We start from the raw sequence: 115,343 nt of genomic DNA on the forward strand, positions 1-115,343 counted from the left end.
ACACGGGGGCGTGACTGTGGCTCTGGCGATGTCCTTACGCCCTTACGCCATTCGAGGCCAGAGGGCTTTGATCAATATCAGCCACAAAATGTATTATTTGCGGGGCGTGAAAAAACTTTTGAGGATGGCTGTGACTTTTCTGCCGGTGAACCGTCCGGCGGGACCGGCGACCAGCCCCAGAAGGGCGGTAACGGCCAGACTCTGCTTGAATTCGATGAAAAGACGGTCACGACGGATCCGGGCTTCAATCTCGACGGGATCCGCGATGGATCGTGCGGCCAGCAGTCCGAAGACAATGACGAAGAAAAAGTCGATTCCCACAACGCAGAGTGCGGATTTCACATAGCTGAGGTGGGTGACGTCGATGAAGAAAGCCCACAGAAACCCGTGAAAGGACAGGGCCGTAAAGAGAAGGAAAACCGCAGCGACGACGCCGTAGGCAACCCTACGACCAATACGCGTTGCAGAGCGCGCGAGGACAGTACCCTGCGCAGAAAGGACTTCCTGTCCTAGATCAATGGGCTTCATTAAGGTTCACTCGCCTTTTTGTCAGGACGGGTGCGGGGCAGGTCCATGTCCCTCACCCGCCTGTAAGGCCCGGGACCGTTACTTGGAGAAACGACCAGCAAGAAAGCCGACAACAGCCGAAATCAGAACGGCTGCGATAGGCTGGGCCCGCACACGCGTCGATACGTTTTCGATTTCATGATCCTTGATTTTACGGGCGTTTGCAACGGCATGATCCGTACGCTCTGCCGCATCAAGCAGTCTCGGATTCACATAGTTTTCCAGCAGCTGCTGCACCTGGGTACGCAGGGTATCCAGCTGTTCCTGGGTGCTTTCGGTCATAGCTTCCACGTTATTCTTGACGGTATGACGGCTCATGTTCAAACCCTTTGACCATTCAATAAAAGGAAGCCCCTGAACTGGGACTCCCCGTTTCTTCTTATAACGGATATTCATCCCGGAGGTTGCATGGTTGCCCTGCAAGACGTTTCCCGCCTCAGACAGGGACGTGGAAGTTCGGGACAGAGCATACCCGTTCTCAGGATCGAGCGCCTTCAGACCCAGAGCCGTCAATCTCCTTTCGGCCTTTTACTGCCTGCGGGACAGCGGCTGACCCTTTTCGGGGACAATTCTGCCGCACTGTCCCATATCCTTGACGTCATTGCAGGTTTTGCTCCCCGGCTGGATGGACGGATTTCCGTTAATGGAAAGAACGTTTCAACGCTTCCTCCCGGACAGCGCGGCATTGCAGTCGTCAGTCCGCGCGATCCTCTTTTTTCGCATCTGGATGTGCGACAGAACATTGCCTTTCCCCTGCGCGCCAGCGGACGAAGCGCTACGGAAGCCACGGCAACGGCAGGCCGGATGCTTTCGCTACTGGGGCTGGACGGAGCCGCCGGTAAATCGCCCCGGGATCTGACGGCAGAGGAAACGCTCAGGGCTCAGCTTGCACGCGCGCTGGTCGGAGGGCCAACCGTTCTTCTGCTGGACGATCCGCTCTCCGGGCTTGATGCGCCCGCGGCCAGGCGCACGACCTCCCTGCTTACAACCCTGACCCGAGCGCTTGAACTCAGTATCGTCCATGCCGTCTCCCGTCGCGACGATGCCCTGCAGTCCGGTGGCCAGATCGCCGTCTTTCAGGACCAGGTTCTTTTACAGTGTGCCGACGCCGCCCGGCTTTATGATCGACCTGCCTCTATTGAGGTCGCGACCCTGTTTGGAGAAGCGAATGCCCTGACCGGACAGGTTCTGGACATCGCGGACGATGTGGCCCGGGTTCACCTTGCCTGCGGCGGAATCGTGGAAGCCATGGCAGAAGGCGTGCAGGACGGCGAAGCCTGTCTGGTCTGTGTCAGGCCTGACCGGATCTCACCTTTTTTTGGCGCCCAGGGTTTATCCGTGGATGACGGAGACGTGCCCGTGCGAGGCACCCTGGCGAACAGCGCCCACCTGGGAGATCATGTCCGCCTGAAGGTGCGCTGTCCGAACGGAACGGAGATCGAGTTGTGGCGCCCGCCACTGCAGGCTCAGAAAATTCCCAGAAACGGGACACCGGTAGAGCTGGCATGGCCTCCTTCTCATGCAACGGCATTTCCGCTTCGGGCTGACCTGTATTAAAGTGCGCCCCGTCCCAGCCAGGCCACAGCCTGACCGAACTTTCCCTTCGAGGTTTCCATTCTGACCCGGCCCGATCATTCACAGCGACAGACCCCGTCCATGTCTTTTCGGGTGAGGCGCGTTTTCTGGTCCGCCGCTTTCTGTGCAGCGATGGCCTTCCTGCCGGTTTCTTCCCTGACAGGCGCGGCTTGGGGCGCTGTGAATACGCCTCATCATCAGGGCGGCGTAAGTGGGTTTTTCCACCATGTCGGGTCCAGTATCGGGTCCATTTTCTCCCCGTCCCGGGCGACGGCCCATCCCCATCATCGAAGCCGGACCTCTCACCGGGCCGTCCATCGGCATGCCGCACCACCACCCGTGCCCCCCCCGGTGCCCGGATGGACCGTACCGGAAGGCAGCGTTGCGGCTCATGCCGTCATCAACATGCACGGGGATACACGTCTGACGGAATGGGACGGGCAGATCGCGACCCTTGAGAAAGGCGTTCACGCCAGCACGCCCATCTGGACTGCCATCATGCTGGATGGTGAGCAACTGGACGTGGCTTGTACGGCGGGATGGCTGCACCCCATTGAAGGCAGTGGGAACTGCGGAATCCCGGCGGGTGTTCTGGACATCGCTCTGGCCTGGGATCGCTCGCGTCTCACGACAGCGCCAGACTGGCGCGATTTCTGGGACGTGGCGCGCCATCCCGGACGCCGCGGGCTCCGCTTTGGAGCGCGGACTACACTGGAGATCGCCCTCTTGGGTGACGGTGTCGCGCCACAGGACATCTACTCCACGCTTTCCACCCAGGCAGGCGTGGAGCGCGCTTTCCGGAGACTGGAACAGCTGCGGCCTTATATTGTATGGTGGCGTACGCCCGATGATGCCGGGCACATCATGGAGCAGAGCGGTGCTCTCATGACCAGCGCCCCCATCCCCGAAATTTCCAGCGTCAGTTCCCGCGTGCAGGCCGGTGCGGCGTCTTCCATTTTCGTCGCGGGCACGCAGCAGATCCTGCGCATGCCCGTGTTCTGGGCCATTCCGGGCAATCTTTCGGCCGACAGTGCACGCCAGACCCAGGAACGCCTCAAGATGCTGTCTCCCCGTCTGGACGATATGCCCGACATGGTTGCTGACGCCCATATCACCACGCTCTCCGTCAGCGATCAATTCTGGATCACGCATGGCAGCGAGCTCGAACGGCAGTTCCAGGACTGGTTTGGTGGCCAAGCGCCATGATGGCGTATTCTCTTCAGACCCACCTGCCATTCATTCTGACTGGACTGCTGACAGGTTGTGCGATCAGCGCTGTCCTGATGCAGATCCTGCCCGGACGGATACTGCGCTATCTGGGACTGCTGTTCTTTCTGCCCGGACCTGGACTAGCGTTTGTCCTCCCTCTGCTGCATGAGCCTCACATCACGTTCTGGCAGGGACTGCTGATTTCGCCGACCGTTCTTTTCCCGATTGGTGCTACTCTCCTCGGTCTACCGGCGGGGACGGCCCGGGCGGCGATCGGCCTGGGCGCCGATTTGAAAACAAGATTTCAGCTGATCTGGCTTCCCGTTCTGTTACCCTCTGTTCTGCTTTCGCTAGGACTGGCCATCCTGCTGTGCCTTGGCTGCGTGATACTGGACTGCCTGTGACTGATCTGCCGTTCTGGAAAACAACCCCGCTTGACCAGATGACGCCCGAGCAATGGGAATCCCTTTGTGACGGATGCGGGCGCTGCTGCCTGAACAAACTGCGCGATGAGGATACGGACGAAATTGTTCATACCGAAGTTGCCTGCCGGTTGCTGGACACACATAGCTGTCGCTGCACGGATTATATGCAGCGACACCGCAAAGTGCCGGATTGTGTGACTCTGACCCCCAAACTTCTGGAAACCATTGACTGGCTGCCCCCCAGCTGTGCCTATCGTCTGTTACGGGACGGTTATGATCTTCCGGAATGGCATCATCTAAAAAAGGTTGGCTCAGAAGGCGTGCATACATCCGGCGCATCGGTGCAGGATCGTTGCGTCAGTGAACGTCGTGCAGGGATGCTGGAAGATCATCTTGTGGACTGGCCCGGGGAGTGGCCGGAGCACGCACCACCCTGCATTGCTCTGAAACCGACGTTCTGAGCCGACCTATGCTGTCTCCGACAGTACCGCTTGTCTGGAAGCAGTCGAAACGGGCCAGACGCATGACGCTGCGCATTGATCCGGGTACGGGAAATGTCGTTGTCACGGTTCCAGATCGCGTTTCAAAAACGCAGGCCGTCGCTTTCGTGCATGAACACATGGACTGGATCGAAAATGCACTGGCGTCCCTGCCGGAAAAGGCGCCTCTCACAGCAGGGAACATGGTCCTGATCGAAGGGCATCGGCGCCCGATCCTGCATGCTCCCGAAGCGCGAAGGGGCGTCTGGCTTGACGAGGACGGCGTTCATGTTAGCGGAGATGCCGCCCATACCGAGCGGCGCGTCCGGGACTTTCTCCGGGTTTATGCAAAAGAATGCCTGTCAGCGACTGTTGCGATGTATAGCACAAAAACAGGCCTGAAACCGAGCCGCCTGGACCTGCGCGATACGCGCTCACGGTGGGGAAGCTGCACACGACAGGGACGTATCATGCTCAGCTGGCGACTGGTCATGGCGCCTCTGTCCATACGAGATTATGTGATTATTCACGAACTGGCCCACCTCCGGCATTTCAATCACGGGAAAGACTTCTGGTCGCTGGTAGACAGTTTCTGTCCGAATGGGCATACAGGCCGTCTTGCAGCAGAACGCTGGTTAAGCGAAAATGGTGCGGTTCTCTTACGCTCTGCGTAAGAGCGTGCGAGCTTGGCGGAATGGTAGACGCACGAGACTTAAAATCTCGAGTCCGCAAGGACGTGCGGGTTCGAGTCCCGCAGCTCGCACCACATCTAAGTTATTGAAAATAAACGGCTTTTAGGGTTTTCAGCAACCCGGAGCCCCCGTTCTTCTACAAAGGGCTTCTACAAAACGAGCCCTGTTGTGCTGATTCGTCTGCAATCTGGTTTCCATTTCAGACGCGGGATTCCCGTTCGCTTTCGGACCGCATTGGGAAAACGGGAAATCTGGCACTCCCTGGAGACCCTCGACAGAAATCTTGCCAGAACCCGTGCCTGTGCCATGTATGGACTGACCTCTCAGCTTTTCGAGTGCATCAGTCTGGCCATGTCTTCATCGGAAGAAACATCCTCGCTCAACAAAGCGGTTGAGACCTTTCAGGAGGCGCTGGCCACATCTGACCTGCATCTTGTCCAGCAGGACCTGTTTCAGTCCATTGTCCAGACCTACGACAGTGAGATTCAGGCTCTCAAGGCTCGCTATAAAACCATGAATGCCGAGCACCTTCTGGCACGAATGGAAGACCATCAGCGGGTTTCCAGCGTGCTTGAGAAGATTGGTCCCGAAATCAATGCCCTGACCGACATCATTCACAAGCTGGGCAAGGACAAAAGAAGCTCCGGCGAAGAAGCCCTGACAAAGCTGTCAGAGCAGGTTGCCGCATTGACACAGCTTGTTCAGCCGCCAGCTCCCAAACCCTCCCCTCTGTTCTCGGATGCTGCCGAGACCTTCCTGAGTCTCAAGGCCAAGAAAGCAAAACCGTCTGTCATTGCCGAGCACCGCAACACCTACAGAAGATTTGTCGAAATCTGTGGCGACAGACCCATCCGCGACTACACGGGAGAAGACGCGGGCAAGTTCAAGGACATGATGGAGCAGCTTCCTGTCCATTACGGCAAGAACCGCAAGGACACGCGGACAGTTGCCGAACTGACAGCGGAGGCCAATCGGAAAAATCTGGAACGCATTTCCGGAAAGGCCAGCAAAAACCATTTCACACGACTGTCCGCCCTCTGGCGTCATTACGAACCCATCGGCCAGATTGACCGTAACCCGTTTATCGGGGGCTGGAAGTTCGACACCACGGCAAAAACACAGCGTATCCGCTGGTCAAACGATGACCTGATGACGCTCATCGAAAATCCATGGCCGTTCCAAACCATCAGTCAGGCGACCTTCGGTCTGATTGTCGGAATAGCGTCCTATACGGGAATGCGTGAGGAAGAAATCTGCCGTCTGCGTCCACAGGATATCGTCCAGATTCAGGATGTCTGGTGCATTGTGGTGCAGGTCCACCGTGCTCATAAAGACGCTCCTTGGGAAGCATGGGACCCCAAGACTGAAGCCGGGGCTCGCATCGTTCCTCTGTGTCAGCCCCTTCTCGACACCGGCATCGTGGAGATGGCGAAACGCGCTAAAAACCAGCGACGTCGTTATCTGTTCAAGGAACTGGGTTTCACAGGCATGGACATGAAAAGGTCCGGGATTTTCCAGAGGAACTTCTCCTCTTTCAAATCACGGCTGGGCATTGGCCGGGAGAAGGTTTTTCATTCTTTCCGCCACAACGTCTCAACCAAGCTCCGCAATATTCACGAACATGGCGACGGTGGACTTCGAGAGTCATGGATTGATGATTTTCTCGGACATGAAGGATTGAACAAGTCCGTTGGTAACATCGTCTATTTCGATGACGTGGATATCACGAACCTCAAACGTGTTGCAGATTCCATGTCATATCCTGAGTTCTGGGACCTAAAGAGACTGATGGGAAAGCAATAATCCCACTTCGAAACAAAACTGCATAACTGTCTGCTATACTTCCCTCTCAGGACTGGAAAACATCCCGGAGACCAGTCAGGAGAAGGAAGTACGACATGTTTCTACGACAGAACCATTATAGACCATTCTGCCTCTCTCCACGATTACACGGGGGAAGATGCAGGATGATGTGCAGTATGAAGAAATAGAAACCCAGCTAAGAACCACCAGACCGGATATCTGGCGCAGGCTGTTACCCCTGCATGGGATTTATAAGAACGAAATTACCCGCAAGGTCGCAGAAAACTGCGAGTTCCTCGCCTGTTTCGAAGAAACCGAACAAGTTGCCATGAAGGTCGTGGACTGGGTTGAAGCTCTGCCTGATGACCTTGTTTCCGGCTTTGACCTTCTCTCTCTGCCCTACAGTGAACTGAAGCAGACCCAGCGAATCACAGGACAGGTTCTCACACGAAAAACCAACAGGTTACGCCGTAATCTCCGCAGGGTTCTGGAACTCTCCCCTGAGCGCGACAGGGTGCAGCAGGCCTTCGATAACGAGAAGCTGGCTGCCAGCAAGTCGTTCATCGTGGTTCCTGACCGACAGAACCCGGACACCGGCCTGTCAGCGCATACCCTGCGTCAGTGGCAGCTCAGGAAACACTATGCGGTCACGCTGGCGATAGCTGACAGCCTGCATGACTTCGCCACGGGATTTCTCGGCTATCAGGGCCTGTTCCTGACTCTCACGTTACCCGGAGAGTATCACGCCTGTTCCTATGAAGAAGCCAAGGCAGAAATCTCCAGACGCTGGAAAACTGTCAGACGCAAAGCCAGAGAGAAAGACATCCTGCTTCTGGGCATGACAGCGCTCGAACTTCAGGACGACGAAACACCCCACTATCATATCCAGCTCTATATAGACCCGACACAGAGAGCATGGCTTGAGGAGCAAATACTTCAGGCCTTCCCGAACGAGATTGAGCGGCAGGACGAAGCCATCAAGGACATCCGCGATGTGCTGTCCGTCTCCCTTTATCTCACCAAGGACTACGGCAAGCCTGAGACCAGCCTGACCTTCATTGGCCTGACACGCGACATCCGAGCCCGTTACACGAGCGTCTATGCAGGCAAGCGCTACGGAACCCTGTCAGATGCACGGATTGCCACAGCTCACAGACTGATAAAGCGGAAAGCTTTTGGCGGAACAGCGCTGCTTCTGATGCGTGGGTTTTCCGATGAGAGACTAAACCGGATATCAGCTCGTCATCCCGATTTCCATTATGTCCGTCCGGGGATGCCAAGGGTTCTGACAGCTCTGGTGCATACGATGCATTTCAGGGAGGTGAAGGATTTCAATGCATCCCCTGTTAGCCAGACCTCCATGGTCAGACAGAAGGTTTCAACAGGGAAAACAGGGGTTCATTCTGACTTTGTTCCAACTTATTTAAATGTATACCAAGAAGGTGTTCCACATATTGGCCTACCTTACGAACGGCTATGTTCGAGGAGTCAGCCCCCACCTACAGAGGCATAGGACATTGAAATCTGACTGGAAACACGGTGCAAGATGGACAGAAACGGGCAAGGGCGGGGTCGAACGCAAGTCTGTATGGTCGCGGTTCAAAGCCATACCTCCTGTCGCCACGTTTCTCCGTTTCAGGAAACGCCCTGCTCCTGAATTGCAGGATTTGCCAACCTACGCCTTGTGTCTCTGGGCATCGTTATGCACCGGGGAGGCACTCGGAATCAGTTATCTGCTCTATCAGATAGGGAAAATATTCGATGTATATTCTCTACCCCTGTCAAGCGACCTGACACCTCTCCTGCATCAGTCTTTATCCTTTTATCTATCGGCAACAATTACGCTCGTATCGGTCATATTTTTTGCGACGATGGGCGTCATTTTTGCAAAACTCTCCTCGGAAAGTGGGAAAGCCCTGTGGCAACGCGTCAATGGGAAAACGCAAGCCAATTGGCGTGCACGCTCCATCAGACATAAATATTTTCCACGCAAAAAAAGAGCCTAACGGCGCAGAATTACTGTTTTTATGGAGAGAGGCTCACATTCCGTGAGGCCTCTCATTTACCAGAAAACATTATCAATGAAGGCGGGGGCCAAATGAGCACATCAGCTCATAATCTCGCTGACATTCCCATTCCTCGAGTTCCCGTTTTTCATCGAGATGGCTCGTCACGCACTCGAAAGCACGAATGAGTTTTCTAATCTTTCGCTCTCTTTTACCCAAAGCCTGAGCCTTATCTTTTTTACCACACATCTCAAAAAGGAGACGTGCTTCTTTAAAGCGAGAGGCTTCCGCTTCCAGAGCTTTCATTTCGCGGCATAGTTCGGTGATTGTGGTAGCAAGATTACTCATGGCTGACCTCCCAGTCCTTCATAGGACCAGGGCAGAGGTTTTTTCCCCTTCATTTCTGCCAGAAGAGAAAAACCGAGGTCGAAATGGGCATGCAGGGCAATTGATGCCCCTGCATTGAACTCATCCGGAGCAAACCGGATAAACCACTGCACATACTGGGTTTCACAATCCCAGCTATGCCCGTGATATCGTTCCCAGTCCCGGAAAACCAGTAATCCCAACGCAACAAAGAGCGCGTTTCCGAAGCCTTTTCGCTCCGCCCTGATATCTTCGTGCTCCCATCCCAAAGCACTGACTTCACTCGCTGGAATGCGTGAATCCAGAAAGAAGTTCAGCATATGGTCAGGCTTCACATCTCTCAAATATGCAGATTTTCTAAGAGTTTCAGCATACGCATTCGCACGTTTTGCTGTTGTGAACTCTTGTCCCTTCAGGTCTGTCCTGATGATGGAAACAATACGCTCGACCTCTGCCACTGACAGGGGAGCATTGCCTATATGGCTTGATGTTCCAAGGGATTTAACTCTCTCGACTGCGTTCATTTCCGCAAGTTCGAACTGCTTCATTATATTATATAGGTTGGACATATTCCTTGTGCTTTCACCCCGGCTTGTGGGGCAAAAGAACGTATAGCCCATACAGCACTTATTGTCAAGTGTTTTATTTGGTCATTTCGAAAATAAATTATTTTTGACGAATCTGTATATACGAATACTTCTACCCACTCCAAAACCACTACCGAGTACCATAACCCAGACACTCTCCCCTGCATCTCACAAAGCTATAATGATTCACGCGCGCGAGGGGCATTATGAAAACGGAGACATTGCATATCCGGGTGAAACCGGAAGAACGGGAAAGACTGAAAACCACAGCAGGAGCACACAGACTGTCTGTCTGGTGTCGCAAGGTTCTGCTGAACGAGCTGGCAGGAGGCTCCTCGATTGCTGAAGAGCTTCTGGCATTGCGTCGTGAACTGTCTGCCATTGGCAACAACCTGAACCAGATAGCCAGACGACTGAATACAGGCGAGCAGGTCGATATCGCTGCCCTGCCTGCGGACATCGACACCCTGAAAGCCCGTATCAACAGAACCTTGAGGCGGGTGCGATGATACTGAAGAGCAACCCCATCAAAACCTCCTCCGGGTCAGGAGCCATTTTCCACCATCTGGTGGAGAAGACAGACGAGAACGAGCATATCCTGCTCTGGAAAGGCAGACGCCAGGATGTCGATGACTGTGTCGCTGATGCAGCAGCCTTTCATCGTGTGAACGCCGTCCAGCACTTCCAGGTCTCTTCAAAAGAGAAGCTGACCGACGAACAATTTGCGGACTGCATCACCATGCTTGCCAAAGAGTTCGGGTTTCAGGCCTCGGATGTCTGCCTTGCCGTCATTCACTCCAAAACCCGTCACGATGGCAAAGCAGACAATCGCCATTGTCAGTTTTTGGTCCGCACCACGAATGCCGAGACCGGGAAAGTGCTGGATGTCTCGCATCGTTATGAGAGACAGGAGAAAGTCGCCCGTCTGTTCGAGCTGAAACACGGTCTTGAACTGACGAAGGGACGTCACAACGTCTCCGTGTATCACGCTGTTCCCGAGGAATACCGGGACCGTCTGAAAGTTCTCTGCGAAGGACCGCTCCCGAACTCCTGCCTGTCAGACCCGCAATCGAGACAATCGCAGCGTCACGGAGCAAGTCCGTTCGACATCAAATACGAGGTCCGGGAGATGTTTTCCCGTTGTGAGAGCTGGCAAGCATTTAAACAGACCCTCACAGAGCGTGGCTGGTCTCTGGAAGCGGGACAGAAGAAACCGGATGTCCTGATTCTGAAAGACGGAAACGGGGTCTTTGTGGGCTCGCTCTCCCGTCTGCTGGGCCTGAGAAAAGACGAGCTTCAGAACTTCAGAACAGACCCGGAGGCCATGAAGAAAAAGGGAGTAGCCAGCCCTAGCCTCTGCGATACATCGCAGCAGCCAACTGGCAAGGGGGAAACCCCCGTTGACCCCCATAACGACAGAGCCAAGGAGGCCAATGAGACTTCGGAAGAAAAGAAAAAATCTGGCTCCTCTTCCGGGTCTGCACTCCCCTCCCCTTCTCCGCCCCCTCCGTCTCAAAAGCCTCACTGGCTGGGACCGATTGCTCCCCTTCTGCACTCTTCCCGCTCGACGATTACGGAGGGCATGTCACACGCGGAAATCCAGTCGGTCATCGACTTCAATGCCCAGGAAGCGGAAAGAGATGACCAGCTCCGGGAGCTGCTGCACGACCAGAAGCGATTTGCAGCCCTGTTGACCGAAATCCTCACCAGTTTTCAAAGCCAGTGGCAGAACCTGCCGTCCGAGCCATACCCCGACCCGAAAAGCCGGGACGCTTCTATTCTCCGCAAAACGCAGGAACAGAGACTGGACCCCGCCCGTCAGGCGTGGAAACAGGCCAAAGAAAAAGCAAGTGTCTGGAATCTCTGGAACGGAGCTGACATCCAGAAAGCCAGAGACACCTTCGAGGCCCTGCTGCATCGCTATGGCTATGACCGTCACGAGGTCGACAAACTCGACCTGCTGGACGATGACAATTTTGCTTATGCCGTGAACTGGATGGCGGAACGTGTCGCGTCAGGTCGGGAGCGTCAGCACAGGGCATGGCAGAAGACCCCCGAGGTTCGCCGTTACCTGACAGCGAAAGCCGGGATGGAGAAACTTGCGGCTCATCTGGAAGCCACAAAGGACGTGGAACTGCTGCTCCTGGCGAGAACCAACCCGCAGGAAGCCCTGAGACGTCTGGCAGCACTAAAGGAGAACGAGAGGCTCATCCAGCCAGTCAGGGACACTCAACCCCCTGACCAGCCCCGGAAGAAGCGTTCTCCCGTTCAGACCCTCTCGCTTTAAAGAGCTGCCTTGACCGTACTGCCGGAGAGCTTGGCATCGACCGACCCATTCATCTGTTTGAACAGTTCGGCATACATGACCTCTTCAGCCCGCAGGTCTTCGAGTGTCAGACGCAGGCTGGAGACATTGGAGAGGTTTTCACCGACCGGACTGACCGAGACAGAGAGATAGGCCATCTCATGGGGCGTGCTGTAGGTCAGTGGCTCATTCGCTTCCGCACTCGTCCCGGTCTGGGTCGTCACGACCTTTCCATCCGGTCCGGCATAAGCCGTACCGGATGGTGTGCCATAGCGGGTCATGGGCTGAAGGTGCAGACCGTATTTGGACGCGATATCCGCCTGTAGGTCTGCGTAATGCGGGGAGGCTTCCATCGGGAAGGACGCAGAGCGTTCAATCTTCGTAACCACCGCCCCCATGACAGGAATGGACAGGCGCACAGTCAGGCTGTCCTGTCCCTTCTGACAGGTCAGGGTACTGGGGAAATACTGCGTGTTGACCCCGACCCCTTTATAGGTCGTGGACAGATAGGTGTTCGTCACCTGAGGAGCTTTGCCACAGTAGGACGTCAGGGCGCTGGTGGCGTCGGCCTGTGTCATGCCGAGCTTAAGGCCAAGAATGCTGTCCTGCCCGAACACGTTATCGAGGGGCTGATAGGTCACGGTCTGCCTGAGATGCACTCCGCCATTGTCGGGAGGCGTCTGCGGCTGGGAAGGTTGCACGGACAATCCCAGAAGATGGGCACAGGCCGGTGTGATGAGTCCCTGATTATGCGCCAGCAGACACTGGGTGAGACTCTGGGCATGACCGGAGAGCGGAACAGTACTGGCAGCCAGCACGAAAGCGAAAGCCGGAAGGAAAGACCTGCTCATGATTACTGCCTCAGTCCGCTACCGCCACCAACATGGCTGGTGATGAAGCTGTGATGGAGAACGATATCCCGGTGGAGCGTGACCTTGAGAACATGCGTGTTGGAGGTCGTTCTCGTTCCCAGAAAACCGAGGCCAACCGCCTGCTGGGCAACGGAAAGCCCATCTGCCTGGTCGGAACTGTATTCGTAGGTCCAGACCTCATTGCCGTTCTCGTTGGCGATTTCGGACGGCTCACCATAGAGCTGCCGGAGCTGGGACGAGGTTGTGACACCATCACGAATGGAGCGGTCGACATCCGCTGCCGTCACACTCTTCAGGGAGGCATTGCCCGCTGAGGAGCAGGCACTCAGACAGCCCAGTATTACAGCCAGAGTCGCTGTTTTCATCATCTTCAAGATGGTTTTCCTTTTTGATGGAAAGGCAGAGCCGGGAAGCACCAGACGAGCCCCATTCTCACAGGCCCTCAAGAAAGCGGGGATTGCCGTTGATGGTGCCGCTAAGGGTCTTGATGGCTTGTCGCTTGTTCTGAAACAGACGCCACAGAACGCGCAGAAACCCGATGACCACGAACAGAGCGCCAAACAGGATGACAGCGACCATGACCCAGGTCGTCACGAGCCAAAGCGGATTGGTGCCCTGACGGGTGTAATGACCAGCCAGATTCTGGACGATGTCTGCCACCTTCAGAATCAGGGCAAGGACAAGCAGAACCATCAGGGCGCGGACCGTCATTCTGCCAACGGAGGCAAACAGAACCGACCACGGCAGGGTATTGTGGATAAGGGAAGACTGACCGAGAGACAGGTTGCGGATATAGAGGATGCGTCCGATTTTCTTGCCCTGAACATTGCCCCAGACCAGACAGACCTGCTGACCCTCTCTCACCTGACACGGCACATCCACCTGAAACTGGCGACCGTCAGACGCGACAACACAGAACTTCTGGTAGTGACGGGTAGAGAAAGTTTTCTCGGCAGGAATATCCACAAACAGTGTATCTCCGACCTTCATGCTGCTCGCGGGAGGCCGGTACGTGATATCTTCCGACCACTGACGGACGCTGTGAACTGTTCCCCGGATTCCGTGAAGCCAGAAGGGTTTTCCGCAGAGTTCGATATCCATGCCGTGCCCCAAACCTTCCGAAAAACAGGGGAAAAACATGACCTCCCCCGTTATCGAGAGAGCGGCATCCAGCCCCCTGTGCGTGCTGAATTGCTCTGCAACATATCCCGTAAACACCTGATTTTGTTATGATTCAGGGAGGAGACCGGAAGGGCCTGAAAGGGTCCCACAAAGGTGTCCCGGAACAACAGGACAGGGATTATGGGAAAATATGGCTATGCACGCGTAAGTACGTCACGACAGCAGACGGACAATCAGGTCACGGACCTTCTGCGAGAGGGCGTGCCGGAAACGCAGATTGTGACGGAAACAGTGTCAGGGGCGACCGCGTGGAAATCGCGTCCAGCCCTGAAGAAACTGGTCAGACGGCTTCAGGCCGGGGACACGCTGACGGTGGTAAAGCTCGACCGTCTGGGGCGTAACGCCCTCGATGTCCTGACCCTCATCGACATGCTGAAAAAACGAGAGATTTCTGTCCGGATTCTCAATCTGGGGATTGATACCGCAGGGGCTGGCGGCAAGCTGTTCCTGCTGCTTCTGGCAGGATTTGCGGAGTTTGAACGCAACATCATCCGCGAGCGCGTGCTGTCAGGTCTGGAGACAGCCAAGGCGAAGGGCATTCGCCTCGGGAGAAAGCCGACGCTCACAGAAGAGGACATCGCTCAGGCGCGTCGTCTCAAATCTCAGGGTCTGTCTGCCAGAGAAGTCGCGAAACTCCTTCACGTCTCCAAGATGACAGCCTGGCGGGCGATGAACTCCTGAAATCCGTCCCGCAATCCCTGTCCCAGAATTGCAGAACCAGACTCACAGCCATGCAAAATCACCCTATTCCCAAATCAGGTGTTTTTGAGACGAGCGATTTATATTTTTGAACATTAGGCACCATAAAATTCATCATGGTCCTTGGTACTAACCAATATGCCAAACGTAACAGATATTCTCAAAAAAGTTAGAAAAGACCACAAAAAAAGACAAAACCACAAAGAGACCAATCTATATTCTACGGAATGTCCATTGCTAATATCTGGATTTATTACCATCAAGGGCAAAGAAGATATTGCCAAAATGAATCCAAGTATATTTGCACTCCTCAAATATGAGGAAAATCGATTCATTGCTTTCGTATTCTTAATAGCTTCAATAAAACCATCTTTTTTCCCTACGACAAATCCATACACACCAAAGACAAACCCGACCTGTACAGATGACCAACCAAAAATGGAATTGTAGAGTGCGTCTACTTTCCAACCTCCGGTTGAGGAAAAATGGTTTGAGAAATATTTATTCCAATAAATAAGACAAAAAAAGCAAACGAAAGAAAAAATTATTGGGCCAAACTTTTCGACGATTAGCCCAAATAATTTATACATGATTGTCTAAAACCCTCTTTATATGAGACAGACAGTCTTCATAAATGTCTTTCGGATTATTGGAACGGAGAACTATATCTTGCTTATCTGATAGAAGTTGGTCAATTAAATCAATTGGCTCGCTCCCATCATCTCCTTGAGATACGGCCTTTAACGACCGGATATCTGCATCATCATTAGTTCCAATCATTGTAAGAAAGCCTTCAGCCATTTTTTTAGCTCCTTCAGATAAGGCCCCCTTATTATGACCCATACCCATTTCGAAGGTGATGATAGGCGCTTCGTATTCTTTCTTAAGAGTTGAAAAAGATGAAGTAACAGCTTGCATTGAACTATCAACTACCCCCAATTCTGTGGAAGAAGCCAATTGTATTCTGATTTTTTTTAGCGGATTGTCCCTAAATTTTTTTAAAGCCTCTTTATCTAATTTGGGGGTAAGGTGAAAAAGCTCTTTAGATTGAAGGCCTTCGATATAAGCGATAAATCTTCCTGGTGATAATACTCTAGGGTCATACTGAATAGCTAAAGTGTGGTCTTTTTCCCGGAAACGGAAAACAATGCAATTCCCTATGGGGCCGGAGACATTAAGTTCGACTGCCCCTGTATCTGTAATCTCCGCAGGAAAATCCGTATCTTTAATACGTGTCATAGCTCCTGAGATATAACCTGGCTCGGACAAATCTAGGTTCTCAAGACGACAAATATATCCTTGCGCTAACTGATAATGCCTTTTACCCGGATTTCCCTTGCTGAAGACAGATGAAAGCGCTGCCTTGAAGGTCAACCCTGATTGACTCTTTTTTCCGACAGCATAGAAACGCGTTGTAAATGTTTTTGACAAAATAGCCTCGTTATTTTCTAATTTTCTTATTTGGAAAAATTATGTGACACAGTTTTTCCTACTATGACTTATTTATGCTCGATTTCAATCCGAAAAACATAACGAAAAACATTTTCGTAGAAATTTTCTATAAATCGCAAAAATACATAATTATTATCTATAATACCGTCATAGATTGAGAAATATGGCGGTATTATAGAACCGCAGAAAACAGCCAGAAAATAACCGCCATAAATCTCCGCCAAAATTATAAGGAGAATTATATGAAATACGGTTATTGCAGAGTGTCCACAGTAGGACAGGATTTGAAGGAACAGGAAGATGCCTTGGTGGCTCTTGGCGTTCCAAAAGCGAATATCTTCAAGGAAAAGATTTCAGGCGTCATCAGGTCAGATGACAGACCTCAGTTCGGGAAGCTTCTGAAGAAGATTCAGGGCGGGGATGAGCTGGTCGTGATGAAGCTCGACAGACTTGGAAGGTCGACCCTCGATATCCTGACAGTCATCCAGAACCTGAGAGGTCAGGGTATTGCCATTACCATTGAGGGAGTAGGGACCATCAGGGATGACATGATGGGAAGCCTTACCATGAACCTCCTGGCGTCCTTTGCAGAGTTCGAGCGTGCTCTGATTATCGACCGTACCCAGTCAGGCAGGAAGAGAGCCATGGCAAATGGTGTGCGGATGGGTCGGAAGCCTAAGCTCTCTTCTCAAGCTCAAGAATCCATAAAAATACGTTATGGAAAAGAAACCGGAACCTCTTTGGCTAGAGAATATGGAGTAAGCCTAAGAACAATAGAACGAATTAAATCTAAAAATTAAGTTCATTCAGGAACAATTTTTTTAATAGTTTGCTTTACTTTTTTTTCAGTAAATTTTTTAAACCCTGAAAATTGCCCATGAATACCTGAACCCTTGTCGCCAAAAATTTCAGAAGACCTTTTCACATATGAATAAAAGGTCCAACTACGGTAATCGTCTTCAATATATTTTTCTTTATGGACTTTTCCATATTTACCATAGAAATACGCGTAATCGAAACTATTGATTAATTGAGACTGATTCTTTCCAAGATTTTTTTCCACATGCTTTCTAGCTTGCATTTTCGATGCTGAGGAAATTTTTCTAAAGAACCGGGATACTGTAGACTCTCGTATATAAACTTTATTCCCATCATATCTAAATCCAAGGTATTCAATACCTTGCTTTGTATTTTTAATTCCATCAAAATCTATAGGAGTATATAATAATCTTCCTTCTGCTTGAAAAAATTTTACTATACATGTTTTACTTTTTTTATTTCGATTTCATCTCCGTATTTCTTGATATCTTCTATCGCAAGATTGACAGCTTCGTGTAGATTTTCGGTCCCTCCTGGTATAATTAGAAGAATATCATCAGAATATCTGATATATTTTCCACCTTTTCTTTGAGCATACTCATTTAAAGTTTTATCAAATTTCATAAGATAAAAATTTGCTATAATATCTGATATAGGAGCTCCCTGAGGAATTCCATAATGGAATTCATTTTTTTCTATTAAAGATGGACCGAATGATTTGTCCTTCCCGCAAATTTTATTTCTAAAATCAGACGGAGAGCATAACTGTTTGGGTATATCTTTTACATGACCTTCAATAGAAGGTTTTTTAGAGTCAACAATTCCAAAGAAACCTAAGCGTTTATAAACAGCTCTCTGGTCAACATATCTATATTTTGTAATGTTTTTAAAAACTGCATAATGGTCTTTTGGAAGCTGCTTTACATTTAGAAGCTCACACCAGACCTTTTTTATAAGATTATGGTCTAAGCTCTCAAAATAACCTTTTATATCCAAACAAATTACTAAGCAGTCCTTTAATCGGTCTATTTCATCAAAAGCATCCTTTGCAAAATCTATATTGCATTTTCCGCCACCACTTTTCTTCTTAATTTTTCGGTATGCGACAGGGCAATCTTCAATTCCGTATTCAATAAGCTTTTTTTCATACAAATCTGACAAAATCTGTCGATAGTACGAAAATATATACGCATCTCGTCGTGCACCATAACGAATTGGGCGCTGTTTTTTTTCGGGACGTCCGGCAGCCTTTAGACGGAAAGGCTGCCACTCTTTAAAGTACATAAAAAACGGATAGAAACTATTACTTGCGACTCTTTCTGGATTAGTCACAAGATGATGAATTTCTTTTAACGCAATCGGTGCATCAAAATGAGGATATTGCTTTAGGTCAGAGCGTTCAAACCTGAAATCAGACGACATAACCACCGTTGCGAATGGAGGCAGGACATCAGGCCAACGCATAACCCTTAACAGTCCCGCCCCCGCTGTTCAGACGGTTGCGTTTATCTTCGACGTAGTCGTGTATGTTATCATACAGTTGGCAATTATGTATTGCCGGTATGCTGGCAAAGCACGCTGGTGGTTAACAATCGGAGTTCCAGTTATGGAAATCTTTATGAAAGTTCACTCAGGAAACCTTGACAGTGTAAACACGAAACTGAATGCCCTAGCGGCACCATAAAACGAGCATAATCAATTTTTTATTCGATTTCAATTGTTTCCGAAAAATATCTTCAGTTTGCTCGGATGCTTAAACATTCCAGCTTTCTAGGCTTTTTCTAAATCCTAAAAATACTATAATTATCAATAGTTTAATGGCCTGATGGCCATCAGGAACGGCATATAGAAGTCCCACCCTGAGTCTTTATAGGCTCGTTTGCAGAGTTCAGTCGCGCTCTGATTATCGAACGTCCCCAGTCTGACAGAAAGAAAGCCACGGCTAGTGGGGTCATACTGGGAAGAAAGAAGAAGCTTTCCCCCAAAGCGCAAAATGTCATCAAGTGACCTTATGAGAGAGAAACAGGGTCTGCCTTGGCCAAAGAATATGGGGTCGGATTAAGGACAATTCAGAGGATTGCCGCTGCCTAATAAAAGGTAGACTAATTTACAAAGCCCTTCTACAATTCTCTCGAAAATATTGCTCTAAAAATTATATTTTTCAATGACTTAGGTACGTCACTCCGGGACAGTTCTTGTTCGAGTCCCGCAGCTCGCACCAGCAACCCATTGAAAAGATGTAGAAAAACGCTCTCCGACGTAGAAATGGGCGTTTATCCCATAGTCTTTCCCAGAATGGGAAAACTGACGGCATGCTCCGACTCGTGGGCTCGAACTACTATTTCCGACGCGCGGTGCCGTTGGACCTGCGCCCCCTGCTGGGACGAGGCGAGGTCTCGCACTCCCTGAAAACCTCGAATAAGCTGGAAGCACGGCAGAAGGCTGCTCTGTTCTATGCCCGGACCGGGCAGTGTTTTCAGGAGATACGGCGCATGACATCCGGGGTTCCCGCAAAAACGCTCAACGCCATGGACCTCGTCAGCTTCTACGAGCAGTTCGTAAAAGACCTCCAAAACCACCACACCGACCATATTGAAGCACTGACCATGCGCCATAAAGTGGAGACAACCGAAATGCTCTTCAGGGAAGTGGATTCTATCCGATCCACGAAGCGCTTCCTTGATGTGATCGGTCGGTATCTCAAGGAAACAGAAGACTTCCTGCAAGGACTGCATCAGCAGGATGCCCTGAATCAGGCCGTCTCCCGGACACGGGAGACCATGCTGAGGGAAGAAATCACAGGACTGCGGAAGATGGTGGTCGAGATCAAGGGAACTCTGCCACAGGAACGTCTTCCTGCGCCTCAGGCCGATGATGCAGAGATGCGTCTTCCAACGCCGACAGTGTCGCCGCCTAAAAAACAGCGCATCGCCTCGTCGCAGACTATCAGCACCATGGTCCAGCGCTTCATCCTGAACGACACCAGTAAAAGCGCTGACACCCTGAAAGGTACGAGAACGACTGTTGACCTGTTTGTCGAAGCGTTTGGGGATCTCCCGGTCACGCAGATCACCGGAACAACGGCGGGCGACTTCAAGGACCTGCTGCTGGGTTTGCCAGCCACGCAAGGGAAGGCAAAGAAATGTCTTCCGATCCGGGACGCGGTGAAGGTCGCAAAGGAACAGGGCCTCAAAACGCTGAGTGGCAAGACGGCGAAGAACCATTTTTCCCGACTGTCAGCGCTCTGGTCCATTCTCGTTCAACGCGAGATCGTGGCCAAAAATCCATGGATGAAATGGTCGTTCAACACAACGAAGGAAACGGACCGCCGCTGCTGGACTGACGAGGAACTGGCGCTTCTGGCGGGAGCGCACTGGGAGCATCGCGGTATTTCACGGCGCACTTATGCGGGCATGGTCAATATTGCCCTTTATACTGGCCTACGCCTGGGAGAAATCTGTAACCTGCGCTGTCAGGACATCGAGAACGTGCAGGGCGTGGCCTGCTTCCAGGTCCGCCCCCATCCGGAAGAGGGCTGGTCTCCAAAATCAGCGGCCGGAATCCGGCTGGTTCCGATCCACTCCCAACTGATCAGGGCAGGCATCCTGGAGTTTCTGAAGCCCGACCAGCATTTCCTGTTTCCCGATCTAGCCACGTCAACAAGCGGAGTCCGTGGTGCTTCCTTCGGGCAGGCGTTTTCAAAACTGAAAACGAGGCTCGGCCTTCCGGCTGAGATCACGTTTCACAGCTTCCGGCACACGGTCTCGACGAAGCTCCGCAATCAGGACGCCAGTTTCCGGGAACTCTGGATCGACCGGGTTCTGGGACACGAAGCCTCCCACCGCAGCCAGGGCACCATGAACTACACCAGTTCCATCGATGTCCGGAACCTTCAGACCGTCATCGAAGCCCTCGACTTCCCAGCTTTCACTATGGAAATTCCAGACACCTGAAGGCAGATATGGGGGAAAAGCTGAAGGTCTGCTTCTAGATCCTATGACAAACAAGCGGAAATCATTGATTGGTCTCCTTCGCTTCAAACGCAAAATTTATTATTTGAGACTCTCAAAATCATCGAGGAATTCTGATCCCGGTTTTACCCCCGACACCCAAAGCGCATCTCTCGCTCGCGTGCAGGCCACATAAAGAAGGTGGCGCTCAGTAGCGTAAACTTCTTCGAGTTCACCTTCATCTGCAACCTGCTCGATCCGCGATTGAAGCGGGATAACCTCGTCATCACACGCCATAACTACGACAACCCGGAATTCCAGTCCTTTTGCCAGGTGCATCGGCAATATGGAAACGGAACCAGGCGTGAGGACGAGCGTGTCGTCCAATACTGTAGCCGTTATGCTGGCTGCACGAACGGCAGCCTTTGCCCGGTTGATCTCGGATCGGGAGCGAACAAGAAGAGCGATCTCCTCCGGCAGGCAGCCTTCTTTCATGCGCTCGGCAATCCAGCATCCCGCCTCGGCCTCTTCTGTCTTAGCATCATCAAACAATCCAACAATCGGCGTTGGCCCATCGAACAGAGAGACCGTCTCGGCCCGTTCGTCCGCAATACCGTCAGCATCCGAGACGGATCGGGAGAGGAGCCGGTCTGCGTGCGTCCGGATCTGATGCGAGGTGCGATAGTTGATCTTCAAGGTGAACGACCGGCCGCGAACATCAATCCCCATTGCCTTCCATGAAAAGGGCTGCTGGAAAATCCGCTGGCCAAGATCACCTGCAAAGAACAGACCGTTTTCCTTTCCACCAGCAAGGGCAGAAAGGAAACGCGCTTCGGCGATATCCAGGTCCTGCGCCTCGTCCACGATGACAAAACCATAAGGAGGCGCCAGTCGTCCTTCCTGCAATGCGTCGGTCAGAGCCAGAAACACATCTGCCATGGTCATCAGACCGTCCTGGGCAAGTGACTTCCGTAACGCTTCAAAGCACGTCCAGAGAGATGCGCGCTGCTTTTCACCCAAGCGGGCCTTGCGTCCCAGGCGTGATGCTGTGCGATAGGTCTCCCACTCACGGATCTGGCGCGCATCTACGACGTCACTCCATTCTCCGAACAGAAAGGAGAGCGAAAACCGACTGTCCGCTGCATCATTCGCGATCTGTGCCAGCCGCTCCTGAATATCGGCTGAGGATGCTATGAGCGGCTTTTTCCCCGTCAGGTTCGCGTAAAGCCCCAATCCCGTTTGCATCAGACAACCTACGTCAATCCGGGAGGCAAGCGAAATGTCGTCCGAAGCCAGCAGCGACAATCGTGTGGCCAATGCACGTGCCAGCGGAGCAGAGAAAGTTGTGAGTAGAACCCGATCGTTCGAATGAACCTGTGCCAGATGCACAGCCCGATGCAAGGCGACAATCGTTTTTCCCGTTCCGGCGGAACCCATCACCCGCGCGGCGCCAGAGAAAGACCGATCCACCAGCGTCTGCTGTGCGGGATGAAGGAAAATGGCCCATTTGTCCCATGGATAATCCAACGCGCGGCGCAGTTCCTCCACTCCATGCAGCACGCGGAAACGACGCTGAGCATCGGGATGGGCGAAGCCCTGAACCTCTTTTTCGATCCGTGCCGGAACTGGCTTTTCCCCTACTGCCAACGCCATCAATGCCTCTGCCGCCTCGCCAGGTAAGTGAGGGAGCAGATCGAGCAACGCATCTTCGTCGGTGACGGCCAGAACATCTGCCAGCCAATCCGCTGGCACTCCGAAGGAAAGCAGTTCCGTCTCGGTGCGTCCCGCGAACAGTCGCTTTTCTCGCAGAACAGGGACGGGCAATTCTTCAACCCGTTCGCGGATTTCCACCATCTGCATCGCGCCGGTCGCAGGATGAACCTCAATACGCCGCCGCTCGGCCCAGCGATAGGCATCATCGTGATGATCCACCCAGACGAGCATCAAACTGCCTGCCATACGATGAACGATCAGGCGGATATCCCTGTTCACGCGGACAGACCAGAAATGCGGGTCTTTCGCGTGGTCGATGCGATGGAAGCTCAGCCCTTTGCCGGTTGGGTTCAGTTGTAGATCCAGTGCCGTGATCTTCGCGGCCTTCTGCTCTTGCCCCGAAAGCCGCGTGAGGCTCGCGGTGAACGTGTCGGCAATGCGGAACTCGGTCATGAGATGTCGAACACCTTCATCACCTCATCGCCAAACTGATTGATGACTTTCACAGCAATCCGTCCGGTCTCGGGTTTCGGGAACGGACGAGAAACCTCGCTGTTCAGACTAGTCCAGGCTTCTTCGTCAATCTCCGCTTTCAGTGTCGTCTTCAACGCCTTGTAAGGATCGTTTGCGCCGAGGAAGTAAGCATGACGCACGAAGAAGCTTTCCTCGTTATAATCCGTATCAATCATCCAAAGGGCGATATCCTCGGGCCCACCCGACACAACTTCACCCGTCGATGGCTTAAACACGTCCACACCATGGATGCGGACACGAATTTCTCCATTTTCCGTTTGTTCAATGCCAATATCCGGCTCACCAAACACGACGAACAGATTGCCACTTGATTTCAGGTCCGTCTGCATATGCAGGTCCGAGTTCATTCGCGCGCGCAAGACCTTCAGCCGCCCAAGGCTGTTGAACTCAGACGCATTGGCTTCGTACGCAAACGCGCAGGAGATCAGCACATCAAACCCGGCATCTCCGGCCTCACGGGCCGCTGCGGTCAGGTCAGGTTTCGTCACCGTTCCAAATTCCGGACCAATCAAAATACCCGCCCGTCGCTCGGTCTCGCTCTCCATGAAGCGGCCTTCAGCACACAGCATCTTGCCCGGCCAGACATCGAGCGATGTGAAAGTGATCCGCTCGCGCTTGTCGCCCTGCTGCACGCCGGCTTCACCCAGGGTCGTCAGGATCATGGTGACGAAATCACGCACGGATGGATCGCGCGAGGGCGCCGTCGGCTTGCCGGGATCGAAGAACTGATCGTCCGTGCCAACCGCCAGCATCCGGTGAGGCGAGAGGGACTCAACAGTGAACGGTCCGCTTACACGCACCTTCGAGCGGTCTTCGTAGGGCTTGTCGTAAAGATATTCGGTGTCTGCCTTGGCCGCGATGGAGGCGTCGATCTCCTTCTGGCGAGCAATGCGCTGCTCCCACCATGCTTCGTGCGCTTTCCGTGCCTCTTCTGGCCAGTCTGCAGCCGCCTCACGCGGGATTTCCCATTCCTCCCAATGCTGGCCAAGGGTTTTGTTAAGTTCTACCCGCAGAGGCTCCAGACGTGCTTGAAAATCTTCCCAGATCACATCGATTTCAGCATTGTTAGCTATGGATTTCAGCGTGATATGCGGTACGCGCTCATAGACAAAGCCATGTTTGATATTGCCATGTGTCGGGTGTGATTTCGGAACGGACCGTGTGATTTCCGCCTCCTTGCGCTGCCCTTCCGGGCTGTCAGCAAGGAGATAATAGGGATAGCGTGCTCCCATCAGCCGCGAACGGGCCAGCGCGAGCGCTACGCGAGAGGTGTCGATGGTGATCCAGCGTCGTCCCCATTGTTCGGCAACGTAAGCTGTTGTCCCGGAACCGCACGTAGGATCAAGCACGAGGTCGCCGGGATCGGTTGCCATGAAAATGCAACGCTCAATTACTTTTGCATTAGTCTGCACAACATAGATTTTATTGTCAGTAAAGCTCCCTGTAATTGTATCAGTCCATATATTTGTTCTAACCGATATTGGAAAATCTCCGATAAAACTTCGAAACTGAATTGAAGATTTTGTTTTTTGAATTCGTGAAGCCCGTGACACTCTCTCCAAATTAGAGAATTTTATTTTCCAATGACTTGAATTGCCCGCTCGATATTTTTTTTCTCTAAACTGAAATATTTCATCTGTTGACGCAGCGCCAGGAGATATTAGTGAAACCAACCTGAAGCGCTTTGGGTTACGTTCGTTTGAGCTATCAATTGAACAAACTCCTTCTCCGTCATCTGCCAATATAGATCGATAAAGATGAAGGCTCCCAATCTCCTCTTTTTCTTTGAAAATATTCCGATATTTTAGTTTTTGAGCACTCTTCGCGTACCAAAGAATTGTATCATTAACCGATGGAAGATACGAACTAGTCGCATATGGCGTAGTTTGAAAAATTATATCAACAATAAAGTTTTCTTCACCAAACACCTCGTCCATCACTGCCCGAACACGATGGACATTCTCGCTTCCGATTTGGATAAAGATACTTCCGCTCTCATTCAATAAATCCCGAGCGATAGTCAATCGGTCGCGTAAATAAGTCAGATAGGAGTGAATCCCATCCCGCCAAGTGTCTCGGAAGGCCTTTACCTGTTCCGGTTCACGAGTCACTTGATCTATTTTTCCGTCTTTTACTTCTCGGGAGGCCGTACTCCACTGAAAGTTCGAGTTAAACTTGATCCCGTAAGGTGGATCGAAATAGATGCACTGCACCTTACCGCGTAGACCTTCGCGCTCGGCGAGACTGGCCATCACCTGTAGGCTGTCACCAAGGATCATACGGTTCGACCAGTGCTGATCGTGACGGTAGAACTCAGTTTTTGCCTGACTGTCCGGCAGGCCGTTAAAATCGCCAAACAGATCGGGGGCGTCATCTTCAACCCGTGCGCGGCTCTGGCGCTTGAGATCTTCGATCAGTGCCTGTGGATGGACTTTCTCCTGAATATACAGGGGCGGCGCGGACACACTGAGGGCTGCTTGGTCCTGTTCATCCTTCCCCCGCCAGACAAGTTGTGGGTCAAGGTCCGGATTACGGGGATAGAGCAGCGTCTTCGGCTTGCGGTCCTCTGCCTCCATGACGGATTCAAACTCGGCAGTTGGGATGTTCCGCCGTGTAGCTTCATCGTGACGATAGCTGCTTATGGCAGGCGTTTTTGTTTTTGCCCCTTTTGTCGCGGGCTTTGCCTTTGCTTGAGGCGTCGCAGCCGTATTTTGGGACGCGGCTTTCGGTGCTTCGACAACAGAGGCTCCGGCAAGACGCACCGAACCACCTCGTCCACGTCCGCTCGCAATTGTTCCGTCAGCAAGCAGTGCGTCTTTGACGTCTCTATAGTCACTCTCGTCCCAGCCCAGTCTTTCGCGCAGGGTGCCATTACCGGCTGACCCACCTTCAGCACGAAGGGCTTCAAGGAATTCGTTTTTCCGTGTGTCGGTCATCGTCTTGCTCTCTTACGCCGCTTCTGTCGTCTTTGTTGTTTGGGGGGCGGCGCGCAGGCGATCCACCAGTTCATTGAATTTGTCTTCGATCTCGAAAACGTCTTTGAATTCCTCAAAAGCCCAGCGTCCACAGGTTCCAAGGTGGTTCACTCCAGGAATCCATAGCGTGCGCATTGTCTCGGCCTTGGCCTTTGCGTCTTCTTTTCGATATCCCTTGATTTCGACGACGAGACTGACTGGCTCGACCTCTCCGTCATCAATGCGGACGATGAAGTCCGGCCGGTAATGGCGGGAAACATGGCCATCATTGTAAGGCACTTCGAAACCAAGTCCCTGATTCTTTACATAGGCCAGAACGTGCGGGTTCTTCTCCACCACACGGCAGAACTCGGCTTCCCAGTCGCTGTCGCAAACGACCACGTTGATATGACTTTTCTTTGGATCGGTTTTCCATGTCGTCTTTGTCGTAACGAAACTCACATCGGCCGATGAACCGATCGGCGCGAAAGGATCGGGCACGACGATGACCGGCTTTTCTCCAATATTGGCGTAAGTAATAGCGTTCTTGATTTTCTCTGCTGCCCGTTCCGCGATATCTGGTCGAAGCAAAAGTGCAGGATAGGTCCCACCTTTGCAGACGAGGTGGTTGTCTATCCATTCCCGGACAATCCGGCGAATTGGGCCAAAGAGATGCAACGGCGGATCTTCTCCGGCATCGCGATAGGTGCGGGTGATGAGGTATGTCGCGAGCTTGAAGATAATGGTGGAGGCGCGTGCATCTTTCATGTCCGCGAGCGTGAGGTTGTTGCTCTCGCCGATAATGCCCGCATTCTCGGTGTTTGTCGGACCAACAAGGTCCGGTGTCAGCTCCAGCGTGGAGTCCGAAGTGAACCGCGCTATGACCTTCTTGTCAGGCAATTCAGTGCGGTAAGCAGCGACGCGGGGAAAGACGATTTCCAGAGCATCTCGGTCTGGACGCACAGCATGAACATGCGTGGTAGGTTTTGGGGTGGCCGGGACTGAAACGACGGGCTTTGCTGTAAAGTCGAACGGGATGCCAAGGATGTCGGCGTATTCGGGATTCAGCAAGCCCTCTGCATTCAGCTCATAGGACTGGCGGCGCAGGGCGCGACCGACGACCTGTTCGCACAGGAGTTGTGTGCCAAAGGCACGGACGCCAAGAATATGCGTGACGGTGTTCGCATCCCACCCTTCGGTAAGCATAGAGACGGAGACGACACAACGGATCTGCGCGCCCAGTTTGCCGGACTTGCCAACGGTGTTCATGACTTCGCGCAACAGCGTCGCGTCATCAATTTTGGCTGTGGCCTGCGGGTTGCCTTCACGTTCAGCAATGTCGCGGCGGAATCGTTCGATCTCGTCGGATGCAGCGGCGCGGAAGCCGGAATCGAGAGCTTCCCCGGATTCAAGCTGGGCGCTGTCAATCAGGATGGTACGCGGGCGGGAATGACGCTGATGATTTTCGTCGTAATTAGCGAAGAGTGGGAAATGCCCTGTGTTTACGACGGTTTCGGTGCCGTCTTCGCTGGTCTCGCTCCAGCCGGAGATGTATTTATAGACAAGTTCGGAAGTCGTCGTGTTGTTGCAGACGACGATGAAGACCGGCGGCACGTCAATGCCCTGCTGCTCCCAGATTTCAAAAACCTGACGGTAATGTCCATAAAGCGCGTCGAGCGCGTCATAGAGTAGATGCGGCAGTTTTTCTGGGTCAGCCACAGCGCTGCTGCCGCGCCCTTTCTTGGGCATATCCTTGCCGATATTATCCCACAGATTGCGCAGCAACGGCATCCGGCTACCGGGCACGTTGTCGGAAATCGGGACGCGGGGCAGTTTTACGATCCCGCATTCGATGGCGTCCATGAGGGAAAAATCACTCATCGTCCACGGGAAGAGTGTGCCTTCTGCATACCCTGAGCCGCGCAGAAAGAATGGCGTTGCGGAGAGATCGAAGATCGTTGCGATGCCAAGCTTACGCTGCACGATCTCAAGGCCGGAGAGCCAAAGCCGGGCAGCCTTGTTGTTCTCATCGGCTTCTACCTTGTCGTCGCCTTTGAGTGCCCCTTCCTCATCCGTTGTCGGCTTCTCGCGATAGCAGTGATGTGCTTCATCATTGAGCACGACGACACGTTTGAGACCCATCAGTTCGGGCATGACGCGCTGGAGCATCTGGCCTTCCGTTTCCAGCGTCTGGACGGTCTCTTCCCGCCAGCCTTCCAGAACCGTCCGTGTACCTTTCGCAATATCCAGTCGTTCGCGCAACTTGAAGGCGTGATAGTTAGTAATGACTATCCGGGCCTTCATCACGTCCGGCATCATGTCGAGCGGAACGATTTCGCGCGAACGGTAATAGCTGTCTGGATCATTGGGGAGCAGGACACGCAGCCGATCCTTGATTGTGATGCCAGGGGCCACGATCAGGAAGCCTGATGAAAACAGTTTGCTCCCTGGATGACGGACGGCATTCACGGTTTGCCACGCGATCAGTAGAGCCATGACGGTCGTCTTGCCGGCACCAGTAGCAAGCTTGAGCGCAAGCCGAGAGAGCCCAGGATTAGCGCCCTCGTTCGCCTGTTTTAGATGTTCGACAAACTGCGTGCCTCTACGGCCCAGTTTGGGCGCAACTTCAGTCAGCCAGATTGCTGTTTCGACCGCCTCGATCTGGCAAAAGAACGGCTTGATTCCACTAAAATCGTGGTGCCGCCAATATCGAAGCAGGCGTGCGGTTTCTGGCGTAACGCCCCACTGGTCTGGGTTGGGAAGCTGCCGCCAAGCATCTACGGCAGAACGCACTTGGTTGATAAGGCGACTATGATTATATTCCTGTGCTTCGGAAGAAAGCCCATCCGCATCTGTGTAGACCAGATTGGCTTGAGCTGCGGTCGCCTTGGTTTTCTTGGGTTTGGGAACCGGCGTAACGAATTCCGCTGCTCGCCGTGATTCTACAAGGGTTCCTGTAGGCTGCCCATGTTCGTCCAGTGCCCAGTGATGCGCCGGATATCCATAAGGGGAGTTGACGACGGGATGGAGGAAAAAGTCGTGTTGCATCAAACCGGATAATCCAGACAGCAGAAGAATTTGAGATCAACTGTAACAAACAATTTGCAACCCGACGAGATGTAGGTCACAGGCTGAGATAAAAGATTTAAATCCCTTTTTGTGGACGCTCAATTTTGTTGATCTAAATCTCATCATAAGATTTTACTGTTTGTCGCTTCCCTTGAAACGGCCGGCACAACGCATCGGCGGTTCACCCATCTTACACAAGGCATGGATCTGTCTGCTCCGGCATCAGCAATTTTAAAGGCAGTTGGGACTTACCGAGCCGACCAATCAGATGAGACAGTTTTCATGTCCGCTTTTTGGCTTTCCCAAAATTTGTACTGAGGTCCGACATGAGGCGAAAGCAGTCGAATGCTTACTCATTTCCTATGGAGATGGAGAGGACCTACGGGAAGCCACCTCCTGTAACGCCATGGGTTGAAGCGACCGATTGATGTCAGGACGATGATCGGACGGCGGAGAGACAGGAGTGTTCCTGTCGTAAAAGCGATCCAGTTCCCTCAGAGCCCTCTGGAACTGCCCCTGCCGTTTCAGATCTCTGACCGCAAAGCGGATATCTTCGGGAAGCTGGCGTGAAAGCCGCGCCAGTCGCTCAAGCCGAGCAACGGTCTGCTGCGCCTGATCACAGTCCGGGACGCGATCCGCATGCCATTGTGCAATAACATGCGCCCGCCTGTGCGCCGCTTCCCGGCAGAGATCCTTGATCCAGACGCGACGGGTTTTCTCATCCAGCAGTGTCTGGAGCAACTCGCGTTGGTCTTGCAGATAGTCCTGCCATGTCGCTTCCCGTTCCATGGGAACCGGGATCTGGAGTGGGTCAGGCTTCTGACTACTCAGTCCCAGGTGATACAGAATGAACTGCACGAGATAGCGCAGGATCTCGGCCAGCTGCGCCAAGGCCTGACGATACTGCTCCTCCGCCGCAGAAATCCTGCTCTTCCGAAAGAACAGGCTTTTCCGGGCTCCCAGTTCATCCAGTCTCTGTCGCGCCTGAGCAACGGCCTGATTGGCCTGCTTCAGTTTGACCCATCCGTCTCTCATCATCCGAAGGATGCATTCGGTCTGGATATCCAGAGGACTTTCCGGCCCGTAGCGCCGTTCCAGTGGATGTCGGGCATTCAGGACAGTTCGGGCAGCCTGCATCTCCTGTCTCCAGTCTTGCAGATAGATCTGGAACCCTTCACTGAACTGTTTGGGGTGCCGAGGGGAGCCGATGGACGGCAGGCGCTTTCGGAGAGCGTCCACTTCCCTCTGTGCATGGTCGTGGAGCCTTTGCCGGTCCAGTACAGACAGTGGAGCTGGCGGAGCCCAGATCAGGTCTTCGTTTTCCCGTTTCCGCTCCTCCCGCTGCTGGTGCCGGGTTTCGCGTCGTTCCAGGCGTTTGACGACGGGTCGAAGATCCACAGGTGATGGTTTGGAAGCCTCTTCTTCCAGCAGAAGACGAAAATCCTTCATGCGGACTTTCGTCAGCCGTGTGAATGACCCGATCAGCATGCCATCGTCTGTCTCGATGACATGCGCCTCCCGTCGCCGGTCCGTGCGGTCTCCCGGCCGCATGTGCCAGTTCTTCGTGCTCAGCAAGCGGCGGAATGTTTTCAGGTCATTCCCGGACTTCTCCCAGAACGCCAGGATCTCGCGTCTGGCGGCAGCCAGATCGAAGTCATGCCGCTCCGTCATCCTCCGGGCCTGCGAGGTATAGGCCGAGACTGGACGTTCTGAATGTTTTTCAGGAGCCAGGGAAGCAATCCTGTCCGCTGCTTCAGGATTTCCAGCCTCTCTCAGAGCCTTGGCAATAGCCCGGTCATGACGTCCGGGGACGAGGTCATGGCCCCGCCGCAGTTCTTCCAGCCGTGCCACCTTTTCCAGTCGCTGCCATGTAAATCGGCTGCTGAGAACATGATCGTCCTGCCATTCGGGCAGAAGCAGGTGACCATGCGTACTGCCCTCTTTCTGATGGATCACCAGTGTCAGGCGGGCGGGATCAGCCCCCAGTTCCGTGCAGATCTCATGGGCGAAGTGGGCGAGCTGATCATCGCTCATCGGTTCGGACGGATTGAAGGCGATATGACGCAGGCCGTACCGGATGTTTTCCCGCCGTGCTTCCTTCATCCAGTCTTTCAGGAGATAGTCACTCCCGATCATCAGCCGGATGGCTTCATTCTTCGCGCCAGACAGGACATGTCGTGAAACGGCCTGATGCCCACTCCTGGTTTTGATCCGGCTTTCCTGCACAATCATGGCGTCGCACCTGCGAAGACCTGATCACCGGTTCAGTGCATGACAGGAAGGGAAGCAGATCGAAGCCGACGGGGCCGACCGGAACGCAGACTGCGCAGAAGGATGTCGGTCCGGTCCTTCAGGCGGTCAATGTCCTGCAACGTGTCACCACAGGCGACGGCGTCGCCGAGATGAGCTGCATGAGCGAGCTGGTTCAGGTTGTTACCAATCCGTCCCAGCTCTCCCCGCAACTGACGGAGTTCACGATTGACCGTTCCGCCGCAACGATGCGACAGGACCGCGTCCTGCAACAGAGTACGGACCCAGTCAGCAGTCGTCGCATGACCGAGGATTTGGGCGGTTCTGCTCCAGCATTCCAGCTCGTCAGGCGAGGCTCGGACAGACAGACGAGAAGATCGGGCACGGGATAAGGATGGGATCTCAGGCATGGCGGGGCGTCCTGGTCTGGGGGTCAACGGGGGAAGCATTCCCCCTTGCCAGCTGTCGAATGGTTACCCTTGGGTAGCCGTTCGACACTGCTGGCTCAGGACAGAAGGGCTCATAGAACAGGATAGCAATTCAAGAACCGGATTTCAGAATAAGAGAGAAGAAAATTGTAATTATTTTATTTCACTCGAGCCAATGCCTCGTTCTCCTGATTTTTATTAAAAAATGAAGTTCGGAAATCACTCCCTTCAAAAATATTGAAATACCCATAGTGATATTTTCTTTTAATTACGCGATGTTGATTTCTCTCTGCGCCGCAATTCATGAAAATACACGGATGACCCGAGGAAAATTTCATGACTGACCACCTTTCGCTTCAGGCACCAACCCAATCCGAAAAATACCTCACGCGACGCAGCGTTCTAAGCGGTGTCGCAGGAATTTCCCTTCTGGGATTCAGCAGTGTCCGAGCCGCCAGTGTTCCAGGCAGCGTTTCACCTCCAAGCGTCGTCAGTCAGCCCCCACGGGCATGGGGAACACAGGCAGGCCCCAGCTATGTGCCGGACCCGGATGTCATCACTCTCGACCCGTCCTTTAAAGACCTGACCTATTTTGCATCTCCCATCCGTCGCGTATGGGACCAGGGTGGCTGGCTGGAAGGCCCGGCCTGGAGTAACGAAGGGCGCTTTCTGGTTTTAAACGACGTCATCCGTTCCCGTGCCCTGCGCTATACATGGGAAACAGGCGAGATTTCAGACTTTCGTCCTGACAGTTATGCTGCAAACGGTAACTGTTTCGATTTCACGGGACGCCTCATTGTCTGCGAGGACTTTTTCCGACGTGTGGTCCGTTGGGAACATGATGGAAGCGTCAAAGTTCTTGCCGACCGATATAATGGACAAGGCCTGAACTCTCCCAATGATGTCGTACCCCATCCAGATGGAAGTGTCTGGTTCACCGACCCAGGCTACGGCACGAACCTGACCGAAGGCCATCCTGACGCACCGGGAGGACCGACAAATCCGGACGGAAAAATTCGCTGGAATATCGGGCGCGAACTCATTGGCGAAATTGGTGGCACAAAGCGTCAGGCTGACAATGTGTTTCGAATTGCTCCAGACGGAACGCTCACATCTGTCCTTCCAGAAAAAGACCTTCGTGACCCGAACGGCCTGTGTTTTTCAACGGACTATAAAAAGCTCTATCTCGTTTCCACACCCAAGGGTCCCGGTCAGACAGTTGGAGGAGACCAGGCCATTCACGTTTATGATGTTAATGGCAGCGTCCTGAGCAATGGGCGTATTTTCACCAATATGCAGCTCAATGGCGCACAGATGAACCCGGACGGCATCCGCATAGACGTTTTTGGAAATCTGTGGTGTGGAGCCTCCGGCCCTCTCGGCTTGTGCGGCGTGATGGTTTTCAATCCGGCAGGAAAACTGATTGGACGAATCAGACTCCCTCAAGGCTGCTCCAACCTGACCTTTGGTGGTCCAAAACGTGACCATCTCTTTATGTGCGCGGCGGGATCTCTTTTCACACTTCAGGTCGGTGTGCAGGGGTTTGCACCCTCTTGAGATAATATGAGGGACCCTACGCTCTCCCAAAAATACGCTGGGCCGTAAATGCCCAGAGAATTTCTAGCTTATCCGGCAGCCTGTGCAGGCGCAAACGGGTTCCGGATAACGGTCATATCGAACACTGACAGACCATCCTGCATATCTTCTGACAGAACTGTTTCGAGGCCGTTTTCAATGGCACAGGCTAGGATCATGCTGTCATAGGTCTGCAAGCCATAGCGGCGCACAATCGCCCAACCTCGTGCATAAACGCCTATTGTCAGGTCATGCACCGTGGTCAGACTTCTGATGTCAGAAACAAGTTCCCCGATATCATCCAAAGACAGTTCCGTCTTACGGCGCAGCGTATTGGTCATCTCGTTCAGGGACTGAACCGAGATATGACAGTCCGATTGGCTTAGAAGCGCCACGGCAATGCGCGTTTTCTCTAGGTCCTGCTCCATGCAGGCATAGAGCAGGATATTGGTATCGAGAAAAATGGACATGCTCAGTCCTGAGGACGCTCAAAGCGAAAGTCCTTGGGTAATTTACGGCCTATCGTTTTCAGAGACTGCAAAGCCTCTTCATGGCTTTTGAGACGAGAAAAGACCGCCTCAACATTGTCGCCTTCCTGCAAGCCAAGCTGCCTGACGATATGGGCGGGAATACGAACCGCAAGGCTGTTTCCCCATTTTGAGACCTGCATGACGCCCTCCCCTGATGGATAAACATATACCTATTTTAGATATCCGTCGCTCTGCAAGAAAAATCCTCTCTCAAGAGAGGCTTGCCTTACCAGAATGTTTGCCAGAGAATGGGCTTAGATTTGGTCATGGAAAGACTAGCGTCGGGTTTTTCGACATCTTTTCAAGTGGTTGGCTGTGGGGCGCATCCCGCAACACTAGGTTCGAGTCCCGCAGCTCGCACCAGCAACTCATTGAAATCATTGTCTTTGACCGCCGGGCTCAGAACGGAAAATGGGCACTTGTCCAACAAGTTGTCCATTTTCTGTACAACACCGGACACGATGAGTGCTCAAAAAGATAGGCAAAACATATCATTTTCGCAGGGCTGTCCCTCGTGGCCTGCGTGATTCGCTCGGGCAAACAGAGTTCTCGATTTCACTGAAAACACAGAACCGCCGGACTGCGAGGTCCAGGGCTGTGGTGATATACGCGGAGATAGACAGAGTTCTGTGGAGTGGTGATGACGTGAAGAGCAAGGTTGACGCTCTAGCTAGGCTCCGGGAGAGAGACTATTTCTGGAGACGATTTCAAGAAGAACCTTCTTACAGCGTTCGATGCAGCCGATCAGGGCGGCCAGAAGGTGCTTCTCGGTTATCAGGCATGGCCGGACGTCTTGTTCTGTGGAGGTCAACAGGGGAGTCCTCCTTGCCGACTGTCTCGTAGATAACCACGCTACACTTCTGAGCAAGGCAGAAATGTCTCAGAAAACAGAATAGCAATTCAAAAAACCGAATTTTGAAACCGTACAGAAGGGAAATGAAAATTATTTGATTTCATCCTAGTGAAAACATCGGTCTCGGTAAATTCGTTTGAAAAAGAAATCCGGAAACATGCTCTTCCAAAAATATCGGCATGCATATTCTGATATATTCTTGCGATTACGCGATGGTGATTTCTCTCTATGCAGTAATTCATGAAAATACTCGGGTGATCTGAGGAAAATTTCATGACTGACCATCTTTCGTTTCACACACCAGCCCGGCCCGAAAAATGCCTCACCCGACGCAGCGTTCTAACTGGCGTTGCTGGGGCTTCCATCCTGGGGCTCAGCAGTACCCGAGCCGCCAGTGTCCCCGGAAGCGTTTCACCACCGAGTGTCGTCAGTCAGCCCCCACGGGCATGGGGAACACAGGCAGGCCCCAGCTATGTGCCGGACCCGGATGTCATCACTCTCGACCCGTCCTTTAAAGACCTGACCTATTTTGCATCTCCCATCCGTCGCGTATGGGACCAGGGTGGCTGGCTGGAAGGCCCGGCCTGGAGTAACGAAGGGCGCTTTCTGGTTTTAAACGACGACATCCGTTCCCGTGCCCTGCGCTATACATGGGAAACAGGCGAGATTTCAGACTTTCGTCCTGACAGTTATGCTGCAAACGGTAACTGTTTCGATTTCACGGGACGCCTCATTGTCTGCGAGGACTTTTTCCGACGTGTGGTCCGTTGGGAACATGATGGAAGCGTCAAAGTTCTTGCCGACCGATATAATGGACAAGGCCTGAACTCTCCCAATGATGTCGTACCCCATCCAGATGGAAGTGTCTGGTTCACCGACCCAGGCTACGGCACGAACCTGACCGAAGGCCATCCTGACGCACCGGGAGGACCGACAAATCCGGACGGAAAAATTCGCTGGAATATCGGGCGCGAACTCATTGGCGAAATTGGTGGCACAAAGCGTCAGGCTGACAATGTGTTTCGAATTGCTCCAGACGGAACGCTCACATCTGTCCTTCCAGAAAAAGACCTTCGTGACCCGAACGGCCTGTGTTTTTCAACGGACTATAAAAAGCTCTATCTCGTTTCCACACCCAAGGGTCCCGGTCAGACAGTTGGAGGAGACCAGGCCATTCACGTTTATGATGTTAATGGCAGCGTCCTGAGCAATGGGCGTATTTTCACCAATATGCAGCTCAATGGCGCACAGATGAACCCGGACGGCATCCGCATAGACGTTTTTGGAAATCTGTGGTGTGGAGCCTCCGGCCCTCTCGGCTTGTGCGGCGTGATGGTTTTCAATCCGGCAGGAAAACTGATTGGACGAATCAGACTCCCTCAAGGCTGCTCCAACCTGACCTTTGGTGGTCCAAAACGTGACCATCTCTTTATGTGCGCGGCGGGATCTCTTTTCACACTTCAGGTCGGTGTGCAGGGGTTTGCACCCTCTTGAGATAATATGAGGGGCGCTACGCCCCTCAAAAACACGCTGGATTGTACCAGAACGCTAGTCACGAAATGCTCGGAGAATTTTTGGCTTATCTGGCAGCTTGCAACGGCACGAACGGGTTCCGGAGAACGATCATATCGAATACGGACAGACCATCCTGCATGTCTTTCGATATAATCGTTTCTATATAATTCTTAATGACACATTGCCAAAATCATGCTGTCATAAGTCTGCAAGCTACACCGACGGATAATGGCCCATCCACGTGCACAAACATTCGTGGTCAGGTCATGCACCGTTGTCAGACTGCTGATGTCTGCGACCAGTTCTCCTATGTCTTCAAGGGATAGTTTTGTCTTGCGCCGCAGCGTATTAGTCATCTTGTTCAGGGACTGAACCGAGATATGGCAGTCCGCATGGCCAAGATATCTTCCGCAACACGCATTTTTCCAACATTTTGTTCTAGGCAGGCATAGAGCAGGATATTCGTATTCAAAAGAACGGATATGCTCAGTCCTATGGACGTTCAACCAAAAAAATCACCTGAACGGACAGATCCATTTCAATATGGTCGTACTGGACAATCCGGTTGCCTCTCAAAGCGAAAGACTATTGCACACACAGGAAGCACAGATGATGCTCCTGCCTCCACGTGATCCAGGCTTCAACCTGTTCGAAATAAACTCCACTCCTTTGCGGACCAAGACAGAAAGAACTGTCATGGCCTTGGAGGGCGCTTCTGGATACGGGTCAGAACAACGCGAGTTTGCTCTCGATTGGATCATTGGTTCCAATCGTCCTGCCTCTTTATGCTTCCAGCATCTCTCATATGCTGGTCACGAGTTCTGTCTCCGACTAAAAAAGGGCAACCCTAAGGCTACCCTTTTTAAAAATACGTTCCAAATAAAGATCAGAATGACGTCGAAACCGTTCCTGTCATACTGAAACGGGGTTCAACATAAAACTGGGCTCCGCTGCCTGTTTTGGACATGTTGCCATTCATCAGGAGAACGGAACGCATATTTGTTCCCACACCAACAGCACCAGTCCGGACGATGGACCCCGTGAGGTTGGTGAAGTTCAGACGAAACGTAGGCGACTTTGCAAAGAGGAAAGGCTTGAAGTGATACCCGAGAGATAGGGTATCCGTTACATAACCAGGAATACGCTGATCGCCGGCCAGGGTGACAGATTGCGGGCCTGTATAGTGAACCGTTCCGTTTGCGAAAAAACCTTTATATGTGTAGGTCAGACCAAAATTGGCCAGTACATGTGGCGCCATTGGGGCCTGCTTGCCCTTCGTTCGGAAAGCGGACAGATTTCCCTCAATGTCTGAAGCCGCAATGTTGGTGTCCATCCGGGCATTCAGATATTCGAACGAAACATAAGGACTGAAGCCGTGAATCGGCTGTGCGGCAAGCATGACGTCGAAGCCGCGTACTGTCTGGTTGCCAGCATTGACCACACCGGACTGGTTGTCACCGACATATGTCGAGAGCAAGCGGTTCGTGATATTGTAATTGAACAGATCAAGATCAGCAACGATATACTGATCATGATACCGGTATCCCAGTTCTTCCTTGATGGAATACTGATTTTTCGGGAATGTTCCAGTCAGCTTCGTATTGGTCAGAGCAGATGCGCTCGGCTGACGGAAATCTCCTTCGGCGTTGATGTAGATCTGGTTATGGGTGTTGATGTTGTAGCTGACCGAGAAATGTGGCAGCGGCGCCGTCAGGTTTTCGCCCATCTGGGCGCGCCCCGGATAGGTCATGTACCAGAGATTGGACATGATATATTTGAAGCCGGCATTCATGATCAGGCGGTCATTGAAATATTTCGCCGTTTCCTGAAGGAAAAGGGAGTGCGTCTCCGATCCGGTCCGACTTCCGGGATAATCACGTGTACCTTTGGAATAGACCTGATAGGCGCCGTTGTTCGGGCTTGGATTGGCTCCGTTGGCCGTTGTTACACTTAAGGGGAAATGAACGGTTGAATCTGTGTTCTGGTACCAGTACCCGATCTCGAAATAGTTATGTGCATCAATGTCATAGCCAAGTTTGGCGACAGCACCGACATTGAGCGCACCATTGGCCTGATAATAGCTGGTCAGAGGAGCCCCAGCCGCCACTGACTGACCGCTAGCGTAAGTGTACTGACCGGCACTGGCATTCCCACCGGCTTCTCCATCCCAACCCTGACCCCAGTTGTAATATGGCTTCAGGTCAAAGACGAGCTTGCGCGTCAGGACGACATGGATAGGCGCCGTCAGAAAGAACTCATTCCAGTGATCGATATTGTTTTTCCAGTACTGGTTCCCGACAGGATCGTACTCTCCTTTCCAGCCATAACCGGTACCGTTATGCTTATAGGCATAGAATTCGGACTGGTTCGCATAGTTGTTGACGACGAAATCTTCGTTGTTCCAGGATAGGAAAACTTTCGCGAAAGACCCGTTGCTCCAGTCCTTGCGGATGCCGAAATCGATATGACGACGCTGGTTGATACCTGCGCCCATCCAGGAGCGCGCATGTGTATTGGAAAAGGAGAAAAAACTGCGGACGCCGGAATTCGCAATATTGCCGGATTCAAGACGAATGAATTCGCGCGACAGGTTGTTGGTTCCGTACGAAAAATCCATCATGCCACCGAATTTGTGCGACGGGTCATGGGATGTTTCGTTCATGACACCACCAGCTGCAGAGGTTGTGGCGACATCAATGGGAGACGATCCTGGAAGGATACTGACACTGTCGAGATTTTCGGAATCAATATCTTCGGCCAGATAGGTCGCGTTCTGGGCGGGAGCACCATCCAAAAGAAGACCCATATCCGAATCTGTCAGACCCCGGTTCTGGATCTGTCCGCCCTGAAGACCGGATGTGTCGGTTGTGGAAATACTGACACTTGGAAGGTTCTTGATCAGGTCGAGAGCCGTGCTCGTCGGGCTTTTGGCTTCGATATAAGCTTTTGAAACCGTCTGGATAGCGTAGGGCGCCGTCTCCACCCGCATCATGCCGCCACCACGGCTCCGGCTATTGGGCGAATTTGACACGACGACATGCTCGTCGGAATGGGAATCAATAGAGCTTGGCGACTTTTTGCGGGACATAGAAACTGTACCCGCCACATGTGGCGCAGCGGCAGACCCATGGCCTGATGATGCGTGATGATGCGTGACATGCGCCTGGGAGGAATTAGAAGTCCGGGCTGAAGCAATCTTGCTGATACTGGTAGAGCCCAGACCGGCAAGGCAGCTCATCAGAAAAAGCGATTTACGGGATGAAACTGTTCTGGAGAGGTACTGCTTTTTCAATTTATGCCTTCCCTGGCTGCTACTCTATTCAAAAGGCGCGATATTCGCTGTCCGGGACACCCCTCGTATCCATTGCCGCCCCGTATCATACCCCATGCTCTCGCCCAAAGAGATTGACCGAATATTTCAGCGAAACATGTCGCGAAAAATTTTATCCTTGCACGCAGGCCACACAGACTGGCGATGCCGATCAGATCAGGAGGCAGTGTCTTCGGACTGAGACCGGGCATCATCTGCCTCTCCGATCCGACCGGAAAACATCCATACGCCTAGCAGACGGGAGAACAGAATAGCGGCATTGCAGAGCGCTGTCGTAAAGCAGGCCCCAGCGAGACCGAAAAGAAGCGTCAGGACATAGATGCTGGGGAAATAGATGAAAGTAACGACTGATCGACTGGTCATCAGGAAGCGGACATGCCCGACCACAATCAGCAGAGGTTCGAGCGGAATGACCAGAAGGCTGAAAATTGCCGCAACCAGCATGATGGAAATATAGAGAGACGTGTGCGGGACATGGACGTGGAGCATCAGGGCGAAAATCTTCGATCCCAGCAGCGCGGCCACCAGAAGCAGGACCAGGGAAATGCCGCCCAGTATCCCGAAAACGCGCCACGTTACCTGTTTCAGTCCCTTCCAGTTCTGCTGATCGCGCATTTTGACGAGTTCAGGATAGAGGACAGGAGAAATAAGCTGCGCTGGCGTCACGATGCCATCCGCGATCTGGCGACAGACCCGGAAAACGGCTGCTTCCGCCGGCCCTAGGCCGTTGCCCACAAGAAGCGTGGCGACATTGCCGGAAATGGCACCCAGCGTCTGGTTGATGCTGGCGGCTCTCGTGAACTGCCACATCCCGGGAAGCTGCCACGTCCAGTGCCGGAAGGCCTGAAAATACCGCAGCCTGAATTTCCCACGCAGGATCCGGAAGGCCGCCTGCATATAGAGGCTGTAATCCATGAACAGGGTCGCAGCCCAGACCGCGAGAAAATAGCCCAGCTTCAGATGCAGGACATATCCGATCAGAACACCAGCCGTCCGGACAAGGGCGGCGCAGCTATCGATCAGGGGAACGAGATGGAATTTCCCCGCCATGCGCAGAACGCCTATGGCCCATCCCGTATACATCAGAGGGCTGGCGAAGATATAGAGGTCCGCCAGAAAGCGGACATGCCCCGACCAATGGGCCGTACTGCCATAGATCTGGACAGCAATCAGCCCGAAGACAACGGAAAAGGCCGCCGAAAGTCCATCAAGCCGGATGCAGAAATGAATGACCTGCCGAAGCAGGTCGGTGTCATTCCCGTTGAAAGCTTCGCTACCAAAACGGATCAGCGTCTGCCACGACTGCATCCGTGACAACATGGATGCAGTCGTGGCCAGGGAATGAATCAGGATCAGCAACCCGAAACCGGGTAGCCCGAGGGTCCTGACTGCAAACGCAATATAAATGAAGCTGCACAATGCATTGGCCACACGGCCAAGGGTGAGCATGCTCGTATTTCGGAAGATTGATCTGAAAACAGAGGTCTCACCTGACATGCGGGTCTTCTGACCACAAAGCCCGCAGGGTGTCTATAGTCGGCATCCCTCCCGGGCAGACATGCTTCGTCGCAGGCATCTGCCTTGACAGACAGTCAGGTCACGTTATCCCGAGGCATTACAGTATGTGACATTTTCATGACAGAGACTTCAAGATGCGCCTGATTTCAAAAGAAAAGAAGATCGCATTTCAAAACAAGAAAAACCGATCATGAATATCGCCTTTATTTATATTGCAGAACCCTACCAATGCTATCATACAGCGTCTGTAGCCAGTGCTCTTTCACATATCCCCGGCTTTACTGTAACTGAATATTACAGCTTTTCAGAAACCGTCGCCCATCTTTCCCGGATCCGTCAGGCCCTTCACGAGCCTCCCCTCCCCTTGCGCCAGTTCAGCAAATCCCCGAAAGCCCGCCTTCTCTCAAGACTGAAGCGGCTGGATCAGGAGCGTGAACTCGTCCTGCAGGAAAATATTCCTGAACTGAACCGGTACGATGCCATCGTGGCAACCGAATATACCGCAGGACTGCTCAAGAAGATGGGGCTCTCCGGTCCGGAGCTAATCCTTCTGATGCACGGTGCAGGGGACCGATACGTCAATGACGAACATCTTGTCCGCGACTTTGACCTGACGCTCCTACCAGGCCCCAAGGTGGAGCAGTATTTCAGAGAGAATGGCCTTCTCCGGGAGGGACATTACAGTGTGGTCGGTTATCCCAAGTTCGATGTCTTCGATGCTCTGGGTAAAAATCCTACCCCCCTGTTTTCAGACAAGCGCCCCTTTGTCCTTTATAATCCCCATTACCAGCGGAAACTGACCTCGTATCGCGCCTGTACGAAAGAAATCACCCGTGGTTTCAGACAGCAGGATACCTGGAATCTGGTGATCGCTCCGCATATCAAGATGTTTCACAAGGGATTTGGCCTCCGGTCGCATTTCCTGAAACGGCAGGCGAAAAGTGGGATTTTCGTGGATACCGGCTCATCCGCCATGCTGGACATGACATACACCTCGCAGGCCGCCATTTACGTTGGTGACGTCAGCAGTCAGGTCTATGAATTCCTGGCCATCCCCCGGCCCTGCGTGTTCCTCAATCCCCGGAAGCTCCCGTGGCGGGACAATCCCCATTTCCTTCACTGGACACTGGGCGACGTGGTGGAAGATCCTAAAGACATCATGGACGCCATTACCCGCGCGCCCGAGCGTCACGCCCATTACAGGCCCCTTCAGGAAAAGCTTTTCCGCGAAACGTTCGGGGCACCCCTTTTCGGCGCATCGCAGCGGGCTGCCGACGCCATTGGCAATTATCTGCAGCGGGACCGACCAGCCAAGGCCTGAGAACGACATCTGAAACTGCCGCACTCTGGGCAGAAGGCTGAATACGTGTTTTTCTAAGCCAAAGCGGTGTTCGTGCGTTACTGCCGAGACCTCACGGAGATGCAAGGATTTTTGAAGCAATGGCTCACCTTAGCCCACTGGCTGGCAAGACACTCCCCCCCTCCCAACTGACTGACATCCCGGCGCTGATCGCCGCCTATTATGACCGCAGGCCGGATGTCTCGATCCCGACCCAGCGCGTCTCGTTCGGAACGTCCGGTCACCGGGGCTCGGCACTGCATACCAGTTTCAATGAAAACCATATTCTGGCGATTTGCGAAGCCATCTGCCGCTACCGCAAGGCAAAGGGAATTGACGGACCGATCTTCATTGGCCGGGACTCCCATGCCCTGTCCGAACCGGCACAGAAATCCGCCATTGAGGTTTTCGCGGCTCACGGCATCGACGCACGCATTGACGCCCATGACGGCTATACGCCCACGCCCGTCATTTCCCACGCCATCCTGACCTACAACAAGGGGCGCAAGACCGGACTGGCGGATGGCGTTGTCATCACGCCGTCCCATAATCCACCGGCCGATGGCGGATTCAAATACAATCCGACGACTGGCGGCCCAGCGGATACGGCCATCACCAAGACCATTCAGGACATGGCCAACGGCTTTCTGGCAGACGGCCTGAAGGATGTTAAACGCCTGCCTTATGATGAGGCGCGGAAAGCCTCCTGCATCCAGGGATATGATTTCGTCACACCCTATGTGGATGATCTGGATTCCGTCATCGACATGAAGGCCATCCGCGATGCCGGTGTAAAAATCGGCATCGATCCACTGGGCGGCGCGGCCGTTTCGTACTGGAAGCCGATTTTCGAGAAATATGGCCTGAACGGTACCATCGTCAGTGACGTAGTGGACCCGACCTTTTCCTTCATGACCGCTGACTGGGACGGTCAGATCCGCATGGACTGTTCCTCTCCTTCGGCCATGGCGCGACTGATCAGTATGGGCGACCGTTTCGACGTGGCGTTCGCCAATGATACGGATGCAGACCGGCACGGCATCGTCGCCATGCCGGACGGCCTGATGAACCCGAATCATTATCTATCAGTCGCGATTTCCTATCTGTTCCAGAACCGTCCGCAGTGGAACCCGGATCTGGGCGTTGGCAAGACGGTCGTGAGCAGTGGGCTGATTGACCGGGTGGCGAAAGAACTGGGGCGCAAGCTGGTCGAGGTGCCGGTCGGGCTGAAATGGTTCGTGTCGGGCCTGCTGAACGGGACACTGGGTTTTGGCGGCGAAGAAAGCGCGGGGGCGACATTCCTGCGGCGTGACGGGACCGTCTGGACGACGGACAAGGACGGCATCATCCTTGGCCTGCTGGCAGCGGAAATCACGGCCAGAACCGGGAAGAACCCCAGCGCCCATTACCATGAGATCATCGCCCGTCTCGGCACGCCCTATTATGAGCGCATCGATGCCGCGGCCACGCCGGAGCAGAAAGCCAAGCTCAGCAAGCTGACCCCGGAGCAGTTTCCGCTGGAAACGCTGGCCGGGGAAAAGATCATCAGCAAGCTGACCCGTGCGCCCGGCAATGACGCGCCCATCGGCGGCCTCAAGGTTGTGACCGAAAACGGCTGGTTCGCGGCCCGCCCGTCCGGCACGGAAGACGTGTACAAGATCTATGCTGAGAGCTTCAAAAGCGTGGAACACCTCCATGCCATCCAAAAGGAAGCACAGGCGGCCATCTCGAAAGTGTTCGAATCCTGATCGTCTGAACAGCGGGGCGGAAGACGTGGTGCAGGTCTTCCGCCCTGTTCCCTGACAGGCGGGAACTACCTTGCGTGCTGGCTGATCCGGCGGATCTGGTGAATGAAGTACAGCTTGGCGCCTGTCATTCTCACCGAGCGGAACACGAGATAAAGCGGCGCCGTCAGGGCCGTGCGGATGGACAGTGGTAGGTAGGTGATTTGTCCAGCGTGGTGCTGCTGCATGGACTGGGGGACGAGTGAGATTCCCAGGCCACCGGCCACGAGATTCAGCGCAGCCATGAGCTGCGGTCCCTTCTGGCGGATTTTCGGCTGGAAGCCGGCGCCCAAGCAGGCATCCACGATCGTTTTGTACAGGCCGTTGTTGTACTGGCTCTGATAGAGGATGAAGTCTTCCTCCTCCAGATCGATCAGTCGCAGGCCATTCCCAGGCGGATGACGAGCCAGGGGATACGACTTCGGCACGGCGACGACCATCGGCTCTTCGAGAACGAGTTCCACGACTACATCCGACACGTAGGGTATGGATGTGCGGATGAAGGCTGCATCGAGCTGGTCATCCCTAAGGGCGCCCAGAAGCTGGCTGGAATTCCCTTCCGTCAGGGTCAGGGCCACATCGGGCCAAGTCTCCCGGAACTGCCCCAGCGTGGCGGGAAGACTGGGATTGCACATGGCGGAATTGGTGAAGCCGATGGCCAGTTCCCCGCTCTCCCCGCGCACGATCCGCCGCACATCCTCCACGGTTTCATCCATGCGTTCCAGAATGTCATACGCCCCCTTGAGGAAGCTGCGTCCCGCGGAAGTCAGGCGCATGCCTTTTGCATGACGCTCGAACAACTGGACGCCGAGCTCGTTTTCAAGCGCGCGCAGAAGGCGGGTCAGGGGCGGCTGCTGGATGCCGAGCCTTGCAGCGGCGCGAGTCAGCGTGTGTTCCTCCGCGATGGCGATGACGGCGCGAAGATGACGGAGTTCGATCATGCGATACCTTTAAGGTATGATGAAACCTTTGTGCAAATATTGGAGTTCCCCCTTTCACTCCCCTAAAGTCCGCCCGCCCCTTGATTGGACACAAGCAGGATTCCGCCATGAGCAAGACCCTTCCCGCCACACTGATTGCCGGTGACGGTATCGGCCCTGAAATCATGACATCCGTGACGACCGTTCTGGATGCGATCGGCGCACCGTTTGTATGGGACCATCAGAGCGCGGGCATGGAGGCATTCGACCGTGAGGGCACTGCCCTGCCGGAGGCCACGCTGGAGAGCATCGCCCGCACCGGACTGGTCCTCAAGGGGCCGCTGACCACGCCGGTTGGCAAGGGCTTCCGGTCCATCAACGTCACGCTGCGGCAGAAATTCGACCTGTACGCCAACGTGCGTCCGACGAAAACGATCGTTCCCGGCGGCCGTTACGAGAACGTGGATCTCGTCGTGATCCGCGAGAACGTGGAAGGGCTTTATGCCGCCATGGAACACTATATGGCTGTGGATGGAGACCCCGAGGCCGTGGCTTATGGCGCGGGCTTCAATACGCGGGCCGAGTGTCACCGCATCGTGCGTCATGCTTTCGAATATGCCGTGAAGAACGGACGCAAGAAGGTCACGCTCGTTCACAAGGCCAATATCCTCAAGATCCTGAGCGGGATTTTCCTGCATGAAGGCCGGCGCGTTGCGGCGGAATATGAAGGGCGGGTGGCGCTTGAGGAGCGCATCGTCGATGCCTGTGCGATGGAACTCGTCATCAAGCCCGAAAATTATGACCTCATTGTCACGACCAACCTGTTCGGGGATATCCTTTCCGACCTGGCGGCGGGGCTTGTCGGGGGCCTTGGCATGGCGCCGGGCGCCAACATCGGTGAGGACATGGCGGTGTTCGAGGCCGTTCATGGTTCGGCGCCGGATATTGCGGGCCAGGGCATTGCCAATCCGCTCGCGCTCATGATGGCGGCGAGCATGATGCTGGCGCATGTGGGCCGTCAGGATCTTTCCCGCAGGCTCGATACCGCGATGGAACAGGTCATTACGAAAGAGGGTCTCCGCACCCGTGACCTTGGCGGCAACGCGACGACGCATAACGTAACCCAGGCGCTCCTGCGCGCCATCGGCTGAACCAGACAGGCAGGACCAGACAGACCATGAAACAGGTTGGACGCGATCTCCTCCATGCCCGGCGCGATCTCGCCGTGGATGGCAGGACGTACCGTTATTTCTCCCTTCCCGCGGCGGCGGAAAAACTGGGCGATATTTCCCGCCTTCCCGTCAGCCTCAAGGTGCTGCTGGAAAACGTGCTGCGCTTTACGGATGGCTCCAGCTATCAGGTCGCGGATGGGGAAGCGATTGCCGACTGGCTGCGCAATGCGTCCTCCACGAAAGAGGTGCCGTTCAAGCCGTCGCGCATTCTCATGCAGGATTTCACCGGCGTGCCGGCTGTCGTTGATCTGGCGGCCATGCGCGATGGGATCGTTTCGCTAGGAGGGGATCCGCGCAAGGTCAATCCGCTCGTCCCGGTGGATTTGGTGATCGATCATTCCGTGATGGTGGATGTTGCCGGTCGTCCCGATGCGCTCCAGCGCAATGTCACGCTGGAATTCGAACGCAATGGCGAACGCTATGCCTTCCTTCGCTGGGGGCAGGAAGCGTTTGACCAGTTCCGCGTCGTGCCGCCCGGAGCGGGCATCTGCCATCAGGTCAATTTGGAATACCTGTCGCAGGTGGTCTGGACCAGCACGATTGACGGCGTGACCTATGCCTATCCCGATACGCTGTACGGCACGGACTCCCATACCACCATGGTCAACGGTCTGGGTGTTCTTGGCTGGGGCGTGGGTGGCATCGAGGCTGAGGCAGCCATGCTGGGACAGCCCATTTCCATGCTGATCCCCGATGTCATCGGGTTCCGTCTTGAAGGCCGGATGCCGGAAGGCACGACAGCGACAGATCTTGTCCTGACGGTCACGCAGATGCTGCGGGCCAAGGGTGTTGTCGGTAAGTTCGTGGAATTTTACGGCCCGGCGCTGGACCATCTTCCCGTTGCCGACCGGGCAACCATCGCGAACATGGCCCCGGAATATGGCGCGACATGCGGTTTCTTCCCGGCCGATCAGCTCACGCTCGACTATCTGCGCCAGACCGGCCGCGACGAACGCCGCATCGCCCTGACCGAAGCCTATCTGCGCGCGCAGGGCATGTTCCGCGATGCCGCCACGCCCGAGCCGGTTTTCTCATCCGTCATGACGCTGGATCTCGGGACGGTCCGTCCGTCCATCTCCGGTCCGAAGCGCCCGCAGGACCGGGTGGAGCTGACCAGCGCGACGACGGCCTTCGAAAAGGCTCTGACGGAAACGCTCGGCGTCAAGGCGGAGGACACACAAAAGACGGCTCCTGTCGCCAGCACGGACTATTCCATCGGGCATGGCTCCATCGTGATCGCGGCCATCACGTCCTGCACCAACACGTCCAATCCTGCCGTACTGGTGGCGGCTGGGCTGGTGGCGCGCAAAGCCCGTGTGCTGGGTCTGAAACCGAGGCCCTGGGTCAAGACATCACTCGCCCCGGGTTCGCAGGTCGTGACCGATTATCTGGACCGTGCTGGGCTGACGGAGGATCTCGACGCACTGGGGTTCGAGACGGTCGGGTATGGCTGTACCACCTGTATCGGCAATTCCGGACCGCTGGCCCCTGAACTGGTGGAGGCCATCGAGGGCAACGGGCTGGTCGCCACATCCGTCCTATCCGGCAACCGGAATTTCGAGGGGCGGATTTCTCCCAATGTCCGGGCGAATTACCTTGCCAGCCCGCCTCTGGTGGTCGCCTATGCGCTTCTGGGAACGCTGCGGGAAGACATCGTCACGGCCCCTCTGGGTCAGACGCCGGACGGACGGCCCGTCTATCTGAAGGATATCTGGCCGAGCAATCGGGAAATCGCCGATCTCGTGGCTTCCGCCGTCACGCGTGACGAATTCGTCAAACGTTATGGCCACATCACGGAAGGCACGCCGGAATGGCAGGCGCTGGATGTCGCCACATCGTCCGCGACGTTCAAGTGGCAGGACGGTTCCACCTATATCCAAGACCCGCCTTATTTCGAGGGCCTGACGCACGATCCGGTTCCGACTGAAGATATTGTGGACGCACGGGTTCTGGCGCTGCTGGGTGACAACATCACCACCGACCACATTTCGCCTGCCGGGGCGATCGCCCCGTCCTCTCCGGCCGGGAAGTACCTTCAGGAACATCAGGTTGCGGTAAAAGACTTCAATTCCTACGGCTCACGGCGCGGGAATGACCGCGTGATGGTGCGGGGTACTTTTGCCAATATCCGTATCCGGAACGAGATGGCACCGGGTACGGAAGGTGGCGTGACCATCTATCAGCCGGATGGCGAACGGATGTCCATCTATGATGCGTCCGTGCGGTATCAGGACGCAGGCGCTCCGCTCGTCGTATTCGGTGGCAAGGAATACGGTATGGGGTCTTCGCGCGACTGGGCGGCGAAGGGGACGCGCCTGCTGGGCGTGAAAGCCGTCATCGCGGAGAGTTTCGAGCGTATTCACCGGTCCAATCTCGTCGGGATGGGGGTGTTGCCCCTCACCTTCGAACCGGGAACGACACGGAAAACGCTGGGACTGGACGGCTCCGAGATCATTGCCATCCGGGGCGTTGAGACCCTGACGCCCCGCAAGACGCTCATCATGAGCATCACCCGCGCCGATGGCAGCCGTCAGGACGTGCCTCTCCTCTGCCGCGTCGATACGGAGGACGAGGTCCAGTATTATCGCAATGGCGGTATCCTGCCGTATGTTCTGCGCGGCATGGCGGCAACTGCCTGAGCATGCAAAAGCCCGGAACGGAGAGATCCGTTCCGGGCTTTTTTCTGGTTTCCCCTGCGGACAAAGGGCAGAAGGGTCAGAACTCTTCGTAAACGGCCGGATCCTGATTATGGGTGCGGCCATCCGGACGGGCGAGCGTGGCGATAGCCTTCATGTCGTCATCCGTCAGAGAGAAATCGAAGATGGAAATGTTTTCGATCTGCCGTTTCGGGGTGGCGGATTTCGGGATGGGCACGCAGTCCAGCTGATGGTGCCAGCGCAGGATGACCTGCCCTACGGATTTACCCAGACGCTTTGCAATCTTCTCCAGCACTGGATTGGTCAGCAGATCATTGGCACGCCCCAGCGGACTCCAGGACTGCGTAACGATGTTATGCTCCCGGTTCCAGGCCCGCATGTCGTCCTGCGGGAAGTAGGGATGCAGTTCGATCTGGTTGATGCTGGGCAGGACGCCGGTCTCGCTTTTCAGTCGCTCGAGATGCTCGGGCAGGAAGTTGCAGACAGCGATCGAACGGATATAACCGCGTTTCTGCGCTTCGATCAGCGCCTTCCAGGCCTCTACGTAACGGCCTACCTTCGGGTTGGGCCAGTGGATGTAATAGAGGTCATAGTATTCGAGCTGGGCGCGATAGAGGGATTCTTCGATCGTGGCTAGGGCCTCGTCATAGGCATGGTGACGCCCTGGAAGCTTGGAGGCAATCCGTAGTTCCTCACGCGGACGTCCGCTGTCCCGGACCGCCTTCCCGACGGCGCCTTCGTTTTCGTAGTTGAAAGCGCTGTCGAGAGCGTCATAGCCAACTCCGAGGGCGCTTTTCATGGCTTCGACACCTGAGGCGCCATTCAGTTTGTATGTTCCGAAGGTAATGTCGGGGATGGTGGTCCCGTCGCTCAGTGTGATCTGGGGAATTTTCACGGATTCCAGACTCCTTGGACAGGCCTTTCCTGCCCAGCCACGGGATTGGCGGACGCAGGGCATGCCTTGTTGCAGGGCTATACGGTCTTTACGCAGAACATGTCACACTGTTGCCGATTTCCGCTCACCGGCTTTTTTCACAATTTCATGAAGTGGGAATGACCGGAGAGGAAAGCACCGGGCAAGTTCCGCTTCAGTGACGGTGGCTGAGGGCCAGTTTCAGACCGAATGCCAGAAAAATGCAGCCTGTCAGTCGGTCCATGCGCCGCACCACAGCCGGGCTGGACAGGAACCGCCCCAGGGGCACGGTCAGAGCCACCAGAAGTGCCAGCCAGAAGAAAGACAGGAAGGTCTGGATCCCGGTCAGGAGCAGGGAAAAATCCCGGACATTGACGTGGGGTGGAATGAACTGTGGCAGGAATGTCATGTAGAAGACACCGACCTTGGGGTTCAGAAGGTTGGTGAACAGCCCGCAGCGGAAAGATGTCTGTACATCCTGCCGGCCGGTCGCTCCCGCCTCTGCGGTCATGAGGGACGTGCGAGGATGGAGGAGCAGCCTGATGCCGATCCATGCCAGATAGAGGGCTCCGGCCCATTTCACGATCATGAAGGCTGTTCTGGATGCAGCCAGGAGGGCGGTCAGGCCGAATGCCGCTCCCAGCCCCCAGACGCCGAGCCCCAGACAGATCCCGGCCACGGCGGCCAGACCGGCTTTCCAGCCGGATGTGGTGGCGGTCCGCAATGTCATGACGGTGTCGAGGCCGGGGGTGATGGTGAAGACCGCTGCCGCGGCAGCGAAAGTCAGGAGGGAGATCAGACTGGCATGCATGGCCTCCCCATACATGCCTTTCCTGTCTGCCCCAATGCCGTTCAGACCGTTTCGACTTCCGCCGCCACGACAGGCAGGCGGATCAGGTAATCAAATGCCGCGAGCGAGGCTTTCGCGCCCTCGCCCATGGCGATGACGATCTGCTTGTAGGGGACGGTCGTGGCGTCACCCGCCGCGAAAACGCCCGGTATGGAGGTCGCGCAGTGGTCGTTGATGACGATCTCGCCGTACTGCGTCAGATCCACCGTTCCGCGCAGCCATTCCGTATTGGGCAGCAGGCCGATCTGAACGAACACGCCGTCCACGTCAATATGATGGGACTGCCCGTCTCCGCCGCGATAGGTCAGACCGGTAACTTCCTTGCCGTCACCTTCGATCTTCGTGGTCAGGGCTTCTGTCAGGACCGTCACGTTCGGCAGGCTCATTAGCTTGTCTTGGAGAACCTTGTCCGCCTTCAGATGTGCTCCGCGCTGGAGCAGTGTGACATGGGACACGATATTCGCCAGATCAATTGTGGCCTCGACGCCGCTGTTGCCGCCACCGGTCACCGCGACTGGACGCCCCTTGTAGAACGGACCGTCACAATGCGGGCAGTAGGCCACGCCTTTCGTGCGGTATTCGTCCTCACCCGGAACACCCAGATGCCGCCAGCGCGCACCGGTCGTGAGGATGACCGTCCGGGATTTCAGGGTCGCGCCGCTTTCCAGAACGATCTGATGCAGGCCGCCGGTTTCCTTCGTCGCCACCAGTTTCGCGGCTTTCTGGGAGGGGATGACCTGAACGTCATAATCCCGGACGTGCTTTTCAAGCGCGGCGGAAAGATGCGGGCCATCCGTTTCCGGAACAGAGATGAAGTTCTCGATCCCCGCCGTGTCCATGACCTGTCCGCCGAAACGCTCGGCCACCAGTCCCGTCCGCAATCCCTTGCGGGCAGAGTAAACAGCTGCGGCCGAGCCAGCGGGACCGGCGCCGATGATCAGAACGTCGAACGGGGCGGCGTCATTCAGCTTTTCCGCCGCACGCGCCACGGAAGAGGCGTCCAGCTTTGCGAGGATGTCAGCGATTTCCATGCGTCCGGACGCGAAGGGTTTTCCGTTCAGGTAAACCTGCGGGACGGAACGGATGCCCAGTTTCTCGACTTCATCCTGAAAATCGGCGCCATCAATGGCTGTATGATGAATTTTCGGGTTCAGCACGCTCATGGCATTGAGCGCCTGCACCACATCGGGGCAGTTCTGGCAGGACTGGGAAAAATAGGTCTCGAAATGGAAATCGCCGTCCAGGGCCCGGATCTGCTCTGCTTGGTCAGCGTCGATCTTTGGCGGGTGGCCGCTGACCTGGAGCAGGGCCAGCACCAGTGACGTGAATTCATGACCCAGCGGGAGGCCAGCGAAGCAGACCTGCACATCCGAATTGGCGCGGCGGATCACGAAAGACGGGACGCGTTTGTCCTGTCCGCTGTCGGAGAAGGTGATCTTGCCTGAAGACAGACTGGCGATGTCTTCCAGCAGACCGCGGATTTCCACGGAGCGATCATCGGAACCAAGGGTTGCTTCCAGCACGACGTCATCACGCAGATACTGCATATAGGCGCGCAGCTGGGTTTTCAGGTCGTCCTGAAGCATCGGCATTCTCCGCTATTTTCGGAACAGGGATGCACAGACAGCCCTTTCCGGGACATCTGGCGGAGGGACAGGGCCACAGAGCCCTGTCCCGTCAGGGACAGATCAGATCTTGCCGACGAGGTCGAGGGAGGGCTTCAGCGTCGTGCCGCCTTCCTTCCACTTGGCCGGGCAGACTTCACCCGGGTGGCTCGCCACGTACTGAGCGGCCTGGATCTTGTCGAGAAGCTCGGTTGCGGAACGGCCGACGCCGCCTGCCGTGATCTCGATGTACTGGATCTTGCCTTCCGGATCGACCAGGAATGTGCCGCGGTCAGCAAGGCCGGCGTCTTCGATCAGCACGTCAAAGCTGCGGGCAATGGTCCCGGTCGGATCACCCAGCATTGTGTACTTGATCTTGCCGATGGCCGGGGACGTGTCGTGCCATGCCTTGTGCGTGAAGTGCTTGTCCGTGGACACGGAGAAGATCTGCACGCCCAGCTTGTCAAAATCAGCCTGGTGGTCGGCGAGGTCTTCCAGTTCCGTCGGGCAGACGAACGTGAAGTCTGCCGGGTAGAAGAAGAAAACGGTCCATTTGCCACGGATGTCGGCGTCCGAAACGGTCACGAACTTGCCGTTGTGAAAAGCATCGGTGGTAAAGGGTTTAACTTCCGAATTGATGCGTACCATCAGTAGGGCTCCTGCCTTCTCTCTGGTGTTGCGGTGCGGACTCTGTGTCCCACACAAAGAGAGGGACAGGAAACAGTTTCTGTCAATATGATTAACAGGCAGGACCGAACATAATCATTTTTTTCATCAGGAAACCCGATTGAAATAATGCCCGTAGCGCTGGATCAGTTTCGGCCCCCTGAAACTCAGGACAATCATTACCACCAGGCTGATTCCGCCGATCCATCCCGACCAGGATTCTGCTCCCGCATGGGGCAGCGTGGCATGAAGGATGAGGTCCACCACCGCCAGGATCAGGAAATAGGCGGCCCAGCAACCGGTGAAGATCCGGATGATCCGCTTCATGCGCGGATCGTCCACCAGGACCGGTCCGCGTCCGGGCTGCCGGGCCTGCGCCAGCGTGTCGAGCAGGGACTGTGGCCGGAAGGCGCAGAGCAGGAAGATGGCACCGAACATGACGTTGCTCATGGCGTCGCCAGGCCAGTCAGGACGCAGCCATTCCTGCAGGGAGAAGGCGACGGCGGCCCCTGTTCCGAGCCACCACATGGCGTCCGGCCGCCTGCCCTCCCGCATCAGGAGGACCGCACTGCCCACCGCAAGGATTATCGTCAGGATCGCGACATCGCGCGGGCCAAGGAAGTAACCCGCCACCCAGTATCCGACCAGCGCCCCTCCTTCGATGAGAAACGCACGCGAACGAACAGGCTGGGAAGACATGGGATCAGACTCCATTGATGATGGACAGACTATAGGACCGGAGAATCCCGGCGTCAGGGTGGCAGGATACATCTTCCGGGCCTTCACAGGAAAAACCGTACTTTCGCATCCGTACCGCCGGTCCTATCTATAGGAGATGAGCTATGTTCCCCTTTCCGGTCTGTCCCTACGTGACATCGAATATGTGGTGGCCGTGGATGACCTGCGCAATTTCTCCCGGGCTGCCGAACGCTGCGGCGTCAGTCAGGCCGGACTGTCCGAACAGGTCCGCAAGCTGGAACTCCTTCTGGACGTCACCCTGTTTGAACGCTCGCGCCGCCATGTTGCCCCCACGCCGGACGGAGAACGGCTGATCGCACTGGGGCGGGAAGTGCTGACGGCGGCCCGCAATCTGCTGGAAGTCGCCCGGGCGCGGACGGGACCGCTGGAGGGTACGCTCCGCCTTGGCGTCATCCCCACGCTGGGGCCCTACTATATCCCCGGGCTGCTTCCGCCCCTACGCAGCACATATCCGCAGCTCAGCCTGCGCCTGACCGAAGGCATGACGGAGACCCTTGTGCGGGCGCTGCGCAACAGCGAGCTGGACGTGGCCCTGATGGCGCTTCCGGCGCCCTCTGATGCTCTGGAAAGCGTTCCGCTGTTCGATGAGGCCTTTCTCGGCGTCTTTCCGGGCAGCCATGAACTGAACCAAGCTCCGAAACTGACGCTGAGCCAGCTTGGACGCCCTGATCTTCTGCTGCTGGAAGATGGTCACTGCCTCCGGGAACAGGCATTGTCCCTCTGTTCGGCGACGGCCCGCCGGGATGAGCAGCGTCTGGCCACCAGTCTGGAAATGCTCTGGCACATGATCGGCGCTGGCGAAGGCTTCTCTCTCATTCCACAGCTGGCCCTGCGCAACCGGGCCGATTTCGATGATCTGGTCACGGTACGGCCGCTTGATGAACCGGAAGCCAGACGGACCATCGGCATAACGTGGCGCGCTTCCGATCCAAGGGCGAGTGCCTTCCGGGAACTGGCCGCCTTCCTGCGCAGCATCACGCCCGAAGACTGCAAGATGTGTCAGGACTGAACCGGACGGGAACATCCCGCGTTGCAGGGGGCACATCCGAGAAGAGGCCCCATGACAGAACAACTCCCCCTGCTTGCCAGCCTGCGCTCCCGGACAGACGGACAGGAGCAGGCGCCCGCCGTTCCCTACTATCACATGTGGACCGGTCCTGACGGCAAGAGCCAGCTCAATACGGCCCTGATGCAGGCTTTCGGGCGCAAAAGCGTCGGCGGGGGTGCCGCGCCGCAGTGGATGCGTCCTTTCCCCGGGAAGGTTACCGCCGTCAGTTTCGCCATCCTTCCCGTGGGGTGGAAAGGGGAATGGCATGAAAGTCCCAGTCCGCAATGGGTCATTCCCCTGTCAGGCCGATGGTTCATCGAAACACAGGATGGTCATCACTGCGAAATGGGACCGGGTGACCTGCATTTCGGGCAGGATCAGGGTACGCAGGATCATCACGGACGGAAAGGCCATCTTTCCGGCACGATCGGAGACGAGCCCTGTGTTCAGCTCATGATCCAGTTCGCCACCAGCCCGGCAGCCGCCTGCGAAAGCCCTTTTGCATGAAAAACGCCCTGACCGGAACGATCCTGCGTCATGCGGGTCTCCCCTCTTCCCTCGGTAAATTGCGGGACATCCGCATGAATGATCCGTCACTGGCGGCCGTTCTGGATTTCGATACGCCGCTTCTGGTCCTGCATGAAGGCACGACGCATGGCGAGGGGCCCGTCTGGGATCAGGCACGGAACCGGCTGGTGTGGTCGGACGTGATCTCCCGTCGCCTCATGGCATGGCATCCGGACGGGCGCGTTCACACCATTATTGACCCGACATGGTTCATGAACGGCAACGCCCTTCTGTCAGACGGCATTATGGCGCATTGCGAACATGGACGCCGCTGCATCAGCCTCTCCAGCGGAGAGGGCGAGGCGCTGCCGGCCATCACCCATTATCAGGGTGGCCGGCTGAATTCCCCCAACGATATTGTTACGGGTGCGCAGGATACGATCTGGTTCACGGACCCGGTCTTCGGAATCCACAGCGCTGCCGAAGGCTATATCGCGGAGCCGGAACTCCCTCACCGGAGCGTCTATCGCTACCGGCGCCGGACGGGCGAACTGACCCGCATGGCGGACTTTGACCAGCCCAACGGCCTGGCCTTTTCGCAGGACGGGCGCACGCTCTATGTCTCAGACACATCCCGGGCGATCGGCGGCGGGACGCATCACATTTTCGCATTCGATGTCCGGGATGACGGACATCTGGACAATCAGCGCACGCTGTACGAGACGGCGAAAGGCGTGCCGGACGGGTTTGCCGTTGATGCGCGGAACTGGATCTGGACGACGGCCGGAGACGGCATCCACATCCTGGACCTCAATGGGGTCTGTCTCGGCTTCATCCCCCTTCCGGAAGTGCCGGCAAACTGCACATTCGGAGGGACAAACGGGCGGCGCTTTTTCATTGCGACCAAGACCCGCCTTCTGGCCATCGACCTGCGGATCTGAACGGAACCGCAGGCCCGGCGGATCACTCGTCGCCGTTGGTGCAGCGATTTCTGGAGCCGGAGAAATCCGAACATTCCTGACCGCCGACCTTCCAGCGGAAATCCATTGGATCGCTGGGCAGGCCGTCTGGCTGGACCTGTGTCACGCTGGCACTGATGCTCGTGACGTGACCATCCGTGTACATCAGTTCGACATAGCCGTTGAAATGGCCCGGGGACTTGTCAGCGCTTTCGAAATAGGTCGGGTGGTGGTTCTTGCCCGGCACCTTGAAGAGAGCGGTCACCTGGGCTGGCGTGGCGTTTTCCAGCTTACGCAGGGTAGCTTCGTCAAGCGGCTGGCAGGAGATGTCCGGACGGTCATCCTCTCCGGGATTGGCGGTCCAGCAGGCGGACTGCCCCTGATATCCGGCGGCGAGACAGACACGCGGCGCAGCGGCTACCAGCCCGGCCATCATGACAAAACCCGCAAGATGTTTCAGTCGTACCATCAGATTGTGCTCCAGGGGACAGGATAACTGCTGCCAAGGCTACCACACCCTGACAGCACTCCAAAAAACCGGTTCATGTCCGGCTCGGCGGGTATAGTCTGCGGACGACACGTTCCATCGTGAGGCCCTGCGCGAGAATGGTGAAGACCACGACCGCGTAGCAGACTGGCAAAAGCGTTTCCCGCAGACCGCCTGTTGGCAGACCCACCGCCAGCGCGACCGAAATCCCACCCCTGAGGCCACCCCACGTGAGAAGGACAAGGGCATGCCCGCGCTGCTCCCCCCGAAGATGGATTGGCACAGTGGACAGGAACACGCTCAGTCCCCGTCCCAGCAGCGCCAGCGGAATGGCCACCACAGCCATGAACAGAACCGACAGACGGGGCGTGATTTCGAGAAATTCGAGGCCGATCAGCAGGAAAAGCAGGACATTGAGGATTTCGTCAAACAACTCCCAGAACAGTTCGAGCTGCTGTCGCGACTTACCACTGACGGCACGGTGTCCCCCCGCGGTTCCAAATGCCAGACCAGCCATCACCACGGCGATCGGCCCCGAAATATGCAGCGCGCTGGCTAGGCTGAACACACCGGACGCCACCGCCAGGGAGGCCAGAAGGTCGATCAGGGGATCATCCACCAGAGCGATCAGGCGGATGGCGACCCATCCCATGAACCCGCCGACAATCACGCCTCCTCCTGCCTCGAACAGGAACTGCTCCAGAAGCTGGAGGGGCGTAACGTATGGCTCGTCTCCGGTCGCCACACCGATCATGGTGGCGAAAATCACAATCCCCACGCCATCATTGAACAGGCTTTCCCCCGCGAAAAGGGCCTGCAGGCGGCCCGGCAGCCCCAGACGCCGCAACATCCCGATGACGGAGACCGGGTCCGTGGGGGCCAGAATGCCTCCGAGCAACACGCACCAGACAAACGGCAGATGCACCCCCACGAAGGGGAACAGAAGCCAGGCACCGACCGCCAGAAACCCGACGGCCAGCATTGTTCCGATGACCGCAAGCGCCGTGACGGCTTTCCAGCGTGACAGAAGGTGATTGAGGTCAACCTGCATGGCCCCGGCAAACAGGAGGAATGACAATGCGCCGTTCAGCAGCGTTGTGTGCAGATCCACCTGATGCAGAAGGTCACGGGACAGGCGCTGGATGTCATGGGCCGGCAGGAACGGATCCAGAAGCATTCCGACCATCGACACCAGGAGTGAGAGCAGCAGGATGCCGATAGGGACCGGTAGTTTCAGAACCCGGTCGTTCAGGATCCCGAACAGGGTCGCCAGTGTGGTGAGGCATGCCAGAAGGCCCAGTGACGTCATGATGTTTCCTCCGGCTTCTGCGCCTGTCAGGAAATCATGACCCTCCAGCCGATGGTTTGCGGCCTGTCCTGACCGGTTATGTAACAGATCCGCTCAGGTCTGGTTTTGCCGGAAAGGTTTTAACATGAAACATGGTTCAGCAAAGACCGGCGCCCTGTGTATTCAGCATCACGCGGTACAGCGCCCGTGGACCACACATGTAGAGTTCGTTGCGCTTGAGACCGCCGAAGGTCAGGTTCGAGACGCCCTGCGGCAGACGGATGCGCCCGATGAGCTTTCCGTCCGGGTTGTAGCAGAACACCCCTGCCAGCCCATATGGACCGCTCGCGCCGCACCAGAGATTGCCGAACACATCCGCCTTCATGCCGTCGGGTACAAGCTGATGTCCTTCCAGCGTCATGTCACAGAAGATGCGACCGTTCTTCGGACGGCCATCCACCATATCGAAGGCCCGGATGCGCCGGTCTCCGCCCGCGCCGATGACGCCCGGATCGGTGGCGGTGGAGATCACGTAGAGTGTCTTCATGTCCAGCGAGAGACACAGACCGTTCGGGCCGGGAACGTCACTGTTGGATAGCACGGCTTCCACCAGTCCGGTCTGGCTGTCGATCCGGAAGGTATGATCCTCCTGACGGCGTGTCCCCGCGAACTGGGTCGTGGCTTCCGTGCCGAGGTTCCAGCGCAGCTTGCCTTCCCGGTTGGCGCGTCCGCCCGGTGCATCGGGATGTCCTTCCGCCAGACAGTCGCCATAGGCGGGATCGGTGAAGAGGATGCTCTCATCGCCGGGGTTGACGATGATGTCATTGGGGGAATTAAGGGTCTGGTCCTGATAACGGTCGGCCAGTACCGTGCAGGAGCCGTCCTGCTCCCAGCGGATGACACGCCGCATCCCGTGTTCGCAGGTCAGGATGCGGCCCTGAAGGTCGACCGTATTGCCGTTGCTGTTAAAGCTTTCCTTCCGGTAGGTCGTCATCAGGTTTTCGTCCGGCAGGTACCGGTACTGGATGCTTCTGATCGTATCCGACAGCAGCAGGAAGCGTCCCTCGCTGATCCATGCCGGTCCCTCGATCCAGCCGCCGCCTGTCCACAGACGCTCGATGTTCCCGTTCTTGAACATCAGATCCCCGAAGGACGGGTCCATGGCGATCACATCCGGATCGGGCACGAAGGCGGGAGGCGCCTTAGGTCCGAAACGGCGGGGCGGGTCTGTCATGATGCTTTCCGGCTCTTCCGCCCGCGCTCCGGCACCGGACAGGAGAATGGCGCCCGCGCCCTGAAGCAGGGTCCGGCGATCGAGAAGGGGAAGTGTCATGACAGTCCTCCGGCAGGTTTTTCCAGATCAGGCAGACGCTCGGCAAGAAAACCGGCGACTGCGGCTTCCTCGACGCTCAGTCCGTAACCGTCATGTGCAAGAACATCTTTTGCCCGCGTTCTGAAAGCCTTGCGCAGACTACCATCCAGATGCCCTTCAAGGACACAGGGGTTGATGTAACTCTTCCGACAGACCGCTGGTGTATTGCCCAGCTTCGCCGCGACCGACTTCACGGCCTCCACGACCTGTTTCTTCGCCCGGGCTTTCGTGTCGTACTGACTGAAGGCGCAGAGGGTCAGCGCGGCAAGCTGGGTTGCGGCCCAGGTGCGGAAATCCTTGGCGGTGATGTCCTCGCCTGTCACGGCGCGCAGATAGTCGTTTACATCCTGCGAATGGATGTCGTGACGCGCGCCCTCCTCATCCACATACTGGAACAGCCTCTGACCGGGCAGATCCTCAAGCCGCGACACGATGCGGGCCAGACGCGGGTCATCGAGATCCAGATGCTGCTCTATCCCGTGCTTGGCCCGGAAGTCCAGCGTGACATGCCGTCCGTGCACCGCTGCATGCCGATGTCTGAGCGTGGTCAGGCCGTAGCTGCGGTTTTCTTTCGCGTAACGGTCATTGCCGATCCGGACCATGGTCCGTTCCATGATCCGGACGATCGCGGCCAAGACGCGCTCCCGGTCCAGCCCGCGGCGGCGCAGATCGTGATCGACCCGCGCACGGAGAGCGGGCAGCTTTTCCCCGAAAACGAGCATCCGTCCGAACTTGTCCTGATCCCGCACACCTCGCCATCGTGGATGGTAACGGTACTGCAACCGTCCACGCGCGTCCTTGCCGACAGCCTGAAGGTGGCCTCTGGGGTCAGGGCAGATCCAGACATCTGTATAGGCGGGAGGGATGGCGAGACGACGGATGCGGCTGATTTCGGCGGTATCCGTGATGTGCGTGCCATCCGGGCCATAGAAAGCAAATCCGCGTCCCACGCGCCGGCGCGTTATGCCGGGGCGGGTATGATCGACATAGTGCAGTCCCGCCTGACGTGCCTGCTTTTTTGCGTCCTCAAGCCGACCGCCTGCGTCGCCCATCTTCACTCCCTTTCCGTCTCTTTCTTTCAAAGCGCAGGGAATAGGAAAATGGTTCCCTTGCGAAAGACGCGCAGAAAGCGGCAGCTTACGTTTTCTCACCCTTCATGACATGACTTCCGGTTCCGTAACGATCATGATTTCCCGGTCCGGCAATCATGTGACGTCAGGAGTGGCAGGGCTGTGAGAAAATACCTGGTCGGGGTGGGGTTTCTGTTCCTGGCAGCCTGCGCGTCCCATCCACCGGCCGACATGACGGACGCCAGCGATGCCGATGCCCCGGTGCAGGATGCATCAGGCCCGGGCAATCGTGGAGGCGGTGGTCCCGGCGGTGGCGGCGGGATCTGGTCTGAAGTGCTGCGGACCGCCCTTCAGACGGGCATGGGCTTCGTCCATCATTGATGCCGCCCGGACGGTGATCCGCCGTTACTTGCTGTCGTAGCTCAGGCGCCATTCGGCGGGTTCGGCATCGGCCAGTGCAGCCCATTCCCGCATCAGGGGATGATCGAGCATCTCACGCACCCAGCGCGCTACGACATCATCGACGGCAAGCTGATAGAGGTGGATGCGGATGGCGATGGGCGCATACATGCAGTCCGCTATCGTCGGGTCTTCCCCGAACAGATAGCGCGTCGCTTGGCCTGAACGCATCAGGGCGTTTTTCAGCGTCTCACTGAGTAGGGCGATATCTTTTGCCAGTTCGCCGCCCGTTTCGGAAAGAGGCGCGGGTGCGCGCTCCAGATCCATCGGGCAAGCCTGACGGATGGGACGGAAACCGGCGGCCATCTGTGCGCTGATGCTGCGGGCATGAGCGCGGGCAATGCGGTCTTCGGGCCACAGGGCGGGCGCGATTTCAGCGCAGTATTCACAGATGGCGAGGCTTTCCCAGACCTGCGCGCCATCATGGACCAGATAGGGGACGAGCCGGTTGGGGGACCGGACATGGATCTCGGTCGTCCGGCCACCGCCTTTGAGCGCAATGACTTCGTCCGTGACGTCCAGTCCGGCCAGTCTGACAGCCAGCCATCCCCGCAGGGACCAGGACGAATACCGTCTCGATCCGATCAGCAGTGTTCCTGTCATCAGGCCTCTCCTGCCAGAATGAATCCACCACCCAGAACCCGGCTGCCATCATACAGGACACAGGCCTGCCCGGGGGCGGGCATGGCGGCTTCTGAAAGCTCCACCAGCGCGCCGCCATCGTCCAGCGGTTTTACGACGGCATCACGCAGCTTCTCACGCGCGCGGATCTGGACACCGCAGGCCACGCCCCCGGCAGGCGCGTCGATCAGCCAGTTCATGTCCCGCAGGCGCATCGTGCGCCGGTTCTCCGCTTCCGAGACCTGAACGCGCGGGCCCACAACGATACGGCGTTTCGGCACGTCAATGCGCGTCACCATCTGGCGTTCGCCCGTGGCGGTATGGATGTCTCCCAGACGCTTGCTCTGTCCGACCGTATAGCGGGCCACGCCCTCATGCCGGCCCAGAACGCGGCCCTGCTCGTCCACGATGTCGCCCTCGCCCCGGATTTCAGGACGCAGCTTCTCCACGACTTCGACATACGAGCCGCTGGGGACGAAGCAGATGTCCTGGCTGTCCGGTTTGGCTGCGATCTCGAGGCCCAGTTCCTGCGCCAGCGCACGGACATGCGCCTTGTCCGGCATGTCTCCCAGCGGGAAACGCAGGTAATCGAGCTGTTCTTTCGTCGTGGCGAAAAGAAACCATGTCTGGTCCCGGTCGGCATCGACGGGGCGGTGCATTTCCACCCCACCGGCGCCCTCGATGCGCCGGACGTAATGGCCCGTCGCCATCGCTTCGCAGCCGAGATCGCGCGCCATGCCCAGAAGGTCCGTGAATTTCACGCCCTGGTTACAGGCCACGCAGGGTACGGGCGTCTCGCCCCGGGCATAGGCGTCCGCGAAGCTCTCCACCACGCTGTCCCGGAAGCGGGATTCCGCATCGATGACGTAATGGGGGAAGCCCAGCCTGTCGGCTACGGCACGGGCGTCCATGATGTCCCGGCCCGCGCAGCAGGCTCCGGGCTTGGCCGCCTGACCGTGGTCATAAAGCTGGAGGGTAGCGCCGATTACCTCGTGGCCCTGCCGTTTCAGAAGCGCGGCGACCACGGAGCTGTCCACGCCTCCCGACATGGCAACGAGGATACGCATGGTGGGTCAGCCCGTCTTCGGGAGGCGGACGGTCAGGCCATCCAGCGCATCGGTCATGACGATCTGGCAGCCCAGACGCGAGGTCTTTTCCAGACCGAAGGCGAGATCCAGCATGTCTTCCTCGTCATCGGTCGGGCTGGACAGCTTCGACGCCCATTCCGGATCGACTATCACATGGCACGTCGCGCAGGCCAGAGAGCCTTCACAGGCACCTTCCAGATCGATGTCGTGCTTGTGGGCGATTTCCAGCACCGAAAGACCAACCGGCGCATCCACGTCGCGGCGCGTTCCGTCACGTTCGATAAAGGTCATCTTGGGCATGGGCGGTCCGTTCCGTTCACTCTCAGGGCTGTTGGCAGGCCCGGACGGCAGCGATCAGGGAACGTGCTGCCCGGTCAATATCGGGCTTGGAGGTAGAGCGTCCGACCGACAGGCGCAAGCACCGTGATGCTTTCTCCGGGGAAAGCCCCATCGCCATCAGGACGTAAGAGGGGGTTACCTCCGCGGCTGAACAGGCGGAACCCGTTGAAATTGCTACATCCGGCAGCCATTTCAGGACATCCAGCGCCTTCACGCCTTCCGGCAGGGAAAGATTCAGGCCACCGGGCAGCCGGGGGGCGCCGGCTCCGTTCTGTTCCACGCCCGGCAGGTTCTCCTGAAGCTGTTTCCACAGATCATCCCGGAGCATTTCCAGCCGGATGGCGTCTTCTTCCAGCCGTTCCCGGGCAATGTCGGCTGCTTTTCCAAAACCGGCGATCAGGGGTGTCGGCAATGTGCCGGAGCGCAGGTCCCGTTCCTGTCCGCCCCCTGAAAACAGCGGAGCAAGCCGCACCCGGGGGCGGCGACGGACATACAGCGCACCGATGCCTTTCGGTCCGTACATCTTGTGCGCGGAAAAGGACGCCAGATCGATACCGTCCAGAGAGACCGGACATTTCGCGGCCATCTGCGCCATATCGACATGCAGCAGGGCGCCCTGCCCTTTCACGATGGGCGCCAGCGTTGCGAGATCCTGCACCACGCCCGTTTCGTTGTTGGCGGCCATGATGCTAACCAGAAGCGTCGGAACCTGAAGCGCTTCGCGCAATGCTCCGGGATCGACCTGTCCTTCCCGGTCCACGCCAAGGATGACTGGCTCAAATCCCTCCGCCGCCAGATCCCGGACGGATTCCAGGACACATTTATGCTCGGTCGCGATGGTGATGATGCGACGTCGTAGATTGCCCATGCGCGCGGCATGGCGGGCTGCCCCCTTGATGGCGAGATTGTTCGCTTCCGTCGCGCCGGATGTGAACACGATCTCCCGGGCCTCGGCCCCGACAAGCCGAGCCACGCTTTCGCGCGCCTGCTCCACAGCGGCGGCGGCGGCCAGACCTGGTTCATGCACGCTGTGCGGATTGCCGAAATCCTGCGCGAACCAGGGCAGCATCGTCTCCAGAACCGCGGGATCGCAGGGTGTAGTGGAAAAATGATCGAGATAGATCATGGACCGTTCTTCTCCCGCCGGGTCAGGATGTGAAGAGAGAAATCCGGAAGACCTGTCCGGAGGCACTTCCGGGACGTGTCTATCGGCTGCCGTTCCACCACGGGGCCGCAGCGAGGCAGGACCGGCATTGTCAGTTCTTTCCCAGACGCCCGGCCATCATGGCATAGGCCTCGCAGAAGGCTTCGACTTCCTCTTCCCGGATGTTCCAAGGCAGCGACACGCGGATGGCCTGTCTGGCCCCGGCAGTTTCTCCCATGGCTGTCAGAACATGGGAGGCCGAAACCTTCCCGGAGGAACAGGCTGATCCGGCAGAAACGCAGAACCCCGCGAGATCCAGCGTCATGAGCTGCACCTGAGCCGCCACGCCATCAAGGATCAGGCAGCTCGTATTCGGCAACCGTAGCGCGTTACGCCCGGCCACACGGGCACCGGCCGCGATGGCGACCTGCTCCACTTGCTCGCGCAGGGCCTCGATCGGGCGCCAGTCCTGTTTCCGCGCTTCGTCGAAAGCCGCCGCCATGCCAAGAATGGCTGGCAAGGGCTGCGTTCCGCCCCGCCGTCCCCGTTCCTGACCACCGCCAGGGATCAGCGCGTCCATCGGCTCATCGCGCGGGAGCAGCAGCGCCCCGGCGCCTTTCGGCCCGCCCATCTTGTGACCGGAGATCGCCACGCTACAGTCCTGCAACGTGAAAGGCTGCCGCCCGGCACTCTGCACGGCATCCACATGCAGGTGCGATCCCGAGTCGCGACAGACTTCCGCCACGTCATCAAGTGGAGCGAGCACGCCTGTCTCGTTATTGGCGGACATGACACAGACCAGCGTAGGCCCGCTTTCTTTCAACCGTCTGCGCAGGGTCTCGACATCCAGAACACCATCCGGACTGACAGGGAGAATTTCCGCCTCCGGAGCAGCTTTCAGGATGGCATCATGTTCCGTAGCACCAACGAAAATCCTGCGGTTCCGTCCAAAAGCGTGAACGGCCATCGCATCGGCTTCCGTGGCGCCCGAAGTGAACACGCAGGCCCCGGAAATCCGCCCCAGACCGGCACTGATTCCGTTACGTGCCTCTTCCAGCAGACGCCGTGCCTCCCGGCCTTCCGCATGCACGGAAGAGGGGTTACCGCGCAGCTGCAGACCCGCAAGCGCGGCCGCCTGCGCAGCAGGGCGGAGAGGCTCCGTCGCATTGGCGTCAAGATAGGTCGGAGAGGCGTGTGAAACGGGGGCGTCTGTCATGCTTTCCAGATTGTGCAGATTGTGCCAAATCGCAATGGCGTGTCGATTTTGGTGGAAATCCGGGTTTCCGAATCGATATACAGACCTCCACCGGAAGGCAGGACCATGATCCTGCCTGACACAGTGCGAGAGTATACATGCCTGAAGTGATGTTCGCCGGCCCCGACGGCCGGCTTGAGGGTCGTTACCACCACTCCAGCGAACCCAACGCTCCTCTTGCCCTGGTGCTGCATCCTCATCCGCTGCATGGCGGCACCATGAACAACCGGATCACCTATACGATGTATCGCAGCTTCGAGAAGATGGGCTTCTCGGTCATGCGGTACAATTCGCGCGGTGTCGGCCGGTCGCAGGGTCGTTATGATGGTGGGATCGGCGAGATTTCCGATGCGGCAGCCGCTCTTGACTGGATGCAGATGGTCAACCCGAACTCCACGGAGCTATGGATCTCGGGTTATTCCTTCGGTGCGTTCGTGGGCATGCAGCTTCTGATGCGCCGCCCGGAAATCAGCGGCTGGATCAGTGTTGCCCCCCCGGCCAACGACTACGATTTCGGCTTCCTTGCCCCTTGCCCCTGTGGCGGGCTGATGATTGCCGGCGGGCGCGATGAACTGGCTCCGGAGCCGGGAATCCGCAAGCTCGTGGACAAGCTGAACACCCAGAAGAACGTGACGGTCGATTACCGCATCTTTGAAGATGCCGATCATATCTTCGCCAAGCAGGCCGACCAGGTGGCCGAAGCACTGGAAGATCACGTCATGACCATGCGGGGCCGCAAGGCACTGGCCATGGCGGCGGACTGATCCTTTCCCCTTGACTGTCATTCCGCAAAACGGCCCGCTTCCCCATGGAAGCGGGCCGTTTGCATGAGATCCTTCTGAAAAACAGGTTTCAGAACACGGTCTAGGTTCCGGCTGAGGCGTTGCCGAAACGCGACAGGAACGAAGCTGCCGACTTTGCGTGCCGACCCCAGAGAAACCATCGCAGGATGTCATCAGGTGTGCTGTCGCGTTTTTTTGGCGGGCTGTGCTAGAAGGAAGGCCCGCTTCCTTCATGACAGTGTAGCAAGACCGATCCATGCCAAAGAGTCCGTTCCTTCTCGAAGCCCAGGCGCGCGGCCTGATCTTTCAGTGCACCGACCTCGAGGCCCTTGACGAGGCCATGCTGGCTGGACCGGTCACTGCCTATGTCGGCTTCGACCCGACGGCGGACTCGCTGCATGTGGGCAATGCGCTCTCCATCATGATGCTGCGTCTGCTTCAGAAGCATGGCCATCGCCCGATTGCCCTGATGGGCGGTGGCACGGCCAAGATCGGTGATCCGTCTTTCCGTGACGAAGCCCGATCCCTCATGACGAACGAGACGATCGCAGACAATATCACCGGCATCGAGCAGTCCCTGCGCCAGTTCATCACCTTCAATGACGAGGACCCGGCCAGCGGCGCCATTCTCGCCAACAATGCGGACTGGCTGGACCGGCTGTCCTACATCAACCTGCTACAGGATGTGGGCGTCCATTTCTCGATCAGCCGGATGCTGTCCTTCGAGAGCGTGAAACAGCGTCTGGACCGGGAACAGGGACTGACCTTTCTGGAATTCAACTATTCCATTCTCCAGTCCTACGATTTCCGTGAACTGAACCGCCGTCACGGGGCTGTCCTTCAGATGGGTGGCTCGGACCAGTGGGGCAATATCGTCGCGGGGATCGACCTGACGCGGCGGACGGACGGAAAACAGGTCTTTGGCCTGACCACGCCGCTCGTGACCACGTCTTCCGGCGCGAAGATGGGGAAATCTGCCAAGGGGGCCACATGGGTCCGGGCGGAGAAGCTGCCGGTCTTCGAATACTGGCAGTTCTGGCGCAATACGGAAGATGCCGATGTTGGGCGTTTTCTCAAGATGTTCACGGATCTGCCGGTCGAGGAATGTGAGCGCCTCGGCAAGCTGGACGGCGCGCAGATCAACGAGGCCAAGAAGATCCTCGCCACCGAGGCCACGGCCATCTGCCACGGCCGCGCCGCCGCGGAAGAAGCCGCCGAAACGGCCCGCAGGGTTTTCGAACAGGGTGGTGCACAGGCTGCCGCCCTGCCGGAAACGGATCTGCCCGCCAATCTCCTGGCGGAAGGGCTGCCCGCTTTCCGCATTTTCCAGGAAGCCGGACTGGCTGGCAGCGGCGGTGAAGCGCGCCGCCTAATCCGAGGCGGTGGCGGACGCATCAATGATGACGTCGTCTCGGATGAGAACCAGACCTTCACGCTCGCGGATCTGAAGGACGGTATGCTGAAAGTCTCTTCCGGAAAGAAAAAGCACGTCCTGATCCGTCCGGTCTGACAACGTTCCAGCCCAGACGGTACGATACGGAGCCATTGTCCTGCAGAGATAAATCGGCACATCATGGACAGAGATGATGTGCCGACGGACTCGGCAGGATACCGCTCCGCCGGGACAGGACAAACGATCACCACGGCTGTTCCGGAGGCGGCTTTGTCCGCTTCCGTCAGGGCGGCATCATCGGGAACGGATGGACTGACAACAGGGTTTCGCAAACGGTCATGACGCCTGATCCTTCAGCGCTTCTTCTGTCCAGCCGCAAGACGAGCTGGCCGCGTTTCAACCAGTATCTGATCGCCTATCTGGCCTATCTGCTGCTGTATCCGCTGCCGTGGTTCCTGAATCACAAGCCCACTCCGGCCGGCGTCCTGTTTTCCATTGTCGCTCTGGCCGTTTTTCTTCTGATGTATTTCGCCCCATACCGAAAAGACCGGTATTACGGCCTCGGCGAAGTCATCATGACGGCCTTGCTCGGATTTGCGACCGCATGGACGCATGGCGACTGGGTTGTCTACAACATCTATGCCACCGGCATGTGCGCCCGGCTTCCCGGCCGGCGCAAATCCATTCTCATGGTTGTCATCCTGCAAGCCGGTCTGCTGGCGTTCTGCGCGTTTCAGGGCAAGTCCCTTCTGGCGACGGCACTGGGGATGTTTTTCAGTATCCTGACCTATATCGGTACATGGATGCAGTGGGAGCTGGGCGTACGCAATCTCCAGCTCCAGGACGCACAGCACGAGATCCGGACCCTCGCCGCCACGGCCGAACGCGAGCGCATCGCACGGGACATGCATGATCTGCTGGGGCATTCCCTGACCGTCATTGCCGTCAAGGCAGAACTGGCGGACCGGCTCTCCGCGACCCAGCCCGAACAGGCTCACCAGCAGATACGGGACATCGCTCAACTGGCCCGGGCAGCACTGCGGGACGTGCGGGAAGCCGTTTCGGGAATGAATGGCGCTTCCTTCCAGCGGGAACTGGAACGGGCACGCAAAATTCTGGAAGATGCCTCCATCATGCTGACGGTGAAGGGCATGGATAATCTGCGCGACCAGCCCCAGAACGAGGTTCTGGCCATGAGCCTGCGCGAAGCCGTCACGAACATCCTGCGCCATTCGAACGCGAAACACTGCTGCGTTACCCTGTCCTGTAACGCGTCAGGGCTGCTTTCCGCCTTCAGCATCGAGGATGACGGCCCTCTTCAGGGCGGTCAGCCTCCGGACCGTCTCGTGGAAGGAAACGGTCTGCGCGGAATGCGCGCGCGCCTTGCGGCATCAGGAGGATCGCTTTCCCTCATCCCCACATCCCGGAGCCTCAGATTGACTGCGACCATTACGCCATGATCCGACTTGTCCTTGCCGAAGACCAGACGGTGCTGCTGGATGCTTTCGAGACACTGCTTGCTTTCGAGGAAGACATGCAGGTGGTGGGCCGGGCCGCTGATGGCCGGCAGGCCTTCGCACTGGCCTGTTCGGAAAAACCGGACGTGATCCTGACGGACATCGAGATGCCCGGTCTCACGGGCATCGAACTCGCCGAGGAGATCCGCCGGGCCGCCCTGCCGACGAAGGTCATGATTGTCACCACGTTCGGTCGCCCGGGGTACCTGCAGCGCGCCCTTCAGGCTGGAGTGCGGGGATATATGCTCAAGGAAGCGCCGATCACCCAGCTGGCCGACGCCATCCGCAAGATTGCGGCCGGCGGACGCGCCATTGCGCCCGATCTGGCGGAAAGCGTGTGGGATGCGCCCCCTGATCCGCTGTCGGAACGGGAACGCGCCATGCTGCGCCTCGCGGAGGCGGGACGGACCAACCGGGAAATCGCGGAAGACCTCTCCCTGTCGGCTGGGACGGTCCGGAACTATTTTTCTGAAATTGTCCAGAAACTGGACGCCCGCAACCGGATCGAGGCCGGGAGGATCGCTCGTAGCAATGGATGGCTGTAACCGCAAATAAAAAACAGTTGAGTTCCGAAAGGGGGTCAATGCCCGGTCAGACGTGATAGGCTGGCGTGATAACAGGGACGGACGTACCACTCATGAAGATTCTTGCGATCATTGGGGCTCTATTTCTGGCCTACTGGGGGCTGACCCATATCGGGCTTCTCCTGGTCATCATCTGGGCTTTCATGAAAGTCTTTCTGGTTGTCCTCGGCGCGCTGGCCTTCGTGGCGCTTGTGGCATGGCTTTCGATGCGCGCCCGGCGGACTGTCAGCAATGCTCCATTTCAGGCTCCCTTCCAGCCGGCCTCCCCGAACCGCACATGGTACGAAGTCCTGCGCGTGAACGAGAGTGCTTCGCCGGAAGAAATCCGCGCGGCGTATATCGACCGGCTTCAGGAGTATCACCCTGACAAGGTTGGCGCGATGGGCGACAGGCTGCGCCGTCTTGCGCTGGAGGAAACACAGGCCATCAATACAGCCTTCCAGCAGGCGCGGATTTTGAAAAACTTCTGAAACGGGGCGTTTGCGGACGCCCTATCTCCCATGGTCATGGAAGGTTACACTTGCATGACCCTTCAGGAGATTTCTCATGTCCCGGCAGCTCCCTCCTTCCCATGACATGATCCGCGTCCGCGGCGCCAGGGAACACAACCTCCGCAACGTGGACGTGGACCTTCCGCGGGACAGGCTGGTGGTTGTGACGGGTGTTTCCGGCTCAGGGAAATCCTCCCTCGCTTTCGGAACGATCTATGCCGAGGCGCAGCGCCGCTATCTTGAGTCCGTCTCTCCCTATGCCCGCCGCCTGTTTGACCAGATGCCGGTGCCGGTCGTGGCGTCCATCGAGGGGCTTCCGCCCGCCGTGGCGCTCCAGCAGCAGCGGGGCGGCAGCTCCAGCCGCTCCAGCGTCGGCAGCCTGACTACGCTCTCCAACCTGTTGCGGATGCTCTATTCCCGCGCAGGGACTTATCCGCCGGGCCTGTCGAGGCTGGAGGCCGAGTCTTTTTCACCTAATACGCCCATGGGGGCCTGTCCGAAATGTCATGGTCTCGGCAGGATCTATGACGTAACGGAAAAGACCCTCGTACCCGATGACAGTCTGAGTATCCGGAACCGGGCTGTTGCCGCCTGGCCGACGGCATGGCAGGGGCAGAATTTCCGCGACATTCTCATCACCCGGGGGGTCGATGTGGACTGCCCCTGGCGCGATCTGCCGAAAAAGACACGGGACTGGATCCTGTTCACGGATGAAACGCCGACCGAACCGGTCTATCCCGGCCGAACCCACGAACAGGTTGTGGAGGCCATCCGGAAAGGCGTTCCAGCGGATTACAACGGGACGTTCAGCGGCGCGCGGCGCTATGTCCTGCACACTTTCACACAATCTCCCAGCGACAAAATGCGCCGGCGCGCGGCATCCTTCATGGTATCCACGCCCTGTCCGGTCTGTCACGGGCAACGCCTCAACCCGGAAGCCCTGCGGGTCACGTTCGATGGACAGAACATCGCCACGTTCTCGGACAGAACGCTTGAGGACATCACCAACGCGCTTCGGGCTTCACTCAGGACGCTGAGCACAGGAAAAGACGCCACCTCTGTCGCGGCGCATGGCATTGTGGACGCCATGATCGGGCGGATTGAAGTCCTGCTGGATCTGGGGCTGGGCTATCTTCAGCTTGACCGTGGGGTTCAGACCCTGTCTCCCGGCGAATACCAACGTCTGCGTCTGGGAACGCAGATCCGTTCCAACCTGTTCGGGGTTGTCTATGTGCTGGACGAACCGAGTTCCGGCCTGCACCCCGCTGATACGCAGGCCCTGCTCCGCGCCCTGGACGGATTGCGGGATGCGGGAAATTCCCTGATCGTGGTCGAGCATAATCCGGATGTCATCCGTCGGGCGGAATGGCTGGTTGATGTCGGGCCGGATGCGGGCGAGCGGGGCGGAAAGATCCTTTACAGCGGATTGCCTGACGGTCTGCGGAATGTGCGGGATTCCCGCACGCGTCCCTATCTGTTCGATCCGCTGCCGTCGCGTCAGACTCCCGTCCGGAAGGCGAGCGGCCATCTCCAACTGAAAGACATTTGCTGGAACAATCTGGACCATCTGGCGCTTCGGCTTCCACTCGGGGTTCTGGTTTCCGTGACGGGTGTCTCCGGCTCCGGAAAATCCAGTCTGGTCGGGCAGGCGCTTGTGGCGGTGATGGCGCGGGCGCTCGGCCAGACGGTCGAACTGGAGAACGAGGACGATACACCGGAAGGCGTCCCGCTGCCGGAACAGGCCGAACCACAGGGACATCTTGAAGGCGGAACCGGACCGGTCAGACGCATGGTCATGATCGACCAGAAACCGATCGGCCGGACACCACGCTCCAATCCTGTAACCTATACCGGTCTGTTCGACACGATCCGGCGCCTGTTCGCCGAGACTGCCGAGGCACGCAAACGGCGCTATGACGCCGGATGGTTTTCCTTCAATGTTCCCAAAGGACGCTGCCCCCGCTGTGAAGGTGTGGGGACGGTAGAGGTGGAACTCCTTTTCCTGCCGACTGTACAGACGCCCTGCCCGGTCTGTCATGGCAGCCGCTACAAGCCCGAAGTACTTGAAATCCGCTGGAACGGGTACAGCATTGCGGATGTACTGGACATGAGCATTGATGATGCTGCCGAAGCGTTCGCCGAAATTCCCGCCCTCGCCCGCGGTTTCGAGACGCTGCGTCGTGGCGGGCTGGGCTATCTGCGGCTGGGACAGCCCGCCACACAACTCTCCGGCGGGGAGGCGCAGCGCATCAAACTGGCGACGGAGCTTCAGAAACAGCGGAGCGGCCATGTGCTCTACGTGCTGGATGAGCCGACTACCGGGCTTCACCCTGCGGACGTGGACAGGCTGATGCTCCAGATCCAGGCGCTCGTCGATCAGGGGAATACCGTCGTTCTGGCGGAGCACGACATGCGTGTGGCTGCGGCCAGCGACTGGATCATCGATCTCGGTCCCGGTGCAGGTAACCGCGGCGGAAAGATCGTGGCGGAAGGGCCGCCAGAGACAGTGGCTCACGCACCAGACAGTAAAACTGCTCCCTTTCTGCTGCCCTATATCTCGCCACGGGATCAGGACTGACACCTTTCCCGTACGCCTGACCGGACTGTTCGGCGGCATTACGCCGGTGCATGACAGGGCGTGACGACTGACGGGAAACAGGCCGTAGGGAAGCAGGGTGACTTCCCAACGGCCCTGAATGCGCCTGCAGCGTCCGGGAGGAACCGGAATTTCAGGGCCGGATACCCCTGTTACAGATCAGGATCCCGGAAGCTGCTGTCTTTTTGGGACCGTGCTCCGGTCCTCAGCCTGCCGGGTGGAACAGGAGGCTCAGTGAGCGCACACCCTGCGCACCATGGACCAGCACGCCCTCGATATCTGCCGTTGCAGACGGACCACTCTGAAAGACGGCGTAACTGGCCTGTGTCCATTCCGGACGCTGATAGGCGTTATGCAGGTTGTAGACGATCTCCTTTGGGTCCAGCAGCACGATGAGATGCTGCGGCAGGAAACCGCTCGTATTGATGAGAAGCTGCTTTTCCGTAAAGCACAGGGAGCCCGTCTCCGCGACCCCGAAGGCGGCCCGCAGGATCCCGTATTCTACGGGTGCCAGATCCGCAGGCTTCATGCCGTCCTTCAGTTCGAAATCCCCCGTGACTTCAGGCACGCAGGACAGGACCGGACCAGGATGGACGATCGCGGCATTGACCGGAGCCATCGGATTTTGCGCATCCGGGGTCAGGAGCCGTCCGCCCATCCGCTGGAAGGCCGCATTGAATTTTTCCATCAGGTCCGTTGTCGCGGCAGCGGCGTCATAGAGCGGGACCGTCGGACGGGGACGTTTTTCGATCCGGTCCTTCGAGCGGATCGCCTCGAGGATTGCCTCACGCGAGCTCATGCCTTTTTCCCCCGGTTCTTACGATACCATTCATTGAATGTCTGTTTGGGCGCTTCGGGAACGTCACGATGTCGTCCCCAGGTATTGAGTTTGTTGTAGATCATGAAATGCGGAAGATGACGCAGCGCGCTTCGCCCCAGTGGCAGACTGGCGCGATAGAGATGCGGCGAGGACAGGACTTCGCCCGCAGCCTTCATCATTGTCTTCTTGACCAGCGGGATTTCCCCCTGCCCCGCCAGATTCTTGCGCCAGTCCGCGATCTGTTCGTGAATGTTGATCTTGACCGGACAGACATTGGTGCAGCTGCCGTTCAGCGTCGAGGAATATGGCAGGTTGCGATATTTGTGCAGGTTGTAGGTCGGATCGATGATCAGCCCGATCGGCCCGGCATAGGTTGCGCCATAACTCAGGCCGCCACTGCGCCGGAAGACGGGGCAGGTGTTCATGCAGGCGCCGCAGCGGATGCATTTCAGTCCGGGCCAGAACTTCTCCATGTTCAGGCGTTCGCTGCGTCCGTTGTCCACGAGCACCACATGCATTTCGCCGCCCTCGCGCGGGCCGCGGAAATGGGACGTGTACTGCGTGATGGGCGATCCCAGCGCGCTGCGGGACAGGAGACGCACGAAAACCGGCAGTTCGTTCAGGCCAGGGATGAGTTTCTCGATCCCGATGGACGCGATATGCAGCGGGGGCGTATTGGCGGAAAGATCCGCGTTGCCTTCATTCGTGCAGGTCACGAATGTTCCCGTTTCCGCCAGCACGAAATTGCCGCCGGTCATGCCGGCCTGTGCCGAAAGGATCAGCGGGCGCGTGGCCTCACGCTGGCATTCCGTCAGGTAATGGGCATCCGCATTCCCCGGATCGGAACCGATCGTGCGGGCAAAAACACCGGCAACGTCCGTCCGCAGTTTATGGACAGCGGGGACGACGACATGGCTTGGCGCTTCATCATCAAGCTGCTGGATGCGCTCACCGAGATCAGTCTCGATGATTTCCACCCCTTCCTTCGCCATGAATTCCCGGAAGCCACATTCTTCCGTCAACATGGACTTGCTCTTGATGAGCCGCTGAACGTCATGTTTGCGGAGGATATCCAGGACGATGGCGTTATGCTCAGCCGCGTCCTTCGCCCAGTGAACCTTGATGCCGTTCGCCGTGGCGTTCTTCTCAAACATCTCGAGGTAATCATCGAGGTTGGAGAGAGTATGTTCCTTGATCTGGGACGCCAGATCGCGGAGTTCCTCCCATTCCTCAATGCCGTGCATTTCCTTGTCGCGCTTCTGGCGCAGATCCCACAGCCGCGCATCATGCATGGCCTCATGCTCGGGCGCTGCAATGAAACGGTTCGCGGCCTCGGACTGATCCACGGGGTGGTTGCCATGGATTTTCGCGCCGCGGGGCTGCGGTTCGATGAGGCGGGATTTCAGTGGCTCTGAAGACGCCGCCCCATGCGTGAGCTGGGAGGTGCGTGAGGGGTCCTTGAGTTCGCCGTGCAGATCGTCGCTCATACCCGTGCTCCATTCAGGATCTGGGCGATATGGATGTATTTCAGGTTCGCCCCTTTCCGCCGCGCACAGCCTTCCTGATGCATCATGCAGGAACTGTCGGAGGATGTGATGTATTCCGCGCCGGACCGCATCTGATCCGTCACCTTGTCTTCCCCCATCTTGGAGGACACGCCTTCCTCGAACACGGAGAAAGTTCCGCCGAACCCGCAGCATTCATCCGGCCGCGTGAGATCGGCGAATTCGATGCCCCTGACCATGCTCAGAAGCGCTTTCGGCTTGGAGAACGGCTTTTCCCGCCGTTCCGTCATGCTGGCGATCCGCAGGTTGCGCAGGGTGTTGCAGTTGTTGTGAAGAGCGACCTTGTGCGGAAATTCCGCCCAGGGAAAACCATCCACCTTCAGGACGTCGTGGAGAAATTCCACCAGTTCATAGGTCCGGCTGCGGACATGGGTCACGGCATCGGACTGTTCGATGGCCGTCATGTTGTTGCGGACCTGGTTGGTGCAGCTTCCGGATGGCGTGACGATATAATCATATTTTTCGAAATTGCGGACGAACAGTTCTTCTGTCTTTGCCGCTTCGCGGTCACACCCCGTATTCGTCATGGGCTGCCCACAGCAGGTCTGGTCTGTGGGGTATTCGACCGAAAGCCTGAAGCGTTCCAGCAGTTCCAGTGTCGCAATCCCTGTTTCGGGGTGAAACATGTCGACGTAACAGGGAACGAACAGACCGATCTTCATGAGACGATACCTTTGTCTTCATTTATCTAGCGCGGGAGTACATTCCTGAAGGTTTCCCAAAATTAAAAGACACAATAATGAGAACTTCAAAGTTTTCACAAAAAAGATCAGGGCGGTACTATAATAAAGGAATATGGACATCAAACATATTCAGAAAAAACAATAACAATCACATTGTAATATCGTTGTTTTCAGGAGGTCTTCTTTCTTCCTTTTAATATCCGTTTTTTCGACGTTAAATGAAAATACGATCCATGATCGTCATGTTTTCTTCTTTTCGTTCAGGAAAACCAGCTTTCGTTTTTCCTGCGGATGAACGTCTTCTTTCCCGTCTGGCGCATCCGGCCCGACAGGCTGCCAGTTAGTGGTCCCGCGCGTCAGATCAGAACAGGGGCTCAGCCTGCGGCTGCGTTTTCGATCAGTGCCACGACATGGGCCAGGATACGGCGCTCGTCATAATGGCTGACAGCCCTTTCCCGTGCGGCCCGCCCCATCTGTTCACGCAGAACGGGATCCTGAACCAGCCGGTACAGGGCCCGGGCCAGCGGAGCCGCGAGCCCCGGTGGCACCAGAAAGCCGGTCTCCCCGTCCAAAACCTGTTCACGGGGGCCACGAACGTCTGTCGCCACGACCGGCAGGCCTGTCAGCATGGCCTCGATGACCGACATGGGCAGGCCTTCGAAATGACTCGGCAGGGCAAAGACATCCGCTGCAGCCAGAAGCTCCGCCACGTCCTCGCGATATCCCAGAAGCTTCAGGCGTGGGCCGAGGCGGCTCCTGGCGCGTTCAAAGGCCTCTTCGAGATCGTCCCCGTGATCCGAAGGCAGACGCTCTCCCGCCACCCACAACTCAGCATCAGGCACATCTTCCATGGCTCTAAGCAGTTCGGGGTGGCCCTTGTGGCGCACCAGACGGGACACGACAATTACAACGGGACGGTCATTCGGCACGCCCAGATCCTGACGGATACGGAGGCGGGTCCTGCGGTTCGGGTGATACCGTTCCGGGTCCCGTCCATTGCCGATCGCGACCGGATGCGAATTCAGATGCAGTCTGCGGGCGTCCTGGGCCTCCTCGCGGGAGACAGTCATGTACAGGTCCGTGATCCGCCCGGCCAGCGCTTCCAGAACAAGCGACAGAAGCCGCCGCCGGAGCGGTCCGGGCTGGTTGAACAGGAATCCGTGACACGTATAGGCCACGACCCTCACACCACACAGACGACCGGCAAACCGGGCCAGAATGCCGCTGATGGGCATATGGCCGTGAAGCACGTCCGGCCTTTCCCGCCGGATCAGCCGGACCAGCGCCACGAACGCCCGCAACTGCGCCACCGGTGAGAGCGAACGCGCCATGGGAACAGAGTGGACCGTGAATCCTTCTTTACGCACGGGGACCAGATGCGCCCCGTCCGCGCAGGCTCCTGCCACGTCGTGTCCTGCGGTGCGCAGAGCGCGCATCAGGGGCAGGAGAAACTGCCGCAACGCAAAATCGACATTGGTGACTTCGAGAATCTTCAGCGGGCGTCCCCTCATTCGGGGATACGTTCCAGCAGCCAGGTCACGGTCTGATGCGTCAGTTTCCGCACTTTTCGAGGCGTGGCCTTTCGGGTGACCGACGTTGTGGCCGGCGCTTCCCCTGCTGTTTCCGCCTTCGGTGCGTCTGCCGCTTTTCCGGACTGTTCTGCGGCGGCTTCGGGTGCGGCCTGCCCGGCTGCATCGTTGTTACCGGCCTCGCCAGTTTTCTCCACGGACGTTTCTTCCACCGGGGCGGGTTGGACGTGCAGAGGCGTAATGACGATCTGTTTCGTCACTTCCCGCTGTCCCCGGCCCAGATAGACGTCGTCTTCCAGCCGCATGGCTCCACCACGCTGACGGAAACGCCAGATGAGACCACCGGCGCGGAGGATGATGTCCTCGTCATCGGGCAGGACCCAGACGTCGGGATGCACATGGAAACGGATGGCGAAGTCGACTTCCCGTTCGCCTTCGAGGATTTCCTGACCGCGGAAATCCTCTCCCTCGTCGCCCAGATAAAGATGGCGCGTCCATTTGACGCCCAGCGGAGCATGATATCCGTCATGCGACAGGCTCAGCCAGTGTGCCTCGCCATTTGTCTGATGTTCTGCCGTGACGTGTGGCGGTCTGCGCGTGACATGACCGTCCGGACCGAAATCCGTGGAAGACAGACCGCCCGCGACAAGAACCGTATGGGCCGCGCTGCTGCGCATGGCCTCTTCCCAGGGGCCGGTCATGGCGCTGCCACAGTTGACGAACAGGCGATGCCGGTGATGGGAAAACTCGAAGGACAGGGTTCCGGCATGTGCCGTCCGGTCGAACCCCGCTGCAGCCGGACGTCCGCTATCGACGATCAGGAGGGATTTCCCCAGCCCCAGACGGCTGAATTTCCCGCGCGCCATGGCCGGAGCAATCAGCTTCTGCCGTGCACCCAGTGCGAGGACATCATCCACTTCATCGGCACTGCGCTCATTGGCGCCATTGAACACCGCCAGTGCGCCATCACCGTGACAGAAGGCCCGCAGCACCGGGCAGACCTTGTCCAGCGCGGTTTCAATATCCGGTGGAACGCTCGCATGCGCCGTACGGAACATCACGGACATTTCCGCTAGTTCACGCGCCACGCGGAACTGTGCTTCGGGGCTGCGTTCCGCCACCATGCCATCAGACAGGATCAGGCGATCGAGTTCAGCGGGCAGATAGCGAAGGTACCGGGACATGAAACCCGTATGCTCCGGCATAGCCATCGCAGCCGCCAGCAGGCCGCGCAGAGCGGTCAGGCCGCACCAGCCCTGCGGCGGAAGCGGCAGGAGTGCTGCGATGGTCCGCCCCTCCAGCAGCATCCGCTCCATCAGGCGGTGCTGGAGTTGCCGGTCAGCAGAGGCCAGACAGAACTCGTGATTGGACAGCCATGACGCCAGACGCGATCCGGTCACGCAGGCGTTTCTGATCAGCGGGTCCGTCGGCGGGTGGGACAGCCAGTCCTGGACAAGGGCACGGGCCGTCAGTCGGGCTTCGTCGCTGCCGAGTGCCCGCAGGTCCCGCAGCCAGCTGAAGCCATGCAGCCATTCCCGCGCGGGTGCGGGCCAGGGACCGCGTTCCCAGTCCCCGTGAGGCAGACGATAGTCCTGACGATCGAAGCGGAAACGGCCGCCGATCAGTCGTGCGCCCTGTTCGGGATCGCCCTTCCAGGGGTCACGATAGGCATGGACAGGCCCTTCGGATGGTGTCCCGCCCACAGGCAGCCGTGCAAGGGAAAGGCGCAGGCCCTGAAACCACTGGCGAAAGGACATATCAGGCTGTCTGTTCCGGGAACGGTCCTTCAAGTGTGCGGATGGCGGCGTCGCGGTCTGGCTTTCCGAAAATGGCAGAGCCGGCAACGAGCATGGTTGCGCCTGCCTCCGCGACCCGGGGTGCCGTCACCGGATCTATGCCGCCATCCACGGCGAGGATGATGTCCCGTCCGCTTTTGCGGATCATTTCCGACAGGGTCCGGATCTTCGGAAGCTGGCTTTCGAGGAAGCTCTGCCCGCCGAAGCCGGGATTGACGGTCATGACGAGAATAATGTCCACGAGGTCCAGCACTTCCGACAGGGCGACAGGCGGAGTCGCGGGGCAGATGGCGATGCCGGGACGGCAGCCGAGCGCGCGGATCGTCTGGAGGGAGCGATGGACGTGGGGTGCGTTCTCGATATGGACGGTGATGTGGTCCGCGCCGGCCTTTGCCGTGGCTTCGAGGTACAGATCGACCGGGTCGATCATCAGATGCACGTCGAATTTCGCGTCCGTATGGCTGCGGAGTGCGGAAATGACAGGCGGTCCGAAGGAGATGTTGGGCACGAAATGGCCGTCCATGACATCCAGATGCACCCAGGGCGCACGGGAGATGGAGGCAATTTCCTCTCCGAGGCGGGAGAAATCAGCAGCCAGCAGGCTGGGCGCGACAATGAGCGAGGACCATTCTGTCATACTGTCATGTATCGGCAATGCCACGCCCTTGCGCAAGCAGGATCGACACCTGCACGCATCTTCGTGAGCGGCGTTCTGGCGCCCTGCAGAAAACCCGATCCCGTCTGATGCGTCCTGACGGCACTTCGGCTTTCTCCTGAAAGGGCCCTTCATGACCGACCGTCTTTCTCCGACGCTTCTGAGCCGCGACAGCTGGATCCGCCGCCCCTCTCATCGGGCATGGCTGGAAATGCAGGGGCGGCGGCTGCTCGATTTCAGCAAGGCGGGCTGTGTCGATGGCGGATTTGCAGGACTGGACCTGAAAGGAAACCTGCCGAAAGACGTGAAGGCAGAAGCCACCCTGACGGCGCGGTGCGTCCATGCCTATGCAGCTGCCGAACTCCAGGGCATCCCGGGGAGTGCACCGCTTGTGGCGCATGGCATCAACGCCCTGCTCCATCCCCTCTGCGACCAGCGGCACGGTGGCTGGCTGCATTTTGCGGATAAGCCTGAGGACCGCAAACAGGCCTATCTTCATGCATTTGTGGCCCTTGCGGCCTCCTCGGCCGTGCTGATCGGCGTGAAGGGAGCAGAGGCGCTGCTGACGGATACGATCCATCAGATCGAGACGCATTTCTGGAGCGATAAAGAAGGTGTGATGCGCGAAAGCTTCGCCGCCGACTGGACGGACGAGGAGGATTACCGCGGCGCCAACAGCAACATGCACTCCACGGAAGCCTTCATGGCTCTCGCCGATGTGACGGGAGATATGAAATGGCTGCATCGTGCGCTGCGCATCGTGGAGCGTTTCGTACATGAACTGGCTGCTGGACAGGGGTTTGCGATGCCCGAGCATTTCAGTCGGGACTGGGTCCTGCTTAAGGATTACAACCATGACAAACCCAACCACGACCTGCGGCCTTATGGGATGACGCCGGGGCATTTCGTCGAGTGGGCCCATCTGACCCTGAAGCTTGAGGCGGCCCTCGTGCGGCATGGAGAGCAGGCTCCGGGGTGGATGCTGCATGATGCGCAGGCGCTGTTCGAGACCGGGATGGAGACCGGATGGAACGTGGATGGACAGCCGGGTATGATCTACACCATCGACTGGGAGCGCAGGCCTCATGTCCTGTCCCGGGCGCACTGGGTTCAGGCCGAAGCGTTGACGGCGGCAATCAACCTGTCCAAGCGGACGGCCAATCCCCGGTACGAAAGCTGGTACCGGACGATCTGGGATTACATCGACACGACACTGATCGACCGGGACTATGGAAGCTGGTTCAACGAGGTCGCGCCGGACGGAACGCCTACCCAGACCATCTACAAGGGCAAGCTCGACCTGTATCATGCCTATCAGGCCACGCTGGCGCCGATGCTGCCGCTGGCTCCGTCACTGGCAACGACGATCGCGCAGATTGGTGTGCCTTACTGAGCAGAAGGCAGACTGGCCTTTTTCGTCAAAACATAGACGGGGAAGGCCATGGCTTCGCGGAACAGGTACCAGATCTGTGGGAGGCGGACGGTACGTGTCGGGGCGGCGGAAACGCTTCGGACACCGGCATGACGAAGCGCCCAGCGCGCGCGGTCGATATGGAACCACTGGGAGACGACCACCGCGCCGCGGGGACGAAGGGCGGCCACATGCAGGGCTGTCAACCATGTATTGTTGCCGTGCGAATCGATGATAATGGCGGAGGCCGGGACACCGCGTGCCTCCAGCCAGCGCGCCATGATGCGGGCTTCATCTTGAGCTTCATCTTGATGGGTGCGGCGTTCGATGGCACCGCTGACCATGAGTGTCGTGACCGTACCGCTATTCCAGAGGTTCCGGCCTTCTTCCAGCCGTTCTTGCAGGGCGGGACGCGGGTGGCCGTCTGCGGTGACGGCCGTGCCGAAAATGACGCCTATCTGCGCGGGACGGGGACGGGCGCGGAACCCTGTCAGACCCAGAACAGTCATCCAGACCGCCAGCGCGCTCCCGGCCAGGAATAACAGACGAAACAGGGCTTTCATCGGGGGGCATCTTTTTCCGTCTGCTCACGCAGCATGTAGAGGAAACCGACTGCTGCTGTCGCCACACCGGACATAGCGCCCACGCCCAGCGCCCAGCGGGGACCAAAGGTGTTCGCGACCCAACCGACGATTGGCGCGCCGAGGGGGGAAGCTCCGGCGAAAACGGCAAAACGGATCGCGAGGACGCGGCCGCGCATGGCGGGATCGCTGGCGAGCTGCATGTAACTGTTGCTGATGGCGGTGAAGGTCAGGGATGCCACACCGAGGATGACAAGGGTGGCGGCGAACATCCAGTAATCAAGGGACACTGCACCCAGCAGGCATCCAAGCGCAAAAAGCAGCGACCCGCGCGGCAGGGCGCCAAAGCCGATGTTTTTCCGGCTGGCAACCAGAAGGGCGCCAAAGATTGTACCGATGGCCATGGCGGAATTCAGCAGGCCGTAGCCATGTGCACCCACATGGAAGACAGTGACTGCCATAGTGGAGACATAGATCGGAAAGTTGAAGCCGAAGGCGCCGACCAGAAACAGCATCAGCAGGATGATGCGCATGTCGGGCCGGGCCCAAACGTAACGCAGGCCGCTGGTAAGGCCTTTTTCTTCTGGCGCGTGCAGGCGCGTGCGGTGCAGGTCCTGCGAGCGGATGGAGAGGAGGGAAAGCAGCACGCCATAGAACGAGAAACCGTTCAGCACGAATGACCAGCCGGACCCCAGCTCCGCAATGCAGAATCCCGCTATGGCCGGACCGATCATACGCCCGGCATTGTAAGACATGGAATTGAGGGCGACCGCATTGGGAAGATCCTCTTCCCCCACCAGTTCGCCCACGAAGATCTGACGAACGGGACTGTCGAAGGCTGCGACGGAGCCACTGAGGAGGGCGAACAGATACACCTCCCAGAGTCGGACCATGCCGCTCACCACCAGCAGCCCCAGACCGATGGCGAGCGTGCCCAGCGCGGCCTGCGTCAGCAGGAGGAAGCGGTGCTTGTCCACCCGGTCGGCCACCTGGCCTGTCCACAGCAGCAGAAAGAGCGGCGGCGCAAGCTGGAGGGCCATGACCGTTCCGACAGCGGTGGCGTTATGGGATGTGAGTTCCGTCAGGACCAGCCAGTCCTGTGTTGTCATCTGCATCCACGTTCCGACATTGGAACACAGCGCGCCCAGAGCCCAGATACGGTAATTGCGCCTGCCCAGGGAGCGGAAGACATGCCCCATCATGGACGATGCCTCCCGGTACGGGAACACGGACAGGACGGACAGTCAGACATCCAGCCAGTGTCGGCGTTCTTTCCCCCGATGTCGAGGGACGTTCGGCCTGAACGCCCCTCACCTTTGGCTTACAGGTGTCCCTGTTCCAGTTCCTTCGCCAGGGCGTCGGCGTGATAGACGGTTTTCAGGGCCGCCATGATGGAGCTCGTATCGGTTGCGACCGCGCGGTTGCGGCTGCCGTCGTAGTAGAGGTCCCCGGCGAGGCTATCGAGGTTACCATCAAAGATCAGCCCGACGACGTCGCCCTTGCGGTTGATGACCGGGGAGCCGGAATTACCGCCCACGATGTCATTCGTCGAGACGAAATCCAGTTTTGTGGACAGTTTGAGACGCGGCTTCGCATCCAGCCAGACCTGCGGCAGGCGGAACGGGTCGCTGCCGGTGGCATGGCGGTACATGCCTTCGAAATCCGTGAAGGGCGCGATGGTCCGTGCGCCGTCCTGCCAGCCTTTGACCGTCCCGTAGGACAGGCGGGGTGAGAAGGTGGCGTCCGGATAGAGCGTATCCGCACTGCCTTCCGCCTGCGCGCGGGCGAAGCGGGCCCGGGCGATGGCGCCCTGCGCCTCACGCATCGGGGCTTCGATCTGGTCGCGCCGGCGTTTGCGGATCTCGTCCAGCGTGGGCTCGAGCTGGAGAGCCAGGACGATCATTGGGTCCGTGGAGGACTGGATGGCCTTTTCTCCACCCCTGTAGAGCGCCATGCGCTGCGCCGGATCGCCCAGTGTCGTGCCCTGCATCAGTTCGGCGGCGCGTTCATCGGGGCTGCGGCTGCCGAGGATACGGTGCACGGCGGGATCATCCCCACCGAGCATCTGGCGCATGGTCGTCAGGTTCAGGGACAGGGTCATCGTGTCCAGATCGCGATGGACGGGTTCTTTCGCGCCCAGTTCGGCCTCCAGTTCCGCCAGTTCGGCGTCATGGTAGCCATCGCGGCGTTCGGTATCCGGTTTCCGGCGCTCCCGGGCTGCGGAGACAAGCATCACGGCGTCTGCCAGCAGGCCACGAAATACATGGCCGACCGCGAAATCATGGACGTAATACTGGCGCTCGATCGAAAGTGCCTCATCGACTTTCGCAAAGGGCTGACCGTATTCGCGGCGGCGTTCCGGCGTGGCGTCGATCCAGGCCTGAAGCGCGTGGTCCTGTGCTTCGCGGCGGGCGATCACTTCGGGCGCACGGAGCGCCCTGACGGTGCCGGAAAGGGATTTCAGCCCGTTCTGGACCCCGAAAAGCGTGTTCTGCGCCTCGACCAGATGCTCCCGGCTCTCACGGGAGAACTGCCAGAGCGCGCCCTGCATGGTGGAATAGGCACCAATGATGGTCGGCAGGCTGACGTCACGCTGGAAGGTCAGGGCGCTGGCGGGGAGTGTGCGCTGAGTGGTGCCCGGATTGCCTGAGGTGAAAACGAGGTCGTCCGCTGCGGGGCCATTGGGATCGAAATGGAAGAAAGGCGTGTGGACGGGTTTTCCGTCTTCGAAGACACGCAGCATCGACAGGTCGATGTCATAGCGGGGGAAAGTAAAATTGTCCGGATCGCCGCCAAAGAAGGCGATGTCCTGATCCGGGGCCATTACGAGGCGTACGTCCTGATAGCGGCGGTAGCGGTACAGGGCCGTCTGTCCGCCGTGATAGAGGGTGACGACATCACAGCGCCAGTGCGTGGGGTCACCGGCAGCGCAGTCTTTCGTCAGGGTACTCCGGGCGGTCTGGAGCGCTTTCGCATAGGCGGCGCCGTGCTGGCCGGTGGTCAGTTTCGCGACCTGTGCGGTGACGTCCTTCACCTGGTCCAGCCGGTCCAGCTCCATGCCCGGGCATTGTGGCTCTTTCGCCAGTTCCGTGGCGGAAAAGCCGTCATGGAAATAGTCATGGTCCCTGTCGGACAGGCCAGAAAGACAGGAATTGGCGCAGTGATGGTTCGTCATCACCAGTCCGTCCGCTGAGACGAACGACGCCGAGCAGCCTTCCGCAAGACGGGCCGAGGACTGGATGACGTGGCTGATCCAGTCAGCGGATGGCTGGAAGCCATACTGCTGCTTCATCTGCCGCACGGGAAGGTGATCGAACGTCCACATGCCCTCCTCTGCATGAGCGGAGCCGAGCACCGTACCGGCGGCCAGCAGGGCGGGCAGGAGACGTCTGAGCAGGGACATGACCATCCTTGTCGCAAGTGTTTCTGTCGGAAAAGGAAAAGCATATCCCGTCCGTCCCGGAGCCGGAATGGGCCTGCGCATGACATTTCGGAAAGATGGGGAACAATCCCGTATTGACAATTTTTCCTGTCCGGTGGAGGTGTTGGGCTCACACCTGGGGGGCCCTGACAAGGGGCTGAGAGGCTGCTGGCATCTTCCATGAGGGAAGTGCAGCGCAGCGACCCGTCGAACCTGATCCAGTTCACACTGGCGGAGGGATGGTGCCGTGTCTGACGTTACGTTTCCGACCTGTATTCCGACTGCACTGCCGGGCCTTGCGCCCTTTCCGCCAGAGCTGGTTCATGCTGCTCAAGTCGGAAAGGTCCGTTCATGATTCCCGTACCTGCCATACAGGTCCGTGCCCCGTTTTTCCTTTACGGCCCTCTCTCCGGTCCCGTCCGGATACGGTATGCGCTTCCCATCATGCTGGGCGCCAGCATCTGGCTTGCGCCGTGTCTGGCGCGGGCTTCGGACAAGACCGCCCGCACGATACCTCCGTCCCATGCATCCACCCAGACTCCGTCTTCTCTTCCAGCCTCTCCGGTGTCCCGTTCGTCGGGTGGACGGCAGGCGGCGCCGAAGGCCGAGCATATTGTCGTGCATCGGATCGCGGACAGTGCGCAGGGGAACCAGCCTGGCGGGGGGCTGATCCATATCCAGACGGGCGACCGGTCCGTCAGTACGGTCAGCCAGGATTTCATTGAAAAGCAGGCGCCAATGGCCACGGCTTTCCAGCTGGCGGCGATGCTTCCGGGGGCAAATGTCTCCACGTCCGATCCCATGGGGTTCTCACCCAACACAGATATCAGCGTGCGTGGACTGGGGGGGGATTCGATCGGCTATGTCTTGGAAGGCATGCCGCTGAATGACGTGGCGTATTCCTCCGGTACGCCCAGCCAGTTCGCAGACAGTGAGAACTATCAGGAAATCGCTCTCTCGCAGGGCGCGGCCGATCTGGACAGTCCGGTCCTGAATGCCGCCGGAGGGCTGATGAAGCTGACCTTCCGCGATCCGGCACTCAAGGCCGGGGGAGATGCCAGCGTGTCGTATGGTTCCTACAACACCAACCGGGAGTTCCTGCGCCTCGACACAGGCGACATTGCCCATTCCGGTGTGCGGGGGTTCATTTCCTACTCCCATGGCGCGACCGACAACTGGCGCGGACCAGGGCGGGACGAAAAGCAGCATGTCGATTTCAAATTCCTCAAGGAGTGGGGACAGGGCAACCGGGCCAGCCTGCTGGGATCGTTCAACACGACCATCACGAGCTGGTATCCCGAGCCCAGCATGAGTTCCTGGAAATCGGACGGGATCGGAGGAGCGAACAACCTTCTGGCCCATTATGACAGCAGCAATCAGGAGAACGGCGTGAATTACTGGCGGCTGTGGCGGGATGCGGAACGTACGATCTATGGGGCAGCTCCCGTCCATCTGACATTGACCGATCACCTGTCGCTGGATGTCACGCCCTATGCACAGATGGCCTATGGCAACTGGCCCGGTGGCAGCACGCTTTCCGAAAGCGGGCTCTATCAGGGGACGCAGGCGCTGTCTGACACCCTGAACCTGCCCGGTGCGCAGGATGGCACGGCCGTGATGCGGGCAGACTATACCCAGCGCAGTTATCGCTCCGGCTTCACCAGCGCACTCCATTACCGGACCGGATGGAACGACTTCGTTATGGGGTACTGGTACGATTACGGGGACGACAACGAGCAGCAGCCTTTCACGGCGGTGCAGACGAACGGCTCCTCACAGGACATCTGGGCGGAGAATGGCCGTTCCCTCATCCGGCTGGCGGACGGGCGGAAACTGCTGGGCGGGAGTTTCCATACCATTTCGCAAACCAATGCGCTGTTCGCAGGGGATCACATGTCCCTGTTCCACGACCGTCTGGCCATCGATCTGGGATTCAAGGTCGTCATGTTCGGCTACCGGGGGACGAACAGTCTTCCAGGGCCGCAGTACCGGGTCGGGACTGACAGTTTCGAGCCTCTGCCGCGTCTGGGCGTGCGCTGGCGCATCGATGACGCCAATCAGCTTTTCTTCAACGCCACGACCAGCTTCCGCGCGCCGGACCAGACGGCGCTGTACAATACCTATGACCCGTCTTCCGGAGGGGTGGAGACCAGCGGGACATCCGATCTCCGCAACGAGTATTCCATTTCCGAGGAACTGGGATATCGCCGGACAGGACGCTGGATCATCGGCAACCTGACGCTGTTCAACTACAATTTCACCAACCGCCAGATTTCCACCCAGGCCGTGCAGAACGGCTCCATCATCAGCACGACGATGAATGCTGGAGGCCAGACCTCCCGCGGTGTGGACGTGGAGATCGGGCTGCGGCCGTGGCACCATTTCAGCCCCTATGTCTCGGGGGAATATCTGCACGCGACCATCGACAACGATCTGATGTCCGGTGGTGACCTGCTGCCGACGAAGGGAAAGATTGCCGTGCGCAGCCCCACGCTCCAGGCAGCGGCCGGGCTGAGTTACGATGACGGGCATATCTTCGGTGTGGCGACAGTGCGCTATACCGGTCATCAGTACGCGACCTTCATGAATGACGAGCGCATGCCCGATCACACGACCGGAGACATCGCCATCGGCTACCGCTTCTCGGATCATGTCCATCTGCACCGGCCGACGCTGCGGATGAACTTCATCAACATCACCAACGAGCACTATCTCTCCGGCGTCGCCAGTCCGACCCTCAACGCAAAGGACACCACCGGCGTCTACGGAACTACCATCGCAGGAAGTTCTCCCGCCTATTACATTGGCGGCGGGTTCGCCGCCCTCTTCACCGCTTCCACCGGGTTCTGAGATGTCCGAGACGGTGGGACAGTTCGGGGTCAACGGGCCGGAAGCCAGACGGGACTGGCCTGCCCTGGAACAGGCGGAAGCAGCCGCTGTCATCGCGCATTTCCCGCTTCCCGCCGCACAGGCTGTTGTCTGGCACGGGCAGCGCCCCTTCTCGGCGAGTGGGCTGGTGCGGCTTCTGGATGGGAGTCTTGTCTTTCTCAAGCGCCATGACCGGCGGTTGCGGGATGAGAGCGCCATAATTGAGGAACACCGCTTCATCACGCATCTCCTGTCCAATGGCCAGCCCGTCAGCCGTCCTGTGCGGATGGCGGACGGAAGCTCGGTTCTGTGTCAGGGGGGATGGGTTTATGAGGTCTTTCTTCCGATGCCGGGACTGGACCTCTACTGCCAGACCCAGTCCTGGGAGCCGTTTCATACCGTGGCGCAGGCCATAGCGGCCGGGAGGGCGCTGGGCGCGCTTCACCGCGCGGCGGAAGGGTTTAGGGCTCCGGCGCGGCTGTCCCGACGACTTCTGCTTTCCACCTTCGAGGCTGTTACCTGCCCTGACCTTACCGACGGGCTGAAACGGTGGATTCCTCATCAGGCTGGTCTGGCAGAGGCTCTGGCGCATCGGCCCTGGCAGCACGACGTGGCCGAGTGCATCCTGCCGTTCCATGACAGGCTGCATCCTCATCTGGGGCTGATCCAGCCGGGGTGGGGCCATGGCGACTGGCATGGATCCAACCTGTTCTGGACGGACCGCTCCGGACAGGCGCAGGTCTGTGGCATTTTCGATTTCGGCATGGCGGACCGGACCTGTGCGGCCTATGACCTCGCGGTGGCCATCGAGCGCAACATGATCGCGTGGCTCACGCTGGATGACGGTGCGCCTGTCTCATATGGTCAACTCGCGGCATTCCTCCGGGCCTATCAGGAGGAACGCTGTCTTTCCGCGGACGAGCGCAGGCTTGTGCCACTGTTCCTGCCCCTGGTGCATGTGGAATTCGCCCTGTCAGAAGTCGCGTATTACAGTGCCCTTGTGCATGATCCAGCCTCCGCTGAGGTGGCTTACACCGATTATCTTCTGGGACATGCGCGCTGGTTTGACAGCGCGGCGGGGCAGCACCTGCTCGAACGGCTCCCTGCCCTGCTGACGGCCTGATGACATGTCCCTGACCGAACTTTCCGGCGCGGTCATAAGCGCCCTCGGCGTCTGGCTGAGCGCATATCGCGTCATGGCGTGCTGGCCGGTCTCGCTGCTGGCATCGGTGTTGTATGGCTGGATCTTCTTTCAGGCACATCTTTATGCGGATACGACGTTACAGGGTGTTTTCTGCGCGGGCATTCTTTACGGCTGGTGGTGCTGGCGGCAGGACCGGGACGTTTTTTCCAGCCTTCCCATCCGTGCGCCCGGAACGCGGCAGATCCTGTGGGGTGTGCTGGCCGCTGCGGTTGGGGGAACGGGATGGGCGGTCGTTCTGGCGCGCTGTACTGATGACCCGACGCCGGTCATGGATGCGTTTCTGAGCAGTTACAGCCTTCTGGGGCAGTTCTGGGGCACGCGCCGTTACCGGATTACATGGCTGCTTTGGATCGTGATCGACGTGATTTACGTGGGTCTTTTCATCAGCCGCGGACTTTATCCGACCGCCGTTCTCTACGCCGGTTTTGTCCTGCTGGCGTTTCATGGTTTCCGCCAGTGGACGGATGCGCGCGACTGACACTGCGGAAAAAACCCGCCCCGGAGAACCGGGACGGGTGAAGCGGTGTCAGTTCGTGGGCGTATCTTCTTCAGGAAGCGGCTGGACCTGGGTCAGCTTGCCAAAACGGTCATAATAGAAAACCGATGTTCCGCGCCGCTCGGCATAGCCATCCGGCTGCCCGTCCTTCGTCTGGAACATGAGCCGGAAGGCGTCCGGCTGCTCGATGACCTTGTCTCCGCGCGGACGATACTTGTACCGGCTGAAATCCGCGTGGCTCTTGGGAAGCTGCGAATTGCGGTACAGGTCATGCATGTCGGGCTTCTTGGATCCGTCATCCGCCTCCTGTGCCAGCGCCACGCCCGTCAGTGCGAATGTGGCCAGTAAGGGGACAAGAAACCTGCGCATGGATACTCTCCGGTCAATGCGTTGCAGGTTTCACCTTAGGCGAAACCGTCGTGCGGCTCCACCCACCTCCGAGCGCACGATAGAGCGTGACAAGGTTTTCGAACCGCGCGGCCTGGATGGTCACGGAATTCAGCTGCGCCTGATAGAGGGTGCGCTGCTGTTCCAGTGTGGTCAGGTAGCTGTCGATTCCGGCGCGGTAGCGCATCATGGCCAGATCGTAGGCTTTCTGTGACTGGTCCACCAGCGAATGCAGATGGAGATCTTCCGCCTTGTAGGTCTGGCGTGCCGTCAGGGCATCCGAGACTTCGCGGAAAGCTGTCTGCACCGTTTTCTCGTACTGGGCGGCATATTGCAGTTTCTGTCCCTTGGAGATGCGCAGGTTCCCCTCATTCTGTCCCCAGGTGAAGATCGGGATCGTGATGTTGGGGGAGACTTCCCATGTTTCGGCGCCCGGTGTGAACAGATGCCGGAACTGGAGCGAGCTTGTGCCTTCCGATGCCGTCAGCGTCACCTTGGGGAAGAACGCCGCACGCGCCGCGCCGATATTGGCGTTTGCGCCCACCAGGGTATGTTCCGCCGCGCGGATGTCTGGGCGCTGCTCCAGCAGGTCCGACGGCAGCCCGGCCGGCAAATCGGCGATCATGGTCTGGGTTCCGAACGGAGCCGGAGGCGGCAGATCATCCGGGATCGGCGTCCCGATGACGAGCTGGAGTGCATGCTCGTCATCCGCAATGGCGCGGGTGTATTGGGCTTTATATGCCTCCGCCTCTTCTACCTGCGTCTTGACCTGCGCCAGTGTCAGGGCATCCGTTTCCCCGTTGTCATAGGACAGCTGTGTCAGACGCAGGGTGTCACGCTGGGATTTCAGTGTGTCTTCCGTGATGGCTAGTTGCGCGCGGTCAGCCAGCCACTGGATATAGGTCTCCGCGACCTGTGAAACCGTGGTGAGCAGGACGTTGCGGGCATTTTCAAGACTGCTCAGCACGCCTTCCGCCTGCTGGCGTGTCAGATTGCGGATGCGCCCCCAGAGATCGACCTCATAGGACGAAAACCCGATGGACGTCTGGAACAGGCGCAGCGTTCCGATGCTTTCTCCCACACCCGGCGCGAAGGAGAAGCCGGCCGTGCTGGACGGACCGTAGAACAGACCCTGCCCACCCGTGGAGATCATGGGAAAGAGGGACGCATTCTGTGCCTGGTACTGGCCCCGGGCCACGGTAATGGCGGCAGCCTGCGCGGCAAGATCACGGTTGTTTTTCAGCGCCAGCCCGATCAGGGCCTTCAGCCGCGGGTCCGTAAAGAAATCTTCCCATCCCAGATTGGCAACTTTTTTGTCCGCTGGCGTATCGCCGGCGTCCGCGTCTTTCGGATAGGTGTTCTGAACCGGCTGGATCGGGCGGTGATAGGTCGGCGCGAGATTACATGCTGACAGCATGAGGAAGGCGGCGAGTCCGAGACGGGTCTTCATGCGCCGTGCTCCCCTTCAGTAGCAGGTTGGGATGTATTCAGGTGGTCATAGGGGTCTTTACGGTCCTTGATGCGCTGCACCCGGAAGAGGCGCAGGATCACGACAAAGAAGACCGGCACGAAATAGACCGCCAGCAGCGTGGCGGAAAGCATGCCGCCAACCACGCAGGTTCCGATGGCCACACGCGCCGCCGAGCCTGCACCCGTTGCGATCGCGAGCGGGAAGACACCACAGACGAAGGCGATGGACGTCATGAGGATCGGACGCAGACGCTCACGCCCGGCTTCCAGAACGGACTCTTCCAGACTTTTCCCCTGCTCGAAGAATTCCTTGGCGAATTCGACGATCAGGATGGCGTTCTTCACGGACAGACCGACGGTCGTGAGCAGACCCACCTGGAAATAGACGTCATTCGCAAGCCCCCGTCCCAGCGTTGCCACGATGGCGCCGAGAACACCCAAGGGCAGCACCAGAAGCACCGCAAACGGAATGGCCCAGCTTTCATAAAGGGCGGCAAGGCAGAAGAGGATCACGATGACTGCAAGCGCATAGAGCGGGCCGGTGGAGCCCCCGGACGCCAGCTGCTCGAAGGACAGGCCGGTCCATTCATGACCGATGCCGGGCGGCAGCTTCGTGAGGATTTCCTCCATGTCCTGCATGGCCTGACCGGAACTGACTCCCGATGCAGGCTGGCCCTGGATTTCGTAGGAGTTCAGGCCGTTATAGTCCTCAACCTTCTGCGGGCCGTTTTCCCAGTGACCGGAGGCAAAGGCATTGAACGGCACCATCGTGCCTGTCGCATTGCGGATATACCAGCGGTTCAGATCCTCCGGCGTCATGCGCGCCCAGGGTTCGCCCTGGATATAGACCTGCTTTACGCGGTCATTGCGCATGAACTGGTTGACGTAGATGGAGCCAAACGCGCCTTCCACGGTGGTATTGATATCCGTGTTGGTCAGGCCGAGGGCATTGGCGCGTTCGCGGTTGATGTCGAGTTTGAACTGTGGTGCGTCCTCCATGCCCAGGGGACGGACGGCCTGAAGATGCGGGTTCTTCGCCGCCATGCCCAGAACCTGGTTACGGGCAGCCAGAAGAGCGGCATGACCCAGATGGCCGTTATCTTCCAGTTCAAGATCGAATCCGGTCGCGTTGCCCAGTTCCATCACGGCGGGCGGGTTCACGGCGAAGATCTGCGCATCCGGGTCCATCCAGAAATGCATCATGATTTCACGTGAGACCGTCATGGTCGTATGCGCACTGCCCGGGCGGTCTTCCCACGGTTTCATGCGGATGAAGAACGCCGCTGCCGTCTGTCCCTGCCCGGCGAAACTGAAGCCGGTCATGGTGAAGACGGATTCGACGTAGGGGCCATATGTTTTGAGGACGTAATCGGTGATTTTGCGGTTAACGGCGGCAGCCTGCTCCTGCGTGGCGTTGTTGCGCATCGTCACCTGACCGAAGATGATGCCCTGATCCTCATCCGGCAGGAAGCCTCCGGGAACCTGGAAGAAGAGATACACCACGCCGGCCGTGACGACCGCGAACACCACCATACTGATGACCGGCACGCCGATCATCCACTTCACACCCCGCAGATAACCATTGGTCAGACGGTCGAAATTCCGGTTGAACCAGGCAGCCGGACCACGGTCATGGGTCTTGTGGGTCGGTTTGAGCATGGAGCCGCACAGGGCCGGCGTCATGACCACGGCCACCAGAACGGACAGCCACATGGCCGCGACGATCGTGATGGAGAACTGGCGATAGATCACGCCGGTCGAGCCATTGAAGGCCGCCATTGGCAGGAACACGGCCGTCAGCACCAGCACGATGCCGACCAGCGCGCCCGAGATCTCGTCCATCGATACGCGGGCAGCCTCTTTCGGAGACAGTCCCTTGTCCGTCATGACACGCTCGACGTTCTCGACCACCACGATGGCGTCATCCACCAGCAAACCCACAGCCAGCACCATGGCCAGCATGGTCAGGGTGTTGATGCTGTAACCCAACGCGCCCAGCAGAGCGAACGTACCCAGCAGCACCACCGGCACGGCGATGGTCGGGATCAGGGTCGCGCGGAAGTTCTGGAGGAACACGAACATCACGATGAAGACGAGACCGATGGCGATCACCAGCGTCTCGATCACCTCATGGATGGAGAGCGTAATGAACGGTTCGGTATCAAGCGGATAAACCGTTTTCAGGCCGGGAGGATAGAATTTCTCAAGCTGTGCGATGCGGGCGCGGACGGCAGCTTCCGTCTTGATCTGGTTGGCACCCGGCGCCAGCTTGAGCGCCATCGCCGAAGCCGGATGGTTGTTATACATCGAGCCCATGGCATAATTCTGGGCACCGAGTTCCACGCGTGCCACGTCCTTCATCCGGACCTGGCTTCCGTCCTGCTGGACCTTCAGGAGGATCTGACTGAATTCCTCGGGTTTGCTGAAGCGGGTCGGTCCGATGATGGTCGCGTCGAAGCCGATGCCCTTCTTGGCCGGAAGACCACCCAGTTCACCGGACGAAACCTGGATGTTCTGGGCTGAGATCGCGTTCTGCACGTCCCCGACCGTCAGGCCGTAATTGTAGAGCTTCGACGGATCGAGCCAGATGCGCATGGCATATTCGGACCCGAACTGCGTATGGTCGCCCACGCCCGACACGCGCGAAAGCGGGTCGGAGATATTGGACGCCACGTAATCCGCGATGTCCTGCCCCGACATGCTTCCATCCGTGGAGATGAGGGCAATGACCATCATGAAGTTCTTGGTGGCCTTCGTGACGCTCAGGCCCTGGGCGGTGACTTCCGTTGGCAGGCGCGGCTGGGCAAGTTGCAGCTTGTTCTGCACCTGCACCTGCGCGATGTCCGGGTTGGTTCCCTGCTCGAACGACAGGTCGATCTCCATCTGGCCGCTCGCATAGGACGAGGCGGACAGGTATTCGAGATGGTCCAGGCCGTACATCTGCTGGAGAATTGGCCGGACGACGGTGTTGTTCACCGTCTCGGCGGAGGCACCCGGATACGTCACCGTAATGGCGATCTGGGGCGGTGCGATGCTGGGATACTGTGCAATCGGCAGGCGCGTGATGGCCACGGCGCCGACGAGCATGATGATCAGACCGACAACCCATGCGAAGATGGGCCGGTCAATAAAGAAGCGTGACAGACGCATGAGGGATCAGTCTCCCTTTCCGGCGGCCGGAACATCCTGCGGCGAGACCTTCGCCCCCGGGCTGACCTTCTGGAGACCGTTGACGATCACACGCTCGCCGCCTTTCAGGCCATCCGTCACGATCCAGTCCGACCCGATGGTGCGCCCCATCTGGATGCTGCGCTGCTGGACCTTGCTGTCCGCGTCCACGAGCATCACGTAGGGATTGCCCTTCGTGTCACGCTGCACCGCCACCTGCGGGACGAGCAGCCCGTTCGGATCAATGCCTTCCTCGATATGGGCATGCACGAACATGCCGGGCAGGAGCAGACGATCGGGGTTCGGGAAAATGGCCCGCATGATCAGCGTACCGGTGGCAGGATCGACCGTTACTTCCGACAGCTGGAGCTTGCCTTTCTGCGGATATTCGGAATTGTCTTCGAGTTTCAGTCCCACGGAGGCCGCATCCCTGCCGTTCCGCTCGATCTGGCCAGAGGCGAGTTCGCGCTTCAGGCGCAGCATGTCGCTCGCGGCAAGATTGACGTCCACATAGATCGGATCGAGCCGGGTCACGACGGCGATGGGCTGTGTCTGCCCGGCCGTCAGGAGCGCGCCGGGGGTGTAGAGGGTCCGGCCGATACGGCCATCGATCGGCGCGCGGACGTGGGTATAATTCAGATTGACTGCGGCGGCCTCGACCGATGCCTTGGCCTGCGCGACCTGTGCCTCGGCCTCACGCGCGGTGGCCAGGGTGTTATCAAAATCCTGTGAACTGACTGCATGGGCCGCCACAAGCGGACGATACCGGCGCAACTGGCTCTGTGCACGGGCGGCGGCGGCCTGTGCGTTCAGAAGCTGGGCCTTCGCCTGATCGTAGGCTGCCTGATAGGGCGCAATATAGATCTGGAACAGTTGCTGACCGGCCTTGACGTCCGCGCCTTCCGTAAAATCACGCGAAACAATGACGCCGTTGACCTGCGGACGGATCTGGGCCTGTTCGTAAGCCTCCACCCGGCCCGGAAGCGAGGTTTCAAGCGTGACGGGCTGGGTCTGGAGCGTCATGACGCCAACGGGCTGGGGCGGCATGGAAGCGTGAGGCGTTTTCTTCTGGCATGCTCCCAGGCAGACGGCCAGCAGGGCCAGAGCAGCCGCGCCGCGCCTGTTCTTCTTCCCCGAAACGGCCCCGCCTGCACCATCGAATGACTGGTTTGAAAACGATTTCTGAAAAGAAGGCATGATGCGGGCGCTATCCTATGATACAGAAACCATGCAGTTTCCTGACTGAGAGGGAAACTAGCGGGTTTCTTTGACTGACGTCAATTCAGAGTATGTCACCAGAGTGGAGTTTAACTTGAATTCGTCCTCTTCCACCTTCCCTGAAGGTTCCCTGTCCGGCGGCTGTGGTCGCACGCCCCAGCTGGACGAAAGGGAGAGGAGGACAAGAATTCTGGATGCGGCCAGTTCAATGCTGGCTACACATGGATACCATGCTGCCTCCATGGACAGCATCGCCGCCTGCTCGGGAATGTCCAAAAAGACGCTCTACCAGTTTTTCGATTCCAAGAAAGCCCTGTTCGAAACGCTGATTCTCGAACGGCTTTTTGCCCCGATCAATTACACGCCCTCACCGGATGAACCGCTCGACCGTCAGCTGTTCGGTCTCATGAGCTACGTTGCGCGCGTCCTATTCTGCACGGAACGGCTGAGCCTGCTGCGGTCCGTCGTCTCCGAAACCAACCGCAACCCGGCCGTGCGCCAGCTGGTAGCGGACCTTTTCCATCTCTCAGGGCACGGACTTCCTCTTCAGGGATGGCTGGAACTCCAGAACCGAAACGGCAACCTGCATATCCAGGATCCGCATGAAGCAGCCGATCTGCTGTTCGGCATGACACTGGGTGGCCCCCTGCTGGCCAGCCTGACGTTCTGCAAACCGGAACGGCGCGGGGAAAATCTGGACCAGTTCATTGCCTATGGCGTCGAGGTCTTTCTGAAAGGCCACCGCTACCCACCGACACCCTGACCTGCCCCTGAAGCAGGCCCATCAGGCTTTTTGTTTTCTCCGACCAGAAGCCTGAACATGGTCTCCGCCGGGGTGTCCGTCATGCATGCGTCAAAACGGGTGCGGAGCCAGGCAATGACGTCCTGCGCCCGCGCACGGGCCGCATCTCCGCCAAGACGCAGGATCAGAGCCTGCTGTGCCTCGGAAAGAGGCGTGGTCACGGGGCCCGGGCCGGGAAACTGCTGCCCGAGCAGACGCTGCAATGCGGGTACGGCCCGACCCCAGTCCGAGGCTTTTTCCGCAAGATCGGCCTGCAGGGTCAGGACCCGGGGATCATCCAGTCCGGCCAGTTCCTGCATAGCCTTACCGTCCTGATGCTGCGCCACGTCGATCCGGGCTTTCAGTAACGCCACCTCCACGTTCCGTGGCGGAGGATGACCGGCCAGAGCCGTCACGACCGGGGGCTGGATACCTGCGAATGAGGCCAGTGCAGTCTGGGCCGCCGCGATGTCCCCCATGGCCAGATCCAGCCTTGCAAGACGGATCTGTGTGCTGTCGCGTTCCGGTGGTATCTGGAAGGTACGCAGGCTCAGCAGCGTCTCCCTTTCCTGCTCCGGAAGGCCGAGCGTCTTGTAGCGATTGGCCAGAGCCGTCAGGAAATTGCGCCGCAATCCATCATCCGTCGCATGTTCAAGGGCATCTTTCAGGAGAGTGACATCCTGCATGGCCTGATCCGGACCCTGTGGGATCGTCTGCGCCATGGCCTGTGCTACAATACGCTGCTGGGGCAGGACATGGTCGGCGTCCTGTGGGTAAAGCCGGCTCCACTCCTGGATAGCATTCTGGGCTTTGCTCAGATCCTGCGCCGCCATCAGGGCCTGCAACTGCAACAGGCGTGCAGGCGCCTCCCGGCCGGCAACACGCAGCGCCGGAAGCAGACTGTCCAGCTGGCTTGCAATTTCACCCGGTGGCCGTGATTTCGCTGTCAGGGCCAGCCTAAGCTGCTCCTCACGCGCTACGGGCCAGACGAGCATCGACGGATCATGCGTCAGTCTGGCCAGCTTCGCGTCTGCATCCGGCATTTTGTCGCGGGCCGCCAGAAGAGCCTCGGTCAGAGGGGGAATAGCCGGTATTTTTTTCAGCGCAGACACGGCATCGGAAGAACCATAACGCGCCACCCATTCCGCTGCATGAGGCAGAAGCCTCTGCTTCAGAGCCTGTGCATAACCAGGCAGAACCGGAAGGCCAGCGGCAATCAGATCAGCGGTCCGTTTCCTGTCTTCCGGCTCAGGCATGACGGCTTCATTATCCGGCTGGTGCGATGGGAGAACGATGCGGGTCATGCCGCGCCAGAACTGGTCTTCCGGAGCCGTTCCGCCTCCTTCTGGCAAAAGAGCGGCATTCGGGCGCTGGTTCAGAACTGCTGCAATCTGAAGAAGCCGCTGCACATCCGGACGGGCCACGCCTTCGGGATTGTCCTGCAATGCGACATCCATGACCTCTGCGATCAGAGGTCCATTGGCCAGCCGGGCGGCGGACTCCGCCACACGCAGCCTGGCTTCGAAACGCTGCCCTGCCGGGGCCAGCGCCGCCGTCTTCTCGGCCCGGCGCAACCCTTCTCCCTGTCCGGATGTGCCCAGCCCTACCCCGGAAAGAGACGCGCCATAAGGCTGAAGCTGCCCTGTCGCCAGAAGCGGGAAACTGTCTGGGCCTGTCGTGTCCAGAAACAGAACATTCCCGGCCTGCCTCAATTCAATCGCGTCGGAATCGGCGGCCACGACTACGCCCATGAGACTGGCGCGAATGGCAAAGCCGGCTCCGTGACGCGTCCTGCCTTTTGATACGACACCGGAACGCGTCAATCCGAGCAAAAGGCGCCTGCCGGAATCCGGATCATCCAGCGCCACGACCTGGGGGACGTCATCTGCCGCGGGAGATGTGAATGTCAGGGCGCCCTGTGTCTGGCCCAGAAGCATGTCGGGCTGGAGTTTTGCATCCGGCGACAGTGAGACGGTCCAGCCGCTGCCTGCAGGACGCAGGACGGGATCAGGTCCGCCCGCCATGCCGATCGTCACGATGGTAACACTGTCCAGCAACCGGCTGGACAGGGATGCAAAGGTGCCGTCCGCCGCGAAACCTGCCGTATCCAGCACATGCCTTCCGGATGCGACGAGTACGAGCCGGTTCCTGTCCCGGAAAGCCGCGACAGAGGTCATTTCACCAAGCGGCAGCCACAGGCCGGTTGCTCTGGGAGACGTGGACGGTACAGGCGCCGGGGACGGAGGTGTCATGCCCGACGGGGGGGCGTGAGACGCGCGGGCTTCCTGTACGGCGGCTTCGGGGTGCGGAAGAATTGGAGAGGGATCGTTCACGAAGGTCCATCCCGATGGCAGGGCATCGCCTGTCTCGGCCTGATGGGCGACGGGATGGGCCAGCGCCATCCCGGACAAACACAGGAACATCAGGGCAGCCGGGAACAGGCGCATCATCCATTGCCACCAGTCGACACGACCGCCGCCGGATGGACGTGTGCGTTGGCCAGAAGCTGCGTCACCAGAATGGCGCGCTGGGGGGACATGGCTTCCATGATCGCAGACGCCTTGCGGGCATTCATGCGGTTCAGGAGTGCGACACCGACCCGAAGATCAAGGACATTGAAAATAGCTGCCGCATCCGCCGGTTTCATGGCTTCATAAATGCGGACCAGCCTGTCCGCGTCCTGATTCAGCAGTACGTCCGAATGATGCTCGCTCTCTTCCAGCGCCGAACGGGATGCGTCCAGCGCGGTCATGCGACGTTGCAACTCGGCTTCGGCCGCATCAACGAGACGCTGCCGGTCATCCAGCTGAGCGGATCTGTGATCCAGTTCCTTCTCCCGTTCGGCCAGCTGGGTTCTGAGAGCCGGGTCCGCGGGAGAGACGCCGGGTGGTGGCATCACCGGTCCCTTGCAGGTGTTGGCCGCACACAGGCTGGCCGTGGGGACAATTGGTATGGCCGCAGGAGCGGGCGTCGGGACCGGTAGCTGAACGGGCGAAGCCCCGGATGCCGGTTGTGGAGGCGAGGGCGCAGGCTGCGCCATAGCGGCTGACGTGACGGAACTGGACGGATCATCGGGCGTGGCGGATGTCAGATCACCGGCGATGGCGTAAATCTTGAGCCCTAGCAGGACGATCATCAGTCCGCAGGCCAAATGAAGAAGACGGAAGAACATTCTCCCGTTATCCCTGTCGCTCACGAAGGGCACGGATGAACTCCCGTTCCGCCGCGCCCTTGCTGCTGCTTTTCGTGACCCGTCCCTCTTCCTGCCGGAAACGCTTTACAGCCCTGAACATGTCATCCCGGGAAGAGGGAGCCGGTTCAGGCGTGTCTGCCACGGCAGACTGGGCCGGAACGCGACCGAGGGGAAGCAGGGTCTCCAGTTGCTGGGCCAGCGTTTCGGAACGTTCGCAGAGCACGACGAGATCACGCTTGAGGGTCTGTCCGGATTCCACTGTTTTGCTCAGGGCGCGCCCGACGATTTCTGTTGTCTGGCGCAGGTGGTCTATGCCGGCTTTCGCCTGAGTACTGCTGGATTGCAGGCTGGCGATCAGGGCGTCGAGCTGATGGCGGTCACGACGCAGGACCGACAGGGCACGTCCAAGGTAAAGGCTATAAAAAATCGTCACCAGCAGCAGCACTGACAGGGCGATTTCGAGGCTCAGCTGAAACCTGTCCATGATGATGCTCCGAACTAGCTGTAGGAATTGAACCGGTCCGAGCCGGTATTCTGGTTGACGGTCTCTTCGATCCGGACGGCGGCATGACCATGCCGTTTGCCAAGTTTTCCATGGAACATGGTGCGTCCCCCACATCTGATCCGGACAAGTGCCTCGGGATCACGGCGCAGGATGAGCCTGTCCCCGGGCGCGAGGGCCAGAATGTCACTGAGATTCATTGTCTGCTCTTCCAGCACGACATCCAGCGTCATGTCCGTCTGCCAGAGTTCCTCGGCCAGATGGTTCTCCCAGATTCCGTCATGGCCGAATTTCTCTCCCATGAACTGCTGGAGAAGGATTTCCCGGACGGGTTCCAGCGCGGCATGGGGCAGGACCAGATCCACATCACCCCCTCGCCCGTCCATGTCGATTCCGAACCGGGAGAGAACGATGCCGTTGGACGCCCGGCATATGGTGGCGAAACGGGCATTGGATTCCAGCCGTTCGAAACGGAAATTGACAGCGCAGAGGGGACTGAAGCTGGTGGCCAGATCTGTCAGGACCATGCGAACCAGAGGCTCAATCAGCGCCCGCTCAATGGCGGTGTGATGGCGGCCGGGCTGGCGCGTGTCAGGCATGCCGGAGGGCGGGATATCCTGACGCACATGGCCGCCGAGCAGGGCATCCACCACGCTATAGATCAGGGGAGAGCTAATGACGAGAACACCGTAATTATCCCACTCCTCCGCCTTGAAGACCGCGAACATGGACTGTCCGGGAATATGGGCGAGATAATCCTCGAACCGCTGGGAACTGAGCTGGTCCAGGGTGACTTCAACGTTGTCACTGGTGAAATTGCGCAGACTGGTCGTGAAAATCCGGATGAAGCGGTCGAACACCACCTCCAGCATCGGCAGACGCTCATAGGAGACAGCCGTCGTGCTGATGAGACGTTCGATGTCCCGTCCTTCTGCGGGCGTGCCGAAAGCAGGGTCATTCCGGGCCAGACGGTTCGCTTCCGCCGCATCCAGAATCCGGCCTGTGCCCTCGTTTCCATCCACGAATCCCTGCCCCTGCCCAGGATGGGCGGGAGACCGGCCTGCTGGCGGCGTCCTGTCGGGAGGTGGGGAAACATCTGCCCCGTTTTCGAAACGGGTATCGCTCACTGGACAAGAACCTCCGCGAAAAAGAGATTCCGCACCTGCAGAGGGGCGACGATATTGGTGATCTGGACCAGCATCGTTTCCCGCAGGCGGTAGATCCCGCTGCCCGCAAGCTCCTCGGGGCGCATTCCGTGCAGACATGTCTGGAAAGCATCCTGAATCTGCGGCATCAGGGTGCTGATCCGTGTGGCTTCTTTGCTGTCTTCGATTTCAAGCTGCGCATTGATGCGGACATAACGGATCCGCCCTGTCCCGGAATCGAGATTGGACAGGACGGGCGGAATGGGGATGGTAATCCAGCGAACGGTCCGGCTGGCGGCAGAGACGGGCGAAGGAGCGGAATGATGGAAATGACGCCAGGCAAAGGCGCCGCCACCCAGGAGGAGCAGACAGATCATGCCGGCAAGAAGCATGATCCTGCGCCGACCGCCTTTCTTTTCTGTCGTTTCAGTTTCCTGAGATTCCATTGCCACCGCTCGACTGCCTTCTCTTTCGGACAGTCCGCATCATCATCTGAAAATGTTAACAGCGGGTTTATGGGGAACAGGAAAAGGCATGTTGTCCTCTCCGCCGGAACACTTGCATTCGCCGCGCTGGTACTGTCGGGATGTGCCTCCCAGCGCTCGCCCTACAACCGGTATTACATGGCGAACGGAGCCTACAGGGCACCGGGAACGCCTACGGACCCGTGGGGGCCGTATATCCGGCAGGCGGCCCAGCGCTTCTCGATTCCCGAAGACTGGATCCGCGCCGTCATCCATCAGGAATCGGGCGGACATGAATATATGGACGGACAGCCCATCACCTCCAGCGCCGGCGCCATGGGGCTGATGCAGCTCATGCCCCAGACCTATGCCGACATGCAGGAACGTTACGGGCTGGGATCCGATCCTTATGAACCGCATGACAACATCATGGCGGGAACGGGATATATCAGCATCCTGGCCCGCAAATATGGCGCGCCAGCCTTTCTGGCCGCGTATAATGCCGGTCCGGTCCGGCTTGAGGATTACCTGTACGAGGGGCGTCCGCTGCCGAGCGAGACGGTCAATTACGTTGCCAGCATCACGCCTCATCTGGGGACACAGGTGGCCATGACTGGACCGCTGGCCAGTTACGCCAGCGCATCACAGCTGAATGCCTCGCCGATGGAGGTTGCAGAGGCGCCTGAAACGCAGCAGGCGCCTTACAGCAGCCAGATGATCGCCATGCAGTCCGCTCCCGTTCAAAGCAGTGGTCAGACAAGCGTCAGTGCTGTCTGGGCGCGCCGACATTTCACGCCCGTCCCCTCCTCCTCAGGACCTCTTGAAGCACCGGCACCGGTTGCGCCCTGCAACGCTGATGACGCCTACGATCCGAGCGTCCCCTGCGCCGATACGCCCATGCCCCAGCAGGAGCTGCCCCCGCCAGCCGCGACGGCAGCACCCGCGGCCGAACCTTCATCCTCCGGCATGGAGATGACGGCATCCAACCTGCCGCCGCCTCCGGTCATCCCGACTCCTGCGCGCAGTCCCGCCCGACAGACGACATCGCCTCATACAGTCGTGGTCGGATATCACATGCCTGGAAGCTATGGACCGTGGGGCGTTCAGGTCGGCGCTTTCGCGAATATCGGTCAGGCCCGGTTTGCCGCCACGATGGCCCGGCAGACGGCCTTTTCGTCTCTGGAGTCCGCCCGAATCGAGGTTCAGCCGACCCTGGCTCACGGGACGCGGTTCTGGCGTGCGCGGCTGACCGGAATCAGCCGCACGGGAGCGGCGCATGCCTGCTCGACGCTAGCAGGCGAAGGCATGGCCTGCATGGCGGTTCCACCCGGCCACTGAGCCGGGGCATCGTGCCCGTACGGCACAGGGAAAACAGCGCCACAGGTCTCCGGTCTCTTCATCCTGCGGACAGAAACCAAACCGCGTTGGCAACGGGACAAGTTTCGCCTATGTTCCCATGCATTCCGGGCATGGCAGCTGCGCATTGCGCGTAGACAACAGGTTCTCCCTTCCAACCGGCCCTATTTTTGACTTCCACAGGATGTGCAGATGACGACCAGCCCTGCTCACGATCATGTTCCCTCAACGGACGAGGTCATCAGCGAGGAAGGGTATCACAAGGATCTGGATCGCCGGCATGTGCAGATGATCGCCATTGGCGGTGCCATCGGGACAGGCCTGTTTCTGGGAGCCGGATCGAGACTTCAGGTGGCGGGGCCCTCGCTGGCGATCATCTATGCGGTCTGTGGCCTCTTTTCCTTCCTGATCCTGCGTGCCCTTGGCGAACTGGTCATGTACCGCCCCACCAGCGGCAGCTTCGTGACCTATGCGCGTGAATTCCTGGGGGAAAAAGCCGCCTATGCCGCAGGCTGGCTGTCCTTCCTCAACTGGTCGATGACCGGCATCGTCGATATTACCGCTGTCGCGCTCTACATGCATTACTGGGCGGTGTTCCTGCCTGTCCCGCAATGGGCGTTCGCGCTCGTGGCGCTGGGAATCGTGGGTACGATGAACATGATCGGCGTGAAGTATTTCGGGGAAATGGAGTTCTGGTTTTCCCTGATCAAGGTCGTGGCGCTGGCGCTGTTCCTGATCGTGGGGGCAATCATCCTTGGCGCGCGCGTCCCGGTGGATGGCCATGCGACCGGCTTTCACCTGATCACCGAAAATGGCGGCCTCTTCCCGCATGGGATCGGGGCGGCGCTTCTGCTGCTTCAGGGGGTGGTTTTTGCCTATTCCGGCATCGAACTGCTCGGGACGGCGGCCGGAGAATGCCACGACGCCCGTGAAATCCTGCCCGGTGCCATCAACAGCGTGATCTGGCGGATCGGGCTGTTCTATGTCGGATCGGTCGTTCTGCTGGTGTGCCTGCTGCCTTGGACGGCCTATCACGCCGGGACAAGCCCGTTCGTGACCTTCTTTCAGGCCCTGGGTGTGCCGGGCGTCGGGACGCTGATGAACATCGTGGTTCTGACGGCGGCGCTCTCCAGCCTCAATTCCGGGCTGTATTCCACAGGGCGTGTCCTGCGGGCCCTGTCGCTTGGCGGCTCCGGCCCGCAGGCACTGTCCCGCCTCAATCGCAGTTCCGTGCCGTATGTTGGCATCCTGGCGACACTGGCTGTCTATCTGGTGGGTGTGGGGCTGAACTACCTGATCCCGGCGCGCGTGTTCGAGGTGGTGCTGAATTTCTCGGCTCTCGGCATCATCAGCACATGGGGTTTCATCCTGATCTGCCAGCTCCGACTGCGGGCAGCCATCAACCGGGGGGACATTGCGCCGACCACCTTTGGAATGCCGGGCGCGCCTTATACGACATGGGCCACACTGGGCTTTCTGGCCTTTGTCGTTCTCATGATGGCCTTTGACTATCCTGACGGTACCATCACGGTCAGCGCCATTCCGCTGATCGGGCTGGTTCTGGTCGGAGGATGGATGCTTCTGGGCCGCAGCCGCTCCGGTCAGGCATGATCCGGATCTGAACCATTCCGGCTTTCACCGGCCGCCGGGAGCCAGACAAGGCAGGTGGCTCCGTTTCCCGGGCTGCTGACGATTTTCAGACGTCCGCCATGGCGGTCCAGGATATGGCGGACGATGGACAGGCCCAGCCCTGTGCCTTCCCCGTCCTGCCGGGCTTCTCCCACGCGATAGAACCGTTCCGTCAGACGCGGGAGGTGATGGGGGGCAATGCCGCAGCCATTGTCCTGCACTCCGATTAGCACACCGTTTTCTGCCGGCCAGGAGTCATCCGCCGTGATCTGGCGGCGGGCGAAAAGCGTGACGGTCAGCCCATCCTCCGCTCCGGCGCCATAACGCAGGGCATTCTCGATCAGGTTGAGGAGCACCTGCGTCATTTCGTCTTCATCGGCATGGATGAGGAGCCCATCTTCCACATCCACGCGAAGGTGGCGGTTCTCCTGTTCGAAGCGGGGTGCAATCTCTCCGAGAACCACCGCCATGAGTTCGGAGACGTCCAGTAGATCCCGGGGCCGCTGATGCTCATGGGCCTGCACGCGGGAGAGGTAGAGCAGTCGGTCGATCAGGCGTTTCATCCGGGCGCATTGCTGAGCCATGATGTCCAGAAACTGGGTGCGCAGCTGCACGCTTTCCCCTGCCCCGTCCTTTAGCGCGTCAATGAAACCGCTCATCGACGCAAGCGGGGTCCGGAGTTCGTGACTGGCATGGGCCACGAATTCCGTTCGCATCCGATCCACAGCCTGTGCGTCGCTCCGGTCGGACAGGACCACCAGCAGACGGCGGCTCCGTCCCTTACCGCCAGGCAGACGGCGCAGGGCGAGATGGAGGGTACGGGGGACGGGAACGTCCAGTGTCAGGGTCGTGGAGCAGAGTGGGACGGGATCTCCTTCCGTTGCCGGCTCCGCCCGGAGCGCTGCGAAAAGGGCCGCGCGCGTCGCCGGATGCCGCAGGATGGCCCCCATGGAATCACCGAACTGCGCAATGGCGTCTTCATTGGCGTGCAACAGTGCGCCGAGCGCATCCACCAGTAAAACGGACGCGGGAAAGGCGTCGATCGGAAGGCGCAGATCCGGCGCAGACAGGTCCGCCACGGTCCGCACATCCGAAGGCCGGACCGTGCTCCGGCGCCTGTACAGCACGGAAGCAACGAGGCCGCCCCAGCCGCCCAGCGCTGCCACGCCCAGAGCGACCGTCAGCGGCAGGAGCATGTCATGCGGGGCAGCCATGTCTTCCCGTGTCGGACCTGATCCTCAAGAGGGCTCGACCGGGCCGTCATCAAGGGCATAACCCGCTGCCCGGACCGTCCGGACCATATCTACCTCGCCTGGAGCGTTGATGGCTTTGCGGAGACGGCGGATATGCACGTCGATGGTTCTGATCTCGACATGAATGTTCTGCCCCCAGATGCGGCGCAGCAGATCTTCACGGGAAAAAACCTTGCGCGGGTTGCGTATCAGAAGGTCCAGCAACCGGTATTCCGTGGGGCCGAGGGTCAGCTGCCGTCCTGCCCGTTCGGCGCGGTGAGTTTCCGGGTCCAGCGTGATGTCCGCGAAGGACAGGACATCATAAGACGACTGGTGCCGCCGCAGAAGCGCCCTCAGCCGCGCATCCAGCGTGTCGATGCTGCAGGGTTTGGGCAGGTAATCGTCTGCGCCTGTGTCCAGCCCACGGATGATATCCGGCTCATCCGAGCGCGCCGTCATGAGAATGACGGGCAGGTCACGCAGGCCTGGATTGCTGCGGATGCGGCGACAGACATCCAGCCCGGAAAGGCCTGGCAGCATCCAGTCGAGGACCGCGACATCGGGACGGGAAGCCTCAAGCATGGCAAGGGCGGTTTCCCCGTCCGGAGCGGTTTCGACCCGGTAGCCGCGCTGTTCCAGGTTGAAGCGTGTCATCAGCAGGAGGGCAGGATCATCCTCCACAACGAGGATCAATCCCTTGGCGCGTATCGAAGCCGTCGTCATCAGCGTGCGTCGGGCTCCGGCAGGCCTTCCGCCGCGGCGGGACCGCCACGGGGACGCAGGGACGGCAGGTTTTCCCCCGTTACGGCGTAGAAGACGCGCTCGGCGATGTTCGTGGCATGATCACCGATCCGTTCGAGGTTCTTGGCGATGAACAAGAGTTCCGTGCAGGAACGGATATTGCGCGGGTCTTCCATCATGTAGGTCACGAGTTCGCGGAACAGGGCCGTGTAATATTCGTCAACCGCACGGTCCGAATGCCAGACTTCCATGGCGCGGTTGGAATCCTGCTGGGTAATGGCGTCGATGGAGCGGCGGAGGTTGTCCTGTACCAGCCGACCCATGCTCCGCAGGCCCGAGAGGGAAATCTGCCCTTCGGCGATCTGGATCTTGAGCGAACGCCGCGCGATGGAGGCGGCATAGTCTCCGATCCGCTCCAGATCACCTGTGATCTTCAGGGCGGCGACAATTTCGCGCAGATCCCCGGCCATGGGGCTTCTGAGCGCGAGGAGACGGATGGACAGGCCCTCGACGTCGCGTTCCAGGTCGTCCACTTCCGGATCCTGCCGGGCGGCGGCTTCGGCGGCTTCCTCGTTGCGGTCCGCGATTGCGGAAAGGGCCAGGGCCACCTGGTTTTCCACGATACCGCCCATCTGCGCCATCATGGATCTAAGCTGGCCCAGCTCCTGCTCGTAGCTTTTGACGATGTGAGATCTGTCAGCCATGGCGGATTATCCAAATCTTCCGGTGATATAGTCCTGGGTCTGCTGCTGGCGCGGATTGGTGAAGATACGATCCGCACTGTCCACTTCGATCAGCCGTCCCAGATAGAAGAACGCCACCTGATCGGCGCAGCGGGCGGCCTGCTGCATGTTATGAGTCACAATGGCGATGGTGAACTCTTCCTTCAGTTCATCGAGGAGTTCCTCGATACGGGCGGTGGAAATTGGGTCCAGCGCAGAGGTCGGTTCGTCCAGCAGGAGGACTTCCGGCCTCGTGGCGATGGAACGGGCGATGCACAGGCGCTGCTGCTGGCCACCGGAGAGACCGGCTGCGGGAGCGTGGAGACGGTCACGCACTTCGTTCCAGAGCGCCACACGGGTCAGGACGTCCTGAACACGATCATCCATCTCTGATCTGGAGAGCTTTTCATGCAGGCGCACGCCAAAGGCGATGTTGTCATAGATCGACATGGGAAAGGGTGTCGGTTTCTGGAACACCATACCCACGCGGGAACGCAAGGTGTTCAGGTCGATGGCCGTGTCGAGAATGTTGCGGCCGTCGAACAGGACTTCACCCGTGGCCCGCTGGCCCGGATAGAGGTCGTACATCCGGTTGAAGATCCGCAGCAGGGTGGATTTGCCACAGCCGCTCGGGCCGATCATCGCCGTAACCTGACGTGCGGGAAAATCGATCGTGATGTCGTGCAGGGCGTGGTTCTGCCCGTAATAGAAGTTGACGTTGCGGACCGACAGGGCCACCTGCGGTTTGGTCTCGTTCATCATGGAATCCTGTAGGGTCATCCGCGTCGCGCCGAGATGCGGACGGCAATATTGATGGCCAGCACACCTAGCGTCACCAGCAGGGCGCCAGCCCAGGCCAGTTGCACCCAGTCTTCGTAGGATGCGCCGGCATACTGGTAGATCGCGATCGGCAGGCTGGCCATCGGCCGGTTGAGACTGAAGGACCAGTTCTGGTTCCCGAGGGACGTGAACAGCAGGGGAGCAGTCTCACCGCTGACACGGGCCAGCGCGAGGAGGATACCGGTCAGCACGCCCGTTCTGGCGGAGCGCAGGCAGAGGGACAGGGTCACGCGCCAGCGCGGCGCACCCAGCGCCGCACCGGCCTCGCGCATGGCGGTTGGCACGAGACGCAGCATGTCTTCCGTGGTGCGGACAATGATGGGCGTGGCGAGGATGGCCAGCGCCACGGCACCTGCGAAACCCGAGAAATGCCCCAGCGGCGCGACCAGCACTTGATAGACGAACAGACCCACCAGAATGGAGGGAACGGACATCAGAACGTCGGAAACGAAGCGGACGCAGGAGGCGAACCGGTTGGTTTTCCCGCCATATTCCGAAAGATAGATCCCGCAGCCCAGTCCGAGAGGCGTGGCCATCAGAAGTGCCAGGAACGTCTGAATGATACTGCCGGCAATGGCGTTGGCCAGACCGCCTCCGGAACCCGGAGGCCCCATGGCTCTGAGAAACACGCTGCCAGACAGGCCGGCAATACCGCGAGACAGGAGGGTCCAGAGGATGGACCCCAGCACGAGGACAAGAATTCCGGCCGCCACCATGCCGAAAGCCGTTGCCAGCCGGTCAGCTCTTTGGCGGCGGGCGCCGCGCGGGTTGGGTCTCCAGCCGCCGGAAGACGATGGCAGGGCGTTCACTGGCGTCCTCCCCGCAGGATCCGCGCCAGACTCAGGCTGGCAAAGGACAGAAGCATCAGGATGAAACCGAGTGCCAGCAGGGAAGACAGTTGCAGCGAACCGGCCGGACTTTCGGGGAACTGAAGGGCAATCAGGGACGCCACTGTGCTGCGCGGCGCGAAAAGGGACCAACCAACCGCTGTGACGTTTCCGATCACGAATGTCACGGCCATCGTCTCGCCAAGCGCCCGTCCCATGCCGAGGACCACCGCGCTGATCATGCCGGACCGGGACCAGGGAACCACGATCTTCCGCATCACTTCCCAGCGTGTCGCCCCCAGACCATAGGCGCTTTCCCGCAGCATGTTGGGCATGGCTTCGAAAACGTCACGCATGACGGCGGTCATGAAAGGGGCGATCATCATGGCCAGAACGATACCTGCCGTCATCAGGCCGGTCCCGAACGGAGCGCCGGAAATCAGGGGACCAAGCCCGGGAACATGTTTGAAATGATGGCCAAGAAACGGCTGGACGTGCCGCGCCATGAAGGGGACGATTGTAAAGAAGCCCCACATGCCGAAAATAATGGAGGGAACGGCAGCCAGAAGCTGCACCGCCGTACCGACGATAAGGGCGACGCGCGGGGCGGCTATGGCAGTCAGCCAGAACGCCGTGCCGAACGCCAGCGGCAGGGCAATGACGACGCCGATCAGCGTGCTGACCAGCGTGCCGAACAGTGGCGCCAGCGCGCCGTAGACATGCGTGACCGGGTTCCAGACATCACGAAAAGCAAAGCCGAAGCCGAATGTCCGAAAAGCCTGGCTGCCCCCGACCCCCATGAGGACGACCAGGCCGCCCAGAACCACCAGCACCAGAAGAGCCGCTGCGGCCACGAAGCCATGAAAGGCCGTGTCCGCCCCACTACGATTTGTGGCACTGGAGGATAGACGGGCCTTTTCGGACTGTCTGGCTGGAGCGGCTGTCATGCAGGGCGGGCTCTGACTTTGAAAAAACGGGCACGATCCGGCGACAGGCGCCGTCCTCTGAGTGCATTAGCCGCCCGTTTCCCGCAGGACAACCGGCGGATGGACACCGGAGCATGAAAGATTTGTGTCATAGGGGCATTTTCCGCCGGGCCTCATCTGAAACGCCAGTCGGCGGAGAACTTTCCTTTTCATCATGCGTTCGGAGAGGCAGACCTCGAATCAGGCCCTGAGAGCATGCTTCACGGAATGTGTTTTCAAGCCATAAGTTCCTGTTTTCTTCGGGAATTCCAGGCATGGGGCCCAAGGGGTTCCGGGGTTTCCCTGTCGTGGATATGGAACCCCTATTTCAAGATCAGGAGAATTACCGTGGCTTCCAAGGCACATCGTCACGTCACCCAGAATAATACCGCGGACAATACGAAATCCGTTTCGATCGAGACCCTGAATGCCCGTCTGGCTGATCTCATCGACCTGGCCCTCATCACCAAGCAGGCGCACTGGAATCTGAAGGGACCACAATTCATCGGCGTTCACGAAATGCTGGATGGGTTTCGTTCTGGAATTGACAATTTCTCCGATATGACGGCCGAACGCGCCGTACAGCTGGGTGGCACCGCGTTTGGCACCGTGCAGGATGTTAGCAAAAACAGCAACTGCACCCCCTACCCGACAGACATCTATCGTGTGGCCGATCATATCTCGGCACTGATCGACCGCTATGCGACAGTTGCCAACAATATGCGTGAAGCCATCAAGGTAACGGATGAAGCGGGAGACGATGACACGTCCGATCTCTTCACGGAGATTTCCCGCGCGCTGGACAAGAACCTGTGGTTTCTGGAAGCCCATGTTCAGGAACCGACCGGCCAGATGCGCGATGGGGACCATACGGGCAAGCGTCAATAAGGCGTAGCTCCACAGGCACGCTGTTTAGGCGGGGACCATTAAGGTCCCCCGCCTTTTTATTCAGAGACAGCGTGCCAGATGTTCCCGGGCGTAATGGTAAGGATCATCGGATAGCGGAGGAGAGGATGTTTCATCTGCATCTGGAATCCCACTGCCAGAAAGCGGGTCCTGGACGATCCCGACAATAGTGCGAAAGTCCTCTTCTCCCAGAGGCGAAGGGGCTTTTCCCCGGCTGCGCTGCACCAGCCACGATGCTGTCAGCGCGCGCAGTTCCTGCCAGTCAGGATGTTCCGATACAGACAGATCGGCCAAGGCAGCTTGTTGCAATTCCTGAAAATCAGTGTCTTCGAGACGGACAGGCGGCGCATGTGGCGTCTTTTTGACAATCCACCCGCCAAAGGTGCTCTGCATCAGGTCGAGATTATTTCTGGTCATTGAACTCTTTTGAAAACAGCCCCCTCCCCTGCATGAGATCATGCGAGGGAGGGGACCGTCTGGACTGACGCTCTATTCAGGCCGAAGTTTTCTTCTTCCGTCTGGTAGTCGGTTTTGCAGTCGCGGTCGAAGACGCGGCAGCAGCCTTGAAAGGCGCTGCTTTGGCTGTTTTAGACTCAGATTTTGACCAGAGATGCGGTGCAGGATTCTGGTCTTTGGGCAGCGGAGGATACCGGTCCACATCTACGCCTGGAGCAATCAGATCGAAGAAGACCTGTCGATCCAGCGCAAAATGCGGGTTGTAGAAGGGGTCGCGCTGGAGGCGATCTCCCCAGCGTTCCAGCATGTACTGGGTCTCGTGGAAGAAACGGCGTTCTGTGGTCGGGCGGTCATCGCTTCCGCGGCTGAGGCTTTCATGATGCTCCGCGCAGAAATCAGGCGTCCAGAGAACCTTGAAGCCTGCATCCCGGATCTTGAGGCACAGGTCGATGTCGTTGAAGGCCACCGTGAGGTTTTCCTCATCGAAACCACCGACCATGTCGAAAGCCGGTTTCCTGACGAGCATACCAGCCGCCGTCACGGCGGACATTTCCTGCGGGAAATAGGCGCGGCCTGCATACCCGCCTTCATCGCGGGGAATCCCGATATGGGCGTGACCAGCCACATCCCCGATTCCTAGCAGGACACCAGCATGCTGAACCGTCTGGTTGGGATAGACGAACTTGCCCCCGACAATGGCGGCTTCCTGATCAGCCAGAGCCTCATTGACAAGGATGTTCAGCCAGTTTTCCTGCTCGACGAACACGTCATTATTCAGGAAAAGGACGAAATCCGCATCGGACAGGGCCGCGGCCTTGTTGTTCAGACGGGAATAGTTGAACTTTTCCTTCAGCGTCAGGATCTGGACGTTCGGGAGTTTTTCCACTGCCTTGGCAAAGGCCTTGGATTCCTTCGTTATTGACCAGTTATCGATCAGGATGACGTCGTAATTCTTGTAAGCGGTCAGATTGACGATCGCATCAAGGCAACGCTTTGTCGTGGCAATTTCGTCTTTGTACGGGACGATGATGGTCACCTTCGGTTCGTCGGTGAAAGTCCAGTTCACGACATACAACGTGTTATTGAGCTGTGATGTCACTTCGGCCGGCAGGCCGCGCCGTGCCAGATGGTCGGAGACGGCCTGTACACCAGCATCGACAGCATAGCTCTTGTTACCGATATCGGCTGCCGTGGATTTGGCGGTAATACGCCAGTGATACAGGATTTCCGGAACGTGATGAATTTTCCGGGCCGGAATGGTTTCCGATACCCGCAGCAGGAAGTCATGATCCTGCGCGCCATCATATTTCTTGTTCAGGCCACCGACCTTGTCGACCAGGGATTTTTTGGCCATGACGAAATGGCAGACGTAATTGACCCCCAGAAGCAGACGGTAATTCCAGTCCGTTTTGAAGGACGGGTTAGTGTAATATCCGCTGCGGTCGATCTTGTCTTCATCTGAATACAGGATATCAGCCTGGCTTCTTTCCGCTTCCCTCATCATGTATTCAATCGCGACATCGACCAGAAGATCGTCATGATCGAAGAAGGCGATCCATTCGCCCTTGGCATTTTCAAGGCCAACATTCGTTGTCCCGCTGATGCCGTCATTCGTCTCCTTGAAGATCACCTGAATCCTAGGATCCAGATCGACGAATTCGAGAATCAGCTTCCGGAGTTCTTCGTCCTTGCTACAGTCATCGACGATGATCAGTTCCCAGTTTTTCCAGGTCTGATTGATGACGCTTTCGACGGCCGCCCGGAAATCGCTCAGATCAGGACGCCAGACCGGACAGATGACACTGACCAGCGGTTCTTTCGTACTGGCGACACGGGTCCGGTCGACATAACGACGCAGGATTGGGAAGTATTCCGTAGCCCAACCATGATAGTCCGCCAGCGTATAACCGGGCTGTGGAAGAATGGCGCGGACCTGCCTACGCAGCTGCGTGAGCTGCGCATGAAGGGCATCGATCTGGTCAACCACGTCCAGAACAACACCTTCGTATTTGTCAGAGACAAAACTCGTGAAATACGGGCTGTTATCCAGCTCTTTCATTTCAGGCAGAACGTAGAAATGAAATTCCTGCGGATAGGACTTCCGGAATAGGGGCGGCGGAACAAACTGGAAGCCGCAATACGGATCGCAGGACAGGACTTTTCCTACGTCTCCGCGATACCGGTCGGCCGAGATCTGGCCCACCTTCTCACCACCACAGGTAACCAGAAGATCACGACCACCATTCATGCCCGTGACGCGGTTTCCCGACACGACCCAACCACAGAGGGCGCCTGCCTTGTTGCCATCAACGAAGGAAAAAATCTGTTCCGGCAGCGTCTGTTCGAAGTCAATCGCAACCGTCTCCTGATTGTTGTAAATCAGGGTGATCTCATCCACGCGGCTCTTGAACGTCAGTTTTCTTGTTTTACCGTCCAGAACCTGATCAGGGGGAGCAAACTGGAACCCGACATGCACTGAAGGAACACCGGCCTGCGCAACATCTTCGCGAAGACCGTCACACTGGATCTGAAGTACTTCCTGCTCGTCGAAAATAACATGCAGATTTACAGGAGTCTGAGGTTGGTTCGGATTAAATGCCCATCCTCTGATAAAATCAGGAGTTATTTCATCAACGTAGCAGTAAATCACTTACCATCTCCCAGATATTTTCAATGATTTTAGCGCAGCCTCTGAAACTTGCCAGAGAGAATCTTGATAATCTTTAAGAAAGTTCAGATTGCACCAGTAATTTAGTGAAAACGGTGATTTCTTCGTGAAAATCCCGTCAAATCCAACAATAGCAAAGCACTTTTATTTTTCCGAAACAATCCGGTTTACCAGCTCATCATATTTCCTCAGATATGTTTCCATGGACAACTCGGCTTCCGCGTATTTCCGGGCCTCTTTTCCCAGTTGTCTCGCAGCTCGCGGTTTTTCCAGAAGATCAAGTACAGTTTCAGCCAGACGTTCAGGTTCAAAAAAGGAAACCAGACGACCTGTCAGTTTATCCGTAATGAATTCCCTGACAGGGGCTGTATCACTCCCGACAATGGGGCAGCCACAGGCCATGGCTTCGCGCAGGGACCATGATGCGACAAAAGGATATGTCAGATAGAGGTGGGCATCTGTCCGCTTCAGGATGGCCCGGAAGTCATCATATGCAACTTTCCCGACAAAATGGACGCGATCCAGATCCAGCTGGCCTTCCATCTCCTGCAGGAGAACTTCCCGCCAGTTTTTTCCATTGCCCGGACTGACGCCATAGCTGACCTGATCCCCGCCGACCAGAATGACATGAGCGTCCTTGCGTTCGGAAAGAATCCGGGGAA

The 115,343-nt window shown here is 58.0% G+C and carries 99 protein-coding genes, 1 tRNA gene and 1 riboswitch (1 of these 101 running past the window's edge); of the genes, 39 read left to right on the top strand and 61 right to left on the bottom strand.

Annotated elements, in window-relative coordinates:
* Positions 1-93 precede the first annotated feature (93 nt).
* Positions 94-528 carry a hypothetical protein gene (locus GMO_RS06960; protein ID WP_008851619.1) on the bottom strand — a complete coding sequence of 145 codons (435 nt, stop codon included), beginning with the start codon at positions 526-528 and terminating at the stop codon, positions 94-96.
* Between the two features lie 78 nt (positions 529-606).
* Complete coding sequence (locus GMO_RS06965) at positions 607-990, bottom strand: hypothetical protein (protein WP_245528453.1); 384 nt, start codon at positions 988-990, stop codon at positions 607-609.
* Between GMO_RS06965 and GMO_RS06970 the strand changes: the two genes are divergently transcribed.
* The 9 genes from GMO_RS06970 (at position 976) to GMO_RS14170 (ending at position 8,756) form a co-directional block, all read left to right on the top strand.
* Positions 976-2,124 (top strand): ABC transporter ATP-binding protein, encoded by a 1,149-nt coding sequence (locus tag GMO_RS06970; protein ID WP_008851621.1) that lies wholly within the window; start codon positions 976-978, stop codon positions 2,122-2,124. The two genes, GMO_RS06965 and GMO_RS06970, sit on opposite strands and share 15 nt — an antisense overlap.
* A 99-nt stretch (positions 2,125-2,223) precedes the next feature.
* Positions 2,224-3,348 carry an extracellular solute-binding protein gene (locus GMO_RS06975; RefSeq protein ID WP_083813629.1) on the top strand — a complete coding sequence of 375 codons (1,125 nt, stop codon included), beginning with the start codon at positions 2,224-2,226 and terminating at the stop codon, positions 3,346-3,348.
* The gene (locus GMO_RS06980; protein ID WP_008851624.1) at positions 3,345-3,755 is read left to right on the top strand and encodes a hypothetical protein; all 411 of its coding nucleotides are present in this window, start codon (positions 3,345-3,347) and stop codon (positions 3,753-3,755) included. Before GMO_RS06975 ends, GMO_RS06980 begins: the two co-directional genes overlap by 4 nt.
* On the top strand, positions 3,752-4,237 hold the full coding sequence (locus tag GMO_RS06985) for a YcgN family cysteine cluster protein (RefSeq protein WP_008851625.1): 486 nt from the start codon (positions 3,752-3,754) through the stop codon (positions 4,235-4,237). The genes GMO_RS06980 and GMO_RS06985 overlap by 4 nt, the downstream gene beginning before the upstream one ends.
* Positions 4,238-4,245: 8 nt before the next feature.
* Positions 4,246-4,929: a M48 family metallopeptidase gene (locus GMO_RS06990; RefSeq protein WP_008851626.1), complete on the top strand. Its 684-nt coding sequence runs from the start codon at positions 4,246-4,248 to the stop codon at positions 4,927-4,929.
* 6 nt (positions 4,930-4,935) lie between these two features.
* Positions 4,936-5,021 (top strand) — tRNA-Leu (locus GMO_RS06995).
* Between the two features lie 94 nt (positions 5,022-5,115).
* Positions 5,116-6,750 (top strand): tyrosine-type recombinase/integrase, encoded by a 1,635-nt coding sequence (locus tag GMO_RS07000; protein WP_008851627.1) that lies wholly within the window; start codon positions 5,116-5,118, stop codon positions 6,748-6,750.
* A gap of 157 nt (positions 6,751-6,907) precedes the next feature.
* Entirely contained in the window at positions 6,908-8,263 is a 1,356-nt protein-coding gene (locus GMO_RS07005; RefSeq protein ID WP_008851628.1) for a rolling circle replication-associated protein, read from the top strand.
* Positions 8,264-8,267: 4 nt separating this feature from the next.
* Positions 8,268-8,756 (top strand): hypothetical protein, encoded by a 489-nt coding sequence (locus GMO_RS14170; RefSeq protein WP_139064407.1) that lies wholly within the window; start codon positions 8,268-8,270, stop codon positions 8,754-8,756.
* A gap of 72 nt (positions 8,757-8,828) precedes the next feature.
* On the opposite strand, the gene GMO_RS07010 is transcribed toward GMO_RS14170, so the two are convergent.
* Complete coding sequence (locus tag GMO_RS07010) at positions 8,829-9,104, bottom strand: hypothetical protein (RefSeq protein WP_040508572.1); 276 nt, start codon at positions 9,102-9,104, stop codon at positions 8,829-8,831.
* A complete protein-coding gene (locus tag GMO_RS07015) occupies positions 9,101-9,670 on the bottom strand; it encodes a hypothetical protein (RefSeq protein WP_008851629.1) in 570 nt (189 codons plus the stop codon). The genes GMO_RS07010 and GMO_RS07015 overlap by 4 nt, the downstream gene beginning before the upstream one ends.
* Before the next feature lie 245 nt (positions 9,671-9,915).
* Between GMO_RS07015 and GMO_RS07020 the strand changes: the two genes are divergently transcribed.
* Positions 9,916-10,218: a MobC family plasmid mobilization relaxosome protein gene (locus tag GMO_RS07020; RefSeq protein ID WP_008851630.1), complete on the top strand. Its 303-nt coding sequence runs from the start codon at positions 9,916-9,918 to the stop codon at positions 10,216-10,218.
* Complete coding sequence (locus GMO_RS07025) at positions 10,215-11,996, top strand: relaxase/mobilization nuclease domain-containing protein (RefSeq protein ID WP_008851631.1); 1,782 nt, start codon at positions 10,215-10,217, stop codon at positions 11,994-11,996. The genes GMO_RS07020 and GMO_RS07025 overlap by 4 nt, the downstream gene beginning before the upstream one ends.
* On the opposite strand, the gene GMO_RS07030 is transcribed toward GMO_RS07025, so the two are convergent.
* The 3 genes from GMO_RS07030 to GMO_RS07040 form a co-directional block, all read right to left on the bottom strand.
* Positions 11,993-12,865 (bottom strand): hypothetical protein, encoded by an 873-nt coding sequence (locus GMO_RS07030; protein WP_008851632.1) that lies wholly within the window; start codon positions 12,863-12,865, stop codon positions 11,993-11,995. The genes GMO_RS07025 and GMO_RS07030 overlap by 4 nt on opposite strands.
* A gap of 2 nt (positions 12,866-12,867) precedes the next feature.
* Positions 12,868-13,254: a hypothetical protein gene (locus tag GMO_RS07035; RefSeq protein ID WP_008851633.1), complete on the bottom strand. Its 387-nt coding sequence runs from the start codon at positions 13,252-13,254 to the stop codon at positions 12,868-12,870.
* A gap of 64 nt (positions 13,255-13,318) precedes the next feature.
* Entirely contained in the window at positions 13,319-13,987 is a 669-nt protein-coding gene (locus GMO_RS07040; protein ID WP_245528455.1) for a hypothetical protein, read from the bottom strand.
* A gap of 201 nt (positions 13,988-14,188) precedes the next feature.
* On the opposite strand from GMO_RS07040, the gene GMO_RS07045 reads away from it, so the two are divergent.
* The gene (locus GMO_RS07045; RefSeq protein WP_008851636.1) at positions 14,189-14,749 is read left to right on the top strand and encodes a recombinase family protein; all 561 of its coding nucleotides are present in this window, start codon (positions 14,189-14,191) and stop codon (positions 14,747-14,749) included.
* Between the two features lie 600 nt (positions 14,750-15,349).
* Here GMO_RS07045 and GMO_RS07050 read toward each other — a convergent pair.
* On the bottom strand, positions 15,350-16,198 hold the full coding sequence (locus GMO_RS07050) for a DUF6731 family protein (protein ID WP_139064408.1): 849 nt from the start codon (positions 16,196-16,198) through the stop codon (positions 15,350-15,352).
* 263 nt (positions 16,199-16,461) lie between these two features.
* Between GMO_RS07050 and GMO_RS07055 the strand changes: the two genes are divergently transcribed.
* Positions 16,462-17,019, top strand: a complete 558-nt coding sequence (locus GMO_RS07055; RefSeq protein WP_050801432.1) for a recombinase family protein — start codon at positions 16,462-16,464, stop codon at positions 17,017-17,019.
* Between the two features lie 2 nt (positions 17,020-17,021).
* Here the strand turns inward: GMO_RS07055 and GMO_RS14175 are convergent, their stop codons facing one another.
* Positions 17,022-17,282 carry a hypothetical protein gene (locus GMO_RS14175; RefSeq protein WP_008851638.1) on the bottom strand — a complete coding sequence of 87 codons (261 nt, stop codon included), beginning with the start codon at positions 17,280-17,282 and terminating at the stop codon, positions 17,022-17,024.
* Between the two features lie 191 nt (positions 17,283-17,473).
* A complete protein-coding gene (locus tag GMO_RS13875; RefSeq protein ID WP_008851639.1) occupies positions 17,474-18,502 on the bottom strand; it encodes a reverse transcriptase domain-containing protein in 1,029 nt (342 codons plus the stop codon).
* A gap of 848 nt (positions 18,503-19,350) precedes the next feature.
* On the opposite strand from GMO_RS13875, the gene GMO_RS07060 reads away from it, so the two are divergent.
* The gene (locus GMO_RS07060; RefSeq protein WP_040508578.1) at positions 19,351-20,991 is read left to right on the top strand and encodes a DUF6538 domain-containing protein; all 1,641 of its coding nucleotides are present in this window, start codon (positions 19,351-19,353) and stop codon (positions 20,989-20,991) included.
* 99 nt (positions 20,992-21,090) lie between these two features.
* On the opposite strand, the gene GMO_RS07065 is transcribed toward GMO_RS07060, so the two are convergent.
* The 5 genes from GMO_RS07065 to GMO_RS07085 form a co-directional block, all read right to left on the bottom strand.
* Positions 21,091-23,154: a 3'-5' exonuclease gene (locus GMO_RS07065; protein WP_008851641.1), complete on the bottom strand. Its 2,064-nt coding sequence runs from the start codon at positions 23,152-23,154 to the stop codon at positions 21,091-21,093.
* Positions 23,151-26,171 carry a site-specific DNA-methyltransferase gene (locus tag GMO_RS07070; protein WP_008851642.1) on the bottom strand — a complete coding sequence of 1,007 codons (3,021 nt, stop codon included), beginning with the start codon at positions 26,169-26,171 and terminating at the stop codon, positions 23,151-23,153. The genes GMO_RS07065 and GMO_RS07070 overlap by 4 nt, the downstream gene beginning before the upstream one ends.
* Positions 26,172-26,183: 12 nt before the next feature.
* Entirely contained in the window at positions 26,184-29,237 is a 3,054-nt protein-coding gene (locus GMO_RS07075; RefSeq protein ID WP_040508580.1) for a BPTD_3080 family restriction endonuclease, read from the bottom strand.
* Between the two features lie 381 nt (positions 29,238-29,618).
* Positions 29,619-31,490 (bottom strand): hypothetical protein, encoded by a 1,872-nt coding sequence (locus tag GMO_RS14705; protein ID WP_008851644.1) that lies wholly within the window; start codon positions 31,488-31,490, stop codon positions 29,619-29,621.
* Between the two features lie 32 nt (positions 31,491-31,522).
* Complete coding sequence (locus tag GMO_RS07085) at positions 31,523-31,918, bottom strand: plasmid mobilization protein (protein ID WP_040508583.1); 396 nt, start codon at positions 31,916-31,918, stop codon at positions 31,523-31,525.
* 354 nt (positions 31,919-32,272) lie between these two features.
* Here GMO_RS07085 and GMO_RS07090 point away from each other — a divergent pair, with 354 nt between their 5' ends.
* A complete protein-coding gene (locus GMO_RS07090; protein WP_008851646.1) occupies positions 32,273-33,493 on the top strand; it encodes an SMP-30/gluconolactonase/LRE family protein in 1,221 nt (406 codons plus the stop codon).
* Between the two features lie 68 nt (positions 33,494-33,561).
* Here GMO_RS07090 and GMO_RS07095 read toward each other — a convergent pair whose 3' ends face one another.
* Together GMO_RS07095 and GMO_RS07100 are read right to left on the bottom strand one after the other, a co-directional pair.
* The gene (locus tag GMO_RS07095) at positions 33,562-33,981 is read right to left on the bottom strand and encodes a PIN domain-containing protein (RefSeq protein WP_008851647.1); all 420 of its coding nucleotides are present in this window, start codon (positions 33,979-33,981) and stop codon (positions 33,562-33,564) included.
* Positions 33,982-33,983: 2 nt separating this feature from the next.
* Entirely contained in the window at positions 33,984-34,181 is a 198-nt protein-coding gene (locus GMO_RS07100) for an AbrB/MazE/SpoVT family DNA-binding domain-containing protein (RefSeq protein WP_008851648.1), read from the bottom strand.
* Between the two features lie 325 nt (positions 34,182-34,506).
* Between GMO_RS07100 and GMO_RS14970 the strand changes: the two genes are divergently transcribed.
* Positions 34,507-34,884: a DUF6538 domain-containing protein gene (locus GMO_RS14970; protein ID WP_408734796.1), complete on the top strand. Its 378-nt coding sequence runs from the start codon at positions 34,507-34,509 to the stop codon at positions 34,882-34,884.
* Between the two features lie 283 nt (positions 34,885-35,167).
* Entirely contained in the window at positions 35,168-36,388 is a 1,221-nt protein-coding gene (locus GMO_RS07105) for an SMP-30/gluconolactonase/LRE family protein (RefSeq protein WP_008851650.1), read from the top strand.
* Between the two features lie 907 nt (positions 36,389-37,295).
* On the opposite strand, the gene GMO_RS07110 is transcribed toward GMO_RS07105, so the two are convergent.
* Together GMO_RS07110 and GMO_RS07115 are read right to left on the bottom strand one after the other, a co-directional pair.
* Positions 37,296-39,401: a TonB-dependent receptor gene (locus GMO_RS07110; RefSeq protein ID WP_008851651.1), complete on the bottom strand. Its 2,106-nt coding sequence runs from the start codon at positions 39,399-39,401 to the stop codon at positions 37,296-37,298.
* 495 nt (positions 39,402-39,896) lie between these two features.
* A complete protein-coding gene (locus tag GMO_RS07115) occupies positions 39,897-41,189 on the bottom strand; it encodes a lipopolysaccharide biosynthesis protein (protein WP_008851652.1) in 1,293 nt (430 codons plus the stop codon).
* 259 nt (positions 41,190-41,448) lie between these two features.
* On the opposite strand from GMO_RS07115, the gene GMO_RS07120 reads away from it, so the two are divergent.
* Positions 41,449-42,579, top strand: coding sequence for a CDP-glycerol glycerophosphotransferase family protein (locus GMO_RS07120; RefSeq protein WP_008851653.1), 1,131 nt, complete (start codon positions 41,449-41,451; stop codon positions 42,577-42,579).
* Between the two features lie 119 nt (positions 42,580-42,698).
* Positions 42,699-44,345, top strand: coding sequence for a phosphoglucomutase (alpha-D-glucose-1,6-bisphosphate-dependent) (gene pgm / locus GMO_RS07125; RefSeq protein WP_008851654.1), 1,647 nt, complete (start codon positions 42,699-42,701; stop codon positions 44,343-44,345).
* A 65-nt stretch (positions 44,346-44,410) separates the two neighbouring features.
* Here the strand turns inward: pgm and GMO_RS07130 are convergent, their stop codons facing one another.
* Entirely contained in the window at positions 44,411-45,322 is a 912-nt protein-coding gene (locus GMO_RS07130; RefSeq protein WP_008851655.1) for a LysR family transcriptional regulator, read from the bottom strand.
* Between the two features lie 107 nt (positions 45,323-45,429).
* Between GMO_RS07130 and GMO_RS07135 the strand changes: the two genes are divergently transcribed.
* Both GMO_RS07135 and acnA read left to right on the top strand, forming a co-directional pair.
* Entirely contained in the window at positions 45,430-46,452 is a 1,023-nt protein-coding gene (locus GMO_RS07135; protein ID WP_040508586.1) for an isocitrate/isopropylmalate dehydrogenase family protein, read from the top strand.
* Positions 46,453-46,478: 26 nt separating this feature from the next.
* A complete protein-coding gene (acnA, locus tag GMO_RS07140; protein ID WP_008851657.1) occupies positions 46,479-49,172 on the top strand; it encodes an aconitate hydratase AcnA in 2,694 nt (897 codons plus the stop codon).
* A 76-nt stretch (positions 49,173-49,248) separates the two neighbouring features.
* Here acnA and GMO_RS07145 read toward each other — a convergent pair whose 3' ends face one another.
* The 5 genes from GMO_RS07145 to GMO_RS07165 all read right to left on the bottom strand — a co-directional run bounded on the left by GMO_RS07145 (position 49,249) and on the right by GMO_RS07165 (position 53,922).
* Positions 49,249-50,085, bottom strand: coding sequence for an aldo/keto reductase (locus GMO_RS07145; RefSeq protein WP_008851658.1), 837 nt, complete (start codon positions 50,083-50,085; stop codon positions 49,249-49,251).
* A 193-nt stretch (positions 50,086-50,278) separates the two neighbouring features.
* Entirely contained in the window at positions 50,279-50,914 is a 636-nt protein-coding gene (locus GMO_RS07150) for a LysE family translocator (RefSeq protein WP_175282592.1), read from the bottom strand.
* A 41-nt stretch (positions 50,915-50,955) separates the two neighbouring features.
* The gene (ahpF, locus tag GMO_RS07155) at positions 50,956-52,539 is read right to left on the bottom strand and encodes an alkyl hydroperoxide reductase subunit F (RefSeq protein WP_040508638.1); all 1,584 of its coding nucleotides are present in this window, start codon (positions 52,537-52,539) and stop codon (positions 50,956-50,958) included.
* Between the two features lie 102 nt (positions 52,540-52,641).
* On the bottom strand, positions 52,642-53,205 hold the full coding sequence (gene ahpC, locus GMO_RS07160; protein ID WP_008851662.1) for an alkyl hydroperoxide reductase subunit C: 564 nt from the start codon (positions 53,203-53,205) through the stop codon (positions 52,642-52,644).
* A gap of 126 nt (positions 53,206-53,331) precedes the next feature.
* Positions 53,332-53,922 (bottom strand): hypothetical protein, encoded by a 591-nt coding sequence (locus GMO_RS07165; RefSeq protein WP_008851663.1) that lies wholly within the window; start codon positions 53,920-53,922, stop codon positions 53,332-53,334.
* Between the two features lie 136 nt (positions 53,923-54,058).
* On the opposite strand from GMO_RS07165, the gene GMO_RS07170 reads away from it, so the two are divergent.
* The 3 genes from GMO_RS07170 to GMO_RS07180 are packed head-to-tail and all read left to right on the top strand — an operon-like array spanning position 54,059 to position 56,478.
* The gene (locus GMO_RS07170; RefSeq protein WP_008851664.1) at positions 54,059-54,991 is read left to right on the top strand and encodes a hydrogen peroxide-inducible genes activator; all 933 of its coding nucleotides are present in this window, start codon (positions 54,059-54,061) and stop codon (positions 54,989-54,991) included.
* Between the two features lie 51 nt (positions 54,992-55,042).
* Positions 55,043-55,537 (top strand): cupin domain-containing protein, encoded by a 495-nt coding sequence (locus GMO_RS07175; protein ID WP_008851665.1) that lies wholly within the window; start codon positions 55,043-55,045, stop codon positions 55,535-55,537.
* On the top strand, positions 55,534-56,478 hold the full coding sequence (locus tag GMO_RS07180; protein ID WP_008851666.1) for an SMP-30/gluconolactonase/LRE family protein: 945 nt from the start codon (positions 55,534-55,536) through the stop codon (positions 56,476-56,478). The genes GMO_RS07175 and GMO_RS07180 overlap by 4 nt, the downstream gene beginning before the upstream one ends.
* A gap of 22 nt (positions 56,479-56,500) precedes the next feature.
* On the opposite strand, the gene GMO_RS07185 is transcribed toward GMO_RS07180, so the two are convergent.
* The 4 genes from GMO_RS07185 to GMO_RS07200 all read right to left on the bottom strand — a co-directional run bounded on the left by GMO_RS07185 (position 56,501) and on the right by GMO_RS07200 (position 60,695).
* Complete coding sequence (locus GMO_RS07185) at positions 56,501-56,965, bottom strand: hypothetical protein (protein ID WP_008851667.1); 465 nt, start codon at positions 56,963-56,965, stop codon at positions 56,501-56,503.
* Positions 56,966-57,038: 73 nt separating this feature from the next.
* Positions 57,039-58,292 (bottom strand): cation:proton antiporter, encoded by a 1,254-nt coding sequence (locus GMO_RS07190; protein WP_008851668.1) that lies wholly within the window; start codon positions 58,290-58,292, stop codon positions 57,039-57,041.
* 136 nt (positions 58,293-58,428) lie between these two features.
* On the bottom strand, positions 58,429-59,604 hold the full coding sequence (locus GMO_RS07195; protein ID WP_008851669.1) for an SMP-30/gluconolactonase/LRE family protein: 1,176 nt from the start codon (positions 59,602-59,604) through the stop codon (positions 58,429-58,431).
* Complete coding sequence (locus tag GMO_RS07200; protein ID WP_040508589.1) at positions 59,601-60,695, bottom strand: DNA topoisomerase IB; 1,095 nt, start codon at positions 60,693-60,695, stop codon at positions 59,601-59,603. Before GMO_RS07200 ends, GMO_RS07195 begins: the two co-directional genes overlap by 4 nt.
* A gap of 180 nt (positions 60,696-60,875) precedes the next feature.
* Here GMO_RS07200 and GMO_RS07205 point away from each other — a divergent pair, with 180 nt between their 5' ends.
* A complete protein-coding gene (locus GMO_RS07205; protein ID WP_040508590.1) occupies positions 60,876-61,094 on the top strand; it encodes a putative periplasmic lipoprotein in 219 nt (72 codons plus the stop codon).
* 24 nt (positions 61,095-61,118) lie between these two features.
* Here the strand turns inward: GMO_RS07205 and GMO_RS07210 are convergent, their stop codons facing one another.
* From GMO_RS07210 to GMO_RS07230, 5 genes are all read right to left on the bottom strand, one after another.
* Positions 61,119-61,775, bottom strand: coding sequence for a glutathione S-transferase (locus tag GMO_RS07210; protein ID WP_008851673.1), 657 nt, complete (start codon positions 61,773-61,775; stop codon positions 61,119-61,121).
* On the bottom strand, positions 61,775-62,860 hold the full coding sequence (mnmA, locus tag GMO_RS07215; RefSeq protein ID WP_008851674.1) for a tRNA 2-thiouridine(34) synthase MnmA: 1,086 nt from the start codon (positions 62,858-62,860) through the stop codon (positions 61,775-61,777). Before mnmA ends, GMO_RS07210 begins: the two co-directional genes overlap by 1 nt.
* A gap of 6 nt (positions 62,861-62,866) precedes the next feature.
* Entirely contained in the window at positions 62,867-63,181 is a 315-nt protein-coding gene (locus tag GMO_RS07220) for a ferredoxin family 2Fe-2S iron-sulfur cluster binding protein (protein ID WP_008851675.1), read from the bottom strand.
* A 22-nt stretch (positions 63,182-63,203) separates the two neighbouring features.
* Complete coding sequence (locus tag GMO_RS07225) at positions 63,204-64,346, bottom strand: cysteine desulfurase family protein (protein ID WP_008851676.1); 1,143 nt, start codon at positions 64,344-64,346, stop codon at positions 63,204-63,206.
* Between the two features lie 130 nt (positions 64,347-64,476).
* Positions 64,477-65,580, bottom strand: coding sequence for a cysteine desulfurase family protein (locus GMO_RS07230; protein WP_008851678.1), 1,104 nt, complete (start codon positions 65,578-65,580; stop codon positions 64,477-64,479).
* 137 nt (positions 65,581-65,717) lie between these two features.
* On the opposite strand from GMO_RS07230, the gene GMO_RS07235 reads away from it, so the two are divergent.
* The 6 genes from GMO_RS07235 (at position 65,718) to GMO_RS07260 (ending at position 72,964) form a co-directional block, all read left to right on the top strand.
* Positions 65,718-66,383, top strand: a complete 666-nt coding sequence (locus GMO_RS07235) for an alpha/beta hydrolase (protein WP_040508594.1) — start codon at positions 65,718-65,720, stop codon at positions 66,381-66,383.
* A 274-nt stretch (positions 66,384-66,657) separates the two neighbouring features.
* Positions 66,658-67,911, top strand: a complete 1,254-nt coding sequence (tyrS, locus tag GMO_RS07240; protein ID WP_008851682.1) for a tyrosine--tRNA ligase — start codon at positions 66,658-66,660, stop codon at positions 67,909-67,911.
* 221 nt (positions 67,912-68,132) lie between these two features.
* Positions 68,133-69,254, top strand: a complete 1,122-nt coding sequence (locus GMO_RS07245; protein ID WP_008851683.1) for a sensor histidine kinase — start codon at positions 68,133-68,135, stop codon at positions 69,252-69,254.
* Positions 69,251-69,856, top strand: a complete 606-nt coding sequence (locus GMO_RS07250) for a response regulator transcription factor (RefSeq protein ID WP_008851684.1) — start codon at positions 69,251-69,253, stop codon at positions 69,854-69,856. The genes GMO_RS07245 and GMO_RS07250 overlap by 4 nt, the downstream gene beginning before the upstream one ends.
* 92 nt (positions 69,857-69,948) lie before the next feature.
* The gene (locus tag GMO_RS07255) at positions 69,949-70,365 is read left to right on the top strand and encodes a J domain-containing protein (RefSeq protein WP_008851685.1); all 417 of its coding nucleotides are present in this window, start codon (positions 69,949-69,951) and stop codon (positions 70,363-70,365) included.
* A gap of 76 nt (positions 70,366-70,441) precedes the next feature.
* Positions 70,442-72,964: an excinuclease ABC subunit UvrA gene (locus GMO_RS07260; RefSeq protein WP_040508597.1), complete on the top strand. Its 2,523-nt coding sequence runs from the start codon at positions 70,442-70,444 to the stop codon at positions 72,962-72,964.
* Positions 72,965-73,187: 223 nt separating this feature from the next.
* Here the strand turns inward: GMO_RS07260 and GMO_RS07265 are convergent, their stop codons facing one another.
* The 6 genes from GMO_RS07265 to rpe form a co-directional block, all read right to left on the bottom strand.
* The gene (locus tag GMO_RS07265; protein WP_008851687.1) at positions 73,188-73,781 is read right to left on the bottom strand and encodes a LutC/YkgG family protein; all 594 of its coding nucleotides are present in this window, start codon (positions 73,779-73,781) and stop codon (positions 73,188-73,190) included.
* Entirely contained in the window at positions 73,778-75,289 is a 1,512-nt protein-coding gene (locus tag GMO_RS07270; protein WP_008851688.1) for a lactate utilization protein B, read from the bottom strand. The genes GMO_RS07265 and GMO_RS07270 overlap by 4 nt, the downstream gene beginning before the upstream one ends.
* Complete coding sequence (locus tag GMO_RS07275) at positions 75,286-76,029, bottom strand: (Fe-S)-binding protein (protein ID WP_008851689.1); 744 nt, start codon at positions 76,027-76,029, stop codon at positions 75,286-75,288. The genes GMO_RS07270 and GMO_RS07275 overlap by 4 nt, the downstream gene beginning before the upstream one ends.
* A gap of 395 nt (positions 76,030-76,424) precedes the next feature.
* Complete coding sequence (locus tag GMO_RS07280; RefSeq protein ID WP_040508643.1) at positions 76,425-77,546, bottom strand: glycosyltransferase family 4 protein; 1,122 nt, start codon at positions 77,544-77,546, stop codon at positions 76,425-76,427.
* A gap of 11 nt (positions 77,547-77,557) precedes the next feature.
* The gene (locus tag GMO_RS07285) at positions 77,558-79,336 is read right to left on the bottom strand and encodes a heparinase II/III family protein (RefSeq protein ID WP_008851692.1); all 1,779 of its coding nucleotides are present in this window, start codon (positions 79,334-79,336) and stop codon (positions 77,558-77,560) included.
* A gap of 1 nt (position 79,337) precedes the next feature.
* Complete coding sequence (rpe, locus tag GMO_RS07290; RefSeq protein ID WP_008851693.1) at positions 79,338-80,012, bottom strand: ribulose-phosphate 3-epimerase; 675 nt, start codon at positions 80,010-80,012, stop codon at positions 79,338-79,340.
* Between the two features lie 151 nt (positions 80,013-80,163).
* Here rpe and GMO_RS07295 point away from each other — a divergent pair, with 151 nt between their 5' ends.
* On the top strand, positions 80,164-81,423 hold the full coding sequence (locus GMO_RS07295) for an AGE family epimerase/isomerase (protein WP_008851695.1): 1,260 nt from the start codon (positions 80,164-80,166) through the stop codon (positions 81,421-81,423).
* On the opposite strand, the gene GMO_RS07300 is transcribed toward GMO_RS07295, so the two are convergent.
* The 3 genes from GMO_RS07300 to GMO_RS07310 all read right to left on the bottom strand — a co-directional run bounded on the left by GMO_RS07300 (position 81,417) and on the right by GMO_RS07310 (position 85,425).
* Positions 81,417-82,004 carry a YdcF family protein gene (locus tag GMO_RS07300; protein ID WP_008851696.1) on the bottom strand — a complete coding sequence of 196 codons (588 nt, stop codon included), beginning with the start codon at positions 82,002-82,004 and terminating at the stop codon, positions 81,417-81,419. The genes GMO_RS07295 and GMO_RS07300 overlap by 7 nt on opposite strands.
* Complete coding sequence (locus GMO_RS07305; protein WP_008851697.1) at positions 82,001-83,224, bottom strand: MFS transporter; 1,224 nt, start codon at positions 83,222-83,224, stop codon at positions 82,001-82,003. Before GMO_RS07305 ends, GMO_RS07300 begins: the two co-directional genes overlap by 4 nt.
* A gap of 119 nt (positions 83,225-83,343) precedes the next feature.
* Positions 83,344-85,425, bottom strand: a complete 2,082-nt coding sequence (locus tag GMO_RS07310) for a S46 family peptidase (RefSeq protein ID WP_175282593.1) — start codon at positions 85,423-85,425, stop codon at positions 83,344-83,346.
* Positions 85,426-85,570: 145 nt separating this feature from the next.
* Positions 85,571-85,701: riboswitch (TPP riboswitch) on the top strand.
* Positions 85,702-85,794: 93 nt separating this feature from the next.
* On the opposite strand from GMO_RS07310, the gene GMO_RS07315 reads away from it, so the two are divergent.
* From GMO_RS07315 to pnuC, 3 genes are read left to right on the top strand one after another with little or no spacing between them, the layout of a single operon-like run.
* On the top strand, positions 85,795-88,293 hold the full coding sequence (locus tag GMO_RS07315) for a TonB-dependent receptor (protein ID WP_008851699.1): 2,499 nt from the start codon (positions 85,795-85,797) through the stop codon (positions 88,291-88,293).
* A 1-nt stretch (position 88,294) separates the two neighbouring features.
* The gene (locus tag GMO_RS07320; RefSeq protein ID WP_008851700.1) at positions 88,295-89,434 is read left to right on the top strand and encodes a phosphotransferase enzyme family protein; all 1,140 of its coding nucleotides are present in this window, start codon (positions 88,295-88,297) and stop codon (positions 89,432-89,434) included.
* A gap of 4 nt (positions 89,435-89,438) precedes the next feature.
* Entirely contained in the window at positions 89,439-89,993 is a 555-nt protein-coding gene (gene pnuC, locus GMO_RS07325; RefSeq protein WP_008851701.1) for a nicotinamide riboside transporter PnuC, read from the top strand.
* Positions 89,994-90,041: 48 nt separating this feature from the next.
* On the opposite strand, the gene GMO_RS07330 is transcribed toward pnuC, so the two are convergent.
* From GMO_RS07330 to GMO_RS07345, 4 genes are read right to left on the bottom strand one after another with little or no spacing between them, the layout of a single operon-like run.
* A complete protein-coding gene (locus GMO_RS07330; RefSeq protein WP_008851702.1) occupies positions 90,042-90,380 on the bottom strand; it encodes a hypothetical protein in 339 nt (112 codons plus the stop codon).
* A gap of 13 nt (positions 90,381-90,393) precedes the next feature.
* On the bottom strand, positions 90,394-91,848 hold the full coding sequence (locus tag GMO_RS07335) for an efflux transporter outer membrane subunit (protein WP_008851703.1): 1,455 nt from the start codon (positions 91,846-91,848) through the stop codon (positions 90,394-90,396).
* Positions 91,845-95,018: an efflux RND transporter permease subunit gene (locus GMO_RS07340; protein ID WP_008851704.1), complete on the bottom strand. Its 3,174-nt coding sequence runs from the start codon at positions 95,016-95,018 to the stop codon at positions 91,845-91,847. Before GMO_RS07340 ends, GMO_RS07335 begins: the two co-directional genes overlap by 4 nt.
* A gap of 6 nt (positions 95,019-95,024) precedes the next feature.
* Positions 95,025-96,233, bottom strand: coding sequence for an efflux RND transporter periplasmic adaptor subunit (locus GMO_RS07345; protein WP_008851705.1), 1,209 nt, complete (start codon positions 96,231-96,233; stop codon positions 95,025-95,027).
* 103 nt (positions 96,234-96,336) lie between these two features.
* Here GMO_RS07345 and GMO_RS07350 point away from each other — a divergent pair, with 103 nt between their 5' ends.
* Complete coding sequence (locus GMO_RS07350; protein ID WP_280985124.1) at positions 96,337-97,017, top strand: TetR/AcrR family transcriptional regulator; 681 nt, start codon at positions 96,337-96,339, stop codon at positions 97,015-97,017.
* Here the strand turns inward: GMO_RS07350 and GMO_RS07355 are convergent.
* Genes GMO_RS07355 through GMO_RS07375 form a run of 5 tightly spaced genes read right to left on the bottom strand, consistent with a single transcriptional unit; the run spans position 96,999 to position 102,321 of the window.
* Positions 96,999-99,485 (bottom strand): tetratricopeptide repeat protein, encoded by a 2,487-nt coding sequence (locus tag GMO_RS07355; protein ID WP_008851707.1) that lies wholly within the window; start codon positions 99,483-99,485, stop codon positions 96,999-97,001. The two genes, GMO_RS07350 and GMO_RS07355, sit on opposite strands and share 19 nt — an antisense overlap.
* The gene (locus GMO_RS07360; RefSeq protein ID WP_008851708.1) at positions 99,482-100,207 is read right to left on the bottom strand and encodes a MotE family protein; all 726 of its coding nucleotides are present in this window, start codon (positions 100,205-100,207) and stop codon (positions 99,482-99,484) included. The genes GMO_RS07355 and GMO_RS07360 overlap by 4 nt, the downstream gene beginning before the upstream one ends.
* Before the next feature lie 7 nt (positions 100,208-100,214).
* Positions 100,215-100,712, bottom strand: a complete 498-nt coding sequence (locus GMO_RS07365; RefSeq protein ID WP_008851709.1) for a DUF6468 domain-containing protein — start codon at positions 100,710-100,712, stop codon at positions 100,215-100,217.
* A 14-nt stretch (positions 100,713-100,726) separates the two neighbouring features.
* Positions 100,727-101,857 (bottom strand): flagellar motor switch protein FliM, encoded by a 1,131-nt coding sequence (gene fliM / locus GMO_RS07370; RefSeq protein WP_008851710.1) that lies wholly within the window; start codon positions 101,855-101,857, stop codon positions 100,727-100,729.
* Positions 101,854-102,321 (bottom strand): flagellar basal body-associated FliL family protein, encoded by a 468-nt coding sequence (locus GMO_RS07375; RefSeq protein WP_008851711.1) that lies wholly within the window; start codon positions 102,319-102,321, stop codon positions 101,854-101,856. The genes fliM and GMO_RS07375 overlap by 4 nt, the downstream gene beginning before the upstream one ends.
* A gap of 69 nt (positions 102,322-102,390) precedes the next feature.
* On the opposite strand from GMO_RS07375, the gene GMO_RS07380 reads away from it, so the two are divergent.
* Both GMO_RS07380 and GMO_RS07385 read left to right on the top strand, forming a co-directional pair.
* Positions 102,391-103,677, top strand: a complete 1,287-nt coding sequence (locus tag GMO_RS07380; protein WP_008851712.1) for a lytic transglycosylase domain-containing protein — start codon at positions 102,391-102,393, stop codon at positions 103,675-103,677.
* Positions 103,678-103,887: 210 nt separating this feature from the next.
* On the top strand, positions 103,888-105,306 hold the full coding sequence (locus tag GMO_RS07385) for an amino acid permease (RefSeq protein WP_040508603.1): 1,419 nt from the start codon (positions 103,888-103,890) through the stop codon (positions 105,304-105,306).
* Here the strand turns inward: GMO_RS07385 and GMO_RS07390 are convergent.
* From GMO_RS07390 to pstC, 6 genes are read right to left on the bottom strand one after another with little or no spacing between them, the layout of a single operon-like run.
* Positions 105,297-106,538, bottom strand: coding sequence for a sensor histidine kinase (locus GMO_RS07390; RefSeq protein WP_008851714.1), 1,242 nt, complete (start codon positions 106,536-106,538; stop codon positions 105,297-105,299). The two genes, GMO_RS07385 and GMO_RS07390, sit on opposite strands and share 10 nt — an antisense overlap.
* A 24-nt stretch (positions 106,539-106,562) precedes the next feature.
* Positions 106,563-107,279: a response regulator gene (locus GMO_RS07395; protein WP_008851715.1), complete on the bottom strand. Its 717-nt coding sequence runs from the start codon at positions 107,277-107,279 to the stop codon at positions 106,563-106,565.
* Positions 107,279-108,001 carry a phosphate signaling complex protein PhoU gene (phoU, locus tag GMO_RS07400; protein WP_040508606.1) on the bottom strand — a complete coding sequence of 241 codons (723 nt, stop codon included), beginning with the start codon at positions 107,999-108,001 and terminating at the stop codon, positions 107,279-107,281. The genes GMO_RS07395 and phoU overlap by 1 nt, the downstream gene beginning before the upstream one ends.
* A 6-nt stretch (positions 108,002-108,007) precedes the next feature.
* On the bottom strand, positions 108,008-108,778 hold the full coding sequence (gene pstB, locus GMO_RS07405) for a phosphate ABC transporter ATP-binding protein PstB (protein WP_175282597.1): 771 nt from the start codon (positions 108,776-108,778) through the stop codon (positions 108,008-108,010).
* 17 nt (positions 108,779-108,795) lie between these two features.
* Positions 108,796-109,668: a phosphate ABC transporter permease PstA gene (gene pstA, locus GMO_RS07410; protein WP_008851718.1), complete on the bottom strand. Its 873-nt coding sequence runs from the start codon at positions 109,666-109,668 to the stop codon at positions 108,796-108,798.
* Positions 109,665-110,633: a phosphate ABC transporter permease subunit PstC gene (gene pstC / locus GMO_RS07415; protein ID WP_008851719.1), complete on the bottom strand. Its 969-nt coding sequence runs from the start codon at positions 110,631-110,633 to the stop codon at positions 109,665-109,667. The genes pstA and pstC overlap by 4 nt, the downstream gene beginning before the upstream one ends.
* Before the next feature lie 366 nt (positions 110,634-110,999).
* On the opposite strand from pstC, the gene dps reads away from it, so the two are divergent.
* Positions 111,000-111,539, top strand: coding sequence for a DNA starvation/stationary phase protection protein Dps (dps, locus tag GMO_RS07420; protein WP_008851721.1), 540 nt, complete (start codon positions 111,000-111,002; stop codon positions 111,537-111,539).
* 60 nt (positions 111,540-111,599) lie between these two features.
* Here dps and GMO_RS07425 read toward each other — a convergent pair whose 3' ends face one another.
* The 3 genes from GMO_RS07425 to GMO_RS07435 all read right to left on the bottom strand — a co-directional run.
* Positions 111,600-111,974 carry a hypothetical protein gene (locus GMO_RS07425; RefSeq protein ID WP_040508609.1) on the bottom strand — a complete coding sequence of 125 codons (375 nt, stop codon included), beginning with the start codon at positions 111,972-111,974 and terminating at the stop codon, positions 111,600-111,602.
* A 76-nt stretch (positions 111,975-112,050) separates the two neighbouring features.
* Positions 112,051-114,489, bottom strand: a complete 2,439-nt coding sequence (locus GMO_RS07430) for a glycosyltransferase family 2 protein (RefSeq protein ID WP_245528456.1) — start codon at positions 114,487-114,489, stop codon at positions 112,051-112,053.
* A gap of 336 nt (positions 114,490-114,825) precedes the next feature.
* Positions 114,826-115,343 carry the end of a glycosyltransferase family 4 protein gene (locus GMO_RS07435; protein WP_040508660.1) on the bottom strand. 712 nt of this gene lie beyond the right edge of the window, so the window shows 518 of its 1,230 coding nt (coding positions 713-1,230); its start codon lies beyond the right edge, outside the window; it ends in the stop codon at positions 114,826-114,828.

The sequence above is a fragment of the Gluconobacter morbifer G707 genome (assembly GCF_000234355.1).
GTDB lineage: Bacteria > Pseudomonadota > Alphaproteobacteria > Acetobacterales > Acetobacteraceae > Gluconobacter > Gluconobacter morbifer.

Excerpts from the sequence above, each read along its gene's own strand:
- GMO_RS06960 (WP_008851619.1), bottom strand. The coding sequence starts at position 528 with ATGAAGCCCATTGATCTAGGACAGGAAGTCCTTTCTGCGCAGGGTACT.
- GMO_RS06970 (WP_008851621.1), top strand. The coding sequence starts at position 976 with ATGGTTGCCCTGCAAGACGTTTCCCGCCTCAGACAGGGACGTGGAAGT.
- GMO_RS06975 (WP_083813629.1), top strand. The coding sequence starts at position 2,224 with ATGTCTTTTCGGGTGAGGCGCGTTTTCTGGTCCGCCGCTTTCTGTGCA.
- GMO_RS06980 (WP_008851624.1), top strand. The coding sequence starts at position 3,345 with ATGATGGCGTATTCTCTTCAGACCCACCTGCCATTCATTCTGACTGGA.
- GMO_RS06990 (WP_008851626.1), top strand. The coding sequence starts at position 4,246 with ATGCTGTCTCCGACAGTACCGCTTGTCTGGAAGCAGTCGAAACGGGCC.
- GMO_RS07005 (WP_008851628.1), top strand. The coding sequence starts at position 6,908 with ATGCAGGATGATGTGCAGTATGAAGAAATAGAAACCCAGCTAAGAACC.
- GMO_RS07010 (WP_040508572.1), bottom strand. The coding sequence starts at position 9,104 with ATGAGTAATCTTGCTACCACAATCACCGAACTATGCCGCGAAATGAAA.
- GMO_RS07015 (WP_008851629.1), bottom strand. The coding sequence starts at position 9,670 with ATGAAGCAGTTCGAACTTGCGGAAATGAACGCAGTCGAGAGAGTTAAA.
- GMO_RS07020 (WP_008851630.1), top strand. The coding sequence starts at position 9,916 with ATGAAAACGGAGACATTGCATATCCGGGTGAAACCGGAAGAACGGGAA.
- GMO_RS07025 (WP_008851631.1), top strand. The coding sequence starts at position 10,215 with ATGATACTGAAGAGCAACCCCATCAAAACCTCCTCCGGGTCAGGAGCC.
- GMO_RS07030 (WP_008851632.1), bottom strand. The coding sequence starts at position 12,865 with ATGAGCAGGTCTTTCCTTCCGGCTTTCGCTTTCGTGCTGGCTGCCAGT.
- GMO_RS07035 (WP_008851633.1), bottom strand. The coding sequence starts at position 13,254 with ATGATGAAAACAGCGACTCTGGCTGTAATACTGGGCTGTCTGAGTGCC.
- GMO_RS07040 (WP_245528455.1), bottom strand. The coding sequence starts at position 13,987 with ATGGATATCGAACTCTGCGGAAAACCCTTCTGGCTTCACGGAATCCGG.
- GMO_RS07045 (WP_008851636.1), top strand. The coding sequence starts at position 14,189 with ATGGGAAAATATGGCTATGCACGCGTAAGTACGTCACGACAGCAGACG.
- GMO_RS07055 (WP_050801432.1), top strand. The coding sequence starts at position 16,462 with ATGAAATACGGTTATTGCAGAGTGTCCACAGTAGGACAGGATTTGAAG.
- GMO_RS13875 (WP_008851639.1), bottom strand. The coding sequence starts at position 18,502 with ATGCGTTGGCCTGATGTCCTGCCTCCATTCGCAACGGTGGTTATGTCG.
- GMO_RS07060 (WP_040508578.1), top strand. The coding sequence starts at position 19,351 with ATGCTCCGACTCGTGGGCTCGAACTACTATTTCCGACGCGCGGTGCCG.
- GMO_RS07065 (WP_008851641.1), bottom strand. The coding sequence starts at position 23,154 with ATGACCGAGTTCCGCATTGCCGACACGTTCACCGCGAGCCTCACGCGG.
- GMO_RS07070 (WP_008851642.1), bottom strand. The coding sequence starts at position 26,171 with ATGACCGACACACGGAAAAACGAATTCCTTGAAGCCCTTCGTGCTGAA.
- GMO_RS07075 (WP_040508580.1), bottom strand. The coding sequence starts at position 29,237 with ATGCAACACGACTTTTTCCTCCATCCCGTCGTCAACTCCCCTTATGGA.
- GMO_RS14705 (WP_008851644.1), bottom strand. The coding sequence starts at position 31,490 with ATGATTGTGCAGGAAAGCCGGATCAAAACCAGGAGTGGGCATCAGGCC.
- GMO_RS07085 (WP_040508583.1), bottom strand. The coding sequence starts at position 31,918 with ATGCCTGAGATCCCATCCTTATCCCGTGCCCGATCTTCTCGTCTGTCT.
- GMO_RS07090 (WP_008851646.1), top strand. The coding sequence starts at position 32,273 with ATGACTGACCACCTTTCGCTTCAGGCACCAACCCAATCCGAAAAATAC.
- GMO_RS07095 (WP_008851647.1), bottom strand. The coding sequence starts at position 33,981 with ATGTCCATTTTTCTCGATACCAATATCCTGCTCTATGCCTGCATGGAG.
- GMO_RS07100 (WP_008851648.1), bottom strand. The coding sequence starts at position 34,181 with ATGCAGGTCTCAAAATGGGGAAACAGCCTTGCGGTTCGTATTCCCGCC.
- GMO_RS07105 (WP_008851650.1), top strand. The coding sequence starts at position 35,168 with ATGACTGACCATCTTTCGTTTCACACACCAGCCCGGCCCGAAAAATGC.
- GMO_RS07110 (WP_008851651.1), bottom strand. The coding sequence starts at position 39,401 with ATGATGCGGGTGGAGACGGCGCCCTACGCTATCCAGACGGTTTCAAAA.
- GMO_RS07115 (WP_008851652.1), bottom strand. The coding sequence starts at position 41,189 with ATGCTCACCCTTGGCCGTGTGGCCAATGCATTGTGCAGCTTCATTTAT.
- GMO_RS07120 (WP_008851653.1), top strand. The coding sequence starts at position 41,449 with ATGAATATCGCCTTTATTTATATTGCAGAACCCTACCAATGCTATCAT.
- pgm (WP_008851654.1), top strand. The coding sequence starts at position 42,699 with ATGGCTCACCTTAGCCCACTGGCTGGCAAGACACTCCCCCCCTCCCAA.
- GMO_RS07130 (WP_008851655.1), bottom strand. The coding sequence starts at position 45,322 with ATGATCGAACTCCGTCATCTTCGCGCCGTCATCGCCATCGCGGAGGAA.
- GMO_RS07135 (WP_040508586.1), top strand. The coding sequence starts at position 45,430 with ATGAGCAAGACCCTTCCCGCCACACTGATTGCCGGTGACGGTATCGGC.
- acnA (WP_008851657.1), top strand. The coding sequence starts at position 46,479 with ATGAAACAGGTTGGACGCGATCTCCTCCATGCCCGGCGCGATCTCGCC.
- GMO_RS07150 (WP_175282592.1), bottom strand. The coding sequence starts at position 50,914 with ATGCATGCCAGTCTGATCTCCCTCCTGACTTTCGCTGCCGCGGCAGCG.
- ahpF (WP_040508638.1), bottom strand. The coding sequence starts at position 52,539 with ATGCTTCAGGACGACCTGAAAACCCAGCTGCGCGCCTATATGCAGTAT.
- ahpC (WP_008851662.1), bottom strand. The coding sequence starts at position 53,205 with ATGGTACGCATCAATTCGGAAGTTAAACCCTTTACCACCGATGCTTTT.
- GMO_RS07165 (WP_008851663.1), bottom strand. The coding sequence starts at position 53,922 with ATGTCTTCCCAGCCTGTTCGTTCGCGTGCGTTTCTCATCGAAGGAGGG.
- GMO_RS07170 (WP_008851664.1), top strand. The coding sequence starts at position 54,059 with ATGAGCTATGTTCCCCTTTCCGGTCTGTCCCTACGTGACATCGAATAT.
- GMO_RS07175 (WP_008851665.1), top strand. The coding sequence starts at position 55,043 with ATGACAGAACAACTCCCCCTGCTTGCCAGCCTGCGCTCCCGGACAGAC.
- GMO_RS07180 (WP_008851666.1), top strand. The coding sequence starts at position 55,534 with ATGAAAAACGCCCTGACCGGAACGATCCTGCGTCATGCGGGTCTCCCC.
- GMO_RS07185 (WP_008851667.1), bottom strand. The coding sequence starts at position 56,965 with ATGGTACGACTGAAACATCTTGCGGGTTTTGTCATGATGGCCGGGCTG.
- GMO_RS07190 (WP_008851668.1), bottom strand. The coding sequence starts at position 58,292 with ATGACGTCACTGGGCCTTCTGGCATGCCTCACCACACTGGCGACCCTG.
- GMO_RS07195 (WP_008851669.1), bottom strand. The coding sequence starts at position 59,604 with ATGACACTTCCCCTTCTCGATCGCCGGACCCTGCTTCAGGGCGCGGGC.
- GMO_RS07200 (WP_040508589.1), bottom strand. The coding sequence starts at position 60,695 with ATGGGCGACGCAGGCGGTCGGCTTGAGGACGCAAAAAAGCAGGCACGT.
- GMO_RS07210 (WP_008851673.1), bottom strand. The coding sequence starts at position 61,775 with ATGACAGGAACACTGCTGATCGGATCGAGACGGTATTCGTCCTGGTCC.
- mnmA (WP_008851674.1), bottom strand. The coding sequence starts at position 62,860 with ATGCGTATCCTCGTTGCCATGTCGGGAGGCGTGGACAGCTCCGTGGTC.
- GMO_RS07220 (WP_008851675.1), bottom strand. The coding sequence starts at position 63,181 with ATGCCCAAGATGACCTTTATCGAACGTGACGGAACGCGCCGCGACGTG.
- GMO_RS07225 (WP_008851676.1), bottom strand. The coding sequence starts at position 64,346 with ATGATCTATCTCGATCATTTTTCCACTACACCCTGCGATCCCGCGGTT.
- GMO_RS07230 (WP_008851678.1), bottom strand. The coding sequence starts at position 65,580 with ATGACAGACGCCCCCGTTTCACACGCCTCTCCGACCTATCTTGACGCC.
- GMO_RS07235 (WP_040508594.1), top strand. The coding sequence starts at position 65,718 with ATGCCTGAAGTGATGTTCGCCGGCCCCGACGGCCGGCTTGAGGGTCGT.
- tyrS (WP_008851682.1), top strand. The coding sequence starts at position 66,658 with ATGCCAAAGAGTCCGTTCCTTCTCGAAGCCCAGGCGCGCGGCCTGATC.
- GMO_RS07245 (WP_008851683.1), top strand. The coding sequence starts at position 68,133 with ATGACGCCTGATCCTTCAGCGCTTCTTCTGTCCAGCCGCAAGACGAGC.
- GMO_RS07250 (WP_008851684.1), top strand. The coding sequence starts at position 69,251 with ATGATCCGACTTGTCCTTGCCGAAGACCAGACGGTGCTGCTGGATGCT.
- GMO_RS07255 (WP_008851685.1), top strand. The coding sequence starts at position 69,949 with ATGAAGATTCTTGCGATCATTGGGGCTCTATTTCTGGCCTACTGGGGG.
- GMO_RS07260 (WP_040508597.1), top strand. The coding sequence starts at position 70,442 with ATGTCCCGGCAGCTCCCTCCTTCCCATGACATGATCCGCGTCCGCGGC.
- GMO_RS07265 (WP_008851687.1), bottom strand. The coding sequence starts at position 73,781 with ATGAGCTCGCGTGAGGCAATCCTCGAGGCGATCCGCTCGAAGGACCGG.
- GMO_RS07270 (WP_008851688.1), bottom strand. The coding sequence starts at position 75,289 with ATGAGCGACGATCTGCACGGCGAACTCAAGGACCCCTCACGCACCTCC.
- GMO_RS07275 (WP_008851689.1), bottom strand. The coding sequence starts at position 76,029 with ATGAAGATCGGTCTGTTCGTTCCCTGTTACGTCGACATGTTTCACCCC.
- GMO_RS07285 (WP_008851692.1), bottom strand. The coding sequence starts at position 79,336 with ATGTCCTTTCGCCAGTGGTTTCAGGGCCTGCGCCTTTCCCTTGCACGG.
- rpe (WP_008851693.1), bottom strand. The coding sequence starts at position 80,012 with ATGACAGAATGGTCCTCGCTCATTGTCGCGCCCAGCCTGCTGGCTGCT.
- GMO_RS07295 (WP_008851695.1), top strand. The coding sequence starts at position 80,164 with ATGACCGACCGTCTTTCTCCGACGCTTCTGAGCCGCGACAGCTGGATC.
- GMO_RS07300 (WP_008851696.1), bottom strand. The coding sequence starts at position 82,004 with ATGAAAGCCCTGTTTCGTCTGTTATTCCTGGCCGGGAGCGCGCTGGCG.
- GMO_RS07305 (WP_008851697.1), bottom strand. The coding sequence starts at position 83,224 with ATGATGGGGCATGTCTTCCGCTCCCTGGGCAGGCGCAATTACCGTATC.
- GMO_RS07310 (WP_175282593.1), bottom strand. The coding sequence starts at position 85,425 with ATGTCCCTGCTCAGACGTCTCCTGCCCGCCCTGCTGGCCGCCGGTACG.
- GMO_RS07315 (WP_008851699.1), top strand. The coding sequence starts at position 85,795 with ATGATTCCCGTACCTGCCATACAGGTCCGTGCCCCGTTTTTCCTTTAC.
- GMO_RS07320 (WP_008851700.1), top strand. The coding sequence starts at position 88,295 with ATGTCCGAGACGGTGGGACAGTTCGGGGTCAACGGGCCGGAAGCCAGA.
- pnuC (WP_008851701.1), top strand. The coding sequence starts at position 89,439 with ATGTCCCTGACCGAACTTTCCGGCGCGGTCATAAGCGCCCTCGGCGTC.
- GMO_RS07330 (WP_008851702.1), bottom strand. The coding sequence starts at position 90,380 with ATGCGCAGGTTTCTTGTCCCCTTACTGGCCACATTCGCACTGACGGGC.
- GMO_RS07335 (WP_008851703.1), bottom strand. The coding sequence starts at position 91,848 with ATGAAGACCCGTCTCGGACTCGCCGCCTTCCTCATGCTGTCAGCATGT.
- GMO_RS07340 (WP_008851704.1), bottom strand. The coding sequence starts at position 95,018 with ATGCGTCTGTCACGCTTCTTTATTGACCGGCCCATCTTCGCATGGGTT.
- GMO_RS07345 (WP_008851705.1), bottom strand. The coding sequence starts at position 96,233 with ATGCCTTCTTTTCAGAAATCGTTTTCAAACCAGTCATTCGATGGTGCA.
- GMO_RS07355 (WP_008851707.1), bottom strand. The coding sequence starts at position 99,485 with ATGATGCGCCTGTTCCCGGCTGCCCTGATGTTCCTGTGTTTGTCCGGG.
- GMO_RS07360 (WP_008851708.1), bottom strand. The coding sequence starts at position 100,207 with ATGTTCTTCCGTCTTCTTCATTTGGCCTGCGGACTGATGATCGTCCTG.
- GMO_RS07365 (WP_008851709.1), bottom strand. The coding sequence starts at position 100,712 with ATGGACAGGTTTCAGCTGAGCCTCGAAATCGCCCTGTCAGTGCTGCTG.
- GMO_RS07375 (WP_008851711.1), bottom strand. The coding sequence starts at position 102,321 with ATGGAATCTCAGGAAACTGAAACGACAGAAAAGAAAGGCGGTCGGCGC.
- GMO_RS07380 (WP_008851712.1), top strand. The coding sequence starts at position 102,391 with ATGGGGAACAGGAAAAGGCATGTTGTCCTCTCCGCCGGAACACTTGCA.
- GMO_RS07385 (WP_040508603.1), top strand. The coding sequence starts at position 103,888 with ATGACGACCAGCCCTGCTCACGATCATGTTCCCTCAACGGACGAGGTC.
- GMO_RS07390 (WP_008851714.1), bottom strand. The coding sequence starts at position 106,538 with ATGGCTGCCCCGCATGACATGCTCCTGCCGCTGACGGTCGCTCTGGGC.
- GMO_RS07395 (WP_008851715.1), bottom strand. The coding sequence starts at position 107,279 with ATGACGACGGCTTCGATACGCGCCAAGGGATTGATCCTCGTTGTGGAG.
- phoU (WP_040508606.1), bottom strand. The coding sequence starts at position 108,001 with ATGGCTGACAGATCTCACATCGTCAAAAGCTACGAGCAGGAGCTGGGC.
- pstB (WP_175282597.1), bottom strand. The coding sequence starts at position 108,778 with ATGAACGAGACCAAACCGCAGGTGGCCCTGTCGGTCCGCAACGTCAAC.
- pstC (WP_008851719.1), bottom strand. The coding sequence starts at position 110,633 with ATGACAGCCGCTCCAGCCAGACAGTCCGAAAAGGCCCGTCTATCCTCC.
- GMO_RS07425 (WP_040508609.1), bottom strand. The coding sequence starts at position 111,974 with ATGACCAGAAATAATCTCGACCTGATGCAGAGCACCTTTGGCGGGTGG.